This is a genomic window from Microcoleus sp. B3-D7, assembly GCF_036705305.1.
In the GTDB taxonomy this organism is placed as follows: domain Bacteria; phylum Cyanobacteriota; class Cyanobacteriia; order Cyanobacteriales; family Microcoleaceae; genus Microcoleus.
On the sequence record NZ_JAUBUE010000025.1, the window covers coordinates 1 to 97,321 of the forward strand.

A 97,321-nucleotide genomic window follows, 5' to 3' on the forward strand; every position below is an offset into this window, starting at 1 on the left:
TAGCTCAGTAAAATAGTTGAGAATAAAGTGATTAAAAACTTCTTTTGGGGTTGACTAATCCCTGGCATTTGTTGTAAGATGGATTCAATAATCTTCATAAGGCAATCTGTTAAGCTTGTGTGTTTTTATAGCTTAACCTAAAAGAGCGCCTTTTTTTCTGTTCATTTGGGGTTCAGATTGCACTCATTTTTTTCGCTTCTGTGATTTATTTCGTAAGCGTTGCTTGCCGAAGCCATCGCATCCCTCTTGAAAAACTGTCCGGAGTATTGATAAACTACAAAATATCTATATTTAAAAAACCCTCGCCAAACTGCACTTTATAGCATATAAAAGATACAGACAAAACGAAAGTTGGTAGATATTTTGTCTAAACTTTTAACAAGTATTTACTAATTAGTACAATCAACAAAGTTTTAATAACATAATTTGAGGATAAATTGTATGAATCAAAATCAAATTAAATGGTTGGCAGCCGTTCTAATGCTAATAGACCACATCGGATTTATGCTTGAAGCAGAGCCCATGCGGATCGTCGGTCGCCTCAGTTTTCCGTTGTTTAGTTGGGTGTTTGCTCAAAATTGGAAACGACCGGGGGACAAAAATCCTCTAATTACTCGACTGATATTATTTGGAGTACTTTCTCAAATACCTCATATGTTACTTTTTGGCAATTTACAGTTAAACATCATGTTTAGCTTTGCCGTAGCAGCACTAACTTTGAGCTACATCCGACGCTTCGATCGCAAAATTGCAGTTTTATGCACAGGTCTAGTAACTGCTCAAATTTTAGGAGTGAGTTACGGCTGGTATGCAGTGGCTTGCCCGCTATTGATGATTAGGTGGAAAGGAGGAGGATCTCGCCTTTGGTGGTTCCGCTGGACTATAGCAAATATCGGATATGCAATTAGTTGCAAAAGCTGGATTCAAATTTTCGCCATATTCACACCGCTAGTTCTGACATACTACGATACCTCTAAAGACCAAAAACCAACGGCTATCGAAAAAAGATTTTTCTATTATTTTTACCCACTACACCTTGGGGGGCTAGCGGCACTGCGAACAATTGTCTAAATAAGACTGGGGATTCTAATTAGTTCATTGTTGATTTTTTATTTAAACGAAGTACAACCGCGTCTCTGAGCGATCGCGCTCTTCTGGGGGCGATCGCTTTCTAAACTATATTGCCCACATTCAACTGACCGAGGCGCTTCAAAATACTCAGCACACTGTACAAATCATTCCCCGAATTGAACATAGAAAACCAGCGAGAAAAAGCGTACTGCGGTGTTTCCCGCTTAACTAACTTGACAAATAAAAAACTAGAGCCATTCATTAACAATCCGTAAGTAGGTCGATCGGCACTCAGATTAGCTAACATATAAGCTAGTAGCTGCGGAATCCAGACCTCCAAAGAAAAAGCAGCCTTCATGGACTCGATCACCACTACCCAAAACTCCTTAAACAAAGCCAAAACATCCAACTGTCCCCTCACAATCACTCCTTCATCTTCGTCAATAATTTCTACAGACTTTTCTGAAGTAACATGAAAAGGAGCAAGATAGAAATCAGCTAAATCCAAAAACGGAGACAGCACAACCATTTTGACTGTATTTTCTAGAAGTGGCGGATGTTTGAGCAAATTCCTGTAACTTGCCTTCACTCTGTCCAGCCGCTCTTTTTCATAATCGCTGATTTCTGGCAAATCATCTTGCCACTCGCGAAAGAATTGGTCATCCTCAACCCACTCAATTTTGAATTGGGTTTCCAAATCGTTCAACGCGACATTTCTAGCTTGAATTGTTTGTACCATAAATTTAAGCAATTTATCAAAATTTGCTCTTAATTTATGATAGCAATAATTGCTAAATTTCCGTTAATACTGAAGTATTGCGTCTTTTCAAACAGGACATCGCTGAATGCTGAATAACGATATTGCCCGCAGTTTGCTTTGAGACAGGGACTTTCAGTCCCTGGCGGACTTTCGGGCTAAGCCGACACCTCCAAGCACTGCCGTGTCCCTACAGATTTCCCAAAAAATGTAACGAGTTGTAAAGTATAATTAAACCGAAGCGAACACAGAGGCCAAGTAGTATCAAATGCGAGTTGCGATCGCCGGAGCAGGCTTAGCAGGACTTTCCTGCGCTAAATATCTTACCGACGCGGGCCACACCCCCATCCTCCTAGAAAGTCGGGACGTACTCGGCGGCAAAGTAGCCGCCTGGAAAGATGCAGACGGCGACTGGTACGAAACCGGCCTCCACATCTTCTTCGGCGCATACCCGAATATGCTCCAACTCTTCAAAGAACTTGACATTGAAGACCGGCTGCAATGGAAAGAACACTCGATGATTTTCAATCAGCCGGAAACCCCCGGAACCTATTCCCGCTTTGACTTTCCCGACCTTCCGGCCCCCTTCAACGGCGTCGCAGCCATCTTGAGCAACAACGATATGCTCACCTGGCCCGAAAAAATCCGCTTTGGCATCGGTTTGATTCCGGCGATGCTTCAGGGTCAAAACTATGTCGAAGCAATGGACAAATACTCGTTTTCCGACTGGCTGAAAAAGCAAAACGTCCCCCCCAGAGTCGAAAAAGAAGTATTCATCGCCATGTCCAAGGCGCTCAACTTCATCGACCCCCACGAAATATCTGCAACCATACTGCTGACAGCCCTCAACCGCTTCTTGCAAGAGAAAAACGGCTCGAAAATGGCCTTTTTAGACGGTTCCCCCACAGAGAGGTTGTGTCAGCCGATGGTAGACTACATAACTGAGCGCGGCGGTGAAGTACGGCTGAATGCCCCCATCGGGGAGTTTTTGCTCAACGATGACAACACGGTGCGCGGCTTCCAGATTCGGGGAGTAAAAGGGGCAGAGTCAGAAATTCTGACGGCCGATATTTACGTTTCCGCGATGCCGGTTGACCCGCTGAAGCTGATGATGCCGAAACCTTGGGGCGAAATGGATTATTTCAAACAGCTCGAAGGCTTGGAGGGAGTACCCGTCATTAATGTACACTTGTGGTTCGATCGCAAATTAACTGACATCGACCATTTGCTGTTCTCGCGATCGCCCCTGCTGAGCGTCTACGCCGACATGAGCAACACCTGCCGCGAATATGCCAACCCAGACAAATCCATGCTGGAACTGGTTTTAGCACCGGCCAAAGACTGGATAGGCAAATCAGACGAAGATATCGTCGCAGCCACAATGGTCGAGTTAGAAAAACTCTTTCCCGATCAAATCCCAGAACCAGCCAAACTGCTCAAATATCACGTAGTCAAAACCCCACGTTCCGTCTACAAAGCTACTCCCGGACGCCAGCAGTGCCGTCCCACACAAACAACTCCCATTAGCAATTTCTATCTAACGGGGGATTATACGATGCAGCGTTATCTTGCGAGTATGGAAGGTGCCGTGCTTTCTGGTAAGCTGACAGCGCAGGCTATTTCAACGGCCAATAACCAATGAAAAATTAAGAATTTTTCATAAAGACGTAAAAAATCTCCCGTTTTCTAAACGGGGGAAAATCAGTTCTAATCTTTAAATTTCTTATTCTCGGATGCTGCAACTGTCAAAACTCCAGTGCATGAGAACTCTGGCTTCTGTGGATGACTCTTACGAACTGTGCCGCCAAGTCACGGCGAGTTATGCCAAAAATTTTTATTTAGGCACTCAACTCATGCCCGAAGCCAAGCGTCGGGCGATTTGGGCGATTTACGTCTGGTGCCGCCGCACCGACGAACTCGTAGACGGGCCGGGTTCTGATGCAACGACTCCTGAAACCCTCAATCTGTGGGAAAAACGCCTAGAATCTGTGTTTGCCGGCCATCCTCACGATGACTACGACGTAGCTTTGGTGGATACGCTGTCTCGTTTCCCGATCGACATTCAGCCGTTTCGAGAGATGATTGCGGGCCAGCAAATGGACTTGTACCGCAGCCGCTACGAAACTTTTGAAGAGCTCAATCTTTACTGTTATCGAGTAGCGGGTACTGTAGGGCTGATGTCGATGTCTGTCATGGGTGTAGGCGAATCGAGCTCGGCTGCTAACTGGAATTGGCACTGGGGGAATAGAATTCCCAAAGAAGAAGCGATAGCCCTGGGTATTGCCAAGCAGTTGACTAATATTCTGCGCGATGTCGGAGAAGACGCCCGCCGCGGCCGCATTTACATACCCTTAGAAGACTTAGCCTTGTTTAACTACACCGAAGAAGATTTATTCAACGGTGTAATTGACAACCGCTGGCGGGAATTGATGCGGTTTCAAATTCAGCGAGCTCGCAAATTATACGCCAGCGCCGAACCCGGAATTAAAGTGCTCAGTCCCGATATCCGCTGGACAGTTTGGGCTGCTACTATGCTGTACAGCAGGATCTTAAATGCGATCGAACGCAATCAGTACGATGTTTTCCAGAAGCGGGCTTATGTTAGCAATTCTCAGAAATTGCTGTGTCTCCCCGCCGCTTGGATGAAGTCAAAAGTGCTTTAGCCACAGGCAATTGTGCTGGCGATTCGGCAACGGGTAAGGGGTATTTGTCAAGTTACAAATTATATGATGTCCAGCAAATTGCATATGAGGTTTGTGGGGATGCGCTAGTGCCGTGTCCCTAGGTTTGGTGTGTTAATTTAAGTCAACTTAGTGGAGTAGCTGGCGGAATTTGCAATTGGGCGATCGAACTTTCCAACAATTGCTTTTCCTGCTGGAGTTTTGCTTCTAAATTTTGAATTTGTTCTCGGCGGGCTTCAACTTCAATCAAGCGGCGAGACAATTCTTGACTTTGCAAAGTGAGAGATTGCCTCCAATCTTCTGCTTTCTGGGCTTCTTGCTGCAAAAAATCGGGAGTAAAGCCTGTTGTTAAATATTTCTCTACTAATTGCAGTACCCAGTTTGTAGCTGCTTGAATATTTACAACCTGGTTATTTTCGCCAATATCTGCTAATACTAGCATCCCTTCATTTAAAACATTAGGTGCAGAGTTAATTGGATTTTGAGCAAAATCTGGCGGTAGGGTCAAGACAGTTTCTTCAAAAAGCATAGCCCAAGTATCCTCAGCATTTTGGCAAGCCAGCAATTGCAGACTTATCTCGCCTAAAATTTCCTGATTTTGTACTTGGGCTAAATATAACATGAGGGTAATTAGTGATTGGTAATTAGTAACTGGGTATTAATTATTGGTTATTAGTTATTGGTTATTAGTTATTTGTATATCTCGCTTGTCGCCGAGACTCGATCCCCCTAAATCCCCCTTAAGAAGGGGGACTTTGAGCGCTTTTGTCCCCCCCTTTTTAAGGGGGGTTAGGGGGGATCGAGAGGATTGTGACTCCCATAGAAGACCGATACTACCTTGACTGTACAATTTAGATGCGCCTCAACTTAGCAGTCAACACTCAACAGTCAACTATTAAAACACCTTTAGCCGATCGCGCAAAATCTCGGCCTGTTTTTCGGCTTCCGCCAAAGCATCCCTCGCCCCCTGAACCACATCAGGAGTAGCCTTATCCACAAACTTCTGATTAGTCAAGCGCGCCGCAGTATGCTTAATTTCAGCTTCCACCTTGCTCAACTTCTTTTCTAATTTAGCACGCAAAGCCGCCAAATCCACCACCCCAGCCAGAGGAATCAATACTTGCACAGTACCTACAACCCCAGCAATTGTCTGTCCCAAATCTGTATCCAAACTAGCAGTAACTGTCAGATTTTCGACTTTTGCCAAATCCTGAATGTAAACACCTCCATCTGAGATTATTTGGCGTTCTTTCTCGCTTTCGCTTTGCAAAATCGCCGTCACCTTCACACTGGGTTTGATATCAGCATCTGCCCGCAAATTGCGAATAGTGCGAATTGTACCGAACAACAACTCAAACTGCTGTTCTAATTCAGCATCAATTAGCGAGATATCAGCTTCAGGATAAGCTTGCAAAGCCAAACATCGATCGTCACCTGTTTGAGTCAGAGTGTGCCAAATCTCCTCAGTAATGTGCGGCATAAAAGGATGCAGCAGTTTCAGAATACCCTCCAACACAAAAGCAAAAGTTTGCTGTGCCACTTTCTTAGAATTTGGTTCAGCATCCTGTTGCAAGCGAGATTTGACTAACTCAATATACCAGTCACAGAAATCGCCCCAAATAAACTCATAAAGTCCCTTCGCCGCTTCCCCCAAACCGTAATTTTCCAAACAATTGCGGCTTTCTTGCACAACTTGATAATAGCGAGACAGAATCCACCGATCGCACAATTCCAAACCAGCTTCCACAGAAGGACTTCCCAACTGCTGCGGCGTCTGTCCCTCCAAATTCATCATCACAAACCTGGCCGCATTCCACAACTTATTCGTGAAGTTCCGCGAAGCTTCCACCGATTTCGATTCATCAGTTTTGCGATCGTACTCCATGCGAATATTTTGACCGGCCCCAACCACTTCCTTAACCAAAGTGTAGCGCAAAGCATCAGTACCGTACTTGCCAATCAACAGCAGCGGGTCGATACCGTTGTTTTTACTCTTAGACATTTTCTGACCGTTTTCATCCAACACCAAACCGTGAATGTAAACAGTATCAAAAGGCATCTTTCCAGTAAAATGTCCTGCCATCATCGTCATTCTAGCCACCCAGAAAAAGATGATATCAAAACCTGTAACCAAAGTAGTTGTCGGATAGTAAAACTCCAAATCTTTAGTTTTGTCCGGCCATCCCAAAGTTGAAAAAGGCCACAAACCCGACGAAAACCAAGTATCCAATACGTCGGGATCTCTGGCTAGCTGCACGTCATTACCAAATTTAGCCGTAGCTTTTTCCTTAGCTTCAGCTTCAGTTTTCGCAACTATAAAAGGTGTTGTATCAGTAATTTCTCCTTGGGTTTCGCTAACAGCATACCAAGCCGGAATTTGGTGTCCCCACCACAATTGTCGGGAGATACACCAATCCTTTAGCTTCACCAACCAATCGCGATAAACCTTTGTCCATCTGTCAGGAACAAAGACTGGTGAGTTACTTTGATCTAATGCTTCTAAAGCGCGTTGAGAAAGAGGATCTATCTTCACAAACCATTGCGTAGATATCAACGGTTCGACCGGAACTTTGCCGCGTTCGCTGTAGGGAACAGTATGCTTGTAATCTTCTATTTTAACCAAAATACCGTCAGTTTCTAACCGCTGCACCACATTTTTCCGGGCAACAAATCGGTCTAGTCCCTGGAAATCTGCGGCATTTTCATTTAAAGTGCCGTCCTTATTCATGATGTTAATAAACGGCAAATTGTGACGCTTACCCATCTCGAAGTCATTCGGATCGTGGGCGGGTGTCACCTTGACACAACCAGTTCCGAAAGTCGGATCGACAAACTCATCAGCAATGATTGGGATTTCGCGATTCACGATCGGCAAAGTGACAGTTTTACCGATAAGATGCTTGTAGCGATCGTCCTGTGGATTCACAGCCACCCCAGTATCGCCCAGCATCGTTTCCGGTCGAGTCGTCGCCACCTCCAAATAACCAGAACCGTCCGTCAAAGGATAGCGGAAATGCCACAAATGCCCGTCAACTTCCTGCTGATCAACCTCCAAATCCGACACAGCAGACTGACTCGCCGGACACCAATTCACCAAGTAATTGCCGCGATAAATCAGCCCCTCATCGTACAGACGGACAAACGCTTCTAAAACCGCAGCGGATAAGCCTTCATCCATCGTAAAGCGTTCGCGCGACCAATCGACAGACACGCCCAAACTGCGTAATTGATTAGTAATAGTATTGCCCGATTCAGCTTTCCACTCCCAGGCCCGTTCCAAGAATTTTTCTCTACCTAAATCGTGGCGAGTTTTGCCTTCTGCTTTGAGTTGCTTTTCGAGAATAGTTTGAACTGCGATGCTAGCATGATCCGTTCCCGGCAACCACAGGGTATTGCGTCCAGTCATGCGGTGATAGCGGACGAGGACATCAATCAGCGTCTCTTCAAAAGCGTGTCCCATGTGGAGACTGCCGGTGACGTTGGGCGGCGGGATGACGACGCAGTAAGGTTCGCCTCCGGCTTCTGGGTCAGCTTTGAAGGTTTGGTTGTCTTCCCAGTATTTTTGCCACTTCGCTTCGGTGGCTTTGGGGTCGTATTGCGGGGGTAGGTTTGCGGTCATGGTGGCTTGAGAGTTTGATCTTATTTAAGATTGTGCCATAGAAGGGAGGAGAAGAGTTTTGAACCGCATCCGCGTCAGAGGCAGAGGGAAGAGCGATATTCAAGGCGGGGCGGGTTTACGTTAAAATGAAGGTAAAATTAAAAGGTTTGATGGCATTATGAATGTAGCTGCACTTCGACATCAAATCGATCGATGGCTCGATCGACTCTCTCCAGAACATCTGGCATTAGTTGCGAGTTTTATAGAGTTTCTAAGCCAAAAGCAACGTCAGGGGGTAATCATTTCGCAAAATAATCTGCCAGAGGTTTTCTCAGCAGAAATCCAAGAGATGCCTCCTGCTAATTATTTTAGTATTTCAGAACCCTCAGAAATTGACGGAGAGGACCAATCTAAAGCAGCGCTTCTACAAGATTTTCGGCAAGCTTGGCACGAAGCCATGACTGGGCAAACCATTTCGGTTGCTCAAATGTGGGAAGGAATTGAAAATGACTGACTTGCCCTTAATTCAAGTTATAGTTTCACCAACCTTCAATCGCAATTTACGCAATCTTGCAAAAAAATACCGCAGCATTCGCAATGATATTCAACCCATTATCGAACAACTCACACGGGGAGAACTGCCAGGAGATCGAATTGCTGGAGTGGGTTATGCAGTCTTCAAGTTGAGAGTCCGAAATAGCGACACTCAAAAAGGTAAAAGTGGTGGATACCGTTTAATTTACTACGTCCAAACAGCAACGGGAATCATTTTGCTGACCCTTTACACCAAATCCGAACAAGTCGATATTGCAGCAGAGGATATTCAGAACATTATTACAGAATACGAGCAGCAGCAGAGCGAAGATCGAGAGGATATCTAAGAGTTGGGGAATCTTGCGCCGTCGAATATGAGGTTTCGACATCTTCAGTGGTTAAATCCTTTTAATATCTTATTTGACAGAAATCCCTAATCTAAAACCCGCATTCTCTGGGAGAAAGCCACGATTTTGCAGAGAAATCGGTTTTCTTTTTGCCTTAGTCCTACTGGTAAAACAAATTGCAATAATTAAGAATCGCAATGAATAACAGTTATCAAACTCCAGGAATTGCGTTTTTTGTTCTCAAACTCAAACAAAATTTTCTAGTTTCTAGGCGGGATTTAACATCGTATAGCAACACGGGCGACTGCTATACCTCGATTATTTCACCTCCTTATAATCCACCCCATAACTCGTATCTCTCCCCGACAAATACGTAGTTTTCCCCGTTAAAGTCTCCAGAGTTTTTTTCGTTTCAGCCGAAGTAATCGAATTCAGAGGTACGCCGAACTTGCTAGCCAAGGCAGCCGCCACGCCCACACCTTGTCCTTGATAAATATTCACCGTCGCAATTCGCCCGACGGATACAGCCATACCCACATAACCGGACGATCGCCCGACAATGGCTAAATTCTTGACTTTGCTAGCTAAAGCACTTTCTATTCCGAAATTATAGACTGGCAGCGGCGGAATTCTCGTAGATAAATTCTTGACTCCGCCCCGCATATCGAAATCGTAGGAAAAACTGCCGATCGACTTTTCGGGTACTGTTCCTCCTTTGATAATCTCCTTCCCCGTCAGCGGATCTATCACATCGCGAACGTTCAAAGTATGCCTGATATAAATCTCGTCTGGAATAAATACTCTCACATCTTTACCAGACTTTTTTTGTAGCCAGTGTTGGAGATGTGACATTTCTTTAATCATTTCAGGAGTCGGTTTTCTGCCGTTAGCTTCCATCTTCATGATTTGGTGAACTTGGTATTTAAACAAAAAACCGTTCCAGGAGAGTACATTTTTGTTATAAACGCAGACATTGCCTTTATCAAAAAAGAATCCTTTATTTTGACTAAAGGGCAGATTTCTGTCTATGTGATACGCTGCGCCTATGGCTACGCTTCTGATATCGTAGCCGTCTGTATATGGCTGATAAATCGTACTCCAGAAATTCCTCAGCCAGAATTTTGTACTAGCCGGATCTTTAGATTTCATAATGCTTTCTTTGATCTTTTTTACCAAAGACCGATTATAGAGAATTTCATCTTCTATGCTGCGGAATTCGGACATCGTTATACCTGTAATTCTCGGAACTACAGAGACAGCTAAAGTTTCATTTTTGGATTTTATATTTTGAGATTCATATCCTGTATAATAAGATAATCCGGCTTTTCTAGCCAATTCAGCGTCTTGAGTTACGTCAATAAAAGAGTTGGCTTTAATTTTTAGAGTGCTGCCTTTTACTTCGGCATATTCAATTTTTTTATCTACGACGTGGGGAGTAAGAGTTGAGTTGGAAATAACTCTGACTTTTGCTGCTGAAAGCATTTGCCTGAGAGCTCGATCTGCCTTTTTTGGATCTAAGCAAGATTCGCGCGCATTGGCTTTATCTAAGAATTCCTTAAAACATTGGGCGTAGGGTTGGCGATACCAACCGGGGATTTTATCTAAATCGATGTAAGCTAAACCGCCGCGGGTGAGTAAGCCGCCCAAAGGATCTCTTCCGTAGTTCGATCGCACGATCGCAACTTTGCCCTTTGCGCCTAAAGTTTTCTTAGCCCATATCGCCGCACATATCCCCGGTACTTCATCACCATATACTACTACATCAAACTTTTGCTCGGGTGATTTTTTGGGAACTACCGGAGGCGGGCTGCTGGGTTTTTGCGGCAGATTTCCAGCGTCTAAGGTAGCACTTGCTGGGTCTCTATTTGCGATATAATTTTCTATCTCTCTGAAAACTGGATAATTAAGTAAAAGTTTTAGGGCGGCAAAGATGATTGCAATTGAAGCTAATTTCTTGAAAGTAGAGAGCATTCAGTTGACTCGTTTATAAATTTGCATTACCTGAAAGCACAGTTCAGGGTTGACGGAATTGAATATAGCACGTTTAGATAATTTCGACACAAGTTTAAATTTTCCGGCAACTGTTGTTAGAGCTTTTGCCAGTGTTACTGGTTTGGCAGGGCAATTGATGAGGGTAATGATGGTGGGTGCGATCGCATCTCAGATATCTGGTGTCGGGAAGGGCGATCGGCTACAATAATTTAATCAATTAGGACGACGGCAAAAAAAACTCGTTTCTCCGAAAAATTGTGGATAGAGCCCAGAGATATTGACACAGAAACCGGGTTTTTGACCCGTAGTGCGTAAGTTATGTCAATTTTATTGAAAGGAAGAAGACAATAATTAAGGGTTAGCACAAATTGTTTTAAAACTTGCTTTTTGACATTTTTAAGTTTAAAATTATAGGTACTTGTGGATCTTAAGAACGGAGTCTGTTAAATAAAAAATTGTGGATAAATTATCGACCGCATCCCCAGCAGAGTATATTGCCTTATTGGGTAAATTATGGCAAGCCACCTCTGACAGTGATGGTGATGAAAAAGTCGTCTATCCCATCCTGGAGGCTAACCAAGATAAACTCAATCGTACCTTAGTTGCAATGTACCCCAATTGGGTTCACAACATTCTCTCCCAAGCCGCACCAGAAAAAGCTCGAAATGTTGCAATAGATTTGGTCAATTTCAGTGATTTATTTCAGCTATTCCCTTTAGGCAACAGGGCTAGTCAGGTAGACATGGCGATTATTGGTTACGAATTAGCTTTAACCATCCTCACCCGTGCCGATTTTCCCCGAAATTGGGCACTGACTCAAAATAATCTGGCAGGTGCCTACATGGCCAAAATCACCGGCAACCGGGCTGAGAATATAGATGAGGCGATTAGTTGTTATCAACTGGCTTTAGAAGTCTACACCCGTGCCGATTTTCCCCAAGATTGGGCAATGACTCAAAATAATCTGGGACTTGCCTACAAGGACAAAATCACCGGCAACCGGGCTGAGAATATAGATGAGGCGATTAGTTGTTATCAACTGGCTTTAGAAATCTACACCCGTACCCATTTTCGGGAAAATTGGGCAAGGACTCAAAATAATCTGGGACTTGCCTACAAGGACAAAATCACCGGCAACCGATCTGAGAATATAGATGAGGCGATTAGTTGTTATCAACTGGCTTTAGAAGTCTACACCCGTGCCGATTTTCCCCAAGATTGGGCAATGACTCAAAATAATCTGGGACTTGCCTACAAGGACAAAATCACCGGCAACCGGGCTGAGAATATAGATGAGGCGATTAGTTGTTATCAACTGGCTTTAGAAATCTACACCCGTACCCATTTTCGGGAAAATTGGGCAAGGACTCAAAATAATCTGGGACTTGCCTATTTTCCCGAAAATTGGGCAATGACTCAAAATAATCTGGGACTTGCCTACATGGACAAAATCACCGGCAACCGGGCTGAGAATATAGATGAGGCAATTAGTTGTTATCAACTGGCTTTAGAAATCTACACCCGTGCCGCTTTTCCCGAAAATTGGGCAATGACTCAATATAATCTGGGACTTGCCTACATGGACAAAATCACCGGCAACCGGGCTGAGAATATAGATGAGGCAATTAGTTGTTATCAACTGGCTTTAGAAATCTACACCCGTGCCGATTTTCCCGAAAATTGGGCAATGACTCAATATAATCTGGGACTTGCCTACAAGGACAAAATCACCGGCAACCGCGCTGAGAATATAGATACCGATGTTAAAATACTAGAGTTGCAACCGGAATATCTTTTGAACCAATGTGCCGAAGAAACTGGCTTTGACGAAACAGAACTAACCCGATGGATACACGCCATTAACCGCAAAGGCCAAACCATCATCCAAGGCCCACCCGGAACCGGAAAAACCTTCATAGCAGAAAGACTTGCCAAACACTTAATCGGCGGCGGTGACGGTTTCTCAGACATTATCCAATTTCACCCCGCCTACACCTACGAAGACTTTATCGAAGGCCTCCGCCCAATAACTCAAAACGGACAATTAACCTACTCAATAGTTCCCGGTAGATTCCTAGAATTCTGCGAAAAAGCCGAACTCTGTGAAGACATTTGTGTTCTCATTATTGATGAAATTAATCGCGCAAATCTCTCTCAAGTCTTTGGCGAGTTAATGTATCTCCTAGATAACCGACAAGACACAGGACGCTTTATTACACTAGCCAGCGGTAAACTATTTAGAATCCCTACAAATGTCCGCATTATTGGCACAATGAATACAGCAGACCGTTCTATTGCCTTAGTCGATAACGCACTCCGCCGCCGCTTCGCATTCATTCCCGTCTATCCAAACTATGAAGTGCTGCGACAGTATCACCACAGAGAGAAAACAGATTTTGCAGTTGATAAATTAACTAGCATTCTACAAGATGTCAATCGCGCAATTAACAACAAACACTATGAACTAGGCATCTCCTTCTTTTTGACAAAAACCTTAGCTGAAGATATCCAAGATATTTGGCAAATGGAAATTGAGCCATACCTCGAAGAATACTTCTTTGATAATCAGGCAAAAATGGATGAGTTTCTCTGGGATAAAATCAACTCTCACTTCAGCAATTGATAATCTAACGCTACCATTATTACCACAAACACGGCGTTACAGCATCTATGAAACGAGAATCACCCCAAATCATCGAACTCACAGAATATCAATCAGCAACCTTTGAGCGAAATTCAATCCCCGAATTAGTAGGAGAGAAAATATACCATAATTATGCCAAGGAAATAGATATAGAATTTCCCAACCCTAAAACTAAATATAAATGGCAATTAAAATCTAAAGGCAGAGTGGGCAACATTCCGATCACTCCAGAATTTCACATCGCCATCCGCCCCAAGGTTCCCATAAACAACCTCTTCGGAATGCTTGACTATGCCTACAACCTTAAGATAAAATTTCCCCAAGGCTCGATTCAGTGCCAATCTTTAGAACAAATTTACGAGAGATTAGCTAACATTCTTGCCCATAAAATCCTAGAACGCTGTCGCAAAGGATTATATCGCGATTACTTATCCAAAACCGAAAGACTCGCCTACATTCGCGGCCGCGTCGATTTGCGGTCAGCCGTTCAAAAACCTTGGGATGTTAAACTAAAATGCCACTATAACGAACAAACAGGCGATATCGAAGACAATCAAATACTCGCTTGGACACTTTTCATCATTGGCCGCAGCGGTTTGTGCCGTGAATCTGTTTCATCCACTGTGCGAAAAGCCTTTCACGTACTCCAAGGATTTGTTACATTAAAACCTTTTAAATCAGAAGCTTGTATTGATAGAAATTATCACCGTTTGAATGAAGATTATCAAGTTTTACACGCTTTATGTCGATTCTTTTTAGATAACACAGGGCCCAGTCACGAAAGTGGCGATCGCGAAATGCTCCCTTTTCTCATAGACATGGCTAATTTATATGAACAATTTGTCGCTGAATGGCTCAAAGCAAATACACCAAAAGGCTTTTTTGTTAAACAACAACACCGAGTCACCCATGACCAAAACTATTTCGATCGCATTGATTTACTCCTAGGCGATAGTGAAACAAAAAAAGTCCAATACGTCCTCGATACAAAATACAAAGCTCCCGATAAAGTAGCCAATAATGACATTCATCAAATAGTTGCTTACGCAAATGCGTTAAAGTGCCAAAATGCAATTCTCGTCTACCCGCAAAACCTCAAACAGCCACTAGACATAAAATATGACGATATCCGAGTTCGCAGTCTAACTTTTTCCCTAGATAGCGACCTCCATGAAGCCGGAAAAACCTTCTTAAAATCTCTACTTCCAAACACCCTCCCCTAACTCTACTCTGCGCCCTCTGCGCCCTCTGCGGTTCATTTTTTCACAAAAAAAGAGGCGCAATTGCGCCTCCCAAATCTTTCATGTCTGCGTTTTAAACACTAACAGCCACTTTCGCTTCTTTTGCAGTCAACTTCTCGTAAGTCGCCCGCATCTTCAATCCAACTAACACTTGGAACAAACCAGTTCCATTGTTAGAACCAGGATATTCACGGTGCTGGAGTAACAGGTGAGTTAACTCGCCTTCATACTTCGTAGAAGTCTTGCTCAAATGGCTTTCGATGTAAATAACTTCTTCGAGATTCTCGAATTGACCATCTACTTCCAAAATCGAGACTTCGTGGCCGTAGAAAGCATCAGGCCCGTAGTACATCTTAATTCCGGGATAGGAACAAGTCAGCTTGCGGCCGCAAGGAACCCAGTTAATTGTTGAACCTTCGTCAAACAAATACGCAGGCTCAAAATTGGCGATGCCTTCGCGCTGGATCATCTGCACGCGCAGAACCTTCCGCTCCTTGTCATCTTTGATCAAGTTGGTCGGCAACACTTGAATTACCACATCAGCATATTGCTTTTGCGGGTCGATGTACGCTGTAAAATCGGGTTTGCGAGCATTGATCGCAAACAGCACGTCTTCGTAACGGTGGCCCCGTTCCGCCATGTCGCGCTGGATTTTCCAAGCAATTTTTACCTCGTCGCTGATGTCGAGGTAGACGCTGAAGTCGAGGAGCGATCGAACTCGCTCGTCGTACAGGGGATGCAGCCCCTCAATCACAATCACGTGATTCGGCTCTACCCTTTCGGGCGGGTCGATCATACCGGTTTCGTGGTTGTAGATCGGCTTGTCGATCGCGTGACCTTCTTTGAGCGCCTTCATTTGCTCGGCCATCAGGTCAAAATTGTTGGCTCTGGGGTCAAGGGCTGTAATCCCTGTTTCCTTGCGCTGCTTGCGATCGAGACTGTGATAGTCGTCGAGGCAGATTACAGTCACGAAATCTTCCCCGAATAAATCTGTCAATCGGCGTAAAAAAGTAGATTTTCCGCATCCGGAATCTCCGGCAACGCCAATTAAAACCACGCGATCCGGCTTACTGGTCATAGTTTCCCTCTAAAACAATCACGGTTTACTAACTAACTCAAGTCTAGATTCCACAAAATTTCAGCCCGCAGGTAGCGACCAGCAGGCTTTGTGCTGCTTTGCTACCCCGAGAGGATCGAGTTCTCACCAGCATACAGCAGTGAGTTGACTGCCTGCCCGGGAAGACCCAAGCAATCTTCAAGGCAAGTAATTAATACTAACTTTAGCGGTTAATCTTACCAGAATGCGTCGGCCCCCTACAAGCTCAACCTCATTAAACTGCTCGAATCTTCCTTTCTCTGGTCGGGCGCTCCCCAAATCAGAAGGACTTATCGGGGCAGATCCCCCGATCGGGTAAAATATTGGCAGTACGCAGACAACAATAGCTATAGGTCAACAGCCGAACGCAATAGGGCTCGGTGAGCGCGGCGTTCGGCTAGTAGGGATTTGATACGCGAGCGATCGCAACTTCAACCTTCCCGCCGGCGTGGCGAGGCCCAAAAATTGGCGAGGCCAATTAGTCCCGATGGCCTTAAGAAAAAAGTAAATTGAGTCTAACGTCACATTCTCTTTCTTTATAACTCTGTATCGTGAAGGAAAATCAACCAATGTACAGCCCAAGCATATCTGGTGTGGCGGCAAACTCAGAATCAGGCAGCCGCATCTTTGTTTACGAAGTGGAGGGTATGCGTCAGAGCCAAGCAACTGACCAATTAAGTAACCCGATTCGCCGTAGCGGCAGCGTATTTATCTCCGTGCCGTACGATCGCATGAATCAGGAAATGCGCCGGATTGCTCGGATGGGTGGAAGAATTGTCAGCATCCGCCCCTCAAACAGCGCTCCCGAAACAAATGGCAAAGTCGCACCAGAAGCAGGGCTACAGAGTCAGAAATCTGGAGAAGAAACTAAGCCCATGACTCAAGCCAAGGAAAAAGTTCAGGTTCCTGTTAACCTCTACAAGCCGGCCAATCCCTATATTGGTAAGTGCATTTCTACAGAAGAATTGGTCAAAGAAGGCGGCGAGGGTACAGTCCGTCACGTCAAATTTGACATTTCTGGAGGCAATTTGCACTATCTCGAAGGTCAAAGTATCGGGATTATTCCCGATGGTACGGATAAAAACGGCAAGCCTCACAAAATTCGGCTGTATTCGATCGCCTCCACCCGTCACGGAGACGATGTAGACGACAAAACAGTCTCTCTGTGCGTCCGCCGCCTAGAGTACAAAAGCCCAGAAACCGGCGAAAAAGTCTTTGGTGTTTGTTCAACTTTTCTCACCGGTTTGCAACCTGGAGATGATGTCAAAATCACCGGCCCCGTAGGCAAAGAAATGCTGTTGCCCGACGACGAGGAAGCCACCGTGATTATGATGGGTACCGGTACGGGTATTGCTCCTTTCCGGGCTTATTTGTGGCGGATGTTTAAAGAAAACAACCCCGATTACAAATTCAGAGGTTTAGCTTGGTTGTTCTTTGGAGTTGCTTACACTCCCAACATTCTTTATAAGGAAGAGTTGGAGCAATTGCAGCGCGAGTTCCCCGATAATTTCCGCTTGACTTATGCAATTAGCCGCGAGCAAAAGAATGCTGACGGCGGCAAGATGTACATTCAAAACCGGATTCAAGAGAACGCAGACCAATTGTGGGAATTGGTTCAAAAGCCGAATACTCACACTTATATCTGCGGTTTGAAGGGTATGGAAGGCGGAATTGATGAGGGAATGTCGGCCGCGGCTGGCAAGTACGGCGTTGACTGGGCTGCCTATCAGAAACAGTTGAAGAAAGAGCACCGTTGGCACGTTGAAACTTACTAATGTGTTACCTGATTTAATCTGATTTGTAGGGTGGGCTTGGCTCGCCCTACATTTTTTTAAACAGTTGTTTTAAACAGTAGTGTAAAATATGAAGTAAGCTCACCGAGAAAGGGAGATCGCTGACATGACCCTAATTTCTACCCAAAAACTGACCTTTAAAGAGTATCTGGACTACCAGGGAGAATCAGGTGTTTGTTATGAATTATATCGGGGACATATCATTGAAATGCCAACACCGACAGCTATACATATCAAAATATGTGAATTTTTGGTTTACCAGTTCCGGCGCTTCTTTGCAGCACACAACCTACCGCTAGTTGCCGTTGTCACTACCGCCGTCCGAACCGAGGAAAACTCTGCGCGCGTTCCTGAGGTTGTAATTTGCACTCAGAGTCTTTGGGAACAAGTCTGCGCGCAACCTGGTTCCGCAGTCTTGGACTTTGAAGAAAAACCACTGTTAGTTATAGAAGTTACCAGTCAAAATTGGCGGGACGACTACATCCGCAAACGGGCAGAATATGACTTAATTGATATCCCTGAATATTGGATTGTAGACCCCAATTTACTAAAAATACGAGTGTGTAGCCGTCCAGAAAATGAAGGCAGTTACTCTCACCAGGAATTTTTGCCGGGACAGCAACTTCAGTCTGTACAGTTCGCTGAATTTATTTTATCGGTGAATCAAGTGCTATCTCCTCCGCTAGTAGAAGATTTAATTCGAGAAGAAGAAGCACAGCGACAGCAGCTAGAACAGCAAAATCGGCAGCTAGAACAGCAAGTTAATGCAGAACGCCAGCGGGCCGAAAGATTGGCCCAGCGACTCCGAGAAATGGGGGTAGACATGGATTCAGAACTGTGAATTGTCATCTCAAATTAGATCCCAGACTTCTTAAAGAAGTCTGGGATCTGGATATTGAGCTTACTTAAATGACAAATTGCTTGATTAGCATACAATGATTGTAGGTTAATTGAGTTTCTATGGGTCAAAGTCGTGGCTTTCAAAATTGGTTTGTTAGGTTTGGGTACAGTTGGTGCGGGAACAGCAGAGATTTTGCTCTCCCCAGACGGCCGCCATCCGCTGTTGCAGGAATTGGAAATCTATCGGGTGGGAGTGCGCGATATTTCTCGAACTCGGTCTTTACAATTGCCAGAAAATGTGCTGACAACTGACCTAGAAGCGATCGCAACTGACCCGGAAATTGATATTGTAGTAGAACTGATTGGCGGATTGGAACCGGCGCGATCGCTCATTCTGCAAGCTATTGCCAGCGGCAAGCACGTCGTCACTGCCAACAAAGCAGTTATCGCCCGCTACGGTAATGAAATCTTCGAGGCCGCCAACAAAAAGGGCGTTTACGTAATGCTAGAAGCTGCTGTCGGCGGCGGCATTCCAGTCATTCAAAGCCTCAAACAATCTTTAGGTGCAAACCGCATTCAAACTGTCACCGGCATCGTCAACGGCACAACTAATTACATCCTGACGCGGATGCAAACAGAAGGCGCAGACTTTGCCGAAGTGCTCGCCGACGCTCAGCAATTAGGTTATGCTGAAGCTGACCCCACAGCAGATGTAGATGGATTAGATGCTGCCGATAAAATTGCTATTTTAGCCTCGCTAGCTTTTGGCGGACGCATCAAATTAGCAGATGTTCACTGCGAAGGTATTAGAAAAGTTAGTGCGGCTGATATTAACTACGCCGACAAGCTGGGATTTGTGATTAAATTGTTGGCTATTGCTCAAGAAACCTCCCGCTACAATGGCAAGCAAGCGGAGGGAGAAAGCGAACTGCTGTCAATTCGAGTGCACCCGAGTTTTGTGCCGAAAACTCATCCGCTGGCGAGTGTTAACGGGGTTTACAATGCCATTTTAGTCGAAGGAGAGCCGATCGGGCAATTGATGCTGTACGGGCGCGGCGCCGGTGCGGGCCCAACAGCTAGCGCCGTAGTATCCGACATAATGAATGTGGCGGCCATCCTGAAAACCGAAACTGTTCCGATTCCCCATCCTTTGCTGAGTTGCAGTCACCAACACTACTGCAAAATTGCTCCGATGCAGGAACTTGTTACTCGCTTTTATGCCCGTTTTCTGACGCGCGATACTCCGGGGGTAATTGGCAAACTCGGCACTTGTTTCGGCAACCACAAAGTTAGTTTGGAATCTGTTGTGCAGACGGGAATTCGCGGCGATTTAGCAGAAATTGTCGTCGTAACTCACGATGTTAGGGAAGGGAATTTTCAACAAGCACTCGATGAAATTCGCGCGCTGGAAGCAGTCGATAGTATTGCTAGCACGTTGCGAGTTTTGTAAAAGTAATGTGGTAGGGCGGGTTTCACATACAATATTTGCTAATCATTGACAATATCTAAAACCCGCCCTCTCTCTCACCCAACTGTAAATGTCATGTAGATTTTTGCCATTTGATACAAGTAAAAGTTACTTGAGATTATTCGTTGTGCGGTGGCGGGTTTAGGTAGATTTTTTTTACTTATTAAAGATTGTTGGTAAAACCGGCGGCTACCAGATAATGAAAGGAACAGAATTCGATTTTGTCGATCGACAAACGGGAAGGCACTTGCTAGATTCCCTCTATGAAAAGTTTGCCAAACCCCAACTGCACGATACTTTTAAACCCAATAATCCTTCAATTTACATTCGGCACGAAGAAGGGCAAGTTATTGATGGAAATTATATCATAAAAAAAGTGTTTGAAGACTCTCGCACTGGTTTTTATGCTGAAAGTCGCATCCCCATTTATGGCAATAATCCGCCTGTTTTTGTGATTCGCGGCTACGGTTCTTGGTATCCTTTCGAGCGCGTTTTGGAAGATACACCCGATGTATTTATGGCCAAACTAGAACGCCAGTTAAAATCGGCGCAAACTGCGGGTGCTATTGATTGGATAAAGCAGCAATTTCACAGCGGGAATCCGCCGGATATCATCGGAGAAAGTTTGGGCGGCAAAGTTGCTCAGCAAATAGCCGCAAAATACCCAGATTATATTAGATCCACTGTAATTTTTAATTCTTTGGGCGTTTCGGAAAAGTTAGCTAAAACTTCCACGGCTAAAAATGTTTTTCACTACTTTACTTTAGGCGAAAGGTATGCTTTCTGGGCAAATGAAGGCGATTACATACCGGGAACGATTTTTGTGATTTCCCAGAAAGGCAACAACTGTTGTTATAAAATCGAAGAGGCGATCGTCCGAATGGCGCGTTTTGAAGGCAAGTTTCTCAAAAGACGCGCGATTGTGGCAATATTGGCTCAGTGGCTTTTGCTAAACAGACACAATGCGATCGTCCTCAACAAGCGACGGCCAGTAGTCGTTGAGATCGATCGCACTCAATTGCAAATTTTCCGAAAAAAGCGCTTTGTTTAAACTCAGACAGAATGGCTTCAGGCCGCAGATGGCTGATTTTCCCGCGCTGCGACTGCCAGAACCAGACAAAGTGCTGCGATCGCTTTTTCCCATTCTTGCTTTACAGCGGTGGGTTGAACCTCATCAAAGGCGCTAACTAAACGAGGGATCGCTCGTTCTAATGCCTGTCTGGGAATTGATTTGTGCAGATCGACTAAACGAATTAAACTTTCTTGATTCTTCAAAAAACCGACTACCCATTTCGTAGTATGATCTGGACTGTCAGGAACGTTTTTAATTCCTAGTTCTGTTTGCAACCAGTCGTAAAAAGGCGGCAGCTTTTGAGCTAAAACAGTTCCAGCCGTTGGCAAAGTTTCTTTGAGCAAACCACTATCGAGACTTCCCAAGACTTGATTGAATTCCGGTGAATCGAGCAAGCTGGTTAATGGCAGTGAAAGCAGCGCTTCTGAAGCGTCAGGGGATACATTTAAAGTCCGCGAAAATGTTTGCAGCATTGGAAAGTCTCTGGTAGGGATGACTTTTTTAGCCTAACAATCACGCGAATCAATGAATATGAGCTACCTCATATTAGCAAAATTGCAAGATCTCGATCGCCAAAGAAGCCTCTAAATCTAGCTGCGTGCCTCTGCGGTTAATAATTTCCCATTAAATATTCTACACAAATTCTCCCTTAGCAATCATCACCACCTTACCCCCCACCAAAACTGTTATTTCCCCTTCATTCTTAGCGGCTTGTAACAACAGCAAAGAAGGTCGATCGATTTCATAACCCTGCTCAACTCTGACATCAATCTTTGCTTCCCCATAATAATCATGTTCTACCAAATATCCCGCCAAGCAGCCGTTAGCACTGCCAGTCGCCGGATCTTCTGGAATTCCTAATGAATGGGCAAAAACTCGCACGCTTAAATCATTAAGGTCGCTGTAGGTTTCTGGGCAAAATATCAAAATTTCTTTCGCTTCCATTGTATTAACTAGCTCAAAATATTTATCTAAGTTGACTTGAGCTTTTTTGAGCGACGCGAGAGTTTTTATTGGGACAATTATAAACGGCACTCCGGTCGAAACTTCTTGAATTGGGAAGTTGGCATCAATTTCATCGGGTGCTAAATTCAGGACATTTGCCAGAGTCTCGGCTGATAAAACTTGACCAAAACTAGGCGGGTTTTGTCGCATCCACAAAAGATCTGCCGATTCATTGTGATAATTAAAAGTAACCGGAATTTGACCGACGGCGAGATTGAGAATTACTCGATCGACCTTTTCGCGAATAATCTCTTGCTGCAACACAAACGCAGTACCCAAAGTCGGATGACCGGCAAAGGGCAATTCCTTCTTGGGCGTGAATATCCGCACGTCATAGCCGCCATCTCGCGGATCGGGCGATCGAATAAACGTAGTTTCTGAATAATTGATTTCCCTCGCTATCAGCAGCATTTGGGCCTCAGATAGTTCGGCAACTCCCGCACCGCAAAATACAGCTAGTTGATTGCCAGCATATTTTGACTCCGCAAACACGTCAACTATATAAAAATTCATAATTAGGCCTTTGGTAAAAGTCGATAACTGATATTTTACATCCAGCGTTACAAAGCAGATTTATTTTATCGATCGAGTCAGCGCGACGATTTGACGCAGTTTAAAGAAGTGCTTAGAATTGGAAAGATATAGAGAAACAGGGATTTGTAAGAATTTGTTGAGGGATTTGTAACGATGAGTGAGTTTAAACAAGAGTTAGGGAAAATGTCGCAGGAAAAGCGACTTTATACTTTAGAAACTCTGCCAAGGCATTTAGTAGAGAGTGGGCAAGGGGAAAAGCTGCACCAGTTGTTAACGGATTTCGATTTTATTGAGGCGAAACTGGATGAGTTGGGGGTTCAAGCGTTAATTGAGGATTATGATTTAGCGACAGATTCTAATTTGTTGCGGGAGCAGGATCGAAGTCGAAATCTCTACTTAATTCCCTACGCACTTCGCAAGTCAGCGCCAATTTTGGAAAGGGATAAAACGCAATTAGCAGGTCAATTATGGGGGAGATTGCTTGCTTTTGAAAAGCCTGAGTTTCTGAAAATGTTGGAACAAGCCAAGCAGTCGAAAAATAGTCCTTGGGTGCGACCTTTGAGGGGGAATTTAGTAGCGCTGCCTTTTGGAGCATGTGGGCTTATGCTCGGCGGCAATCATAGCGGGGTACAAGCAGTGGCGATCGCACCCGACGGCAAACAAGCAATTTCGGCTTCATCGGATCAAACTATTAAAATCTGGGACACCGAGACAGGTAGAGAACTGAGAACTCTCACCGGTCATACTGGCTCGGTAAGGGGAGTCGCGATCGCACCGGATGGCCTGACAGCGATTTCGGCTTTAGACGATAACACCCTAAAAATTTGGGACACCGAGACAGGTAGAGAACTTCAAACCCTCATCGGTCATACTAACTCTGTAAGGGGAGTGGCGATCGCGCCCGACGGCCTGACAGCGATTTCGGCTTCAGACGATAACACCCTAAAAATCTGGGACTTGCTCAGCGGAACCGAACTGAGAACGCTCACCGGTCATACTAACTCGGTAACGCGAGTCGCGATCGCACCCGACGGCCTGACAGCAATTTCGGCTTCAGACGATAACACCCTAAAAGTCTGGAATTTGCTCAGCGGAACCGAACTGAGAACTCTCACCGATACTGGCTATGTATATGCAGTGGCGATGGCATCGGACGGCTTCATAGCGATTTCGCTTTCACAACTTAAGACCCTGAAAATCTGGGACACAGACAGCACCAGGGAACTTCAAATCCTCACCGATGATGATAGCTTTGCATCTGCAGTAGCGCTCGCACCCGACGGCAAACGAGTAATTTCAGCTTCATTCGATAACACCCTAAGAATCTGGGATCTGCCTAGCGGCAAAGAAATTGCTAGTTTCAGCGGAGATTATTGGTTTAATTGGTGTGCGATCGCGCCTGATGGGGTGACACTGGTAGCGGGGGATTTCGCGGGCCGGCTACATTTCCTGCGATTGGAGGGAGTTAGCCGCGGGGGATAGGAGTTTTAAGTGCGATCGAGTCTTCAATCGTCTTTCGTCGGGTTTTGTTTGACAAGACGCGGTTTCAACCGCCCGGCGCGAGCGAAAAAAGTCGGTTCATAGGCGATCGCGTATAAAATCAGAATAAAAACATAGGAGTAATCGCCGTGAGCGTCACGACTGTAAAATGGACGGTTGCAGACTACCACCGCATCATTGCAGCCGGCATTCTGGAAGGGCGAAATGCTGAATTAATAGATGGAGAAATAATCGAAATAGCTCCCGAAGGAGAATCTCATGCTTACTCTAGCGATGAGGCTGGAGAGTACCTAATTTTTTTGCTGGGCGATCGAGCTAAAATCCTCCAAGGTAAACCGATTATCTTGCCGCCAAGCAACTCCGAGCCACAACTCGATATCGCTGTAATTCAACGTTTGGGACAAGATTACCGAGAACATCATCCCTATCCAGAAAACATCTTTTGGCTGATAGAATACTCGGATTATACTCTGAGCAAAGACTTGGGAATCAAAAGCAAGATTTACGCGGAAGCCGGCATTTCTGAGTATTGGGTTGTCAATTTGCGAACTATGGAATTAATAGTATTTCGAGAGCCTACCAATGAAGGATATCAATCGAGAGAAACTCTGACTCAGGGTAATATTAATCCGCTGGCTTTTCCTGATATTGCAGTTTCGGTCGCTCGAATATTAGGGGCTTAGGTAAATAGGACTTACGCAAAGAAACCGGATTTTCTTGTTACCAGGCAGAGCCTGGTAACACAGATCCAGAGGCTCCGCCTCGCTATTTCAAACAGCGAATTGCTTCCAACATTCCCCTGGCTTTATTCAGCGTTTCTTCGTACTCCATATCTGGGTTAGAATCAGCCACCAAACCAGCACCTGCTTGCACAGAAACCGAATGTTTATCGCCTCCTTGAGAACGAACAACCATAGTCCGAATGGCGATCGCACTATTCAACTGTCCCTCAAAATCATAATAGCCGTAAACCCCAGAATACGGCCCCCGGCGGCAACCTTCCAACTCGTGCACAATCTCCATCGCCCGAATCTTCGGAGCACCGCTAACCGTACCCGCAGGAAAACCAGCTTTCAACAAATCCCAAGCTGTCTTATCCTCAGCCAATTCTCCCACCACATTGCTCACAATGTGCATGACGTGAGAATAACGCTCAATTTCCATTAACTCGTCAACTTTTACAGTACCGTTTCGGCAAACTCTTCCTAAATCGTTCCTGCCCAAATCAACTAACATGACGTGTTCCGCAATTTCTTTCGGATCTTGCAGCAATTCAGCAGCCAAAGCATCATCTTCTTGAGGAGTTTTACCCCTGCGGCGAGTGCCCGCAATCGGTCGCAAAGTTGCAATTTTTTTGCCATCAGCAGTGTTTTCCGCCTTCACCATAATTTCGGGACTCGAACCGATAATCTGCCAATCTCCGAAATGAAAATAAGCCATGTACGGAGAAGGATTAATCAGACGCAAAGATCGGTAAAGTGCAAAAGAATCGCCACTGTATTCAGCCTCTAGTCGCTGCGAAATAACTACTTGAAAAATATCTCCCGCTTTGATATAATCCTTAGCCTTTAAGACATTGGCACAATACTTTTCACGGGTAATATTGCTCGTGTAAGTCAATTCTGTATTTCCGGTTGTGGAACGGGCATCTTGCCCGTTATTGGGAGGTGTCCATTCTATGAGAGTAGATTGCCGGGAAAGCGGCGATTGCAGCTTCTGAACTAACTTACCAACCCGATCGCACGCTTGCTGATAAGCATCGGCCAAATCAACGCCAACCTCGCGCAAATCCGCATAGGCGACGGCCCAAATTTTCCGCTTCACCTGGTCGAAAATCAGCAAATTATCCACCTGCATCCACAATCCATCCGGCAAATCATTCTCGCTTGCTGGATGCACCGGAACTCGCGGTTCTATCCACTTAATTAACTCGTAACCCCAAAAACCGAATAACCCGCCAATTCCCGGTGGCAACTGCGGCAATTTCACCGGTTGATAAGACTCCAAACATTCAGTTAAAGCTACAAACGGATCGCCCGTAAATACTTTTTCGGAACCGTCACGGTAAACTTGAGTTGTGCGAGATCCCCTTGCCTCCAAAATCCACAACGGATCGCACCCTAAGAAACTATAACGCCCAAGTTTTTCCCCACCTTCCACCGACTCCAGCAGAAAACTGTAAGGTTGACCGGCACAAACCCGATACCACGCAGACACCGGCGTATCCAAATCAGCAACCCATTCTTGATACACGGGTACAAAATTGCCTTGTTTCGCCAGTTCCGAAAATTGTGAGAAATCGGGGAATATCATATATATCAGAAGGGAGAAGGAAGAAGGAAGAGGGAAGAAGGAAGAAAGAAGAAGGAAAATGGAATCCTGGCAATAATTTCAGCGATTAAAAGCGTCCTAACCGTCTTGGGTTCAATAAACAAAAGACGGAAAGCAACAGCCATGAGGCTGCTGGTACTCGCCAACTGCCATCACCGCCATCGGTTTGAGCGCGCGCAGCCCCTCTTGCAAACACCAGCGAAACAAACTTGCGTAACGCACCGGCAAGTGGAAAGAAACCTGTGCTTCGGAGTTCGACGCGGCCGCCCCCAACAGTAAAGCCTGCATATCCGCTTCAGTTTCTGCGACGCTGTGGCTCAAAGCCGACACCGCACAAGTATAAGCCACAATCCGACCTTGTTTGCAAGCAACCCAAGGAGAAAAGAAATTCAGGGCGTACTCAATATCGCTAGTTCGATCGCACCTGTATAATTTCTTGCACAAAGCCGCACATTCACCAACATCCTCACTAGCCATCGCCCGAACCTCAAACCCATTCTGTGGCTGGCTGCGAAACTTCCCCTCCATTAACACGAAAGGTTCCTTCACCTCAAAACCCAATGAAGCGTACAGCGACAGCGACGCCATATTAAAAGATTCTTGAACCAAACGGATACCCACAGCGTTCTGTCCCTGTTCCAGCAAAGCTTTCATGATTTGCCGTCCCGTGCCGCGGCCCTGAAAAGTGCGATCGACACTGACGGGCCCGATACCGCGAATCGGGCTGCGTTCGTCCATAAACCCGCAGCCGACAACCGCACCCTCGCTGTCGGCTACTATGTCAAAAAACAACGGACTTTCGATCAGAAGACCAATAATTTCAGTTGAAAACTCCAGCGTCGGAAAATCTGTAGGGAATTGATGGCGATCGGAAATACATTTAAAAGCTTCATAATTAATGCGAGCGCAAACATCGATATCAGAAGGCTGCGCTCGCCTGATTGCGACATTCATTATTAATTTAACGATTAACTTTTAATAAGATTTGAAGTTTGCAGTAGTATTTTGGCGCTGCGGGCTTAGCCTCCCGCGCCAGAATACTACTGCAAAAACAAGTTTACAAGCTGAGCCTTACAGGGAATATTACCTATGTTTTGCTCAGCCATGAACTCATTGTCTAAGGATCGAAAGTCTTCTTACCGCTGAACTTGAGCTTCGCCGGATTTGGATTGCTGCCAATATTGCGGTCAATCTTACCGTTGTAGGGACGACCTTCGTTCACCTTCTCAGGGAACACGCCATCTTTGGGATGGAGGTACTCAGTAGTACCGTCGGGAAACACTCGGTAAATTTTGTAGTTGGTGATTTTGAATTTGGCCCGCAGTTGCTGGCCGCCCAAAGCGATGCACTGCTCCTTCCGGGGCAGATGCAGCAAGTTGTCGCCTTGACGCATAATCGCAGCGCCACCAGTAGGCATTTCAAACACCTGCTCCTTGGGGCTAGTCCAAGTGATAGCGTACTTCTCTTCAACTAGCGCCTTGGTCAGCAAGCCGCCGGTGCTGCCGCCGAAGATTGGGGGTTGTCCAGTAAGTTGTTCGGCCATAGATATATCCAAAGGATTTTTACGGCATCGTATCATCGAGACTGCACGCTGTTCTCGAAATTGTAAGGAAAATTAACAGTTTTTTGGCGATCGATCTCTTCTGATAATTGATAATTAGTAGTTAATAATTGATAATTGATAATTTCCACCAAAGTTATAAAACCAAATTAGGCAGCACGAATCCCGAAAAAATAATCAAAAAAAAACAGCAATTATTCTGGTGCTTGTGGGGCACCCGAATAATCGCACATTCCTCTAATTTCTCCCCACACACGATCGAACAATTTACCGCGTCAACCCTAAGTCAAGAACCAATTAGGGTCATAGCCGCGCGGAATTTGGCTCAAAGCAGTCCAAGTTTCTTGATTGACAATCCCGTCGGCCTCAATCCCAAAGCTTTTTTGAAATGCGCGAACAGCTTTGTCCGTCAAAGTAGCAAAGTCACCGTCAACTTTACCGCCATAATGCTTGGAAATTTTGAGAACTTCCTGAACAGTAGCGACTGCTTCCCCAGAACTTCCCAATCTGAGTACCGGCATATTAACTGGAGCACCAGTATAAAGCGCCTGCCAAGTCAGCGGTCCGACAATACCGTCCGGCGACAAGAAAACCCGAAACTGAAACAGTTTCACAGAAAATTCAACTGCTTTGTTAAAAATTCCTTTAGCAGGATGCCGATAAAGTTGCAACTTGGTTAGCAGTTGTTCGAGTTCCAATACCGCTTTACCTTCTGAACCTAATTGTAGTTGTGGCTTTTTGGCCATAGGTTGAGTAGATTTCATCTGGGTTGTAGGTGACATAATCGATTTTCCTAACCTCTAGGTTTGAGTATTCTTCTGGAAAAAAACTTTTTCCGGGCGAAACATTTGCATTCTCAAATTTTCACGAATCAACACTGGCGCCGTCAGTGCCTCAACAGATTCGAGCGACTTTTACCATCTCACGACTTGTTGACAGGAGACTTACACCCTTTTAGATTTTAGATTTTAGATTTTAGATTCGGCATGACTGATTACTATCGGGGTTTGTAGCTTACCTACAGTTGGATTCTTTTTTTAAACTGATATTAATTGGCTGCAGCCTCCCTAGGTATTCTGTCGCCAAACCGGGTTTAAGACGGCAAGCGCATCCTGAATCTGCTTTGATACTTTCGATTTTAAAGCGGAACACCGCGTGCCTACATCACCTTTAAGGCCGATCTAAGAGGGTGAGGATTGAGGGTGAGAGAGAGTGTAGCAGCGGAGGCTGGTTCTGCAGTGAAAACTTTTCTGTACAATCGTATCTCGGTCGATCCATTAATATCGATTCCGGCTGCACCGGACTCATTGTTGATTGTTGACTGTTGACTGTGAGTCAAAAAACTGAAAATTGCGCGAATTATTTGTTGGCCTCGGGATTCGACTTTACGCCCGACGATGAAGGGCGGATTTGATATCATTCCGGTGCAGCCGGATTTGATATAACTCGATCGATACTTGCGCGCTCAGACGCCCACAAACCAGGGTTTTTACAGTATATTTTATGTAGATTTAGTACGGAGAAAGCGGGTTTCGAGCAACAGAATCAGTAAGGATGCGAGAACTGTAAAGAAACCCGCTTTCTGGCGTGTACTTCATAAGCCTGGAATACGCTGTATTAATTGAGTCTAAACAGTGGGAATAGTAAAGTGAAATTCACTTCCTCGGTCTTTTCCTGCGGAATCTACCCAAATTTTACCGCCCCAGCCGGCAACAATCTGTTTGCAAATTGCCAATCCCAAACCGGTACCGCCGGCACTGCGGCGCAAAGCTCCTTCTTCTTGATAAAATCGATCGAACACTACTTTTAAACTGTTGGCCTCTATTCCCCTCCCCGTATCGGCTACGAGCACCTCCACCATCTGAGAACCGTTGTATTTCGCTTGCACTGTCACGCTTCCTTGAGGTGTGGTGAATTTGCAAGCGTTGTCTAGCAGTTTAGAGAGCACCTCTACCAACCACTCTCCGTCAGCTTGCACTAAAGGCAATTCTGCGGACACTTCGGCGATAATTTCCGGTAACTGTTGATCGACAGTGCGCGATCGCACGCTGCTGAGGGCCAAATCAACGCATTCTTGCAGCGTCAGCGATTCTACATTCCATTGGACTCGCCCGCTTTCTAAGTGAGAAAGAGTTAAGAAATCCTGCACGAGTTTCCGCATTCTATCGGCATCGCCGAGGGCAGTTTCTAACATGATTTGCCGCAATTCGGCAGGCATATCTGGTTCGGAGTTCAAACTTTCCAAACAAACTTGAATCGTAGAAAGAGGGGTGCGGAGTTCGTGTCCGGTGATGGCAATTAGATTGCTGCGAGTGCGGTCTAATGCTTCTAATTGTTGGTTGAGTTCTTCTAAATGAGCGTAGGTTTCTGCTTGAATTAAGGCGGCTCCGAGTTGGGTGGCGATCGCCTCTACTAAAGCAATTTCGTCTTCTTCCCAAGGCAAAACCGATCGACACTGGTGCATTTCCACCATTCCCAAAACCCGCCCTTGATAAAGCACTGGCACCATTAACCAAGAGACAATTTGCCAATTTTTTACAGTTTTTTCCAGAAATTTTGTATTGACAATCAGTGGGTGTTGTGATGTGTCTTGGATGTAAACTCGCTCTTGCCGCGCCACCGCGTCGCTCCATATTTGATTTTCCTGCAACAGCCAAGTCTGATCCAGCATAGAATTAGCGCCCGGAGCCAAAAACTCGCGATCGATTTTGACCGCCACATCTGTGGCCTTGCACCGATAAATCAAACATCGGCTTGCCGACAGGGCAGTGCCGAGTTCTTGGACTGCGACTTCGACGATTTCTTGCGGGTTGAGAGACTGCCGCATTGCCGTGGTAATTAAGTTTACGAGGCGTTCTTTGCGTTCCTGAGCGGCGATGGCGCTGTATGCTTTGAGCAGTTTGTGCTGGCCTGCTTGCAAGTAGGTTACTAAGCGTTCGGTAAAAGCATCGCTCAATTTGGGATTGGGAATTTTTGAGTTTTTTCTCGTACTTATGTCGGGTTTGGCGGCTTTGGAAGTGGCGGATTTCCGCGTTTTTTTCGGTGTTTTGAGCTTGTAAGTAGTTCGCGCTCGATCGATCTTTTCGGCCAATTCCGGGCGATAATTGACAATTCTATCGAGCAACAATGCGGCAGCTTTGGAGCTGACCTCGCGATCGAACGTCCAAATTCCTTCAAATCTGCGAGCTTGATCCATCAACAGTGGCCCGCGATCGTCCTGGTTGTCGATCGGCACAATTTTTTCTTGACAAATCAAGCAAGTTGAGTATTGTTGGCCCAGCACCACTAAGTGCCACTCTTTACTTAATCCGTCATCCGGTGCAAATGCCACAGTTTCGTGACACTCCGAAGCATTTTTAAAGTCAGTTTCCGGTGCTGCCAGCACGTATACCTGAGACGAGCGTGAGGCAATTCGCCGGTAGCGGTGAGCTTCCTGGCGGTAGAAGCGCTCTCGCTGAAAGCTTGCAATGACTAGCGGTTCGTCGTCGGAACCCGCCAAAACTAAGTCTTCCATTGCGTGAGACAGGGCTGTCATGGAAGATTTGAAATAAATTTGTGCCCGCAGTTGGGGCAAAGCTTGCAGAAGTTCTGCCAGTAGCGAAATAGGGACGATCATCTAGCCTTAAACGTGCATTTTTGCCGATGACAAAACAGGATCGATAGGAGGTTTAGAGCGATCCCTTTTCAGTATCTGATACATTTATGCTTCATAACACGACTGTTTAAGTCATATCATGCTAGGCATATCATTTAGACGAATCTAAGCAGAGGTATGCCTCCAAGACCTTGAGTTCATCCCAAAGTCACCTGTTTTTACCTCTAGGTTTTGACGCCAACTCATCTATTCAGGGTTCGATTCGGGCGTTAGGACTCTCACCATTCAGACTTGTTAGGCACCGCTTGCGGATCTCTTGCATTATACTATTCTTGAGCTATTTGATATCAGCGCCATCTTTATCGGTTTTTGGCGAATCGGTTTTTGGCGATCGCTCTGGCTAATCGGCAATTAAACTTTCAAAAATCACAAATAATTGGCCATTAGCTAAAAACTAACGGCCAATTATTGTGAGGACTTATATCCAATCTGGTTAGATTCGGAATGATGCCAAGGATGCTCGGAAAATTATTATGCCGATGAAGCGCGGAAACGATTTTCACCAAAATCTATGAAGAAAAAGGGTTTCGGACACCTAGCGTGTAAATCCTATTTTTTTTTTGAGGCATCGCCCCTAAGTATAAATGCTGCCGCTGTGGTTGTCTTAGGCTAGTTCGCCCCCTTCGTCGCTGCCGCCCGGAGATGATTTGTAGAGAGCATCTAATTGTTCGCGGGCGTCTTGGACAGTCAGCGAACGCATCACTAACAGGGGCTCATTGACAATGTGGCCGTGTTCGTCTAAAAGTTCTGGATGGGGTACAGATTGAGAGCGAGGATGGGATGCGTGGCGATTATTTGCCATGAATTGTTGAGGGCGCTGGGACTCCATACCTACGGTGACTAGACTGCGGATTAAGTTACCGACTGCCAGAAAGGCAAGAACGGTAAAAGCTAAAATATAAAGCAGGTGCAACATTATTTTCTCCTCCGGGCTAAACAGCCACACAGCAATTTACAAAGGTGTTTCAGCAAGTAATAACTTATTAACTGGAAATATGTTTGAGGTTGTCAAGTCAGCCCCTACATTTCCAAAGGTTTGGGGTTTGAGTGCAAGTTTAACTTGAACTCGCTTCCTTATTTTCCTGGGTGAGCTGACTGCAATGAGCGAAAGCGCGACGATACTTGCCAGCATTCGGCGAGCAGTCGGTGCCACGGCATCAGTGCTGCTGTTTCAATCCCAACTTGACCTCCGGTTGCTTGAAATAGAGCTGTAGCCGCGCCTACTTCTTGGTGAGCCTGTTTGACTCGCGCCAGCAAGTCAGATTGATCTTCGTCGCTGAGAAAGGGAATTTCTTCAGTTTCTAAGAGCTTTGCCGATCGAGCGAACCAGTAATTGAAATCCTCTAACAGCGGTTCCAGTAACGCTTTGAGCAATTCGGGCTCGGGCAAGTTGGAATTAAGCATGGATCAAAATTGGGTTATTTATCTATTATAGTCTTAGACGGTCTTTACAAATTGTAACATATTTTTAACAAAAATTCAATAATTTAACCACAATTAGCAGGTGGGTGTGAATAAATTTAACTGTGCCAGCAGCGATTTTTGAGTCGAAATCCCAAATTATGCAATATCCGCTCAGACTCGCTAGCAATAGCTCATAGCAGAAGGAAGTTCGGCAACGGATTCGCTTTCTTCGGATGTAACGGATGTAACGGATGAAAGAAAGAAAAAAGAAGGAAGAAAAAAACTATGCCCAATGCCCAATGCCCAATGCCCAATGCCCAATGCCCAATGCCCAGAATGACCTAATTTCCCGGAGTGTCCGCCAGTCGGAAGTCGGCGCTTGCTGTCCCAATCTGAGTAAGATAGAAGCAACTGCAACTAAATTAATTGCTAATTCAGCCGATGTCTAGCTCAGAATCCATGTCCCCTCCAGAAGAGTCCGTTAAGATTGAGTTGCCCCGCACGAGTGAGTCGGAGGCACTAAAAAAAATTCGCCACACCACCTCCCACGTTATGGCGATGGCGGTGCAGAAGTTATTTCCCAAGGCGCAAGTAACGATCGGCCCTTGGATTGAAAACGGTTTCTATTATGACTTTGACACTCCCGAACCTTTTACGGAACAGGATTTAAAAGCCATTAAAAAAGAGATGATCAAAATCATCAACCGTAAATTGCCTGTAATTCGAGAAGAAGTCAGCCGCGAGGAAGCGGAACGCAGAATTAAGGAGATTAACGAACCTTACAAATTAGAAATTTTAGAAGGTTTGATCGAACCAATTACTATTTACCATGTGGGCGAGGAATGGTGGGATTTGTGCGCCGGGCCTCACTTAGAAAATACCAGTGAGTTGAATCCAAAGGCGATCGAGCTAGAAAGCCTAGCAGGCGCTTACTGGCGCGGCGACGAAACCAAAGCTCAATTACAGCGCATTTACGGCACAGCTTGGGAAACTCCCGAACAATTGGCAGCATACAAACACCGCAAAGAAGAAGCATTAAGGCGCGATCACCGCAAATTAGGCAAAGAATTAGGCTTGTTTATCTTTGCCGATCCGGTGGGACCTGGTTTGCCTTTGTGGACGCCAAAAGGCACTGTTTTGAGAAGTATTTTAGAAGATTACTTGAAACAAGAACAAATCAAGCGCGGTTATTTGCAAGTAGTGACTCCGCACATTGCCAGAGTCGATTTGTTCAAAATTTCTGGACACTGGCAGAAATACAAAGAAGATATGTTTCCGCTGATGGCGGAGGATGAGGAAGCGGCAGCAAACGAACAGGGTTTTGTGATGAAACCCATGAACTGCCCTTTTCACATTCAGATTTACAAAAGCGAATTGCGTTCCTATCGCGAATTGCCGATGCGCTTGGCGGAATTCGGCACAGTTTACCGCTACGAACAATCGGGAGAATTGGGCGGTTTGACGCGGGTGCGTGGCTTTACGGTGGATGATTCCCACTTATTTGTGACGCCGGAACAATTGGATGCAGAATTCTTGAATGTGGTGGATTTGATTCTGTCAGTATTCAAGAGTCTGCAACTGAAAAACTTTAAGGCGCGTTTGAGTTTCCGCGATCCGAACAATTTAGAGAAATACATCGGTTCCGATGAAGCTTGGGAAAAGGCTCAAGGTGCAATCCGCCGCGCGGTGGAAACTTTGGGAATGAATTATTTTGAGGGAATTGGGGAGGCGGCTTTTTACGGGCCGAAACTCGATTTCATTTTCCAAGATGTCTTGGATAGAGAATGGCAATTAGGAACTGTTCAGGTAGATTACAATTTGCCCGAACGTTTTGATTTGGAATACGTTGCTGAAGACGGCACTCGCAAGCGTCCGGTGATGATTCACCGCGCTCCTTTCGGTTCTTTGGAACGTTTGATCGGAATTTTGATCGAGCAGTATGCAGGCGATTTTCCGCTGTGGTTGGCGCCGATTCAGGTGCGGTTGTTGCCTGTCAGCGCCGAGTTTTTGCCGTTTGCGAAGGAAGTGGCGGCGAAGATGAAGGCGCTAAATATTCGCGCTGAAGCTGATGAGGATAGCGAGCGTTTGGGCAAGTTGATTCGCAATGCTGAGAAGGATAAAATTCCGGTGATGGGTGTTGTGGGTGCGAAGGAAGTTGAGGCGAATAGTTTGAATATTCGGACTCGGGCTTCTGGGGAGTTGGGGGCGATTTCGGTTGATGAAGTGATTGGGAGGTTGCAGGCTGCTATTAGCAGTTACGGCGATTTTTAAGCGATTAAAATCGCAGATTTTAGAACGGGCGTCTCGCCCGTCCCACAATTCACTTAATGGGCGTCTCTCCCCTTCCACAATTCACTTAACGGGCGAGACGCCCGTTTCACAATTAATACAAATGATAAGCTGTTGTGCATTTAATTTTCACAATCCTCTCCGTTGCCTTTGCGTGCAGGTGATGCTGAACCAATTGTAGATTTACAAGCGTTATTAAAGGGGGTTTACGATCGCCCCGCCAAGGACTTTAGAATAGATTATATCGCCGTATCAGTTCCCCCGCTGTCCGAAACTTAAGCTGCTGGGGCGGATGTTTTGTTGGAGGAGAGGGTATTGATCGAATTATAGAGGGAGGTTTAAGTGCGATCGCCCCCATATAAATTGCTGAGATATAATTAGATGGCGTAGAGTGGCAATAGAAAGTAATGGCAGATATTCAAATCAGCGTCGAATGACAAGATGCAGTTGCTGCTAAAGATGAACTGTTTGCGATTTCTGGCTTGTCGGGAAATTGGGAAACAACCGGGGATGATGAAAAAGAGGGAACTTTAATAATCATCCGCTTACGATCCAGAGACAATTCCAGAACTAGGAGAACTACAAATCTTTATATGATAAAAAAAACAATCTGGGTGTGGACAGCAGTAGATTACTTTAGACCAGGTATTCTAGGATGGCTATTAGGAGACCGAGCGTCCTAAAACGTTTGAACCTTTGTGGAATGTAGTTATTAGATGGGGATGCTATTTTTATGTGACGGATGGCCCGAAAGTTTATGCAATGTTTATTCCAGATGTAAACCAAATTATGTGCCCAACTTACATGACTTGCGGTTGAAGGTGAAAACACAAAATTAAGACACTATCTGGCTCGCTTAAAACGAAAGACTTTTTGTTATTCAGGCAGCCGAACAAATGCTCAGATATCCAATTAAACTACTTATTCAGTATCTCAAGTTTAATGATGTTCGCCTTCCCTATTCAATTAATTATTTCGAGCGAGCATTAGTCACCGCACGCGATAGCTAAACCATACCCCTATTCAGCAACGCCGGGATTGGTTTGTGTGGACGGTGTAGGGTACTGGGTTCTACGGCTGATGCGTTACAAATTGTTGCGAAATGATGCCGTAATGCAGTAAATAGTAAGATAGTTGGTAGTGGTGCATTATCATGTTAAACTAATAAAATAATATCAATACTCCTGAGTATATATGAGTATCACTTGTTTAAGATGTCCTTCGGGGAAAATTATTAAATACGCTCATACTTATGGTAAACAAGTGGTAAACAAGGATATAAATGTCAAGTAATGTGGGCGACGGTATTTTGTCCATGAGTATAATTTATCGTTAAGGCGAGTTCCGTGACCTGCAATTACTATACACTACTACCCAATTACTATGTACGACAAAAATAATCCAAATAAGCTCATGCCAGATCCAACAAGTGAAGGGAAGACTCACTTTATCTCACCACGGTTACTAAAGTTATTAAGTTACCAGACCCCTATAAGACAATTCTTTACCCAAGCGACCTATATGAGTCGCCGAACTGAGCCGGGAAGTATTGATTTTACTATCGGTGATGCCCATGAAATACCACCTCCAGGGTTTGTAGAAGCCTTACAGCGTTGGAGTGTACCGCAAAATCAAGGGTGGTATGGCTACAAAGGAAATATTCCACAATCACGGATCACTGTATCCGCTGCTCTTCAGGATAAACGCGGACTTTCTATATTGCCTGAAGATATTTTTATGACCAATGGTACTGTAGTTGGTTTGGCGATTTGTCTGCAAATGTTAGCTGGTGAGGGAGATGAGGTAATTATTTTGACTCCACCCTGGTTAGGTTATAGGAGTATGGTGCATTTTACCGGTGCGGTTCCGGTGGGTGTGCCTGTGGATAAAAACACCTTTGATATGGATTTGCAGGCGATCGCATCTGCAATTACAGAACGGACTCGAGCAATCATTATCAATTCACCCCACAACCCTACAGGTAAGATTTTTTCAGCTAGTATCCTAGAGGGTTTGAGCGGTATACTTAACGAGGCTTCTAAGCACTATGGCAAGCCTATTTATATTATTTCCGATGAAACCTTCAGCCGCATTGTTTTCGACAACCAAACTTGTCCCAGCCCTACTCAGTTTTACCCATTTTCTTTCTTAGTATATGGTTATAGTAAGACTTTAATGGCACCCGGTCAACGTATAGGGTATATTGCTTTACCTCCCACTATGCCTAATCGGGAAGAAATAAGACGAATCATTGCTTTCCTACAACAAACTCCTTTTGGTTGGTGTTATCCTAGTGTGCTCATGCAGTATGCATTAGGAGACTTAGAGCAACTAAACATAAATATCGAGCATTTACAAAACAAGCGAGATCGGATGGTGAAGGCACTGCGGGATATGGGTTACAACCTGTATGACCCTGATGGGACGTTCTTCCTCTTGGTGCAATCACCTTGGGATGATGACCTTGCTTTTGCCGAGTTATTAGCAAGTCAAGATATATTTGTTTTACCAGGAACTCCCCAGGAAATACCCGGTTACTTCCGAATTTCCCTTACTGCCAACGAAGAAATGATTTCGCGTTCTCTACCCAAATTCCAAGCTGCGATGGAATACGCTGTTGCTAACCCACTTGCTTCGCCCTCTTCTGTCACTAACCGCCAGAGTATAATAGAACAAAATCTCTCAAACCAGAGCTAGGTCTATGGTTAACCCTCGCCAAGCTATTTCAACCTTGAAATTGATTGATCAGTATTGTCGCTATTACAGAAATCTGTTTTCAGAAGTCAGAAGCTTCAAAGCTTTTACACACCTTCATGCTGGTATAATTTCTGAGATGGCGTTGCTGAATAGGGGTATGGTTTAGCGATCGCGTGCGGTGACTAATGCTCGCTCGAAATAATTAATTGAATAGGGAAGGCGAACATCATTAAACGTGAGATAATGAATAAGTAGTTTAATTGAAGATATGAGCATTTTTTCGGCTGCCTGAATAACAAAAAGTCTTTCGTTTTAAGCGAGCCAGATAGTGTCTTAATCTTGTGTTTTCACCTTCAACAGCAAGTCATGTAAGTTGGGCACATAATTTTGTTTCTCTCTGGAATAAACATTGCATAAACTTTCGGGCCATCCGTCACATAAAAATAGCACCCCCATCTAATAACTACATCCCACAAAGGTTCAAACGTTTTAGGACGCTCGGTCTCCTAATAGCCATCCTAGAATACCTGGTCTAAAGTAATCTACTGCTGTCCACACCCAGATTGTGTTTTTTTATCCGACAAAGGTTTGTAGCTCATCTAGTTCTCCTACTTCTGGAATTGTCTCTAGATCGTAAGCGGATGGTAGCAGCTTTCCAACTTGCTTGAGCCAATTAATTATTGTCGTGTGATGCAGGTCTTTGACTCTCTTGCTCGCACGAAAACCCATCCCATTGACATATATTTTTAGGTATTGATATTTAACTTCTTGCGCGTAACACTGCTGGGTTTGATAGCACTCTCTAAATTGCCTGCCACAGTCAACACAAATATAATTTTGCTTGCCTTTATTCGGCGCATTTTTATTAACATGAGTTGACTTATCTTCATAAAATTTCATTGCTTTGACTTTCAGTTAATTGGTTTTTGTGAATCGCTCACTCGCTCTATCGTACCTCAATTCAACAACGCCAGGAAAAGATTGGCAATGTTCAAGGGAAAGCTGCTACTTTGCACCAACTAGCAGGAATTTATGCGGATTAAGGGGAAGTAGCAAAGGCGATCGCATTTTATGAACAATCTCTCGAACTTCAGGAAAATATTGGCAATGTTCAAGGAAAAGCTGCTACTTTGCACCAACTAGCAGGAATTTATGCGGATCAAGGGGAAGTAGCAAAGGCGATCGCACTTTATGAACAATCTCTCGAACTTCAGGAAAAGATTGGCAATGTTCGAGGAAAAGCTGCTACTTTCGCAATGTTAGGACTGTTGTTAGCAGATAAGAAGAGAGATTTTGACACAGCCTTGAATTATTTACAGCAATCCTTGGACATTTTCCAGCATTTGCGATCGCCACAGGCGGAGACAGTGAGGCGAATTATTGCTGAAGTTGAGCGGATGGCTGATGGCTGAAGAAAGTTTAGCCCGATTCTCTGCAGCCCGAAACCAGCCTGCAGCAATCTGAAATCTAAAAACTCCTACACAAAACGTTACATATTTGTTAACATCGGGACGAGCCTGTCCTCAGCAGCCCCTTTGTTAACCTTCTAAACTAACCACTATGAGTCAACCTCCCTCAGCAATTCCCGCCTCCGAAGAGTCCGCCGAAACCCAGACAGCGCCGACAAACACTGCACCTCCACCTAGTTATGTCAAGCTGGCGATGCGGAACATGGTTCGCAAGCGGGCGACTTCTCTGTTTCATTTTGCCTTGACAGCGGCGGGACTTTTAGGCGTACTCGTCGGTTTGGCTTTTCTCGATCGCTATTTCAATTCTTAATCGAGGATTCCAACAATCAGCCTCTAATTTCTGCTGATGTTTTTGATCTTTCTTAATCGCGAGTTAAGCTGATTGTTCTGCCTGCCTGTTGCAATCTCTAACAGATTACTGTATCTTTCCAGCAACAGCAAAATCCCCTGCCGTTCGCTCGCGCAATTGGAATTTGTAAAAAAATTGAATATATCCCTTGACAGGAGAGCAAAAAAATGTTAATTGAGGTGAACGTCGAAGACTGTTACGGGCTCGCCCAGCAGTCAGCCGACGCTTCCAACCTCCCTGAGAGTGCAGCCAGCGGGGAGATTTCAGCCGAAACCTGGGAAAATTGGTTTAGCGTTTGGCTGGAAAACCAGGAAGAGTATGTGCCAGTCGCTCCGGGCTACGAAGTCAGTCTGCGTTTAACCGCCGATACGGAGATGCAAGCGCTCAACCTCCAGTACCGCCAGCTCGATCGATCGACCGATGTACTAGCTTTCGCAGCTTTAGAGGTAGACTGTCCTCAGCTAGAGGAAATGCAGTCATCTGAACCCCTATACTTGGGTGATATCGTCATCTCGATCGATACAGCTAACCGACAAGCTCAGCAGCAAGGACATCCCCTGAAGACCGAACTAGCTTGGCTGGCAGCCCACGGTTTTTTGCATCTTTTGGGCTGGGATCACCCGGATGAAGAAAGTCTGACTCAAATGCTCGATCAACAAGAAACATTGCTGCAGGCGATCGGTCTTGCGATCCAAACAGCATAACTGAAGTTGATGGTGATTTAACAAATCATGTCAAGCCCAACATAACTTTCTGAAATTAAACCAGAACTTTAGTAAAAAATTAGAAAAGTTACCTAGACTTGATGAAGTTAATTTGAAAAGTTTAGCTTTCATTCATCTCTGTAAATTAAAGTTGGTTCTTTATGACACTAGATAGACCCTCAATTTCATCACAAGTCGCACAGTTTCTGCCCATGCCTCAAGACTCTTCTAGCCAGACAGTCCACGAGCCTAAAAAAGCCTTGAAATACAACCGAGAGCTATCCTGGAAAATCGCATCTAGCTTAGCTACGAGTTTTAGATACGCTTGGGGGGGTCTGAGTTATGCTTTTGAAACTCAGCGCAATTTTCGGATTCACACTGTTATTGGCACTTTGGCGATCGGACTCGGCCTATTTTTGCAACTGAAACCTGTAGAAATATCGGTGATCGGCGTCACCATTGGCATAGTTTTAGCAATGGAACTGTTGAATACGGCGATCGAATCGGTGGTAGACTTGACAGTCGGGCAATCTTACCACGAACTAGCCAAAATTGCCAAAGACTGCGGTGCCGGAGCGGTTCTGGTATCGGCAATGGCTGCGATCATCGTCGGTACTGCACTTCTGCTTCCTCCTTTGTGGGCAGTCGTTCAAATTGCGATCGGCCGTTAGTAACTTATTGGGCGATAGCAAATTTTAGGTTTTAGATGACCAATTTGAGATTTTTAGTTTTATTCGTCTATATTGCAGCTATTTTTATCTTCGGCATCTATCTAAAATCTTGAAACCCTTGCTTTCAGACAGCGAGTTAACCTAAAATCTAAAATCTAAAACCTAAAATCTAACTTAACCCGTGATTATAGTCATCGATAACTACGACAGTTTTACATACAATTTGGTACAGTATCTAGGAGAACTGGGTGCTGAGTTGCAGGTAGCAAGCGAAGTGCAAGTCTACCGCAACGACCAAATCTCCTTAGCAGAAATTCGCCGATTGCAGCCGGCAGCAGTGGTGATTTCTCCAGGCCCGGGGCGACCGGAAGATGCGGGAATTTCTCTGGAATTAATCAAAGAATTGGGGCCGACTATGCCAATTTTAGGCGTGTGCCTCGGACATCAAAGTATTGGTCAAGTATTCGGCGGCAAAATTGTTTCTGCACCCGTGTTGATGCACGGCAAAACTTCTCAGGTAGAACACGCAGGAGTCGGAGTTTTTCAGGGCGTGGAATCGCCGATGATTGCAACTCGCTATCACAGTTTGGTAATTGAAAAGCAGAGTTGTCCAGAAATTTTGGAAATTACCGCTTGGGTTGAAGACGGAACTATTATGGGCGTGCGGCACCGGGAATATCCACACATTGAAGGTGTACAGTTTCACCCGGAAAGTATTTTGACGACTGCGGGAAAGCAATTATTGCGAAATTTCTTGGAACGGCTTTAGTTGGGTTGGGAATTTTGAGTTTTTATCTGCATCTTTCGGGTGCCGAATCCACACCTGACTGTTTAAATTATCTAAATTTTTAGGGTGGGCCCTGCGAACTTTACGGTAAAACTAGGGTGCACATTTTCGCATCTCAGGCGCCCACAAAAGGATACAAGCCCCCGAAAATGCTCGTGGTTAACCCCAAATTTTAGACGAAAGTTCCATATCCCAGATTCATCTGTGGAGTAAATCTAAAATCTAAAATCTAAAATCTAAAATCGACTGACGGTGTTTTGTGATATAACAACAAACGACCAACACCCGATAACCGCAACCACAAGATGAAACGGCGACAATTAATACGTTACGCACAGACGGGTTTGCTAGCAGCTTTAGCAACTGGTTTACCATCTGGATGGGAAAGCTATCAAGCTCAAACTGCTGATTCTTTGTCGATTCAGTGGTTGGGGCACACTTGCTTCTTGTTCGCCGGAGGCGGTGCGAGGGTGCTGGTGAATCCTTTTCGCCCCCTGGGCTGTACCGCAGGCTATCGCTCTCCTAAAGTGCCGACAGATTTGATTCTGATTAGCAGCCGGTTGCTCGATGAAGGGGCGATCGACGGATTGGCGGGCAATCCCGGCCTTTTGTACGAGCCAGGGGCTTACAGGTCTAACGGGCTGCGGATTCAAGGGATTCGGACGGAAAAAGACCGTGAGGGAGGAAGGCGATTTGGGGTCAATGTGGCTTGGCTGTGGCAGCAAGCGGGCCTTAAGATTTTACACTTGGGCGGAGTTGCTGGCCCGATCGGCATTGAAGAACAAATCTTGATCGGGCGGCCGGATATCCTGCTGATTCCCGTGGGCGGAGGGCCGAAAGCTTACACTCCGGCGGAAGCGAAGCAAACTTTGCAACTTCTCAAACCAAAGATGGTGATTCCGACACATTTCAAAACCCAAGCCGCCGATACTGCGTGCGATTTGGTGCCGCTAGATGAATTCTTGGCGCTGATGGATGGTACGCCGGTGCGCCGATTGAATAATGACACGATTTCGATCAAATCTGGTGACTTACCCCAAACTGGTTCGGTGATTGAGGTTTTGAGTTACAGATTTAGCGGTTGATGCCCGATTTCTCAGCTTGCGTTATAGTAAGGAAGTTTTGGTCGATCGGGGATGCAAGAGAAATTTCTCTCTACCTTAGCCTCTGGCAACCTTGCCTTTTGTCGAGATTTGGCTAACATAACAATTCATGTTCACTGTTTTATCTCCTAAGGAAATGCAAGCGCAATGAAAAATCAAAATTTACCTAGCTGGATGAAACAACTGACAGGTTTCGCAGGAGTAATCGGCGCTAGCGCGTTGATTGGTTTCCCGGCTTGGGCCCACATCACCTCCAACACCAATGTTGCTAATGCAACTCAAACTTCACAAGTTGCAGGAAACGTAAAAACCACTGCTTCACCGACACCAACTGGCGTTTCACAGGCACCAACTGGCGCTTCACCGGCACCAACTGGCGTTTCACCGGCACCAACTGGCGCTTCACCGGCACCAACTGCCGCTACTAAGGATATTGTTGCTATTGCATCTGGTGACGCTCAATTCAAGACGCTGACGAAGGCTTTGGGAGCAGCAGGTTTGGTTACAACTTTACAAGGAAAAGGTCCTTTCACTGTTTTTGCTCCGACTGACGCGGCATTTGCTGCTTTGCCAAAAGCAACTGTGGAGGATTTGCTCAAACCGGCCAACAAAGCCAAACTTACTAAGATTTTAACTTACCACGTTGTTCCTGGTGCGGTTTTATCTACTAGCCTGAAATCCGGCGATGTTAAAAGTGTCGAAGGCAGTTCGCTCAATGTGGCTGTTAGCGCAGGCAAAGTTACTGTCAGCGGCGCTAATGTTGTGAAAGCTGATATCAAAGCTAGCAACGGCGTTATTCACGTAATTGACAAGGTATTGATGCCCCCTGCTTCAACAAGGTAGGACGAGCGTTTTTTGCATCCATTGATGTCAGATTCGGTTAAATGAAAGCCAAATAAGGACACAATATTGTTGTGTCCTTATTTGTATCGCAGGCAATTCAGAATTAATATACATAAAGCTTTAGCTAGCTGCAGGTATTTACAAAAATGGCTGCCAACCCTTACCTCGATAGCCAAAATAGAAGATTTCGGGATGGAGAATTTCTGCTAAAATTTCTAACGAATCAACCAATCTCGGTCCCGGCCGATTAAAGTAAGAATTGCCGTCAGTTATGTAAACTTTCCCCGTTTTTACTGCTGGCAAATTAGGCCATTCTGCGTATTTAGTTATCTGCATTGCTTCGCTGCGAGTGCGGCTTAAATCAAAGCCGCAAGGCATGAAAATAATTACATCGGGATTAGCTTTTACTAGCGATTCCCATTTTAACCAAGGGGAATGTTCTCCGACAATTCCAAATAGCGAATTGCCTCCCGCCATTGCCACTAATTCGGGAATCCAGTTACCTGCCGCCATCAAAGGCTCAATCCACTCGATGCAGGCTACTTTGGGAAGTCTCTCTTTTGTGGTAATAATAGAGGATGCTTGTGTTTTCGAGGTAATAGCATCGATGCGGGATTGCAAAAGGTCGATCGCACTTTTGCCATCTACGCCCAAAGCATCAGCAACTCCCTGAATATCCGTCCAGATTTCTGCTAGCAGATTCGGCTGCAAAGAAATAATTTCCGGCTTGCTATTTACCAGCGTGCTTACCGCTTGTTCAACCTCTGTTAGAGAACAAGCGCAGACTTCACATTGAGCTTGAGTAATAATGTGAGTCGGCTGCAATTTTTCCAAAGTATCTATTTCTATTTTATACACGCTGAGGGCATTTTGCAACAATTCTGTCACGCGGTTGTGAATTTCGCTGCTAGTTCCTTCGGGATTGAATTTAGGCTGAGTGCAAACAGGTAAATTTTGGATTTCTGGGGGATAGTCGCATTCGTGGGAACGGCCCACAAGTGCATCGGTTAATCCTAAAACTGCTACAATTTCGGTGGCACTGGGAATTAGAGAGACAATTCTTGGTTGGTTCATCGATTTTCGGTTTTTTACAGATTTAGAAGCACAAGCGTTACAGATTTAGAAGCACAGGCGTTACAAATTTAGAAGCACAGGCGGGACGCCCGTGCCACAATAAAAGGAATTGTTAAATTTTTAGTTTTTTTAAGAATTGCAAATCTTGCCATGCTTGAATGAGATTACCTTGCATCAGAGCCGCTACACCGTTTAAAACTCTAATTTCCGGTAGGTTGGAGTTGAGAGCGAGAGCAGGTTTTAAGGCTGTTTGAGCGGCTTTGGGATGCCAGCCGTACAGGTGTACGAAAGCGAGATAGGCGTAAGCGTAAGGGTTTTTTGAGTCGAGTTGAGTGACTTTTTCTAAGGCGGCGATCGCACTTTTGACATTCTGCTGCAATACCCGAGAAAATGCCAAAGCATAAGCCAATTCTAGATTATTTGGTTCCTGTTTCAACCGATATTCTAAGGTTTGTTCCGCTTGCACGGTATAATCTTGAATTGGATCGTACTGATTGATGCGCCCAATCTGCTCGAACACAGGTTCTAAACCAGGCAATCCTTTGGGTAAATTAACCGCCATCGCCCGCAATTGAGTCACCAAATCTAACTCAGGCTTATCTGTATTATCCTCGTTCCCAGGCTCTGCCTGGAAACGCATATCCAGAGGCTCTGCCTCGATCTTAACACTAACTGCCGGCACATTAATCGGATAAGTTTCGCCGGTTTTCCGATTTAGATAAGTAGCTTGCAGATTGTAAGTTCCCGGTGCAATATTAGCAGGAGGAAGCATCGCCGTGCGATCGACAACTCGAAACCCCACAGCAAATTTATCCGCTTCCAGCATCCCCGGATGCAAAGTCGCCCCGGTGATCGCGCGATCGTGTAAAATCCTGAAAGTCTGTCCCGGTGGAATATTGCCAGACTGCTGATTTTGCCACGTTACCAACACTAAACCAGACTGCAACTGCTGCCAAGGTCCAGACCAAGTATAAGTAACCGGCAGCGCGACTCCGGGAACTGCTTTTGCAGCGACAGTAACTCGATCTAATTGTACTTGCGATCGCCCTTCATTCAACGGCTGTATTTCGACAGGCTGCACTCGCTTGCGATAAAGATTTAAATTAGTATAATCTGGTAAAATCCAAGTTTTTTCTAACTGAAATCTATCGCCTTTTTCAATCGCGGTTACGGCGGCATTTTGAGCTTGTTTAATCCTTTCGCGAATCGAACCTTGCGGGCCAGTTTTAGTTACGAACCAAGAGAGCGATCGCACATCTTGCGGCACTTGTTTTAAATTCGTTCCCACCTGCCGCCCGTAAACCTGAAAATTAGCCAAAGCACCGTAAAAATTAAAATTATGCTGGTTAATTTCCGGCGTCGAAGGCAACACGCCTAAAGTAGATTGTAAATAAGGTTCCCGATCAATAATTTCGGCAATTACCTCTCGGTGCGGCCACTCTTTCCCCAAGTAAGGATAGTTAGAATTGCCGGGACTGATAATTTGGACTAAGCTATTTCCCAGAGCACCTCCCAGCGGCCAGATATGGAACAGCATCGCCAGAATTGCCAAGCCAATTGTACCCCAGCGAATTTGTCGTCCCCACCGAGAAGGCCACAGCGTTAAACAGTAGGCTAAGAAAATAGATAAAACTGGCAAATAAGGTATCACATATCGGTCGTCTTTGTTGATATTTAAAGAATTAATTAAATAAGCTCCTCCCCAGAAAACAGCCAGCCACCGACAGGAGTTGAGATAAAAAATTGACGAACTATCTGGCCGGCGACGCCAATAAAGTATCAATCCTACTAAGGGAATAAGTAACAGAGGCCAAGAAATGTGTTCGGGTAAGTGCTTACCGTAGTAAATCCAAGCGTCGATCGTATTGATGCCCGGATCTCCTTCGGCGATCGCAGAATCCAGCGTTGCCCGTTTTCCCCCGGTCAAAATTAACAGCCAATTGGTTTTCGCCCAGGGCCCAAACACCGCCACCGACAGCAACAGAGCACCTGTTAATTGACCTAATCTACTCCAAGCTTTTTGGCGCACAGCACCCACAGCCAGCCACACAATCGGGGTAAACAGAAATAATACGGTAGTGTGTTTAACTAATATTGATAAACCGAGAGAAATTCCAAAGGCGATCGCCCAAAAGAAAGATGACGCGGAGAGTGAGGGAGTGGGCGAGGGAGAGAATTTATACTTTTTCTTTGTTCGTTCCTCCAACAAAGTTCTATCGGTTACATCCGTTACATCCGTTGCCGAACTTCCTTCTTCCTTCTTCCTTCTTCCTTCAGAAGCCTTCCACATAGTCAGACAATAGAAAGCAAAAGTAATCGCCGCAGTGAGGGGATAGTCGAGCAAAAATTGCAAGCGGAACCGATAAAGCCCCGGTAACAAAACGCTAATTGCAGCGGCCCACAAACCGACTTGCCGGTTAAATAGTTGGACGCCCAGACTGTAGACTGAGGCGAGGAGAATTGCACTAAATAATAGATGAACGAGGGTTGCCCGATCGCCCCCAGTACCGAAAACCTGAAGAAACGGAACCGTTAAGATGTATGCCAAGGGCGGAATTTTCGTCGAAAGCAGCCAGAAGTTTGTCCACCACTCCCCGGAAAGCCACTGAGGATGCTGCAACGCCTGCAAGTATTTCAGGCTGCTAGTCAGGTAGTCTGCTTGATCCCACGCCGGGACAGATCGATCGAGCGCAAACCAGAGGCGATCGCTAATTGCCCCCAGCAGCCAAATTATGCCCAAGACAAGCAGACTCTTGCCCTCGCTGTCCCGATGTTGCTGTGCCATTGCGATTGTTGGATTTTAGGTTGCAGCTTTTAGCTTACAGGCGGGGGGTTCCGGGCGATCGAAAATTAATTGAGAAAAGTGCTTGCTAAATTCTGTATGTGTCTGCTAAGATAGTAAAGCGCGAAAAAACAAGCCGGGATAGCTCAGTTGGTAGAGCAGTGGACTGAAAATCCACGTGTCACGAGTTCAAGTCTCGTTCCTGGCATCGCAAAGCCCTCACAAAGTTGAGGGCTTTTTTTTATGTATAAAGTTGAGCCAACAAAATAATCACCAATGGCATCCAAATCTCGGCTTGCTGTTGGAGAGACAAAGCATCGGCTCATCCCTGAACCTGTCGTGCCTTGCGAAACTTTTCCTGCAATTGCTCGATCGCAGTCTCTAACGGGATTCCCTCACCCAGTGATAGTTCCGCCTCCGCTTCCTCTACCGAAGAGCGAACCTCCTCCACCCACTCCCAATAAAGCTTCCGCGTTTGAGTCAAAGTCTGGAGGGCTTTTGTAATCACCTCTTCCGGCGAGGTAAACTGCCCCAGTGCTAATTGCGCTTCGATCAATTTCACCTGCTCAGGACTCAAAGTAATATTCATAAAAATCTCCGGGAGTCTCGCTGACACAAATCCCTTTTCTAAGAATAGCGCTACTTTCTGGGCAGTGCGATCGTCTTGAGCGCCGATGGACCTGCGGTGACGTGTACTGTCTTATTTTTGAGTGAGGTACGACGCTAATTCTGGAATTTCACCGGCGCGCTGCCACTCGGCTTCCCCGCGCCGGACTTTGGTTCGGGCTGTGATTTCCTGAATCTCCCATAATTGCAATTTGGTATAGGGCCCCTTGGCTTCACCGCTGCGAAACACATACCATTGAGCAACTTCAGGAGTTGGCTGGGTTGATCGTCTCACAGGTTTCATCCGATTCATTCCAGTTGTGGCTTTGAGCTGGTTGAGTTCTTGTTCTACCGGATTCGGAGCCGGTGAGTTAGAATTGGGCGATCGCTTTTTCTTAGCTGAACTCTGACTTTTCTTAGCCTCCGGCTTACCTTTAGCAATTTCTACTTCGCGAGGCCACCCCCAGAAATGCCACAGCGCCACCCAAACTAGCGCCACAGCAGATCCTAAAATCTCTTCTTGTGTTTCTGACGATTCTGAAGACTCTCCAAATAACACAAAAGCGATCGCACCGAGTACGATCGCTATGAGGTTTAGGTAAATTAGGTTGGTAGCGTCGTTAGCGGCTAAGTGCCAACTGGTTGTGTGCCGAACAAAAGATTGGCTGGTTGCTGTCCGGTTGTGTTTCCAGGCTTTTCGGGCTTGAATCCGGCCGTAACCAGGAGAGTCAGCGGGCCACCACGTCGCGGCCCAATTAACTAGATGCGCTGACCAATACTGTAAAGCTGCATATCCCACTATCCCGCTCAACAGTACGCAAATAACTAACAGAAAGGTTGTTAGCGGCAGTAGCTGTTTTGGCACGATTTCGGCCGTCGCAACAGTTAGCAGGAAAAACGGAGTACCAGTTAATACTGGAACTAACACAAGTTCCAGTATCTTTAGAAGCTCTGCATAGAAAATCCATAAGAATTTAAGAAGATTTTTAAGCAGCTTTGCAAAGCGGAAGTGATACAGGTAAGCAGATGCGATCGCAGTTCCTAGAATTAAAGCAACGAGCGCGCCCGAAAAGCTTCTTAGCGGCAGCATAAAAAGGGCGGTCGGCGGAATTCCCATCACGATTGCTGCTGGCAGTGTGAGAAATGCTATAACGCCTTCCCTCCAGTGCTGCCAAGCCGATACAGTCGGCGGTTGCTGATTGTGTCGGCGAATTTCCACCCACTCTGCAAACTTGGTTAACCCCCAGTGATAGAAAGCAAATAACCAGATTTGGCACAACCAAGCAAGTACGATCGGGGATTCCCAGTCAGAGTTCCTGATGGTGTACCAGTACATCCTGCTAAATCTGTAGGAATAGTAGTAAGCATTGGGCCACAGTAAAGAAACAATCAACCAAAAGCTAATGCTTAAGGCAAACCCTCTGGCGCACGATGTAGGATCGGGGAGGAATTTCGGCCAATTATTCATGGTTGGGATAATTTGACTGGATATCAATATTGTCCCATTGCGCCGATCGTTCTGGGCAGTGCGATCTTAAGCGCCGATCGCTTGAGACCACTCGCCCGCTCTGGGACAATTTAAATTAAGTTGCTGCAATTTACCAACTTTAGAATAAAGATAACTGTGCTTCTCTGAGTTCCTTCTCCATCAAAAAATTATCTATTCTACTAGCGACAATCTGACAGTAATCAGCCCTAATTTCAAATCCAATAACTTGTCGCTGCAAACCCAGAGACACAATTGCTGTAGTCTTGGAACCCATAAACGGATCTAAAACAATTTCCTTTAAATTCGATGCCGACTTGATGATGCGATCGACGAGCTCAGTCAAGCTCATGAAATATTGGGGAGAGATTTTGTTGACAAGATGCAATAATTATAGTATGTGAGTTTAGAAATATTGTCAAACTCATCTGGACTGGAGAATCGCCCTGTCGGAAACAAAAGGTTACAATCACAAATACATTCTATTTCCATAACATTACTGTTTATAGCTTGAACTCCTCAGTGCCAAATAACAACTCCTCAACTCAATCATTTCAATTTGACTCGATCGACAGCGCCCTTGCAGACCTCAAAGCAGGTCGCCCCCTGGTAGTAGTCGATGACGAAAATCGCGAAAACGAAGGCGATGTGATTTGTGCTGCCCAATTCGCCACCCCCGACAACATCAATTTCATGGCCGTGAACGCGCGGGGTTTGATTTGTCTAGCATTGAGCGGCGAAAGGCTTGATCGCCTGGAATTGCCCCTCATGGTCAGCAAAAACACCGACAACAACCAAACTGCCTTCACTGTCAGCATCGATGCAGTCAACGGCGTCAGTACCGGTATCTCCGCCGAAGACAGAGCCCGCACGATCCAAGTAGCCATTCACCCGGACACCAAACCTCAAGACTTGCGCCGTCCCGGTCACATTTTCCCCCTGCGGGCGATCGACGGTGGCGTCCTCAAACGGGCCGGTCACACCGAAGCTTCGGTTGACCTCGCCAGACTCGCTGGACTGTATCCCAGCGGCGTCATCTGCGAAATTCAAAACCCCGACGGTTCGATGGCGAGGTTGCCCGAATTAATCGAGTACGCAAAACTCCACAACCTAAAAATAATCAGTATTGCCGACTTAATTAGCTACCGACTCAAGCACGATCGATTCGTCCGCCGCGAAACCGTCGCCAAATTGCCCACTCAATTCGGCGAGTTTATGATTTACGCCTACCGCGACACCCAAGACAATTCAGAACACGTTGCTATTGTCAAGGGCGACCCCGCAGAATTTAAAGACAAACCCGTGATGGTGCGGGTGCATTCCGAATGCCTGACCGGCGATGCTTTGGGTTCCCTGCGCTGCGACTGCCGGATGCAACTGCAAGCGGCACTGAAAATGATCGAAAATGTCGGTTCTGGCGTCATAGTTTACTTGCGCCAAGAAGGTCGAGGTATTGGATTGGTAAATAAACTAAAAGCTTACTCGCTGCAAGATTTGGGATTGGATACGGTAGAAGCCAACGAACGGTTGGGATTTCCCGCAGACTTGCGAAACTACGGCGTCGGAGCACAAATGCTCAACGATTTGGGAGTTAAAAAAATTCGGTTGATTACCAACAACCCTCGCAAAATTGCGGGTTTGAAAGGTTACGGGATTGAAGTAGCCGATCGCGTCCCCTTACTAATTGAAGCCACAGATTACAATTCGATCTATCTGGCAACAAAAGCCGAAAAACTCGGTCATATGCTACTGCAAACTTATTTAGTAACAGTGGCGATTCAGTGGAACGAAACGAAGGAAGAAGGTAGAAGCCAGAAAACAGAAGGAAAAGAGGAAGATGCTGCCATTCAAAATCGGTACGAACACCTCGAAAAACTGCGGCATTTGGCGGCTAGCCAGCACTTGCTGCTGCAAGAAGAAGCGCGGCCGGTGGGAATAGCCCTTTTCGGAGAAGGCTCCCTCATTGTTCACCTCGGCTTCGATCAAGCCGGACTCGCAGCCCCCGACTGGTACTCGGAGGTAAACCATCCTTACGTCAAGGCGATCGGTCAAATTTTGGGCGAAATCAGCACTGAGCCGAATTTGCAAACATTAGAATTCATGGTTTCCTCCGGTGGAGATCCGCTCAAAACCCTGCAAGTCCAGCTCGATCGCGAGACATTCCTTCTGTCGGAATTAGTCGCAATTTGCGATCGGCTCGAACCTCAAAAAATCTACAGTTTTGCTCCTCTTGCCTGAAGGCAGAAGGTAGAAGCCAACCCCCCTACCCCAGCAGGGGGGAAGGCAGAAGCCAAGAAAAACTGTGAATTTCAGAATAATACTTGTTGATACCCGCATCTTCCTTTCGTCAGAAAGCAGCCACCAATAAAAACAGTGAATAACAATGTTGATTGCAGTCTAACAAGTCGATGTAGCGAACACTTGAGAGAGAATCGTAGATGCACATTTATCTTATTCATCAGTATTAATACTTATTAAATTCTTCACTAGGACTTTTAGTTAATGTTAATTTTTTTAGACATTGATGGTGTACTTATTCCTGACCGAAGAAATGGATCGAGTTTGCAAACAGATATAATGAAATTTAATTCAGTTTGCCTCAATCACTTTGAAAATGTCCTTCGTTCCTATCCTAATGCGCGAGTAGTAATTTCATCATCCTGGCGTGAAATATTCCCCTTCGAGGTAATCCCGCCATTATTTTCACCAGATATCGCTATCCGTATTATCGGATTCACCCCTTTTCTCAACCCCAAAAATATTCACCAACACAAATATTTACGACACCAGGAAGTTCTTGAGTATCTTCGACAAAATCAAGCAGAAAACTCACCTTGGGTAGCCATTGACGATATTCCAGAACACTATCCGCCAGATGCACCAGTTGTGGCTATTGATGATTACAATGGTTTTGACCAGAACTCAGCAAAGATACTTTCAGAATATCTAACTTAATTTCAAAGGTTAGGAAAAAAGTATCGGAATAGAGAGGGTGAATTTGACATGGAAATGAACGTTGGTGACTTTCTGCACCGACTCGATCTCAGGGGACAAGCACTTAAAGGCACCAACCTTGGCGGTGCGGAACTCCGGGGAGCCAACCTCCGAGGCACGGATCTCCGAGAAACCAACCTCAGCGGCGCTATGCTCAGGTATGCAGACCTGATTGAAGCCGACCTCAGCGGTGCTAATCTCAGCGGGGCGGATTTAGCTGAATCATTTCTTAATTTAGCTAACCTCACTAGAGCCGATTTGACTGGTGCTTTCCTCCGAGAAGCTAATCTCGTAGGAGCCGAATTCACCGGCGCCAACCTCAAACAAGCAAGTTTGATCAAGGCTAATTTAGTTGGAGCAAATCTCCACGAAGCCAACTTAACCAGAGCCAACCTCAGTGGAGCCGATTTGCGCGGTTCTCAGTTGAGCGGTGCCATTTTAGACAAGGCGGTATACAACAACCGGACTATCTTTCCCGAAGATATTGATCCGGGTGCACTGGGAGCATTTTTGCTAGCTCCCAATGCTTCGCTCCCTGGCTTAAATCTGGCTATGGTAGATTTGACCGAAGCCGATTTAAAAGGAGCCGATTTGCGGCGGACAAACTTATACAAAGCTATTTTATTTGGCGCAAAACTCGATCGGGCAAACTTAGCAGGAGCCAACCTCAGCGCAGCGGACTTGAGGGAAGCTAGTTTGAGCGGTACGATTTTGGAGAAAGCTGTTTACAGCAACAAAACATTGTTTTCAGAAGGCATTGACCCCGCTCTGGGCGGAGCTTATTTAATTGCTCCCAATGTATCGCTGCAAGGGGTAAACTTAACCGGAGCCGACTTAAACGGGTCAGATTTAAGCGGAGCTAATTTGAGCGCTTCTAACTTAAGTTCGGTCAATCTCAAAAATGTAGATCTCAGCAGAGCTAGCTTAAAAAAAGCTTACCTCAAAGGTGCAAACTTGGAGCAAACAGATTTGAGAGGAGCCGATTTAAGCGGCGCAATTTTACACCAAGTAAACTTGAGTTCTGCTGACCTTCGGGGTGTAGACTTAACAAGGGCTGACCTCAGCGGTGCTAATTTAAGAGATGCCGATTTGAGGGAGACAGATTTCACCGGAGCTACTTTGCTGTTCGCTAACTTGAGCGGGGCCGACTTGAGAGGTGTAGACTTGACAAAAGCTAACCTCAGTGGCGCTAAGTTAAACGAAGCTGATCTCCGAAAAGCAGATTTGATGAGAGTAAATTTGGAGGGAGCAGATTTAACTGAGGCAGACTTGAGCGATGCTCATTTATTCCGAGTTAATCTCAGAGGTGCTAACCTGAAAGGTACTAACCTCAAAGGCGCAAGTTTAAAAGGGGTATTTTTGACCGACGCTTATTTGAGCGAAACGGATTTGACCGATATACATCTGAGTCCGAGTTTTTTTGAATTGCCATTAGAATCGGAATGGTAATTAGTTGACTGTTAACAATCAAAAATCTACAATCAAAACTCGCCCCGCGAAAATTGCCCGATTATTAACAATCGAAAATCTAAAATCTAAAATGGATCGACCGTTAGGCTCTGTTATTCAAGGTTCCCTGAGCAAGGGATTAGAAGTGCGACTGCACGCCGATGTTTCGGTGGAAGATATGAGGGTGGGGAAATTTCTAGTAGTGCGGGGGGTGCGATCGCACTTTTTCTGTATGCTCACCGACGTGTCTCTCGGAACTTCTAGCGCCCGCATTTTATCGAATCCTCCCAATCCCGACGACGATTTTCTGCTCGCAGTGCTAGCAGGTAGCAGCACCTACGGTACGATCGAATTGTCGCCGATGTTGATGTTGACTGCTGAGAGAGAAAAACAGCAGGCAATTTTCGACCCGACGAAAAACGGCGGAGTTCGCGAGAATAAGCTGGCGTTAGGAAATTTGGCTTCTTTTGAGTCACAAACCGGCGCGGATATTGAGTTGCTGCCTGTCAAAACTATTCCCAGCCACTTTTCCCAGGTGTTTGATGCCAAAGAAACCGATTTTCGGGCAGTTTTTGGCTGGGAAGATGACCCGTATCGCCGCAATTTTGCGATCGGCAAACCGATTGACATGGACGTTGCTGTGTGCTTGGATTTAGACCGATTTGTGGAACGCAGCAACGGGGTTTTTGGCAAGTCGGGAACGGGAAAATCTTTCCTGACGCGCTTGCTTCTATCGGGAATTATTCGCAAGCAAGCTGCTGTCAATCTAATTTTTGATATGCACTCGGAGTACGGGTGGGAAGCGGTTTCGGAAGGGAAACAGTTCAGCACTGTTAAAGGTTTGCGGCAGTTGTTTCCCGATAAAATGCAGATTTATACCCTCGATCCAGAATCGACAAAACGCCGGGGAGTCCGCGACGCTCAAGAGTTATTTTTAAGTTTCGATCAAATTGAAGTGGAAGATATCGCGCTAGTGCAACGCGAGCTAAATTTGTCGGAAGCTAGTATCGAAAATGCGATTATTTTGCGAAATGAGTTGGGAAGTGGTTGGATAAACAAGTTGCTGGAAATGAGCAACGAAGATATCCAAATGTTTTGCGAAGAAAAGCGGGGAAATAAGTCTTCGATTATGGCTTTGCAGCGAAAGTTAGAGAGATTGAATGATTTAACATACATTCGGAAACGCTGTCCAAAAAATTATGTAACTGAAGTTTTGCAGTGTTTGGATGCTGGGAAAAATGTAGTAATTGAGTTTGGTTCGCACTCGGATTTGCTGTCGTATATGTTGGCGGCAAACGTGATTACTCGTCGCATTCACGGATCTTACGTGCGAAAAGCTGAGAAGTTTTTGCAGAGCAAAAATCCGTGCGATCGCCCGCAGCCGTTGGTGATTACCATTGAAGAAGCTCACCGCTTTCTCGATCCGGCGATCGTGCGATCGACTATTTTCGGGACAATTGCCAGAGAAATGCGAAAATACTTTGTCACCCTACTGATTGTAGACCAGCGTCCCTCCGGCATCGATGCCGAAGTCATGTCGCAAGTAGGCACCCGCATTACAGCCTTGTTAAACGACGATAAAGACATCGACGCTATTTTCACCGGCGTTTCAGGAGGGCAGAGTTTGCGTTCAGTTTTGGCAAAACTCGACTCCAAACAGCAAGCATTAGTTTTGGGGCACGCCGTACCGATGCCCGTAGTCGTGCAAACTCGCCCCTATGACGAGCAATTCTACAGGGAAATCGGGGATATTGACTGGCAAGAAATGCCCGATGAACAAGTATTTGCCGAGGCAGAAGCTGCTAAAATGGATTTGGGATTTTAGATTGACAACTCCTAGATTCATTACAGAACTTAGGCAAAGGTTACTGTAAATTAGTCGGGGCGCAGAATTGGCGATCGCTGGCAATGACAGAAATATCAGATTTTTGCCTCAGTTATAAACGAAAAAGTGCGATCGAACCTCAAAAAAATTAGCCCCCAGCTTTCCGTCAGAAGCTTTTCCCCTTTCACCCCCTCACCCCTCATCCCTAACTGCCCAAAATTTGCCTAAGCTTAAACATGATGGAGATGATGGAGCCTCGCAGCACAATGAAAGTCAAACAGGGCAACAGCCAGCCTTTATACACCTTGTCGTTACTCGTAGCAGAATTGGATTAGCATATTTAAATAAAAATGTCAAGAAATATTTTAAACAGTTACTCCCATCTAATACGGCGATCGAGTTCGGTTATCTCGCATCCCACCATCTAGGCAGCGAGAAAATTTCAAGCGATGATGGAACAGAGAGCAAAACAAAGCCCTCTCATTGCATGAGTCTGTTTGCATGAGTATTGTGAAGTTGAGTGGCAGTTAAAACTAACAGGGAATTCAAAACCTTAAGGAAAAATGTAGAATCTTGACCTTAAGACAGAGGTTTTTACCCTTTACGATCCTCAAAATTGGGAATAATATTGAGAAAACTAAACTCTTGCTTCACTTCGCCTTGAACTAGCCGTTAAAGCTAGCGAGCTACCGAAAATCGACAGGGATTACTGGAAAATCCAGCACAAAAGTAATCCCAAACAAAAAGCTTCTACCGATCGTCACCGATAAACAGGAGGGGAAACATCCCCTTTGTCGCAGTCTTTATCCCACTTGCAAAAGTGGGACAGGGTATCACCAACTTTTTATCTGTTGTTACAAGGAGTGCAATACTCACCCATGTCCACCACAACCCCCAAAAACAAAACAGTGAAAGCCGATCGCATGGGCAGCCGGCCATACTCCTCAACGGATACGGTTCGTACCTATCTGCACGAGATCGGTCGCGTACCCCTGCTAACCCGAGAAGAAGAAATTGTTTTCGGGAAGCAGGTGCAGCAAATGATGAAATTAATCGAAGCAAAACAAGCACTTGCTAAAGAATGGCAGCGGGATCTGACGAATCAAGAGTGGGCTGCCGAAATGGAGTTGACCGAACCTGAACTTAGCCGCATCTTACACATAGGGCGGCGGGCAAAGCAAAAGATGATTGAAGCGAATTTGCGGCTAGTAGTGGCGATCGCCAAAAAATACCAGAAACGCAATATGGAATTCTTGGATTTAATTCAAGAAGGCACCCTCGGTTTAGAACGAGGAGTCGAAAAATTTGACCCGATGCGGGGATACAAATTTTCCACATACGCCTATTGGTGGATTCGCCAAGCAATTACCCGCGCGATCGCCCAACACGCCCGCACAATTCGATTGCCAATTCACATCACCGAAAAACTCAACAAAATCAAAAAGGTGCAGCGGGAACTCACGCAGCAGTTGGGCAGATCTCCCTCCCCCGGGGAAATTGCCGCAGCCTTGGAACTGCACCCTTCCCAAATTCGGGAATACCTGCTGATGGCAAGACATCCAGTTTCTTTGGACTTGCGGGTAGGAGACAACCAAGATACCGAATTGCAAGAACTCTTAGAAGACGAAACGGCATCTCCAGACAACTACATTACCTCGGAATTACTGCGGCAAGACCTCAATACTTTGATATCAGAACTTACCCCCCAGCAGCGCGATGTAATAATTCTGCGCTTCGGTTTGGAAGACGGCACGGAAATGTCTCTGGCGAAAGTCGGAGAACGGTTAAATCTCAGCCGGGAACGGGTGCGGCAGCTAGAACATCAAGCCCTTGCCCACCTGCGGCGCCGCCAATCTCAAGTCCGAGAATACTTGGCTAGTTAGTCACTAAAAAAGTTGAGATTTCCCAAAATCTCAACTTTTTTTTTCATGTTGGCGCTGCTGGGAAGGATACTTTTATACCAGTTAAAAAAAGAATGCAACTGTAGACCCGTGATCCAAACCCTTATGAAATACGTCACGCCAAATTATTCAATTTTTTAATCTAAAATTAAAAATCTAAAATGGTATTATTTGAGGGGTCGATCGCGCGATCAGGGCGGAGGCAAAATTGGTCCAAACTAATCTTAGATTTAAGTTCAGGAACCGGGCGGGCGATCTTTCCTTCAAGTTAATAGCCAACATTAAGCCAAATACCCGGTTTCTCTCCGATCTTTGTGAAACTGGTACAAGAGGCGCTTGGAACCAGCTATTTTAAATTTTGGGGTCTGGAGTGGTTTTGACTTATTTGATATTGACAGGAAGTTTAGAAGCGATCGCGATCGTGCTTGCTCTCTCGCCCGGTAACTTGAGCATCGCATTCCCCGCACACCGATCACAGGACTCGGACATCAAATCCGACATTTTGATCTGGCAATCCCCCCCAAATCCTGCGCCAGATACAGCTAGCACAGGTTTAGGAGAGGGAATTTACCTCTACGGCCAGTCGAGCAACCCAGATGAAATTAAACAAGAATATTTTGTATTTGAAATGCGGCAGAGTAAGGTAGTAGGCGCTTTTTACCTGCCTCGGTCTGCTTTTTACTGTTTTTACGGCACAAGCGATCGAACTCAGTTAAATTTAACAGTAGTGGACACTTACGACGGCAGTCGCTCTCCCTACTCCGTAAACCTGGAACAGTATTACCCAATTTCTACCATCAGCGAGAACGATCGCCGCATCTTGGGTATTTGCAAAGAATCTCACAAACAGCAGGTGTGGGAAAAGTAGGAAACACGCGCTGCGCCACCAGTCAATCGATTTTAGATTTTAGATTTTAGATTTGAAGAAAGCAACCCCACTGATACATCGGGAGCCCCAGGACCAAATTGCTTTCGGTCAGGGTTCAAGAAACAGTAGTAAAATTGCTCCTGAGTTGAGAATTTCGGACGGACACCACATACATGGCAAGATGAAACTGCGTCGGAAAACACTATCGATCATTGGCATTACCATCGCTGGATTGACTGGCATTCTGTATCTCGCCTCCTCAAGCATCCTCTTGGGCAGCATGATCAAAGCAGAGGAACAAGAAGCCACACAGGTTGTCAAGGGAGTGCTCAGCGTGTTCGGGCAAACCGCAGACGAATTCAACTCGCGCTTTGCCGACTGGTCGTCCTGGGACGACACCTACGATTTTATCCAAAACCGCAACTCAGAATTCATTGACTCCAATTTAATTCCAGAAGGGCTGGCTAATATAAGAGTTAATATAGCCGTATTTGTCAATACTTCTGGCAAAATAGTTTACGGTACGGGTTTAGACAGCGAAAAGCTGAAACTAACGCCTGTTCCAGAAGCATTAAAACGGCGCATTTCTCTCAGCGACCCGCTGTTGCAGCACCCCAACGCCAAAAGCAGCCTCGCTGGTATCCTGCTGCTACCGTCAGGGCCAATACTGATTACTTCCCGGCCTATTCTCACGACTAAAAGCACTGGCCCGATCCGAGGTACGCTGATATTCGGGCGCAATTTGGATGCTGCGGGCATTGCGAAGGTTTCTAAAATTACTCGCTTGCCACTAATCGTACACAGCGTGAATGAGGGTCGGTTGCCTGCAGACTTTCAGCAAGCGCGGGAGAAACTGTCGGAAAAAAAACCAATTTGGGTGCGTCCTTTAAGCGAAGAGTCGATCGCAGGTTACGCTCTGATCCGGGATATTTACAACCAACCTGCGCTGCTATTGCGGGTGGATATCCCCAGAGAAATATATCGGCAAGGTCAAATTAGTTTGCTGTACCTGTTGGGGTCTGTAGCGTTAGCGGGAGTTGGGTTGGTCGGCTGCACTCTGCTACTGCTAGAGCGTCTGGTGCTGTCTCGGTTGAGCGGTTTGGCGAAAGCGGTCAACCACGTCAGCAGCAGCCAAGACCTGTCGGTGCGACTGCCGGTTACGGGCGAAGACGAGTTGTCCGACCTTGCCCATACTATCAACGGAATGTTGAGTGCGATCGCCCAAGCCGACAGCGAACAACTTGAGGAAAAAGCCCGCTACAGAGCCGTAGTCGAGCAAGCTACAGATTGCATTTTCCTGTGGGACGCTCAAACCAAACGCCTTTTGGAAGCCAATACAGCGTTTAGAAACTTGCTCGATTACAGTCCTGATGCGATTTCGCAACTGACTATTTACGATATCATCGCTTACTCTAAAGACCTAATTGACAACAATATCGAGTTGCTGCTGACGGACAAACAATTTAGAATTGGCGAAGTTCTCTACCGTCGCCGAGACGGTTCCTGCGTGGATGTGGAAGTGAGCGGGAGCGTGATTTCCTACGGCGGCCGCGAGATTATTTGCACGGTTGTCCGCGACATTACCGAGCGCAAACAAGCCGAAGTCCAACTGCGAGCCTCGGAAGAACGCTACAGACTTTTGTTTAAAAATAACCCCCATCCGATGTGGGTTTACGATTTAGAAACTCTAGAATTTATAGCCGTCAATCAGGCTGCTGTCCAACACTACGGCTACACTCGCGACGAATTTCTCAACATGACTGTTGCGGACCTTCGTCCCTCCAAAGAGCTGCCGAAATTGCTAGAAAATATATCCCAAGTAGATGCCGGTATTGAGTTTGCAGGTGTGTGGCAGCACCAGAAAAAAGACGGAACAATTATTGATGTAGAAATTACTTCTTATGCTCTGGTATTTGATAGCAGAAATGCTGAATTAGTTCTGGCTCACGACGTGACCGACCGCTTGCAAGCCGAGGCAGAACTCTACAAGGCAAAGGAAGCCGCAGAAGCCGCTAGTTTGGCTAAAAGTCAGTTTTTGGCTAACATGAGCCACGAACTGCGAACTCCTCTGAATGCAATTATCGGTTACAGCGAGATTCTGCAAGAAGAGGCTTTAGATTTGGGCGAAGAAAATTTTGTGTCGGATTTGGAGAGAATTCACCATTCAGGCCAGCTTTTACTTTCCTTAATTAATGATATTCTGGACTTGTCGAAGATTGAAGCCGGTCACGCGGAACTTGAATTAGAAACTTTTGACGTGTCGGAGGCAGTTCAAGATGTAGCCAGAACTGTTGAACCGCTATTTTTGCGAAACACTAATCGTCTGAATGTGGAGTGTCCTAATAATATTGGCGAAGTGTATTCGGATCAAATTAAGTTTACTCAAATTTTGTTTAATTTGCTCAGCAATGCAGCTAAGTTTACTCATAAAGGAACAGTTACACTCAGCGTGGAAAAAATTAAAAATGACGAGAATATTAGGGATTCGGAACTGTTAATTATTAAGTGTACTGATACGGGGATTGGGATTACTCCTGAACAGCTACAAAAATTATTTCAACCTTTTACGCAAGCTGATGCTTCGACTACCCGCAAGTACGGAGGTACGGGTTTGGGTTTGGCAATAGCGCAGAAATACTCTCAGATGCTGGGGGGAGAAATTACTGTGAGTAGCGAGTTTGGCAAGGGATCAACTTTTACTCTGATGTTGCCAGCATAGCTCTTTTTTAAATTTTAGAGGGGCGAAAAAGTCTTGACTACAAACAACATTAATACTCAATGCCTGGTTGAGCTTTAATCCCTTGTTCTCGGAATGGATGCTTAACTAAAGTCATTTCTGTCACCAAGTCGGCCCGTTCTATTAGCGCTGGCGGGGCGCCTCTGCCTGTTAAAATAATGTGGGTTTCTTCTGGTTTTTTGTCTAACCCGGAAAGCACTTGCTCGATTTGCAAATAACCTAGTTTTAATGCTATATTGACTTCATCTAGAAGAACTAATTTAAATTCGGCATTACAGATAAAAATTAGGGATTTTTCCCAGGCTTTTTGAGCTGTTTCAATATCTCGGTCGCGGTCTTGCGTGTCCCAGGTAAAACCTTCTCCCATTGCGTGAAATTCTAGCTGTTTTTCCCAGAGTTGAAAAACTGCTTTTTCTGCGGGTTCCCAAGCTCCCTTAATAAATTGTACTATAGCGACGCGGTATCCGTGACCGAGCGATCGCACAACCATTCCCAAAGCGGCCGTGGTTTTGCCTTTACCGTTACCCGTATTGACTATAATTAAACCTTTTTCTTTGGAGGAGTTAGCGATTCGCTGTGATTGCACTTCTTGGCGCCGCTGCATTTTCTGTTTGTGTTGTTGGGCTGTTAACCCAGTGGTTGCAGTGGTTTCTATATTGGTTTCCATAGTATTTTTTAACCGCAGATGAACGAGAAAGATGAACGCAAATAAACGCTGATAGATGCCATATGTCTAGTTATTGCCACAGTGTTTTCAAGTTTAGCACGAAACCGGGCAAAACATCTTCTCCTGAAAGTTCTGTTGGACATTCCAAAACTTCTATTTCTTGTCCTTGGCAATAGATTTCGACTCTCCGGGTTTTGCGGTTGATTAACCAGCCGAGTTTTACTTGATTATTCATGTATTCTTGCATTTTGTCTTGGGTATCTTTTAAACTGTCGGTTGGCGACATTAACTCTAAGACAAAATCCGGGGCAATGGGAGGAAATTTTTGTTTTTGTTCGGGAGTGAGTGCATCCCATCTTGATTTTTCAATCCAAGAGACATCGGGAGAACGATTGGCACCGCTTGGCAGTTTGAAGCAAGTTGAAGAATCGAAACAAATTCCCAGTTGAGTTTGTCGGTTCCAAATCACAAAATCCGCATTAATTTCTGAATTGTAATTTCCGGTTTCTCCTCCTGTGGGTGGCATGACGATTATTTCTCCTTTGGCGTTGCGTTCAAATTTGACATCGGGGTTTTCGCGACACAGTTGATAAAATTGGTCGTCGGTTATTTTGGCGATCGAGTTGAAGTTGATGGTGACTGCTATCATGGTATTTTATCAGGATGCGTGGGGATTTTTAAGCCACATAATGTATATGAAGGCGGATAAATGCCGATCGATGCAGATGTTGTAAATATTATTATTAATGGTTAAGAGGATTTCAGGGATATCTTTTTATGCACTTTCGCTCATTATATCACATCGTTATAACTAGCTATTAAAAGTTTTATCAAACGCTTTTTGGAGGAAACAGTTACAGACATACCAATAATAAAATGCAATGTTGATTTCGCTAAGCAATTTAGGTACTCCCTCTAGTAAACTGGAGAATATCTTGTTTTTTAAATGCAGGGAATCCACGCCGATCGCAAAAAACAACAAGCCTACACCCGCTAACAATATTTGGTAGGGAGTTAACTGTAGTTCTCGCCGAAAAAACCATCCGTAGGAAGACAAAACCACGGCGTATAAAAGACTTACTCCTAGCTTAGGAATTCCCCCTGCTACCATATATATATGAATTCTGTAAATTTCATTTAGTAAAAATCCACCTGTTAACAAAGCCGAAAACAGAATAAATCGATTGTCTGAAGTGCGCGGTTGAATACTTTGAGCTAATTTATAGGTGAAACTACAAACAATGACGGGTACAGAACATAAAATTTGGAAAGTCCGAGTTAACAAGGCGACATTGGGATGGGGATAAGAATAAGGCGGAAAGAATAAATCGCTGACTTTTAACCCTGAAAGCTGAGTGAAAAATATCAGTATCGCCACCAAAAATAAGGATAAACAATTGAGTCTAACAACCAAACGAGAAATAGTCATAAGCAATTAACACCAAAAATTAGGTTGACTGCCCAAATACAAAAAAATTATATCACCAATATCTGTGGATATTTTGCTAAACTTAATCATGAGTGTTATCAAAACAAGGAGACAGTCATGCTGTCAGTGAAAGAAGCAGAATCGATCGTTCTAAATTTGGCGCAACCCCTCGACAGTCAGCGGGATGTAGAAACTGTAGACTTGCTGGCAGCATCGGGGCGAATTTTGGCTGCACCAGTCACTGGTTCCCTGGATTTTCCTTATTGGGACAATTCGGCAATGGATGGGTACGCGGTGCGGTTTGCTGATGTGGAAAACTGTAGCGCCGAAAAACCAGTGGTACTCGAAGTAGTTGAAGAGATTCCAGCCGGATATCAGCCTCAAAATACCGTTCAATCGGGGCAAGCGGCGCGAATTTTTACCGGTGGGGTGATGCCTGCCGGTGCTGATACGGTGGTAATGCAGGAAGAAACAAGGCGTGAGGGCGATCGCATTTTTATCTTAGTTTCTCCTGAAAAACCGCAAGCATTTGTCAGGCACAAAGGCGCTTTTTATCAAACAGGAACACCTTTGCTAACTCCCGGTACAGTTATCAACGCCCCAGAAATGGCGGTGTTAGCAACTGCCCAGTGCATTCAAGTTCCAGTTTATCGGCGGCTGCGGGTGGCAATTTTTTCTACGGGTGACGAATTGGTATCGCCTGACGAACCTTTGGCACCGGGGAAACTGGTAGACTCGAATCAGTATGCTTTGACAGTTTTGTTAACCCAAATGGGATTTGAACCGGTTCGATTGGGGATTGTTCCTGATAATGAAGATGCCTTAAACAAGGCGATATCCCGGGCGGTTGCGACGGCGGATGTGGTGCTTTCTACGGGGGGCGTCTCGGTAGGAGACTACGATTATGTCGAGAAAATTTTGGCGGATTTGGGAGGAAAAGTTCACATTAGTTCTGTCGCGATTAAGCCAGGGAAACCTTTAACGGTTGCTGAGTTTAAACGAGGTGAAAAAAGTGATGATTCTCCGAGTTTTAGTTCGGATTGTCTCTATTTTGGTTTGCCGGGAAATCCGGTTTCTGCTTTAGTCTGCTGTTGGCGGTTTGTTGTGCCTGCTTTGAGAAAAATTTCTGGGCTTGCCGCCGATGCTTGGGGGCCGGAGTTTGTCAAAGCTAGGTGTAATGCTGAATTGCGATCGCCTGGCCGACGCGAAACTTATATTTGGGGTAAACTACATTTAGTTGCCGGAGTCTGGGAATTTGAACCTGCTAGCGGCAGCCAAAATTCAGCGAATTTAATTAACCTCGCCAATACAAGTGGTTTAGCAGTTTTGCCACCGGGGGACACCGGGATTTTACCAGGCGAATTCGTGCAGGTTTTAAAAGTTAGTCATTAGTTAGTTGTTATGGGTTATTTGTTATTGGTTCGGTATAAGTTCATGTAAAATATTAACAACTAAGTAATCTTCCTTCTTCCGACTGACATCCGTTACATCCGTTACATCCGTTACATCCGTTACATCCCGTACATTGCTCGTTGCCGAACTTCCTTCTTCCTTCTATCCTTTACATCCGTTACATCCGTTACATCCGTTGCCGAACTTTCTTCGTATTATGAAAATTTTAATTGTTGAAGATGACCCGATGATGCAACTGGGATTAGAGCAAGTTTTAGCAGATTCCCCAGAAATAGAAATAGTAGGACAAGCAGAAGATGGCTATTTAGGCGTAGCAGCCGCACTGAAACTCAAACCTGATATTATTGTAATGGATATCGGTTTGCCGCGGCTCGACGGCATAGCAGCGACGCAGCAAATTAAAGCACAATTGCCAGAAGTTCGAGTAGTAATGTTAACTTCTCACACGGCAGAAACTGAAATTATTGCTGCCCTTTCTAGCGGGGCTGATGCTTATTGTATTAAAGGTGCTTCCGTAGACAGGCTGTTAGCAGCGATTGCCGCCGCAGCAGAGGGCGCTACATATCTTGACCCTCAAATTGCCCGGACTGTCATCGAACACCTTAAACCCCCGATACCTGCCTCTACAACTACTTTTGGCCAGTTGTCGCAGCGGGAATTGGAGGTGTTAAAATTAATGGTGGAAGGTAACAGCAATCCAGAGATAGCAGCGGCGCTTTACTTGAGTCCAAATACTATTAAAACTCACGTTCGCGGTATTATGAATAAGTTGGCAGTGGATGACCGCGTGCAAGCAGCAGTTGTAGCACTGAGAACAGGATTGGTGTAAAGAAGGAAGTTCGGCAACGGATTGTTTAACGGATTTAACGGATGTAGCGGATGGATGTTGATGGAAGAGGGAAGTTCGGCAACGGATTGTTTAACGGATTTAACGGAAATCCGCAAGAGGTTCCATGGAATAATTCCTAGTTACCAATTCCTAATTACCAATTACCAATTAGCAATTTCCAATTACCAATTATCAATTACTAGCAATTTGAGTGATATAATCTATGTCTGAATGGATAGAAATCGGTAAAATTGTAGCAGCTCAAGGTTTGGACGGGGAAGTGCGAGTCTATCCCGATTCTGATTTCCCCGAAAGGTTTATCGAACCGGGGAAGCGGTGGATTTTGCGCCCTAACAAAAGTGAACCGGAACCGATCGAGTTTTTGGGCGGTCGCTACATTCCCGGCAAAGGGCTGTATGCTGTAGAGGTAGAGGGTGTGGAAGACCGCGACGGTGCTGAGGCGCTGCGGGGCTGTAAGTTGTTTGTTGAAAAGACCGATCGACCTTACCTCGAATCTGATGAGTTTTACGTCCAAGATTTGATCGGTATGGAAGTTTTTAACCAGTTAACCGGGGAAATCCTAGGCAAGGTAAGTGATATTATTCCCGCAGGTAACGACCTTTTAGAAGTAGAAACGAATCTAACGGCGCCGGAAACTGTCGCCGCAGAATTAGAAAAGCCAAAACAGCCTGAAACTCCACAAGCCAACGCTGACCCCAGAAATACCCGCAAACCACGGAAAATTCGCGTTAAAGAGCCTAAATCCACAAAATTATTGATTCCTTTTGTGGAAGAGATTGTGCCAGTTGTTGACTTAGAACAAGGCAGAATTGAAATTGTGCCGCCTCCTGGTTTATTGGAATAATATCATTTCTGGTCAATCGACCGGATATGATAGATCAATTCTAAATAAGTCGTAAATTTTTTACTCCACCCCAACCCTCCCCGCGGGTTCGGGGAGGGAGTAAGAAATTCACAAATGATGCGAGGATTGCTATATTAGTTTTTTTAAATTCCCACTTCTCAATTCCCGATATTAATCCTTTCCTCTATTTGTGCACCGCACTATCAAGTAACTGATAGAAAGCGCGAAAATTGCAATCGCCAAACCAATCAAGTCGGCTGCTGTTTTCTTTTCCAGGTCAAGAATGATGATTTTTCGAGATACTGCTATCAAAGAAGTTACAATAACTAGCTCTACTTGAATTACGTGCTTTTTCAGATAAGCTGTAATATTTTCCAAGATTTCCAGAGCAATTAAAACATTTAAAAATAACCCAAATATGACAAACAAGGTGTCTTTTAACAAATTATCAGTGTGGTTTACCAATTCTTTTGCTAAAAAAATCAGCAAATCGCAAACGCTGAGGAGAATTACCCAAATCATCGCCAGTGATAAAATTTTCGATATTACTACTTCTACACTTTCTGTAAAATGCAGAAAATTTTCATCACTACTTGACTTGGAAATTTGCCTAAATATTTTTTTCAGCATAAAAGTGATTTAGTCTTTATTCTTAATGATTCTGTCATTGTTCGGTACACTTTGCAAGCGCCAAACTCTGTGATTGCCTGGTTTTACGGGGCCACCCGGGCACTGGGGAAGGCGACTCTCTCTGCTTGTTATATTTTCTAGTTTTTCCTGTCAGCTAGGAATCGATCGCACGCCATCGACCTCCTAATTAATATTTTTTGCCATAAAAAAACCTCAAACTATTGTCTAGCAATATTTTGAGGCTTTTAAGGCGCGGTGCTACCACTGAGCTAATTATCTATTCTCAACAGAGAATGATTGTTGACTCCCAGCTTGCTCCGACGGAATACACAAGTGAGCTAAAAATTTAGCTCGGGTGGTTTAGTAGCGACGAGAATTGCCACCGCGATCGTTGTTACCCCAGTTACCGCTGTTAGAAGAACCACGTTCTTCGCGGGGTTTTGCCTTATTGACCTTGAGGTCGCGACCCATCCACTCAGCACCGTCAAGAGCCTCAATGGCTGCAGCTTCTTCGGCTTCAGTAGACATTTCTACAAAAGCGAAGCCCCGCATCCGACCTGTTTCCCGGTCAGCAGGCAACTGAACGCGCTTTACTGTTCCGTACTCTCCAAAAGTTTGGTTGAGGTGCTCCTGCGTTACTTCGTAGGATAAATTGCCGACATAGATTGACATTGAACATTCTCCAGAATCAGAGGGTGTAGAGATTTAAATCCGGAGGAACGCCGATCGAACGAACTGTACTGCCGAAAATAAAGCCTTGTAAAACGATTATAGCACCTATAGGTGCAAACTGCAATTGTCTGACTCAATTAATTAAAAAGAACGCACAAGGCATCCACCAGAAGACATTCTCCCGAAGGAAAAACCCCCCATCAAGAAGGAACAACTCAGAATAAATAAATTTAATTTTCCTTGTTTCCGAGCTCTGGCGGGGAAACGCAGTTTTTAGGCTGCGTAATGGCATAACGATTTTAGCTTTTAGATCTGGGATTTGGGATTTAAGATTTATGTGTAGGGTATGTCCGGGTTCAAAATTGCTCGATCGAGAGAGGTTGTTACCCCAAAAACGGATACAAGCCCCGGACTCCTGTCGCGAAGAGTGCAAAATTTTAGAGTCTTGTTCAAGAGCCCAGATTCATCTTTGGAGTAAATCTCCAATAGTTCGACTGAGGGCGATAGACTGAGCGCTCGCCGAACGCCAACCACGTTCCTCCCCATGTTGATCGCCCGCGGCTTCCCGCTCGTTCTTCGGTGATTTGTAACATCCAGTAGTTGCGCGGCAGCTCAAGAAGTGACGGCCAGGGTGGATTTTGCCCAATTAAATTCCTCAACTTCTGCTGCTGTTTCTGCCCCAACCAGCACCAACTGCACCGCACAAGCTTTTAACTCAGGCTGTTTGGAATCTGGACAGCTTGCAGCATGAGTCATAGCATTGGCTTCAGCACCTTCAGCCCACAGAGAACCCCAGTGCATCGGTACAAATAGCGTACCTGGGGCGATCGCCTTTGTGACTTTTGCCGGAAACTGCGCCTTGCCACGGCGCGATCGAACTTCCAGCAAATCTCCCTCCTTAATCTGCAATTTGGCAGCATCGCGGGGGTGAATTTCCAAAAACGGATCGGGGTGCAATTGATTAATTTTCTCTGTTCTACCCGTCCGCGTCATCGTGTGCCAGTGTCCGTAAACTCTCCCTGTCGTCAACACAAACGGATAATTCGGATCGGGAGGTTCTGCCAGTCCCCGGGAGTGATAGGCCGAAAATCTCGCCCGCGCATCAGGAGTGTGAAAACGCCTGTCAGTATACAGCCGTTTCGCTTCGTTCGCTGGATGCACAGGCTCGTTTTCCCGGCAAGGCCACTGCTGCGCGCCTTCTTGGCGGATGTATTCGTGGCTCAGACCGGTCATGTCGCAAGGCTGGCCCCGCGTCAACTGCGCGTACTCTGTAAAAACCTCCGCACTGTTGTCGAAAGCAAAGTGTTCGGCAAAACCCAACCGCCGTCCCACCTCGGCGAAAATCCTCCAGTCGTCGCGGGCTTCCCCGGAGGGAGTGTCGAAACCGGGACAAAACGTAACGCGGCGTTCGGAATTCGTCATCACCCCAGTTTTTTCGCTCCACTGCGTTGCCGGCAGCAGGATATGAGCGTAGGCGGAGGTTTCAGTGGGATAGTAAGCTTCTTGATAAATAGTAAAGGGCGATCGCAGCAAAGCGGCTTTAGTGCGTTCCAAATCCGGCATACTCACCACCGGATTCGTAGCTGCAATCCACAGCAACTCGACTTCGCCAGTTTCCAAACCGGTAATCATCTCCCAAGCTGTGCGGCCCGGATTCGGGGAAATGCTTCCCGGTGCGATTCCCCAAAACTCCTCGACTTGGGTTCTGTGTTCAGTATTTTTCACAAATCGGTAGCCTGGGAGCAAGTGAGACAGTCCTCCTGCTTCCCGCCCTCCCATCGCGTTTGGCTGGCCGGTGAGGGAAAACGGGCCACTTCCCGGTTTGCCGATTTGACCAGTCATCAAGTGCAAATTAATCAGCGATCGCACTTTTGCCGTGCCTTCCGACGACTGGTTCATTCCCATCGACCACAGCGACAAAACCCGCTGCGACTGTTCCCAGTAGTTTGCTGCCGTTTCTAACTCGCTGACAGTAATGCCGCAGCGCGAGGCTACAAACTCCGGCGTGTAGCTGTTAATAACTTCAGCAAAAGCAGAAAAATTCGCCGTGCATTCTTCAATAAACTCAGAATCTATTGCTTGTCTGCGTAACAGCAAATATGCAATTCCATTAAGCAAATCTATATCCGTACCCGGTGTAATTGCTAAGTGCAAATCCGCCGCTTCAGCAGTCGGAGTCCGCCTTGGATCTACCACAATCATTTTGACATGGGGATGCTTTTTGTGGTATTTTGCTAATCGATTGAATACAATCGGATGGCATTCCGCTGCATTGCTGCCAATAATAAAAGCGCAATCTGTTAATTCTAAATCGTCGTAACAGCAAGGCGGCCCGTCCGAGCCAAAACTTTGAACGTATCCAGAGACTGCTGAAGACATACACAAGCGAGAATTAGCATCAAAATTATTAGTACCCAGACAACCTTTCATTAGTTTCTGGGCAACATAATAATCTTCTGTAACGAATTGACCCGACCCGTAAACGCACAAAGCATCGGGGCCGCTGGTGCTGCGAATTGTTTGGATGCGGTTAACAATTGCATCGAGAGCTTCGTCCCAGCTAGCGCGACGGAACGGTTGGTCGAGAGTATCTCGCATCATCGGATACAGTAGCCGATCGCTCCGAATGGACTCTGCTACGGTTGCTCCCTTAATACAAACCATGCCCTGACTCGATGGGTGATTGCGATCGCCCCGCACTTTCCAACTTTGTTTTTTGTCGGGAACAACTTCTAGACCGCAACCTACACCGCAGTATGGGCAAAGAGTTTTTATAGTTTCCATCTGGTGATTTTAGATGCTAATTTTTGAAAGCTAATGGGTAATTAGTAATTCGTTATTATAGTCGGAACTGAGGGCTCCTGCAAATAACGTGAGAATAATTACTAAATTTCCGCATATATGCTTCCCAGAAACGGACAATACCCTGATTTAAAATTACCCGCTCTCTTACTAAAAATCCCGCTCGCTCTCGCTTTTAGTCAGCTTCTGGCTGCTACTAAATCTTCTTCAAACAGAGGAAGTTCCCACCTAACTCTTGTCACCCCCAAGGATGGGGGATAGAAGTAATTTTTGCATAAGTCAAACAGCGGGCAGGTAATACTTTTGACCTACTTGTTGATAGCAATGTGAGATTTAGTGCGGGACTATTATGTCGCCTACTTCCCTGGTTTAACTTCAAATACGCCACCGTTGGTCGGGCTAAAAGTTACTTGGAACTCAGCAGTTTTTTCAGCGCCTGCTGCGGCACCTGCAGGAGTTTGCAAAACCGGCAGAGGAGTTTCTTTGACGAAATCTTTAGCTGGTTTATTTGTGGGATCGAACTGTAGGATATCCCCGTTTTGTTTGACTTTGACCCGATAAGTCAAGCTTTCAGTAAATGTCGGAGTTGTTCTCCAGGTTTGGTCGATTTGTGCATACAACTGCTTTCCGATCGCATCGAGTTCGGCTTTGTCAGAAATCTCTGATGTGGCAGTGGTTGCTGCATTGGCCGCGCCCGCGCTGTTAGCGGCAGCAGCGATGGCAGCAGGACTAGCAGCAGCGATTGGTGCAGGGCTGGCATTCGGTGCAGGACTTGCAGCAGCGATGGGTGCAGGGCTAGCAGTCGGTGCGATCGAACTTGCTGCAATTTGCGGGCTGGAGGGTGAACTCACAACCGCCGCCGCAGTCGCCGCCTGCGGTGCAGTTTCTTCTAGTTTCGCTTGCTTTAGCTGGCTGGAAATAGCAGACATATTGACGGCAGCTAAAGTAACCATTGCTACGAACCACGAGGCTGCCAGGATGCCGCGTTTGATCGGCGAAGCTTCTAGGGGTTCAGCAGCGTGAGACACAAAAGGTGCAGGTGCGATCTGCCTGTCAGCAATCGCAGGCTTTTTGCTAGCAGGTAATGGCATCGGTAGCGCGACGGCTTCTGTCTCCGAGTCCGTTGCTTCACCTTCTTCGTGGTGGGCATAGCGAGAAAACAGGAACTCCAAAGCAAAGTTGCGAAGTTCGTAGTATTTCGGGTCTTCCATAATCCGCGCCCGGTTGCGGGGACGGCTAAACGGAACGTGCATATCTTCGCCGATGGAAGCTGCTGGCCCGTTGGTCATCATCACGATGCGATCGGCCAAAAATAAAGCCTCATCAATATCGTGAGTAATCATAATGACGGTAATTTTTTCCTTGCGCCAAATTTTCAGCAATTCTTCCTGCAACTCTTCTCGGGTAATCGGGTCTAGAGCTCCGAAAGGTTCGTCCAAAATCAACAGTTTGGGACGAGTTGCCAGAGCTCTGGCGATCGCCACCCGCTGTTTCATCCCCCCGGACAATTGGCCTGGTCTTTTGTTACAAGCTTCGGTCAGCCCCACTAATTCCAAGTGTTCCTTGACGATCGTATTGTGTTCGTCTGCGGACTTTTCCGGGTAAACATTTTCAACGCCGAGGTGAATATTTTCAGTAGCAGTCAGCCACGGTAGCAGCGAGTAGTTTTGAAACACCACCATGCGATCGGGGCCTGGTTCAGTAATCTGCGAACCTTCCAAAGCCACTTCTCCGTTTGTCGGCCCGTTGAATCCCGCAATCATATTCAGCAAAGTTGATTTGCCGCAGCCAGAGTGACCGATCAAACAAATAAATTCGCCTTCATTAATAGTCAGGTTTACACCGTCGAGAACGACGTAAGGACCTTTAGGAGTTTGGTAGACTTTCGATACATCTTTAATAGTAAGAAAGTCTTGCTTTGGCGTTTGAATTTCGGTTGTTTCGGGGTTTTTGAGAGTTTGCATATTTTCAGGATTGGGATTTTGTATCGGGGAATTAGACATGACAACTTTCGATTGAGAATTTGAAATTATGGATGTGAGGAAGCGGAAAATGTGGAGTCTTGTTTCCTGATTTCTTACTCCTCATTCCCTCTTCCTATTTGCTGATTATGCTGGCAGTTTGATGGAACATTGACTGCCTATTTGTTCAATTAAAATTTCTTCAATGCGGAGGCCACGTTTGATTTTGACATTCTGAAGATAGTCGATCGGGTCGTCGAGATTAAACACAGTGCCGTCAAATAGCTCGATCGTCCGGCGATCTCTGGCGATATCCGGCAAACCCAATTCGCGCACGGCTTGACCGAAAACATCAGGCAGCAAAACTCGATCGACCACTTCCACCCAGTTTTTCGGGAACGGAATCAGTCCCCAGCGAGCCATCTGCGCCATCACCCACACCATTTCTAGGCGGTCTGGAAAATTGGTTTTGTCAACGTAGAACTGGTTGAAGTTGTAAAGCATTTCGGGTTCTGCCTCCGTACCGGAGTTGTACGGATCGAGGAACCCCGGACGGATGTCTTTCGGATCGGCGCCGATGTATTGCTCTTGGCTAATCAATCCTAGGACTTCTTCGCGGTTGCGGCGGTCGTCGCAATAGTCGCAGGCTTCCAAAAGCGCTTTGACGAGGGCGAGGTGGGTTTGAGGATATTTCTGAGCCCAATCTTCGCTAACACCGAGAACTTTTTCGATGTGTCCGGGCAAAATATCGAGGGAACGGGCCATGACAAAACCCGTACCACTGTTGACTGCGTGGGAGTTCCAGGGGTCGCCTGAGCAGTAGCCGTCAATGTTGCCTGCTTTTAAATTCGCTACCATTTGCGGGGGCGGAATCACGGTCAAGCCCACGTCGAGGTCGGGGTCGATGCCACCGGCTGCCAGCCAGTAGCGGAACAGCAGATTGTGCATGGAGGCCGAGTGGACCATGCCCAAGGTGTGAACTTTATCGGGACTCTTGGCGATCGCAGCTTTGAAATCCTCTAATGTCCGAATGCCTTGTCTGTAAAGGTCTTTGTTGAAAATAATCGAATTGCCGTTGCGAGAGAGCGTCATGGCGCTACAGACGGGTACAGGGGCTTCACCGTCGAGGCCCAACAGCATCCCGATCGGCATTCCTGCGACCATTTGCGCCGCGTCCAGCCGTCCTTCGGCGACTCCTTTGGCGATCGCTTTCCAGCTCGGTTCGCGGCTGAGAGTAACTTCTTCCAAGCCGTGCGCTTTGAAGAAGCCTTTTTCTTTAGCTACTACTAAGGGGGCGCAGTCGGTGAGGGGAATAAAGCCGATGTCGAGGTTGATTTTTTCCAAGCCGTTGCGGGCGATGACAGGTGGTTGTTGTTTGGCCCGGCGCTGTTTGACCCGCTTTTGCTGGTTGAGGAAGTAAACCATTTCGTTACGCAGCGCGTAGTAACTCGGATGGTTGACAACTTCCATGCGTTTGCGGGGGCGGGGAATGTTCACTTCGAGGATTTGCCCGATTTGCGCTTCCGGGCCGTTGGTGAGCATTACAATGCGATCGCTCAGTAATAAAGCCTCATCCACGTCGTGAGTTACCATCACGCTGGTGACTTTGCTTTCCTCGCAAATTTTCATCAACTGGTCTTGCAAACCGCCGCGAGTTAAAGCATCGAGGGCGCCGAAGGGTTCGTCTAGCAGCAGCAATTTCGGGCGAATTGCTAGGGCGCGGGCGATCGCAACTCTTTGTTTCATCCCCCCAGAAATTTCGCCTGGTCGTTTGTCGGCCGCGTGTCCGAGTCCGACCAATTTAATGTGGTGTTCGATCACCAACTCGCGATCTTCTTGAGAGTTACCGCTGTAAATTTCATTTACTGCTAGGGCAATATTTTCGCGCACCGTCAGCCAAGGTAGCAGCGAGTAATTTTGAAACACCACCATTCTGTCCGGGCCTGGATCGCGGACTTCGCGTCCTTCTAAAGTAATCCCCCCCTGACTTGCTTTGTCGAGGCCGGCGATGATATTTAACAGCGTAGATTTGCCGCAGCCAGAGTGTCCGATTAAGGTGATGAATTCTCCTTTTTTAATTTTCAGTTCGATATTTTTAAGAGCGATGTATTGCTCTCCATTGGGCAAGTTAAATACGCGGTCAACGTGGTCTACTTCAACAAATACTGACATGGTAATTTTAGGTTAGTTTGTAATTTGTATGATGCTGATTATTAATTGGGCATTGGGCATTGGGCATTGGGCATTAATTTACAACTAATTTCTACCAGTTTGTAGTTGGCAACCATTCCCCATTCCTCATGCGCCATGCCCTATGCCCGATGCCCGATGCCCAAATTCTATTTCTGTTCTTCAGGAACAACTTTGGACGCGATGAAACCAACGATTCTGTCTAAAATCAAACCGACGATTCCTACATAAAGCACTGCCAAAATCACGTGGCTGAGTCTAGAACTGTTGTAAGCGTCCCAGATGAAGAAGCCGATGCCGACGCCGCCGACTAACATTTCCGCAGCTACGATCGCCAGCCAAGACAAACCGATGCCAATTCTCAAGCCAGTGAAGATGTAAGGAACGGAAGAGGGCAGCAGGATTTTCCAGAAGTATTTTTGGTTAGGGAGGCGCAAGACGCGGGCGACGTTTCTGTAATCTTGGGGTATTTGTTGAACGCCTACTGTTGTGTTAATTAGAATCGGCCAAATTGCTGTAATTAAGATTACGAAAAGTGCTGAAACTTCGTTAGCTTTCATCCCCAGACCTTCAAAGGGATTGAACTGTTGAAATACAGCCAGGGCGATCGGCAGCCAAGCCAGGGGCGGGATAGTTCTGAATACTTGAAACAGCGGGTCTAAAGCATCGAACATTAGAGAGTTTGTGCCGATCAATATTCCTAAACTAATGCCGAGAGCTGCTGCCAAACTAAAGCCGATCGCCACCCGCTGCAAGCTTGCCGCCAGTTGCCAAAATAAGCCTTTGTCGGTGCCACCTCTGTCAAAGAACGGGTTGATAATCAGTTCCCAGCTTTCTTGGACAGCTTTGATTGGCCCCGGCAAGCTGGACTCTGGACTGTGGCAGAGGATTTGCCAGATTATTAGCAGAACAGTGATCGCAACTAGCGGGCGGATGATTTTTCTGCGGTTTTTTTGAACCTGATCCAGAACGAAATTTACTGGATTTTTGCTTTTAGTAACAGCGAGGTTAGTTGCCATTTTTGTTTTTGCAGTATTGTGAATAATCGATTATTTGTAGATACTTTGAACAGAGTTCAGGAGGTTTTGCCCGTCGAACGCACCCTCCGTTTCACTCTGTCCAACACCATCACTTTTAGGGGTTTGTCAACAGTCAACAGTTAACAGCCAACAGTCAACAGTCAACAGTCAACCAACTAATTATGCTTTTTTGATTGCCAGACTCTTCAGATATTCTTCGGGTTTTTCTGGGTCAAACTTTACGCCGTCAAAGAAGGTTTCGACACCGCGAGAACTGGTAGTAGGAATTTGGGCTGCGGGAACGCCAAGTGCTGTCGCTGCTGCTTTCCAAATATCTTCGCGGTTAACTTTATCAACCGTTGCTTTGATGTCGGTAGTTGCCGGGATATAACCCCAGCGAATATTTTCAGCTAAGAACCAAGCATCGTGACTCTTGTAGGGATAGGAAGCATTGTCAGCCCAGAATTTCATGGCCACTGGGCTGGCAGCTTCAATGCGGCCGGTACCGTAGTCAATTTGACCTTTAGAGCGACCGATAATATCTGCTACGGGTACTTTTAACCACTTATCTTGAGAGATAATTTGGCACATCTCATCCTGATTTTCTGCCTTATCGCACCACTGCTGGGCTTCCAGTACGGCCATTGTAATTGCTTTAGCAGCTTTGGGGTTTTTCTCAACCCAATCTCCTCTTAAAGCTAAAGCTTTTTCTGGGTGGTCTTTCCAAAGTTCTCCGGTTACTAAGGCTGTGTATCCTACCTTTTGAGTAACTAGCTGAGCATTCCAAGGTTCGCCTACGCAAAAGGCTTCCATGCTGCCAGATTTCATGTTCGCTACCATTTGGGGCGGCGGTATGGGAATCACGGAAACATCTGTATCTGGATTAATACCGCCGGCTGCTAGCCAGTAGCGCATCCACAAGTCGTGGGTACCGCCGGGAAAAGTTATAGCAACAGGAACGTTTTGGCCAAAAGCTGCTTTCAGGGGTGCGCTGTCTGTACCTACTTTTAAATCTAGGTATTTTTTGCTGATCGAAATTGCCTGACCGTTAGTATTTAACCGCGCCACAAGGTTCATCGGCACTGGCTGATTGCCTTTGGTAATAGTGCCTAATGTCATGTGGTAAGGCATCGGGGATAAGATGTGGGCCCCGTCAATGCCGCCTTTGTCGGAACCGAGTTCTAAGTTGTCGCGAGTAACTGGCCAAGATGCTTGTTTGGTAACTTGTACGTCTTTCATGCCGTACTTGGCAAATAGCCCTTTTTCTTGGGCGATGATTAAGGGTGCTGCGTCGGTGAGGGCGATGAATCCGAGTTTGGCTGCGGTAACTTCTGGGGCGTCGGCAGGGTTGATGTTGACTGCTGGGGCAGCGCTGGGTGATGCGCCGTTGGGAGTTGCGCTAGATGTGGTGGAAGTGGAAGCGGAACTGCAACCGTGGGCGAGAAGGGTGCCGGCTGCTGTTGCTCCAGCGGTGATGATGAATTTTCTTCTGGAAAGGTTGCTCATTTGTCTTGAATTGTTGTTGTACTTGAGATGGTGGAAATGTGAGATGTGAGATTGATTCGCGACCTTCGCATTGCATCTCACATTGTGAGATTAGGCGTCGATCGACACTTTGCCGATCGCCCGCGCGCTGCAAGTTAAAATGAACCCTGGTTCTAAGTCTCGGGCCGCGTCGGGTTGGCTGTCGTAGACTGTTTGGCCTTCTAGGAGTTTTTGCTGGCAAGTGCCACAGCTTCCCGACCGGCAATTGCTGTCAAGTTCGACTCCGGCCCGTTCGGCAACATCGAGAATGAACTCATCTTCGCTGCAAGCAACTTCTTTGCCCGATCGAGCGAAAATGACAGTAGATGTCTGAGGTTTGGCTGCGGGGACTGCCGTTTCGTCCCTGTCAACCGTCAGTTGCAGTTGCCGGTTCAGCACAGCTACATCCCCTGTAATCTCTTTGGGAACTGCCCCAAACTGCTCGACTAACAATTGATGCAGCACTGGTTTGAGGTCTTCGCAAGGGATGCTTTTTTGGACGCAAGTACCCAAATGAGCGTCTTTTCCGACTGTGCCTCCCATGTAAATGTCTACACCTTCGAGGGTTTTGCCGTTCTTGCGAACTTTTGTTCCCATCAAACCAATGTCTGCTACTTGGGGTTGACCGCAGGAATTGGGGCAACCCGTCCAGTGAATTCTGACCGGTTTGGGTACTGAAAGTTCGGCTTCGAGTTCCTCAATCATTGCCACGGAGCGGCTTTTGGTTTCGATGAGGGCGAAGTTGCAAAACTTGGCGCCAGTGCAGGAAACCAAGGCTCGTGTCAGCGGTGCGGGATCGAGGGAAAAACGCTGCAACAGCGGTTCTTTGACCAGCGATTCAATCCGCGAGTCGGGAACGTTGGGAATAATCACGTTTTCTTCGACAGTGAGCCTGAGCTCACCGCTGCCGTAAACCTCGGCAATTCTGGCCAAATCGAACAAATCGGATGCCTGCAGCCGTCCGACTGGAACGTGCAGCCCTACATAGTTGAGTCCTGATTGTTTTTGGGGGTAGATGCCGATGTGGTCGCGTTTTTCCCAGATGATTTCATCTTTGGGCGCGGCTGGGGGCAAAGTGCGCCCTAATTCTCGTTCGACTTCGGCTCGGAATTGTTCGATTCCGAGTTCGTCAATCAGCCACATCAGCCGCGATTTTTGGCGGTTTGCTCTCGGGCCTTGATCGCGAAACACAGTTAAAATTGCTTTGCACAAATCTACAACGTCGCTGGGACTTGCCCATGCGTTGAGAGGAATTGCAGCTTCGCAGCGTTTGGCGGAGAAGAAACCGCCGACTAAAACGTTAAAGCCGATGTTGCCGTCTTTGTAAGCGGGTACGAAGGCGATGTCGTTGATTTCTGCGTGGACTGAGTTGTCGCGGCAGCCTGCGATCGCAATATTAAACTTTCTCGGCAAATTTGAAAACGCGGGGTTGCCTTCGCCGCTGTTCGTAATCAAATCTTGAACTTGGTTCGCCAGTTCCCGCGTATCTATCAGTTCGTCGGCGTCCAGGCCCGCGACTGGGGAACCCGTGATGTTGCGTACGTTGTCCATGCCAGACTGGATGCTGGTCATGCCCGCTTCTTTGAGGCGGCGGAAGATGTCGGGTACGTCTTCGATGCGAATTCCGCGCAATTGCAGGTTTTGTCTGGTGGTGATGTCGGCGCTGCCGTCGTCGCCGTAGCGTTGGACGATTTCTGCTAGCGTTCTGGTTTGATTGCTAGTAATGATGCCGTTGGGCAAGCGCAGCCGCATCATGAATTTGCCGGGAGTTACTGGCCGAAAGAAGATGCCGAGCCATTTGAGGCGGTGCTCGCGATCGATTTCGTCCATAGCTTCCCAGCCAATTGCGGCGAAGTGGTCGAGTTCGGCTGTTAATGCTAAGCCATCTTTTTCGGCTTTTAGTTTTTCAAACTTGTTCAGGCTCGCTTGGGCTTTGGGTTCAATTGTTTGGGTCATCGGTTTACCCTCGCTGCTGGCTTGTGTGGGGAGGTATTGACTTGGAGCATAAAGTGTGTGTTTCCTGCTAACCTTAGTGACTGTATGGATTTAAAACTGTATATTTAGTTACTAGATGGAATTTCTTTTAAGCATGGTTGGTTTTCTGTAAACTTGAGCTTGACTGGGCGCTGGCTCGAACGTCGCCAAACTATTTATGGTTATAGTTGCTACCGATGATTCGGTCGATCGCTGCGTTTCGATGCACCTTTGTTATGAGCTAATGTAAAGCCCACGATTGTAAATATTCGTAGCTATTTTTACAAAATATTGAGTTTTATGAATATTTCGCATAATGCCGATGCGTTTTATACATGGGAAATGGGTAAAGACACCCAAAAAACCGAAAAATCTCTCTAAATCTTTAGATTTACGACGGAAGAGGGGGAAATTGGAATATCTAAGATTAATGTTGTGAGTGCGATCGCAGACTTAAAACGAGATCGTCACAACATTAGAGCGGTCGCTGTCACACAGTTTGCCTCAAAACATCACGTTATGTGCTGTGCCAGCGTCACTATTAATTTTCGGAGAACGAGAGATGATATAAGTATCGAATTCAGGGAACGTCTCATGTTTTCAGTTCAACTTATCCCCGGCGCTATTTCCGAAATGCTTGCTTCTGTTACGGATACAGGTTGTTTGACTCTAGCCGATCGCTACGGCTTGATGGCCGCTGTTTTGGACGACTCTCTCGACGAGGAACAGAGACATTCGATCAACCGCCTGCTGCGTTCTGTGCTCAAGGGAAGAGTCAAGATTGTCAACGAACTGTCGGCGATATATTAACAGCATTTAAAAATTTGATTGATTTATGCAGCGCATAAGAGTGCAGAAACCATCGGCCGAGTTAGAATGAACCCACGATGCCTGCAGCGGATGTAGGGCCGGAAGTTGATTGGGTGTTCTCAAAACTTGCGATCGTTCTTGCCGTATGATTTTTGTTGATTCTCTAATTATCCTTTTGTGCGGCACTTACAGAAAAAGTGGTGATTCACAGTTTTGACGCTCAATTGAGAGCCTCTTGGGTGGAACGCTGATGGTAAAATTAGTAAAATTGTTGTGCGCGATCGGCATTTGAGGAGTTTGAGGAGTTTGAGGAATGAAGTCATCCCAACCAACGTAATTATAATTATTGAACAGGGCTGGGGATGAAAGACTATTTATTAAAATTATTAATCAAACAATCGAATTATTAATAAAATCCGGCCTCGGCATCCATAACCTCACGCCCCCAATTGTCAAAATTAATTGGTAATTAATAAAAAATCAATTAAGTGGCTCGGCATGAAAAAACAATAAGATATTGTAGAGGCGGGTACCGCCTAGATCAGAACTAGCAGGCAGTTTATTGCTGTTCTCAACCGCCCCAACCCGGTAGTCGGTTTATTTGCACCTACAGGACTTATGCAGCCCCACTATAATACTGTGCCTGCCTAAGCCTTGTATTTAGCTACGGGCATGAGTTGGTTGTTTTAACCAATCTAGTTGATAGGATGTAGCCCGACCAAATTTTTAGCAAAACTTTAAGAAATTCGGTCAGAAGGTATGATTTACTAAAAATTAAAAACAGTCGAGCGAGCAGACTTGACAATTTAACAATGATTCCTAGGGAGCATTTTATGAAATCCATTGCTAAAAACAGCATCCACTGGACTTACTCAGTGGCTATTTTCTGTGCCCTTTTCGCACTACAGCAACAAAAAGCTACAGCAGCAACGCTATCTAACGGCTGGAATTATGCGATCGATTCCTTCAACGACGGCGTGACAGGGGCACAAATCGGCGGCGGGGAATTTGAATTTTACGGCATCGCCATCAAAGAAACATCAGATACAGCTTTCATCGCCATCAACTCTAATCTAAGTTTAGCAGGATATGCCGACCCACTAGCTCAAAGAGGCAACATCAACTACGGCGATTTATTCTTCAATTTTTCCGGGCAAAACTTCAATACAGCTAACGCAAACGGCAGCTTGTTTGGTATCCGCTTTGCCGAAGGAAATGACTCAAGCGTAGCCACGACTGGCATTTACAGTAACGTTACTGCTAAAAACGTCACCCAAATTAACTCTGGATTTACCGATTTAAACCAATTCACTACGGTAGTGGCATCTCAAGGCGGAACCCCATCAATGGGCGATTTAGCTGCCACAGATCCCTATTTTCAACAAACAGGAAACTATACTATTCTCAACTCAATAGGTACGGGTACAAAAGTAGGAGAAATCAATTTTTTAACGCCAGCAACTTTGAACGCTCTCGGTCTTGATTTTGCTCAGTTTAATGCAGTAGGTTCTCAAACAATTGGATTCAGTTTCAATAAATCCTCAATGCCTTCGGGTAACTATATTGCTAACTTTTTTGCCGAGTGCGCTAATGATGCGATCGCTATTCAAGGATCGTTTGAGGCTGTACCCGAACCTTCTACTTGGTTTGGTACTTTTCTAGGATTGAGCTTTTTAGGTATTGGCGCTGCAAAACGCAAAAGTAAGCGCAAGATTTCCTAAGTTAGGTAGGGTGTGCATTCATTACCTTACGAATAGCTGTTATGCACACCTTACTAATAGGCGTAGTGCCTCAAAAATTGCAAACCGTAGAGTAGATTATGGATAGATAAAATGCGCCCAAACATTCCCATCTGGCCCAGCAACTTGATTGACGTAACTGTAGGGATACATCAACTTTCTCCCCTCAGTATCGCTGTAACCAGTGAGTGCATTTCCCCAAGGATCTTGCACGATATAACCCTGAGAATTGTAGCCAATTACAGTAAGAATGTGACCTGCCGCAGTAAAATCTCCGGCTAAAACTACTGGCCGCCGATTCAGCAATTCCGATCGCACTTCTGCCCACGTGCGAGTCGTACTAAAACTCGTCTTAAACCCGTAAGCTTGAATCAGCGCCGAAAGCACACTGTGATCCGTTTGAGAACCCTGGCCGGCATAATCGAAACACCACTGCAACAACTCATCCTCCAACTGTCCGCCCCACTCAGAACGAAGGCCATAATAATAAAGCACCATGGCGATCGAAGTTACGTTGCAAGTAGACCAGTCAAAACGCGGATTGTCCCGCTGCGAAAAATAGGGCACGTTCAATTCCACATTGTTCGGAACCGGATCGAAAATTTTATCTCCCCGCTTGAACTGAACAAAACTAGGAAAAACATAACCTGTATTGCCAAAATTAGGCAGTTCTTCAGTCAGGGAAACTTTCAGGTGAGATCCTTCCGCACCGTAGCTGTTCACGCCGTAAACTCGACCTAAAGGCAGCGTAGTTTTCTCGCTACTGCTCAGGCTAGCAGAATCTACCGGCCGTTTTTTAAAGACAGTTGCTTGCAGGATTGTCATGGTCAAAGCATCGGGGTCAAAGGGAACTTCTTTGCCGTCTTTTTTAATTTTAACGTCCTGCCAATAAATAAATCCGATATTGCCGAAACCGGGAATAGATTCGGCAAGAGTTACTCGGAAATGCCCCAAAATGCAGGCATAACCAGTGATGGCATAGGTAGTGCCTAAAAGTAGGTCAGCCATTTGATCAGCCGGCAGTTTCGATGAATCTTCGGGCTTAGCTTTAATCTGAGTTGTTTGAGTTACCAAAAGTTGAGCGCTGACGTTGCTATTCGGTACGTCGGCCAGGTTAAATTTTAGGATTTGAGTACCTTTGGCTAACTGAACGTCGGGTTCATAAAAATAGCCAAAAGTGCCGACAGGCCAAATTGCTGAATCCAGAACCACCTTGAGATGCCCGTCAATAAATCCGTATTTGCTAACGGCCAACGTCTGGCCTGCTTTAACAAAAACTTTTTGCTGATTGTTGAGCCGGGAAGAATCAAGGGGAGCTACCTTAAACAAAGTGTCAGAAACTATCTTTAAGGTCAAACCTTGTCCGACAGTTAGCGGATCGGAAGTTACGGTAATGTAAATTATTTGGCTGCCAGTAACGTTGCCTTTGCTGTCAGTTGCCCGCAACCTAAGCCACCGAGCTCCCGCTACGCTAAATCCTTTAGACAAATTAACTTGCCAAGTGCTGGCTTCTTGGTTTAGAGTGACGGTTAGGGGAAATTTATCCTCAGCTATCACGTCAATTTTTGCTGCTTGTTGCCGGTCAAAAGTACCCCGAAGGACGATCGGCTGATTGACTAAAACTTCTGACGGCCCTTGATAAGTTAAATTCACAGCCGGATTAAAAGATTTGCCACCGCGGCTGAATTGCACAAAATCGGGATAAATGAAACCCGTATTGCCAAATTGCGGCAAATTCTCGGTCAGCGAGACTTTAATGTGGCTTTGTTCGATCGAGAATCCGGCAATTCCGTAAATCATTCCCGCCGGCAAGGTAATTTTTTCTTGGGGTGGCAGGCTAGCGGCATTTATCGGCCGCTTTTTAAACACAGTCGTTTTGATGATTGTCATCGTAACTGCATTTCTATCATACTCAATTCCCCTGCCGTCTCGCAAAATTTGGACGTGCTGCCAGTACAGAAATCCCGAAGTTCCTAGGTTAGGAACTGCCCGAGCAAAAGCGACTCGGAAATGGTTTTCCACGCAAGCGTAGCCAAGAAGATTGAAAGTTTCTCCCAGGTTAAATTGTAATTTCTGAGTTGATCCTAAAGTTCCAGAATCTACGGGGGTGAACTTTAACCATGTCTTTTTTATCACCCACAGTAACTGCATTCCAGGCGGCGGAACCGGCAACTCAGCGCGATCGAATATGAGAATTTTTGCGCCTTTGGTGATGAGTACGTGTTTTTCGTAGAAAAAGCCGGACTTTCCTACCGGATTAATTGGATTATTTAGTTGAACATTCAGATGTCCGTCTTCTAACTCGTAGTCAGTAACTTGATAAATTTTCCCTGCTGGTATGTCCGCTTTTTGCAGATCGTTGAGATTGCTCGCGGGCAGTGTTCCGGCTTTAAATTTGGTATCTGTGAGAGTAATTAACGTGAAAAATTGAGCGGGTGACTGAGAAGCAGGATTAACTTTGATGTTAATTGTTTGTTGACCGATAACTTTGCCGGTCTTATCAGTTGCCCTCACCTGCACTGTGCGAGTTCCAGCGCTATCGAATCCTTTTTCTAAACTGATGTTCCAAATGCCTCTAGAGAGATTTATCCCCACATTCAGGACATTTGAGCCTTCTGCTGCTGAAATCGCTGTCACTAGATTTTTGCCAAAAGTGCCAACTAAGACTGCGGCTCTATTGACCTCAATTTCTCGCGGGCCTAAGTAACTTAAAATAATGTTGCTGTTTGTCATTATATATCCCCCTACCTACTTAGTTATTCAGCTAAAGCAAGGATAACTTCTGATTTTATTAAACACAATGACCTGAACTAGGACAAAATCGCCCCTAGATTCACCCTACGGGCGGTTAATGCCTTTTCCAGCATAAGTTTTTAATTATTGGCGGGAGTGGTGCCACAAATCTAACTTTAGGCGTACAATGAGCACCTTAACCGAATATATGCCTGGTTGAGAGGATTTGTGGTGCAAGTTTTGAGGGAAGGAATTTAGTTCGAGTAAGTTGCTTCCCCCTGTACCTTTGACCCCTCACTTCCTGAGTCAGGACTTACGAAAAAAAACCCGGTTCCTAGGACAATATTGCCTATAGCAACGAAGCATCTAGGAAGAAACCGGGTTTTTAGCCGTTTGGTGCGTGTAGGAGTGTTAGTGCGATCGGCTAAACTTCGACTAAACTATGGTGACAAGAATATCTTGAGCGTGAGTGTCAACTTTCATGGTTTCGCCCTCATAAACTTGAATGATTTTGCCAGTACCGTCGATGACGAAAGTAACGCGCTTGGCATAATCGCCTTTCTCGACATCGTAAGCTTTGGTAATCGTGCCATCAACATCTGCTAATAGCTGAAAAGGTAAACCGTATTTCTCTGTGAACTTTTGGTGCGACTCTTCGTTGTCTCGGCTGACACCGAGAACTACAAGATCTTTGCCCTTGTATTCTTCATAAGCTGCTTTAAAGCTTTGGGCTTGTCTTGTGCAACCGGGGGTGTCATCTTTCGGGTAGAAATACAAGATTACGGTTTTACCTGCGAATTGGGACAGGGAGACTGTGTTGCCATTAGTGTCTTTGGCGGTAAATTGAGGGGCAGCGCACCCAACTGGTAAAGTCATAGTTTTGTTTCCCTTGTTTGGTTTTTCTTGCAGTTCCTCAACTTATTTTAGTTGGTTCTGTCGCTTTGCAAGAGACCTTTGTAAAAAATCACGAGCGCCCCCAACTCCATGACGTTAAGCTTTACTGCATTTAGCTTGCACCTAAGACGCGGGCTAAGAGTGCCTATTACACGCATAGTTTCAATAGACATCTGCTTAAAAGCAGATGTCTATTAAATGTTCTCAGATTCTAAGCTATTACGCATCTAAATTGAATAGAAAGAGGGGCTTTCTTAACCATCCGACAATCCGATCGGACAAACTGACTGTCAAATTAGATGCGTAGCAGCTTACACACCAACCGGTTGACCAGCAGCGGGCATCATAGACGGATCGATCGCAATTCCTAAACCTTCTGCAACTTGGCGGCCGTAATTCGGATCGGCGCGGAAAAAATGGCACAATTGGCGCATCTGAATCTCCGATTTTGCTGCACTCAAACTTTCCACAATGTTAGCGACAAGCCGCTGCTGTGCGTCGGGTTTCATCAAGCGGTAGAGGTCTCCTGCTTGGGTGTAATCGTCATTTCCCTTATGGTGATCGTAGCGATCGACTTTGACATTTCCTAAGTCCCAAGCTGGGTCAGCATAAACACAGTTTTGCTTCGGCGCATCCTCGTGGCTGTTGGGTTCGTAGTTGGGCCCGCTACCACCGTTGTTACCCGGTGCCATTGCGCCATCCCGTTGATAGTGCATCACGGGACACTTGGGTTGATTGACGGGCAATTGCTGATAGTTTGCACCGAGACGGTAGCGCTGAGCATCTGGATAAGACATGATGCGAGATTGCAGCACTTTGTCTGGAGAGAAGCTAATACCTGGAACGACATTAGAAGGAGAAAATGCCGCCTGTTCTACCTCAGCAAAAAAGTTTTGTGGATTGCGATTGAGTTCAAGAATTCCCACGTCAATTAACGGAAACTCTGAGTGCTTCCACACTTTTGTCAAGTCAAAAGGGTTTTCGCGATACTCTGCGGCTTGGGCCTCGGTCATTACTTGAATGCAAAACCGCCATTTGGGATAATTACCTTGGTCGATCGCCTCAAACAAGTCGCGAGTCGCATGATCGGGGTCTTTGCCTTTGATCTGCGTCGCTTCTTCGGCGGTGAAATTTTCAATACCTTGCACGGTTTTGAAGTGGAATTTGCACCAAACCCGTTCTCCTCGAGCATTGATGAGGCTGAACGTATGGCTGCCAAAACCGTCCATGTGGCGGTGGTTTTTCGGCGTACCGCGATCGGAAAACAGAATAGTTATTTGATGCAAAGCTTCTGGACTCAGCGACCAGAAATCCCACTTCGCGTCAGCATCTTTGAGATGCGTTTGGGGATGGCGCTTTTGCGTGTGGATCAAATCAGGGAATTTGAGGGGATCGCGGATGAAGAAAACAGGGGTGTTATTGCCTACTAAATCCCAGTTGCCTTCTTCGGTGTAGAACTTCATCGAAAAACCTCTGGGGTCACGTTCGGCATCCGCTGAACCTTGTTCGCCGCCTACTGTAGAGAAACGGAGGAGAACCTGAGTTTCTTTGCCAACTTCTGAGAATAGCTGAGCTTTGGTGTAGCGAGTAATGTCATGGGTGACGGTGAAGGTGCCAAATGCAGCGACTCCTTTTGCATGGACAACGCGCTCAGGAATGCGTTCCCGGTTGAAGTGAGCCAGTTTTTCCATCAGGTGAAAATCCTGCATGAGGATAGGCCCGCGTTCACCTGCTGTCAAGGAATTCTGGTTATCTGCAACCGGAATTCCGCTAGCGGTTGTCAATGTTTTGTCTTCGGTCATAGTGGGTAAATCCATTGCTGCATCCTAAGTATTCTATACCTTTCTGGGACCCAGGTGTTTCTGCGGAGGTTATTCTCAGATTGGCGATTTTGTGTTAAATTATTAGTGTGTTTTCAAAATTTGCTCATTCAAATAAACTTAATTAACCAATAAAATATGATTGATTTCTACACAGTCATTCTCAAAAAAAGTGCTAAATATTGGGTTTCTTTGTGTTTAGAAAATGGCTTGGTGGGACAAGACCCTACTCCCGAACAATCTATCGATAAACTTAAACAAGCTATTGAGTCATTTTCCGAAGTATATGAATCAGAGTCTGATGTTTATCTCTGCCCTCTTTCTATTAATGAATTACACGAATTTCTGACTTTAGAAGATGCAGAAGCCTCAGACACTTATGAACTTAGGAAAGTTTATGCCTAAAAACCTTCCATCTTTAAAAGCACTCCTTATTACTCCGGCATTCTCACGCAATCGTCTGTAATGAATTCACTGGCATTTTTTACAACAGGTGGCAAACCCGGAGCAACAATGGGTAAGCTCTTAGTTTCTCGATCGGCTACCTCAAAATTTAATTCTAATAGAAATTTCAACGGATCTTCTTTAGCTTTCATCCCGTAAGCTTCTCGCACAGCGGCATCGAGTTCTGCTTGAGCCTTGCGGAGAGGATTGTCTCCCGGTAAATCCAGGGTGCGATAGAGTTCTCGCAAACTCCACTGGTTTTCTATCATCACTTTGCGTCGCAACTGCCGCAACTTCACGGCGGCGGCTGCGACTTTTTTAGCCTGTGCTAATGTTGGGGATTGAGGGAAAGCGAAGGAATCAAAAACAGTATCAGAAGTGTAGCGAAATCGTGCTGTCAGAGTTGAACAACGAGCAGTAAACCATGCCCAGTGAGTATCAGATTGAAGAATTCCAAATGAGTAATCATCACTTAAAGTAAATACTTGCAGAGCATCATTAGGATGAATATTACTACTAATAAACTCAAAGATTGGACGTTTAGTTACTCTCGCACAAGCCATGTATCGAGGCATTTGAGAAATTTTCTCCATCATTTCAGAACGATCTCTCCAGAATTTCCACCAATGACAGAAATGGGATTGACGCGGCCCCGTGTCTTTATCAGTTTCTTGCTTCTCTTTTTCAGCGTTGGCTTGTATTGCTGGGAAAACGTATCGTTGAATATGTTTAAAAGCCTTACCGTGCTTCATCACAGAGAAAGTATCTTGACAATGATTCAGATCTATTACATATCGAGAGGGAAGGCTCTGAGGATGACCGAGAAGATCGGTTTTTTGTTGTGGCTGACCCCCAATTAAGTAAGGGTGTATTACAGATTGAGTCAAAGGATCTCTTGACATTGCTCTAGCTTGCTCTTGAGTTAACAAAAAGCCTTCATGTCCATGTGTTTGCCCTTGATAGCAAGCTTCTGAATTAGCATTAATTAATAACTTTTTAGCTTGAGTTACATCAATTTTTGTAGACAAAGCGGAATTGATTGTATCCAGTTCGGCAATTTCCCAAGGGCTATCTTTATCATCTCCAACCTGAGTAAATAGTTTCTTTTTGCCCGGTTGTTCGCCTTTAATCCAATTGGCAATAGAAACATGAACAACGGCATCGCCAGACCAAACTTGAGTAGAAACCGCTTCGGTAATCGTGCCACCATTGCCCACAATGTAATCTAAACCGCCTTCACGGGAGTAGTTTTGTCGGATGGTATTTGTGCCTACAAGTCCGGCGCGTCCATTGGGTTTCAGTTCGTCATGGGCGCGGCGAAACCAATAGACACAGAAATCTGCCCGTCCAGGTACTCCGGGATATTTTGCCCGGACTCGACGCACATAAACGGCTCCATATTCCTGCTGCATTTTGTTTTTCGACTGGTACGGCGGATTGCCAATAATTGCGTCTGCCTTTGTCCAGTCGCAAAATAGAGCATCATCAAAGCGGATATTGCGATCGAGATTATCCAAAGGTAATGCCCGATCTAGTTCCAGTGGCAGGTTCATTTGTACGACATTGAGCAACTGGTTTTCTTCATCTAAGGCTAACTTTTTGGCAAGCATCAGCGTCACTTTTGCCAATTCCACAGCAAAGGGTTTGATATCAATGCCGTAAAACTGGCTTGTCTTCACCAGCGACATCGTACCAATGGCATTAGCAGCACGAGAGAAATTATCATGAATCTTGGTTAGCAATTGTGCCTCTAACCGCTTCAATTCCCGATAAGCAACATAGAGAAAATTACCACTCCCGCAGGCTGGATCGAGAACTTTGAAATCGAGCAATTCCAGCCGCAGTGCCAACAAATCTTTCAGCGTCTTGGCAGCTTCAATCCGTTCTCGCCACGGGCGTATAATCGTAGGCAAAACCACTTTTTGAATGTCGGCTTCGCTGGTATAATGAGCACCCAAGGCATGACGTTCCTCTTTGCCCATACTGGACTCAAACAATGCACCAAAAATCGCAGGTTCTACCTTAGACCACCGTTCCTTTGCTGCCTCCAATAGCAGATCGATTTCGCTGCGAGTCAGGGCGATGGGTTCCACAACTGAAAAGATACCGCCATTAAAATATGATACATCCCGATAACGGCTGTCTTTAGGTGCGGGGCGATCGCTCCCCATTTGCCGAAACAATCCCCCAATCAAGTCGTAGGAACTGACTCGATTCATCTGGCAATCACCTAAAAACTCGGTGAATAAACCGCGCGGCAACAAATCGATATCTTCAGCAAATAATGCTACTACACACTGAAGGATAAATCTTTGAGCCGTTTCTACTTTTTCGCCACGCTCTACTAACCGATTGAAAACTAGAGCAACTTTGTCAGCAGCCGTTCTTGTGACATCAATTTGGTTGTTATTGAATAAAGGCTGGCGATTTTCGGGAAAAAGAAAGTTAAAGGCTGTTAAGCGATGGGGTAACTCTTGCAGATTTACGCGGTCTACAGGTTCGCGCAGTTGTAAATCGAAGTCATAAATCCAAAATTCATCAAAGTTGCAAAGAACCACATATTTAGGACGTTGGGGCACTAGCTCCAGCCAATATTCAAAGGCTTGCTGATAGTGTTTTTCCAGTTTTTCGCCCCGTTTTTTCATCTCCAGCAACAACCGGGGCCGCCACAGCAAATCAGCAAATTTCGTAGTTTTGCCTTTCGCCTTTACCCGAAATTCTAGTTCGGCTCCCGCTTCCTTGTAGCCCGCATGACCGAAGGCTTGAAACAGGCGATCGCAGAATACCTGAGCTTCCCCTTTCTCGTCTCCCTTCAAAGTACGAACGTATTCAACAAACTTGTTGATATTATTTAGTGTATCGGTCATAATAAGTCCCTACCTGTTAGGACACGCCAATGCCGTGTCCCTACCTATATCTGTAACAATTAAAAATATAATACCTATTCAGAGGTTCTCTCAATGACTTTTATCCCATCCGAAGCGTTTAAATCTATTAGTTATCCCGGCCGCACCGTCAAAAGAGCCGATCGCGCCGTCCGCTGTTCCCCTTTTCAATTACACTTCTTCCAGACCATCCGCGATAACAGCGTTTTCCTAACTGCGATCGCCTCAAATTCCGGTGTCGAAAGCGGCTACACCCGATCGCCCGTATCCGAACTCGTAGCCGAAAACTCGCTACTTTGGCTGATCCAAGTCGGCGTGTTGCGGCGGGAAGTAGACGGACAAGGGATTACCGACAGTTTTCGCCTCACGCCCCTGGGCCGCCAACTCGTGGAAAAATGGGAACAGGAGGGACAGGGAGTGCCGGCCGCGTCATTGTGCGATCGTATGGGAAATGCCGTCAGCCGCGGGTTGGGAGTATTTCTATGAAGGGTTTTCACTTGCCCTAGTTCGACAGTCCGACAGGGAATGAATTCCCTGTCTCATAGCAAAAGTCGGTTAAAACCGACTGCAAGTCTAAATTCAACTTGATGTTGAGTTTCGCATTTCACGTTAATCAACCTCCTCAGTCCTCTTGCAGAGGACTTCCGCTATTAGACAGGGATTTCAATCCCTGTCGGACTCGCCGTCAAACGAGTTAGACCCCTTAAAGCGGTCAAGCGAAGGACGGGGTTTTAGACCCATTTTCTTGATAAATTAAATGCGCGATCGCTTAACTAATACAAATTAAATTTAAATCGACTAAAAACAATGGTTCAAACCGCTTCTAAACCTTTGAGTCTCGATGAATTTCTCCAACTGTCGGAGACCAAACCCGCTAGCGAATTCATCGACGGTCAAATTATCCAGAAACCTATACCCCAAGGAAAACACAGCACAATTCAAAGCGATTTGGGTGCTGACATCAACCGGGTACTCAAACCCCAACGCATCGCCCGCGCTCATCCAGAATTGCGCTGTACCTTTGGCGGTCGATCGACAGTACCCGATCTTGCAGTCTTTACCTGGGAACGCATTCCCCGCGACGAAAACGGCGAAGTAGCCAACACTTTCGCCATCGCCCCCGACTGGAAAATCGAAATTCTTTCCCCCGACCAAAGTCAAACTAAAGTCGTCCGCAACATTCTCCACAGTCTCGCCCACGGAACCCAGATGGGCTGGCTGATTGACCCGGAAGAAGAACTGGTATTTGTCTATTTTGCCGATCGCACCATAGCAGTTTTTGAAGAACCGGGCGATCGCATCCCCGTTCCAACCTTTGCCGAATCCTTTAATCTCACCGTCGGTGAAATGTTCAGTTGGCTGACTGAGTAGCGCCACCTCGGTTTATGAATGATTTAACCGCAGAGGGCGCAGAGGGCGCGGAGGAGGGAGAAGAGAGATCACCCTACGGATTTGCTTCGATCAAATGTGCGGTCGATCGCTTATACTAAAATATCTGGTTGTCAGCTCTTCAATGACGAGAGATGACTAAAGTTGTCACTACAAACTTAATTATGATTATTTAACCGGACTTGATATCATCTTTCAAATAACCGCTAACTACTAACAACTAACTACATAAAACGTTTCTCAAAAATGGAAGCTAAATCTTACAAAGACACGGTAAATCTGCCCAAAACCAAGTTTGATATGCGCGCCAACGCCGTCAAACGGGAACCAGAATTGCAACAATTTTGGGACGATCAAGAAATCTACGATCGCCTTTCGGAAAATAACCCAGGCGATTTGTTCATCCTGCACGACGGGCCCCCCTACGCCAACGGACAACTCCACATCGGCCACGCCCTCAACAAAATCCTTAAAGACTTTATCAACCGCTACCAAATGCTGCGCGGCAAAAAAGTCCGCTACGTGCCCGGTTGGGATTGTCACGGATTGCCGATCGAACTTAAAGTATTGCAAAACATGAAATCGGACGATCGGCTAAATCTTACCCCGATCGAACTCCGCCACAAAGCCGCCACCTTCGCGCAGCAAACAATGGAACAGCAGCGCGAATCCTTCCAGCGCTACGGCGTTTGGGGCGACTGGAAACACCCGTATTTAACCATGAAACCCGAATACGAAGCCGCTCAAATCGGCGTTTTCGGTCAAATGGTGCTCAAAGGCTACATCTACCGCGGCTTCAAACCTGTTCACTGGAGTCCGAGCTCGAAAACAGCCCTCGCCGAAGCGGAATTGGAATATCCCGAAGGCCACACGTCGCGCAGCATCTACGTCGGCTTCCATGTGAAAAAATTGTCAAAATCCCTGCAAACGAAGCTCAAGCGCTATATGCCGAGCCTCTGGGCGGCGATTTGGACGACTACCCCTTGGACAATTCCGGCAAACTTGGCGATCGCAGTCAATCCCGAATTGACTTATGCCGTGGTGGAACCGCCGGCAAATTCCCACATCGCACAACAATTTATGTTAGTAGCTGTCGATGCGGTCGATCGGCTGTCGGCAACTTTTAACACTCAATTAAAAATACTTGCCACCTTCAAAGGCAAAGAATTAGAAGGTTGCAGCTACAAACACCCGCTGTTCGATCGCGAAAGTCCAATTGTTGCCGGCGGCGACTACATTACCGCTGACTCTGGGACGGGATTGGTGCACACCGCACCGGGGCACGGACAAGAAGACTTTATAGTAGGAAAACGCTGCGGTTTGCCAGTATTAACGCCCGTAGACGAAAACGGAAATTTCACCGCAGAAGCCGGACAGTTTGCAGGTTTAAATGTCCTCGGAAACGGCAATGCCGCAGTCATTGATGCCCTTGCCGAAGCAAATTGTTTGATTAAAGAGGAAAGTTACGCTCACTCTTATCCTTACGATTGGCGCACGAAAAAGCCGACTATTTTTCGGGCGACAGAACAGTGGTTTGCCTCCGTTGAAGGGTTCCGAGATGAAGCCTTAAAAGCGATCGCCGATGTGAATTGGATTCCCGCCCAAGGGGAAAATCGGATTACTGCAATGGTGGGCGATCGATCTGATTGGTGTATTTCTCGCCAGCGGACTTGGGGCGTTCCCATTCCCGTATTCTACGACGAAGAAACCAACGAACCGCTGTTAAATGAAGACACGATCGCCCACGTGCAAGCCCTTTTTGCCGAGAAGGGTTCCGATGCTTGGTGGGAATTGTCGATCGATGAATTGCTGCCGGAATCTTACCGCAATAACGGCCGCACTTACCGCAAGGGAACCGACACGATGGATGTGTGGTTTGACTCGGGTTCTTCCTGGGCCGCAGTTGCCCAAGGTCGATCGGAATTAAACTATCCTGCTGATATCTATTTGGAAGGTTCAGACCAACACCGCGGCTGGTTTCAATCGAGTTTGCTGACCAGTGTAGCAACAAACGGCGTCGCTCCTTACAAAACAGTTTTGACTCACGGTTTTGTGCTGGATGAAAAAGGCCGCAAGATGAGCAAATCTGAAGGCAATGTCGTCGATCCGGCAGCCGTAATTAAGGAATATGGAGCCGATGTTTTGCGGTTGTGGGTGTCTTCGGTAGACTACTCTGCAGACGTGCCTTTGGGCAAAAACATTCTCAAACAGCAGTCGGATGTTTACCGCAAAATTCGCAATACAGCTAAGTTTTTGCTGGGCAATTTGCACGACTTTGACCCCGCAAAAGATGCCGTTGCTTACGAGGAATTGCCGGAACTCGATCGCTATATGCTGCACAGAATGGGCGAAGTTTTTGCGGAAGTCCAAGATGCTTTTGAAAGCTTCCAATTTTCCCGATTTTTCCAAACTGTGCAGAATTTATGCACGGTGGATTTGTCGAATTTTTACTTGGATATTGCCAAAGACAGACTTTACATCAGCGCGACAGATACCCGTCGCCGCCGCAGTTGTCAGACGGTGATTGCAATTGCTGTGGAGAATTTAGCAAGGGCGATCGCACCTGTTTTGTGTCACATGGCTGAGGATATTTGGCAGTACCTTCCCTATCCGACTCCCTACAAGTCCGTGTTTGAAGCCGGCTGGGTGCAAATGGATGCTTCATGGCACAATCCAGAATTGGCTACTCGCTGGCAGTATTTGCGACAAGTGCGCGGCGAAGTTAACAAGGTTTTGGAAAAAGCCCGGATGGAAAAGGCGATCGGTTCTTCTTTGGAAGCTAAGGTTTTGTTGTACGTTCCCGATGTTGAGAAAAGAGAGCAATTGCAAGCTTTGAATCCCAGCAGCGAAGAATTGGTAGATTATGTGCGATCGCAAAATTCAGTCATCGAGTTAGCAGCAGAGGAGAAGGCAAAAGCAGCACAAGATCGACAGGAAGAACAAGCGGCAAAAGTTGCTAAAGTCTTGACAGAAAACACAATTCATGTTGAAGCGGAAACGATCGCACAAAAGAGCGATCGATCTTCTCAGATCGTACAGTATTCTGCCCCGGAACTGCCGGCTTCAGATTCTGGGCCAATCTTAGATCGAGCCGCCGAGTTTGTGGCTAATTTGCCTGAATACGCGGGCAAGTTTTTCACAGAATACCAAAAAGCGCTGGTAACACTTGGGCTGTTAGCCTCTGTGTTGATAACGGGCAGAGTAACGCTGGCGATTTTGGATACGATTAATCAGATTCCGGTGTTGGGAGGCTTATTGGAAGTCATCGGCATCTTATTTACAATCTGGTTTGCTTTCCGTCACTTGCTGTTTGCCGCCAACCGTCAACAACTGGGTCAAAAGATTGATTTTATGACAGCAGATGTGGTGGGCCGGACAAGCGGGCTTGTGCTTGCAGAAACAAAGGCGATCGTACTCGCACCGCCACTAGAGACAGCGCTTGTGCTTGTAGAAGAAACACAGGCGATCGTACAAACAGCCCCAGCAGAAACGGCGCTTGTAGAAACACCCCAAATCCCGGAACCAGAATTAGTTGCGATCGAACCCAAACCAGAAATTCCTGCGGAAATAGCTGTAACGCACGATTCTACAATGACCGGGAACGGTGTAGACGAACTGCGCTATTTGTTCATTACTTCGGAAGTGGAACTGGTAGAATCGAATGCAATCATGCAAGAATTGCCCTACAGTTATCAGTCTCCTGAGTTGGCGATTGGTGTAGTTAAAGCAGACGGGGAAAAGTGCGATCGCTGCTGGAATTACTCGACTCACGTCAGCGAGTCGATCGAACATCCGCTAATTTGCGAACGCTGCGTGTCAGCAGTAGACGGCAAATTCTAACGTAGGCTGCGCTTCGGGAAAAATTCTTGAGTTTGTGGTAGCCACATTCAGCCCGAAGCGCACCTTACAATAACTTCATTTGCTTATTTCTGATTAAAAAAACGGCAGACGATTTCACCAGGGTTTTTTTGTCCAAACGCCAAAACAGTTCCATCTTTCTTAACTGTAGTGCGATCGCGGCAATTGTAGACTTCCAGAGGCTGTTTTACTCCATCAACACTAAGAATTACCCTGTATTCCCAATAATTTTTCGCACTGCGTTTGATATCGACAATGCAAATCTCGCTTCCTTGATAATTGCGGCATACAGATGCCTCAGCAGGAAGCGCCCAGAAAAAAGATATCAATAACAACAAGCAGCAAACACATTTCCTCATCCGCGATCGCATTTTCCTTTACGCTACCCCGAACCCAGTATGCGGACGCTTGTAAGGTGGATGCAACCCCAACACAATATCATCCTCAGACACTCCCATATCGACAAATTCCCGTGCAATATCCACTTCTGTCATATTGCGCTGAATCCAAATTTTGCCATCCTTTATATCCAAATGAATGAAACAGTTGTATATCCGCTTTAGCCCCTCCCAGCCAACATCTAGTAACTGATAGTGGTCGTGTTCCCCATCAAAAACAAGCTGGCATTCAACGTCTGAATTAGGCTTTTCTCTCCTTGCTTGTTGAGTTAGCAATTTGCGGATACACTGGCGGTAATGCTCTACTCTTTCCATTCCACAATTACCTCCTTTTGCGGATCGTAAACGACGAGTTTAAGTTGATCAACATTGACCGCTTCTTGTATAAATGGCTCTTGAAAAAACGAGTCAAAAGTATCAAAGGGTACTGCTAGATACAGTGTTCTGTCCGGTTCTTTGATTTGTAAGGCAAGCCGATAATTCAAAAATTGACCCAAGGCGAGATGAAAGTCAGTAATTGCAGAGTTGTTGAGAAAGCTTTTATAGTCATTTCAAATAAGTATGAGACACTCTTTCTGCACAATAAGCACGAATAACTTCATCAAGAGATGTGCCAGG

The 97,321-nt window shown here is 45.9% G+C and carries 76 protein-coding genes, 1 tRNA gene and 4 pseudogenes; 43 read left to right on the plus strand and 38 right to left on the minus strand.

Translation table 11 applies throughout. From position 1 onward, the window contains the following. Positions 1-441 precede the first annotated feature (441 nt). Positions 442-1,071, plus strand: coding sequence for a TraX family protein (locus QUB25_RS17335; RefSeq protein ID WP_333184552.1), 630 nt, complete (start codon positions 442-444; stop codon positions 1,069-1,071). Between the two features lie 100 nt (positions 1,072-1,171). On the opposite strand, the gene QUB25_RS17340 is transcribed toward QUB25_RS17335, so the two are convergent. Next, the gene (locus QUB25_RS17340) at positions 1,172-1,810 is read right to left on the minus strand and encodes a restriction endonuclease subunit R (protein WP_333184555.1); all 639 of its coding nucleotides are present in this window, start codon (positions 1,808-1,810) and stop codon (positions 1,172-1,174) included. A gap of 286 nt (positions 1,811-2,096) precedes the next feature. Here QUB25_RS17340 and pds point away from each other — a divergent pair, with 286 nt between their 5' ends. Then, the gene (gene pds, locus QUB25_RS17345; RefSeq protein WP_333154319.1) at positions 2,097-3,470 is read left to right on the plus strand and encodes a 15-cis-phytoene desaturase; all 1,374 of its coding nucleotides are present in this window, start codon (positions 2,097-2,099) and stop codon (positions 3,468-3,470) included. A gap of 91 nt (positions 3,471-3,561) precedes the next feature. Next, complete coding sequence (crtB, locus tag QUB25_RS17350; protein WP_333060155.1) at positions 3,562-4,491, plus strand: 15-cis-phytoene synthase CrtB; 930 nt, start codon at positions 3,562-3,564, stop codon at positions 4,489-4,491. Positions 4,492-4,633: 142 nt separating this feature from the next. On the opposite strand, the gene QUB25_RS17355 is transcribed toward crtB, so the two are convergent. Together QUB25_RS17355 and QUB25_RS17360 are read right to left on the minus strand one after the other, a co-directional pair. Then, positions 4,634-5,131 (minus strand): hypothetical protein, encoded by a 498-nt coding sequence (locus QUB25_RS17355; RefSeq protein WP_333184559.1) that lies wholly within the window; start codon positions 5,129-5,131, stop codon positions 4,634-4,636. Positions 5,132-5,404: 273 nt separating this feature from the next. Next, a complete protein-coding gene (locus QUB25_RS17360) occupies positions 5,405-8,128 on the minus strand; it encodes a valine--tRNA ligase (protein WP_333184561.1) in 2,724 nt (907 codons plus the stop codon). Between the two features lie 157 nt (positions 8,129-8,285). Between QUB25_RS17360 and QUB25_RS17365 the strand changes: the two genes are divergently transcribed. Further along, positions 8,286-8,621 (plus strand): hypothetical protein, encoded by a 336-nt coding sequence (locus tag QUB25_RS17365; protein ID WP_333184564.1) that lies wholly within the window; start codon positions 8,286-8,288, stop codon positions 8,619-8,621. Beyond that, complete coding sequence (locus tag QUB25_RS17370; RefSeq protein ID WP_333184568.1) at positions 8,614-8,988, plus strand: type II toxin-antitoxin system RelE/ParE family toxin; 375 nt, start codon at positions 8,614-8,616, stop codon at positions 8,986-8,988. Before QUB25_RS17365 ends, QUB25_RS17370 begins: the two co-directional genes overlap by 8 nt. Before the next feature lie 318 nt (positions 8,989-9,306). Here QUB25_RS17370 and QUB25_RS17375 read toward each other — a convergent pair whose 3' ends face one another. Continuing rightward, positions 9,307-10,959: an FAD-dependent oxidoreductase gene (locus tag QUB25_RS17375; protein WP_333184569.1), complete on the minus strand. Its 1,653-nt coding sequence runs from the start codon at positions 10,957-10,959 to the stop codon at positions 9,307-9,309. Positions 10,960-11,017: 58 nt separating this feature from the next. Between QUB25_RS17375 and QUB25_RS17380 the strand changes: the two genes are divergently transcribed. The 3 genes from QUB25_RS17380 (at position 11,018) to QUB25_RS17390 (ending at position 14,847) form a co-directional block, all read left to right on the plus strand. Further along, complete coding sequence (locus QUB25_RS17380) at positions 11,018-11,188, plus strand: hypothetical protein (protein ID WP_333184572.1); 171 nt, start codon at positions 11,018-11,020, stop codon at positions 11,186-11,188. A gap of 249 nt (positions 11,189-11,437) precedes the next feature. Next, positions 11,438-13,603 (plus strand): AAA family ATPase, encoded by a 2,166-nt coding sequence (locus QUB25_RS17385; protein WP_333184575.1) that lies wholly within the window; start codon positions 11,438-11,440, stop codon positions 13,601-13,603. A gap of 47 nt (positions 13,604-13,650) precedes the next feature. Then, entirely contained in the window at positions 13,651-14,847 is a 1,197-nt protein-coding gene (locus QUB25_RS17390; protein WP_333184577.1) for a 5-methylcytosine restriction system specificity protein McrC, read from the plus strand. A gap of 91 nt (positions 14,848-14,938) precedes the next feature. On the opposite strand, the gene QUB25_RS17395 is transcribed toward QUB25_RS17390, so the two are convergent. After that, complete coding sequence (locus tag QUB25_RS17395; protein ID WP_015179263.1) at positions 14,939-15,943, minus strand: phosphoribulokinase; 1,005 nt, start codon at positions 15,941-15,943, stop codon at positions 14,939-14,941. Between the two features lie 587 nt (positions 15,944-16,530). Between QUB25_RS17395 and petH the strand changes: the two genes are divergently transcribed. From petH to QUB25_RS17415, 4 genes are all read left to right on the plus strand, one after another. Continuing rightward, positions 16,531-17,736, plus strand: coding sequence for a ferredoxin--NADP reductase (gene petH / locus QUB25_RS17400; protein ID WP_333184579.1), 1,206 nt, complete (start codon positions 16,531-16,533; stop codon positions 17,734-17,736). A 124-nt stretch (positions 17,737-17,860) separates the two neighbouring features. Next, positions 17,861-18,595, plus strand: a complete 735-nt coding sequence (locus QUB25_RS17405) for a Uma2 family endonuclease (RefSeq protein ID WP_333184581.1) — start codon at positions 17,861-17,863, stop codon at positions 18,593-18,595. Between the two features lie 132 nt (positions 18,596-18,727). Then, entirely contained in the window at positions 18,728-20,044 is a 1,317-nt protein-coding gene (locus tag QUB25_RS17410; protein ID WP_333184584.1) for a homoserine dehydrogenase, read from the plus strand. A gap of 217 nt (positions 20,045-20,261) precedes the next feature. Continuing rightward, a complete protein-coding gene (locus QUB25_RS17415) occupies positions 20,262-21,113 on the plus strand; it encodes a hypothetical protein (RefSeq protein ID WP_333184586.1) in 852 nt (283 codons plus the stop codon). A 17-nt stretch (positions 21,114-21,130) separates the two neighbouring features. Here QUB25_RS17415 and QUB25_RS17420 read toward each other — a convergent pair whose 3' ends face one another. Beyond that, entirely contained in the window at positions 21,131-21,607 is a 477-nt protein-coding gene (locus QUB25_RS17420) for a hypothetical protein (RefSeq protein WP_333184588.1), read from the minus strand. A gap of 160 nt (positions 21,608-21,767) precedes the next feature. Then, on the minus strand, positions 21,768-22,652 hold the full coding sequence (locus QUB25_RS17425; protein WP_333184590.1) for a PhzF family phenazine biosynthesis protein: 885 nt from the start codon (positions 22,650-22,652) through the stop codon (positions 21,768-21,770). A gap of 174 nt (positions 22,653-22,826) precedes the next feature. On the opposite strand from QUB25_RS17425, the gene QUB25_RS17430 reads away from it, so the two are divergent. Together QUB25_RS17430 and QUB25_RS17435 are read left to right on the plus strand one after the other, a co-directional pair. Then, the gene (locus QUB25_RS17430) at positions 22,827-24,155 is read left to right on the plus strand and encodes a WD40 repeat domain-containing protein (RefSeq protein WP_333184592.1); all 1,329 of its coding nucleotides are present in this window, start codon (positions 22,827-22,829) and stop codon (positions 24,153-24,155) included. A 146-nt stretch (positions 24,156-24,301) separates the two neighbouring features. Continuing rightward, a complete protein-coding gene (locus QUB25_RS17435; protein WP_333184595.1) occupies positions 24,302-24,856 on the plus strand; it encodes a Uma2 family endonuclease in 555 nt (184 codons plus the stop codon). A gap of 82 nt (positions 24,857-24,938) precedes the next feature. On the opposite strand, the gene trpE is transcribed toward QUB25_RS17435, so the two are convergent. The 7 genes from trpE to QUB25_RS17470 form a co-directional block, all read right to left on the minus strand. Next, a complete protein-coding gene (gene trpE / locus QUB25_RS17440; RefSeq protein WP_333184596.1) occupies positions 24,939-26,486 on the minus strand; it encodes an anthranilate synthase component I in 1,548 nt (515 codons plus the stop codon). A 111-nt stretch (positions 26,487-26,597) separates the two neighbouring features. Further along, positions 26,598-27,458, minus strand: coding sequence for a GNAT family N-acetyltransferase (locus QUB25_RS17445; protein WP_333060137.1), 861 nt, complete (start codon positions 27,456-27,458; stop codon positions 26,598-26,600). 163 nt (positions 27,459-27,621) lie between these two features. After that, entirely contained in the window at positions 27,622-28,047 is a 426-nt protein-coding gene (locus QUB25_RS17450) for a photosystem I reaction center subunit II PsaD (RefSeq protein WP_332949173.1), read from the minus strand. Between the two features lie 299 nt (positions 28,048-28,346). Then, positions 28,347-28,847 carry a peptidoglycan-binding protein gene (locus QUB25_RS17455; RefSeq protein WP_333035860.1) on the minus strand — a complete coding sequence of 167 codons (501 nt, stop codon included), beginning with the start codon at positions 28,845-28,847 and terminating at the stop codon, positions 28,347-28,349. A gap of 845 nt (positions 28,848-29,692) precedes the next feature. Continuing rightward, positions 29,693-31,681, minus strand: a complete 1,989-nt coding sequence (locus tag QUB25_RS17460; protein WP_333184598.1) for a DICT sensory domain-containing protein — start codon at positions 31,679-31,681, stop codon at positions 29,693-29,695. Between the two features lie 643 nt (positions 31,682-32,324). Continuing rightward, entirely contained in the window at positions 32,325-32,636 is a 312-nt protein-coding gene (locus tag QUB25_RS17465; RefSeq protein WP_333035863.1) for a DUF2973 domain-containing protein, read from the minus strand. Positions 32,637-32,794: 158 nt separating this feature from the next. Continuing rightward, positions 32,795-33,124, minus strand: coding sequence for a DUF2605 domain-containing protein (locus QUB25_RS17470; protein ID WP_333060134.1), 330 nt, complete (start codon positions 33,122-33,124; stop codon positions 32,795-32,797). 251 nt (positions 33,125-33,375) lie between these two features. Between QUB25_RS17470 and QUB25_RS17475 the strand changes: the two genes are divergently transcribed. The 5 genes and pseudogenes from QUB25_RS17475 to QUB25_RS17495 all read left to right on the plus strand — a co-directional run bounded on the left by QUB25_RS17475 (position 33,376) and on the right by QUB25_RS17495 (position 38,110). Then, complete coding sequence (locus QUB25_RS17475; RefSeq protein WP_333184602.1) at positions 33,376-33,573, plus strand: hypothetical protein; 198 nt, start codon at positions 33,376-33,378, stop codon at positions 33,571-33,573. Then, positions 33,566-35,395, plus strand: coding sequence for a threonine--tRNA ligase (gene thrS, locus QUB25_RS17480; protein ID WP_333060132.1), 1,830 nt, complete (start codon positions 33,566-33,568; stop codon positions 35,393-35,395). The genes QUB25_RS17475 and thrS overlap by 8 nt, the downstream gene beginning before the upstream one ends. A 168-nt stretch (positions 35,396-35,563) precedes the next feature. Next, positions 35,564-35,692, plus strand: coding sequence for a DUF4058 family protein (locus QUB25_RS17485; RefSeq protein WP_333184679.1), 129 nt, complete (start codon positions 35,564-35,566; stop codon positions 35,690-35,692). Positions 35,693-35,959: 267 nt separating this feature from the next. Next, a pseudogene (locus QUB25_RS17490) lies at positions 35,960-36,423 on the plus strand (IS1 family transposase); the annotation flags it as partial. A gap of 373 nt (positions 36,424-36,796) precedes the next feature. Then, positions 36,797-38,110, plus strand: coding sequence for an aminotransferase class I/II-fold pyridoxal phosphate-dependent enzyme (locus QUB25_RS17495; RefSeq protein ID WP_333184604.1), 1,314 nt, complete (start codon positions 36,797-36,799; stop codon positions 38,108-38,110). Positions 38,111-38,272: 162 nt separating this feature from the next. Here the strand turns inward: QUB25_RS17495 and QUB25_RS17500 are convergent. Continuing rightward, positions 38,273-39,010: pseudogene (locus QUB25_RS17500) on the minus strand (IS1 family transposase). 155 nt (positions 39,011-39,165) lie between these two features. Between QUB25_RS17500 and QUB25_RS17505 the strand changes: the two are divergent. From QUB25_RS17505 to QUB25_RS17535, 7 genes and pseudogenes are all read left to right on the plus strand, one after another. Then, positions 39,166-39,522, plus strand: a pseudogene (locus tag QUB25_RS17505) (tetratricopeptide repeat protein); the annotation flags it as partial. A gap of 148 nt (positions 39,523-39,670) precedes the next feature. Continuing rightward, entirely contained in the window at positions 39,671-39,889 is a 219-nt protein-coding gene (locus tag QUB25_RS17510) for a DUF3285 domain-containing protein (protein WP_333062727.1), read from the plus strand. A gap of 206 nt (positions 39,890-40,095) precedes the next feature. Beyond that, positions 40,096-40,632: an rRNA maturation RNase YbeY gene (ybeY, locus tag QUB25_RS17515; RefSeq protein ID WP_333184606.1), complete on the plus strand. Its 537-nt coding sequence runs from the start codon at positions 40,096-40,098 to the stop codon at positions 40,630-40,632. A gap of 161 nt (positions 40,633-40,793) precedes the next feature. Continuing rightward, positions 40,794-41,303, plus strand: a complete 510-nt coding sequence (locus tag QUB25_RS17520; RefSeq protein ID WP_333062731.1) for a diacylglycerol kinase family protein — start codon at positions 40,794-40,796, stop codon at positions 41,301-41,303. 181 nt (positions 41,304-41,484) lie between these two features. Then, entirely contained in the window at positions 41,485-42,072 is a 588-nt protein-coding gene (locus tag QUB25_RS17525; RefSeq protein ID WP_333184610.1) for an aminodeoxychorismate/anthranilate synthase component II, read from the plus strand. Positions 42,073-42,395: 323 nt separating this feature from the next. Further along, entirely contained in the window at positions 42,396-43,175 is a 780-nt protein-coding gene (locus tag QUB25_RS17530; protein WP_333184612.1) for an MBL fold metallo-hydrolase, read from the plus strand. A 165-nt stretch (positions 43,176-43,340) separates the two neighbouring features. Further along, positions 43,341-44,036 (plus strand): fasciclin domain-containing protein, encoded by a 696-nt coding sequence (locus QUB25_RS17535; RefSeq protein ID WP_333062735.1) that lies wholly within the window; start codon positions 43,341-43,343, stop codon positions 44,034-44,036. Between the two features lie 138 nt (positions 44,037-44,174). On the opposite strand, the gene QUB25_RS17540 is transcribed toward QUB25_RS17535, so the two are convergent. Continuing rightward, the gene (locus QUB25_RS17540) at positions 44,175-45,110 is read right to left on the minus strand and encodes a cobalamin-binding protein (RefSeq protein ID WP_333184614.1); all 936 of its coding nucleotides are present in this window, start codon (positions 45,108-45,110) and stop codon (positions 44,175-44,177) included. Between the two features lie 112 nt (positions 45,111-45,222). Beyond that, positions 45,223-47,895, minus strand: a complete 2,673-nt coding sequence (locus tag QUB25_RS17545) for a phospholipid carrier-dependent glycosyltransferase (RefSeq protein ID WP_333184616.1) — start codon at positions 47,893-47,895, stop codon at positions 45,223-45,225. Positions 47,896-48,027: 132 nt separating this feature from the next. Between QUB25_RS17545 and QUB25_RS17550 the strand changes: the two genes are divergently transcribed. Continuing rightward, positions 48,028-48,100: transfer RNA gene (locus tag QUB25_RS17550), tRNA-Phe, on the plus strand. Positions 48,101-48,214: 114 nt separating this feature from the next. Here the strand turns inward: QUB25_RS17550 and QUB25_RS17555 are convergent. From QUB25_RS17555 to QUB25_RS17565, 3 genes are all read right to left on the minus strand, one after another. Continuing rightward, positions 48,215-48,481 (minus strand): hypothetical protein, encoded by a 267-nt coding sequence (locus QUB25_RS17555; RefSeq protein ID WP_333184618.1) that lies wholly within the window; start codon positions 48,479-48,481, stop codon positions 48,215-48,217. 111 nt (positions 48,482-48,592) lie between these two features. After that, complete coding sequence (locus QUB25_RS17560) at positions 48,593-49,966, minus strand: DUF4339 domain-containing protein (protein WP_333184620.1); 1,374 nt, start codon at positions 49,964-49,966, stop codon at positions 48,593-48,595. 139 nt (positions 49,967-50,105) lie between these two features. After that, positions 50,106-50,336, minus strand: coding sequence for a DNA methyltransferase (locus tag QUB25_RS17565; protein ID WP_333184622.1), 231 nt, complete (start codon positions 50,334-50,336; stop codon positions 50,106-50,108). A 170-nt stretch (positions 50,337-50,506) separates the two neighbouring features. On the opposite strand from QUB25_RS17565, the gene ribBA reads away from it, so the two are divergent. From ribBA to QUB25_RS17600, 7 genes are all read left to right on the plus strand, one after another. Then, positions 50,507-52,222 carry a bifunctional 3,4-dihydroxy-2-butanone-4-phosphate synthase/GTP cyclohydrolase II gene (gene ribBA / locus QUB25_RS17570; protein ID WP_333184624.1) on the plus strand — a complete coding sequence of 572 codons (1,716 nt, stop codon included), beginning with the start codon at positions 50,507-50,509 and terminating at the stop codon, positions 52,220-52,222. A gap of 264 nt (positions 52,223-52,486) precedes the next feature. Continuing rightward, entirely contained in the window at positions 52,487-52,939 is a 453-nt protein-coding gene (locus QUB25_RS17575; protein WP_333184626.1) for an HAD domain-containing protein, read from the plus strand. A 48-nt stretch (positions 52,940-52,987) separates the two neighbouring features. After that, a complete protein-coding gene (locus QUB25_RS17580; RefSeq protein WP_333035891.1) occupies positions 52,988-54,427 on the plus strand; it encodes a pentapeptide repeat-containing protein in 1,440 nt (479 codons plus the stop codon). A gap of 91 nt (positions 54,428-54,518) precedes the next feature. Further along, positions 54,519-56,252: an ATP-binding protein gene (locus QUB25_RS17585; protein WP_333062750.1), complete on the plus strand. Its 1,734-nt coding sequence runs from the start codon at positions 54,519-54,521 to the stop codon at positions 56,250-56,252. An 878-nt stretch (positions 56,253-57,130) separates the two neighbouring features. Then, complete coding sequence (locus QUB25_RS17590; protein ID WP_333035894.1) at positions 57,131-58,135, plus strand: RNA polymerase sigma factor, RpoD/SigA family; 1,005 nt, start codon at positions 57,131-57,133, stop codon at positions 58,133-58,135. A 388-nt stretch (positions 58,136-58,523) separates the two neighbouring features. Continuing rightward, positions 58,524-59,021, plus strand: coding sequence for a hypothetical protein (locus QUB25_RS17595; protein WP_333184629.1), 498 nt, complete (start codon positions 58,524-58,526; stop codon positions 59,019-59,021). 181 nt (positions 59,022-59,202) lie between these two features. Next, a complete protein-coding gene (locus QUB25_RS17600; RefSeq protein ID WP_333184631.1) occupies positions 59,203-61,740 on the plus strand; it encodes a CHASE4 domain-containing protein in 2,538 nt (845 codons plus the stop codon). A gap of 49 nt (positions 61,741-61,789) precedes the next feature. On the opposite strand, the gene cobO is transcribed toward QUB25_RS17600, so the two are convergent. From cobO to QUB25_RS17615, 3 genes are all read right to left on the minus strand, one after another. Next, positions 61,790-62,425: a cob(I)yrinic acid a,c-diamide adenosyltransferase gene (cobO, locus tag QUB25_RS17605; protein WP_333184633.1), complete on the minus strand. Its 636-nt coding sequence runs from the start codon at positions 62,423-62,425 to the stop codon at positions 61,790-61,792. A gap of 70 nt (positions 62,426-62,495) precedes the next feature. After that, positions 62,496-63,074 carry a Uma2 family endonuclease gene (locus tag QUB25_RS17610; protein WP_333184636.1) on the minus strand — a complete coding sequence of 193 codons (579 nt, stop codon included), beginning with the start codon at positions 63,072-63,074 and terminating at the stop codon, positions 62,496-62,498. Positions 63,075-63,236: 162 nt separating this feature from the next. Further along, positions 63,237-63,854, minus strand: coding sequence for a hypothetical protein (locus QUB25_RS17615; protein ID WP_333184639.1), 618 nt, complete (start codon positions 63,852-63,854; stop codon positions 63,237-63,239). Positions 63,855-63,971: 117 nt separating this feature from the next. Here QUB25_RS17615 and QUB25_RS17620 point away from each other — a divergent pair, with 117 nt between their 5' ends. The 3 genes from QUB25_RS17620 to rimM all read left to right on the plus strand — a co-directional run bounded on the left by QUB25_RS17620 (position 63,972) and on the right by rimM (position 66,961). Next, entirely contained in the window at positions 63,972-65,246 is a 1,275-nt protein-coding gene (locus QUB25_RS17620) for a molybdenum cofactor synthesis domain-containing protein (protein WP_333184642.1), read from the plus strand. Positions 65,247-65,463: 217 nt separating this feature from the next. Next, positions 65,464-66,096 (plus strand): response regulator, encoded by a 633-nt coding sequence (locus QUB25_RS17625; RefSeq protein WP_015179099.1) that lies wholly within the window; start codon positions 65,464-65,466, stop codon positions 66,094-66,096. Positions 66,097-66,319: 223 nt separating this feature from the next. Continuing rightward, positions 66,320-66,961 (plus strand): ribosome maturation factor RimM, encoded by a 642-nt coding sequence (gene rimM / locus QUB25_RS17630; protein ID WP_333184645.1) that lies wholly within the window; start codon positions 66,320-66,322, stop codon positions 66,959-66,961. 171 nt (positions 66,962-67,132) lie between these two features. Here the strand turns inward: rimM and QUB25_RS17635 are convergent, their stop codons facing one another. The 8 genes from QUB25_RS17635 to QUB25_RS17675 form a co-directional block, all read right to left on the minus strand. After that, positions 67,133-67,591: a phosphate-starvation-inducible PsiE family protein gene (locus QUB25_RS17635; RefSeq protein ID WP_333035904.1), complete on the minus strand. Its 459-nt coding sequence runs from the start codon at positions 67,589-67,591 to the stop codon at positions 67,133-67,135. Between the two features lie 360 nt (positions 67,592-67,951). Next, positions 67,952-68,263, minus strand: coding sequence for an RNA recognition motif domain-containing protein (locus tag QUB25_RS17640; RefSeq protein ID WP_332948676.1), 312 nt, complete (start codon positions 68,261-68,263; stop codon positions 67,952-67,954). A gap of 612 nt (positions 68,264-68,875) precedes the next feature. Next, complete coding sequence (locus QUB25_RS17645; RefSeq protein WP_333184649.1) at positions 68,876-71,047, minus strand: nitrate reductase; 2,172 nt, start codon at positions 71,045-71,047, stop codon at positions 68,876-68,878. A 374-nt stretch (positions 71,048-71,421) separates the two neighbouring features. Next, positions 71,422-73,068, minus strand: coding sequence for a nitrate ABC transporter ATP-binding protein (locus tag QUB25_RS17650; RefSeq protein ID WP_333184651.1), 1,647 nt, complete (start codon positions 73,066-73,068; stop codon positions 71,422-71,424). A gap of 105 nt (positions 73,069-73,173) precedes the next feature. Beyond that, entirely contained in the window at positions 73,174-75,198 is a 2,025-nt protein-coding gene (locus QUB25_RS17655) for a nitrate ABC transporter ATP-binding protein (protein ID WP_333184653.1), read from the minus strand. 167 nt (positions 75,199-75,365) lie between these two features. Next, entirely contained in the window at positions 75,366-76,235 is an 870-nt protein-coding gene (ntrB, locus tag QUB25_RS17660) for a nitrate ABC transporter permease (RefSeq protein ID WP_333062771.1), read from the minus strand. Positions 76,236-76,415: 180 nt separating this feature from the next. Continuing rightward, positions 76,416-77,741, minus strand: coding sequence for a CmpA/NrtA family ABC transporter substrate-binding protein (locus QUB25_RS17665; protein ID WP_333062773.1), 1,326 nt, complete (start codon positions 77,739-77,741; stop codon positions 76,416-76,418). 90 nt (positions 77,742-77,831) lie between these two features. Further along, positions 77,832-79,715 (minus strand): ferredoxin--nitrite reductase, encoded by a 1,884-nt coding sequence (locus QUB25_RS17675; RefSeq protein ID WP_445251961.1) that lies wholly within the window; start codon positions 79,713-79,715, stop codon positions 77,832-77,834. Between the two features lie 612 nt (positions 79,716-80,327). Here QUB25_RS17675 and QUB25_RS17680 point away from each other — a divergent pair. Together QUB25_RS17680 and QUB25_RS17685 are read left to right on the plus strand one after the other, a co-directional pair. Then, on the plus strand, positions 80,328-80,543 hold the full coding sequence (locus QUB25_RS17680) for a hypothetical protein (protein ID WP_333035914.1): 216 nt from the start codon (positions 80,328-80,330) through the stop codon (positions 80,541-80,543). An 833-nt stretch (positions 80,544-81,376) separates the two neighbouring features. Next, the gene (locus QUB25_RS17685; protein WP_333184655.1) at positions 81,377-82,264 is read left to right on the plus strand and encodes a PEP-CTERM sorting domain-containing protein; all 888 of its coding nucleotides are present in this window, start codon (positions 81,377-81,379) and stop codon (positions 82,262-82,264) included. 96 nt (positions 82,265-82,360) lie between these two features. Here the strand turns inward: QUB25_RS17685 and QUB25_RS17690 are convergent, their stop codons facing one another. The 3 genes from QUB25_RS17690 to QUB25_RS17700 form a co-directional block, all read right to left on the minus strand. Further along, on the minus strand, positions 82,361-85,015 hold the full coding sequence (locus QUB25_RS17690; protein ID WP_333184656.1) for a C39 family peptidase: 2,655 nt from the start codon (positions 85,013-85,015) through the stop codon (positions 82,361-82,363). Positions 85,016-85,450: 435 nt separating this feature from the next. Continuing rightward, entirely contained in the window at positions 85,451-85,891 is a 441-nt protein-coding gene (locus QUB25_RS17695; protein ID WP_333062778.1) for a peroxiredoxin, read from the minus strand. Between the two features lie 329 nt (positions 85,892-86,220). Continuing rightward, a complete protein-coding gene (locus tag QUB25_RS17700) occupies positions 86,221-87,726 on the minus strand; it encodes a catalase (protein ID WP_333184658.1) in 1,506 nt (501 codons plus the stop codon). A gap of 141 nt (positions 87,727-87,867) precedes the next feature. On the opposite strand from QUB25_RS17700, the gene QUB25_RS17705 reads away from it, so the two are divergent. Then, positions 87,868-88,134, plus strand: a complete 267-nt coding sequence (locus QUB25_RS17705; RefSeq protein ID WP_333184661.1) for a hypothetical protein — start codon at positions 87,868-87,870, stop codon at positions 88,132-88,134. 29 nt (positions 88,135-88,163) lie between these two features. Here QUB25_RS17705 and QUB25_RS17710 read toward each other — a convergent pair whose 3' ends face one another. Next, positions 88,164-91,040 carry a DNA methyltransferase gene (locus QUB25_RS17710; RefSeq protein ID WP_333184663.1) on the minus strand — a complete coding sequence of 959 codons (2,877 nt, stop codon included), beginning with the start codon at positions 91,038-91,040 and terminating at the stop codon, positions 88,164-88,166. A 93-nt stretch (positions 91,041-91,133) separates the two neighbouring features. Here QUB25_RS17710 and QUB25_RS17715 point away from each other — a divergent pair, with 93 nt between their 5' ends. From QUB25_RS17715 to ileS, 3 genes are all read left to right on the plus strand, one after another. After that, a complete protein-coding gene (locus tag QUB25_RS17715; RefSeq protein ID WP_333184666.1) occupies positions 91,134-91,544 on the plus strand; it encodes an Npun_F0494 family protein in 411 nt (136 codons plus the stop codon). 321 nt (positions 91,545-91,865) lie between these two features. Then, positions 91,866-92,429, plus strand: coding sequence for a Uma2 family endonuclease (locus QUB25_RS17720; RefSeq protein WP_333184668.1), 564 nt, complete (start codon positions 91,866-91,868; stop codon positions 92,427-92,429). Positions 92,430-92,693: 264 nt separating this feature from the next. Continuing rightward, positions 92,694-96,287 (plus strand): isoleucine--tRNA ligase, encoded by a 3,594-nt coding sequence (ileS, locus tag QUB25_RS17725; protein WP_333184671.1) that lies wholly within the window; start codon positions 92,694-92,696, stop codon positions 96,285-96,287. An 83-nt stretch (positions 96,288-96,370) separates the two neighbouring features. Here ileS and QUB25_RS17730 read toward each other — a convergent pair whose 3' ends face one another. The 3 genes and pseudogenes from QUB25_RS17730 to QUB25_RS17740 form a co-directional block, all read right to left on the minus strand. After that, a complete protein-coding gene (locus QUB25_RS17730; RefSeq protein ID WP_333184673.1) occupies positions 96,371-96,640 on the minus strand; it encodes a hypothetical protein in 270 nt (89 codons plus the stop codon). Positions 96,641-96,682: 42 nt separating this feature from the next. Further along, entirely contained in the window at positions 96,683-97,018 is a 336-nt protein-coding gene (locus tag QUB25_RS17735; RefSeq protein ID WP_333184676.1) for a XisI protein, read from the minus strand. After that, positions 97,006-97,233: pseudogene (locus tag QUB25_RS17740) on the minus strand (element excision factor XisH family protein); the annotation flags it as partial. The pseudogene QUB25_RS17740 and the gene QUB25_RS17735, both read right to left, overlap by 13 nt. Positions 97,234-97,321: the final 88 nt, after the last annotated feature.

What these genes read in the sequence shown, in the direction of transcription:
- QUB25_RS17335 (WP_333184552.1), top strand. Translation starts at nt 442, where the DNA reads ATGAATCAAAATCAAATTAAATGGTTGGCAGCCGTTCTAATGCTAATA.
- QUB25_RS17340 (WP_333184555.1), bottom strand. Translation starts at nt 1,810, where the DNA reads ATGGTACAAACAATTCAAGCTAGAAATGTCGCGTTGAACGATTTGGAA.
- pds (WP_333154319.1), top strand. Translation starts at nt 2,097, where the DNA reads ATGCGAGTTGCGATCGCCGGAGCAGGCTTAGCAGGACTTTCCTGCGCT.
- crtB (WP_333060155.1), top strand. Translation starts at nt 3,562, where the DNA reads ATGCTGCAACTGTCAAAACTCCAGTGCATGAGAACTCTGGCTTCTGTG.
- QUB25_RS17355 (WP_333184559.1), bottom strand. Translation starts at nt 5,131, where the DNA reads ATGTTATATTTAGCCCAAGTACAAAATCAGGAAATTTTAGGCGAGATA.
- QUB25_RS17360 (WP_333184561.1), bottom strand. Translation starts at nt 8,128, where the DNA reads ATGACCGCAAACCTACCCCCGCAATACGACCCCAAAGCCACCGAAGCG.
- QUB25_RS17365 (WP_333184564.1), top strand. Translation starts at nt 8,286, where the DNA reads ATGAATGTAGCTGCACTTCGACATCAAATCGATCGATGGCTCGATCGA.
- QUB25_RS17370 (WP_333184568.1), top strand. Translation starts at nt 8,614, where the DNA reads ATGACTGACTTGCCCTTAATTCAAGTTATAGTTTCACCAACCTTCAAT.
- QUB25_RS17375 (WP_333184569.1), bottom strand. Translation starts at nt 10,959, where the DNA reads ATGCTCTCTACTTTCAAGAAATTAGCTTCAATTGCAATCATCTTTGCC.
- QUB25_RS17390 (WP_333184577.1), top strand. Translation starts at nt 13,651, where the DNA reads ATGAAACGAGAATCACCCCAAATCATCGAACTCACAGAATATCAATCA.
- QUB25_RS17395 (WP_015179263.1), bottom strand. Translation starts at nt 15,943, where the DNA reads ATGACCAGTAAGCCGGATCGCGTGGTTTTAATTGGCGTTGCCGGAGAT.
- petH (WP_333184579.1), top strand. Translation starts at nt 16,531, where the DNA reads ATGTACAGCCCAAGCATATCTGGTGTGGCGGCAAACTCAGAATCAGGC.
- QUB25_RS17405 (WP_333184581.1), top strand. Translation starts at nt 17,861, where the DNA reads ATGACCCTAATTTCTACCCAAAAACTGACCTTTAAAGAGTATCTGGAC.
- QUB25_RS17415 (WP_333184586.1), top strand. Translation starts at nt 20,262, where the DNA reads ATGAAAGGAACAGAATTCGATTTTGTCGATCGACAAACGGGAAGGCAC.
- QUB25_RS17420 (WP_333184588.1), bottom strand. Translation starts at nt 21,607, where the DNA reads ATGCTGCAAACATTTTCGCGGACTTTAAATGTATCCCCTGACGCTTCA.
- QUB25_RS17425 (WP_333184590.1), bottom strand. Translation starts at nt 22,652, where the DNA reads ATGAATTTTTATATAGTTGACGTGTTTGCGGAGTCAAAATATGCTGGC.
- QUB25_RS17430 (WP_333184592.1), top strand. Translation starts at nt 22,827, where the DNA reads ATGAGTGAGTTTAAACAAGAGTTAGGGAAAATGTCGCAGGAAAAGCGA.
- trpE (WP_333184596.1), bottom strand. Translation starts at nt 26,486, where the DNA reads ATGATATTCCCCGATTTCTCACAATTTTCGGAACTGGCGAAACAAGGC.
- QUB25_RS17445 (WP_333060137.1), bottom strand. Translation starts at nt 27,458, where the DNA reads ATGAATGTCGCAATCAGGCGAGCGCAGCCTTCTGATATCGATGTTTGC.
- QUB25_RS17450 (WP_332949173.1), bottom strand. Translation starts at nt 28,047, where the DNA reads ATGGCCGAACAACTTACTGGACAACCCCCAATCTTCGGCGGCAGCACC.
- QUB25_RS17455 (WP_333035860.1), bottom strand. Translation starts at nt 28,847, where the DNA reads ATGTCACCTACAACCCAGATGAAATCTACTCAACCTATGGCCAAAAAG.
- QUB25_RS17460 (WP_333184598.1), bottom strand. Translation starts at nt 31,681, where the DNA reads ATGATCGTCCCTATTTCGCTACTGGCAGAACTTCTGCAAGCTTTGCCC.
- QUB25_RS17465 (WP_333035863.1), bottom strand. Translation starts at nt 32,636, where the DNA reads ATGTTGCACCTGCTTTATATTTTAGCTTTTACCGTTCTTGCCTTTCTG.
- QUB25_RS17470 (WP_333060134.1), bottom strand. Translation starts at nt 33,124, where the DNA reads ATGCTTAATTCCAACTTGCCCGAGCCCGAATTGCTCAAAGCGTTACTG.
- QUB25_RS17475 (WP_333184602.1), top strand. Translation starts at nt 33,376, where the DNA reads ATGAAAGAAAGAAAAAAGAAGGAAGAAAAAAACTATGCCCAATGCCCA.
- thrS (WP_333060132.1), top strand. Translation starts at nt 33,566, where the DNA reads ATGTCTAGCTCAGAATCCATGTCCCCTCCAGAAGAGTCCGTTAAGATT.
- QUB25_RS17495 (WP_333184604.1), top strand. Translation starts at nt 36,797, where the DNA reads ATGTACGACAAAAATAATCCAAATAAGCTCATGCCAGATCCAACAAGT.
- QUB25_RS17510 (WP_333062727.1), top strand. Translation starts at nt 39,671, where the DNA reads ATGAGTCAACCTCCCTCAGCAATTCCCGCCTCCGAAGAGTCCGCCGAA.
- ybeY (WP_333184606.1), top strand. Translation starts at nt 40,096, where the DNA reads ATGTTAATTGAGGTGAACGTCGAAGACTGTTACGGGCTCGCCCAGCAG.
- QUB25_RS17520 (WP_333062731.1), top strand. Translation starts at nt 40,794, where the DNA reads ATGACACTAGATAGACCCTCAATTTCATCACAAGTCGCACAGTTTCTG.
- QUB25_RS17530 (WP_333184612.1), top strand. Translation starts at nt 42,396, where the DNA reads ATGAAACGGCGACAATTAATACGTTACGCACAGACGGGTTTGCTAGCA.
- QUB25_RS17535 (WP_333062735.1), top strand. Translation starts at nt 43,341, where the DNA reads ATGAAAAATCAAAATTTACCTAGCTGGATGAAACAACTGACAGGTTTC.
- QUB25_RS17540 (WP_333184614.1), bottom strand. Translation starts at nt 45,110, where the DNA reads ATGAACCAACCAAGAATTGTCTCTCTAATTCCCAGTGCCACCGAAATT.
- QUB25_RS17545 (WP_333184616.1), bottom strand. Translation starts at nt 47,895, where the DNA reads ATGGCACAGCAACATCGGGACAGCGAGGGCAAGAGTCTGCTTGTCTTG.
- QUB25_RS17555 (WP_333184618.1), bottom strand. Translation starts at nt 48,481, where the DNA reads ATGAATATTACTTTGAGTCCTGAGCAGGTGAAATTGATCGAAGCGCAA.
- QUB25_RS17560 (WP_333184620.1), bottom strand. Translation starts at nt 49,966, where the DNA reads ATGAATAATTGGCCGAAATTCCTCCCCGATCCTACATCGTGCGCCAGA.
- QUB25_RS17565 (WP_333184622.1), bottom strand. Translation starts at nt 50,336, where the DNA reads ATGAGCTTGACTGAGCTCGTCGATCGCATCATCAAGTCGGCATCGAAT.
- QUB25_RS17575 (WP_333184626.1), top strand. Translation starts at nt 52,487, where the DNA reads ATGTTAATTTTTTTAGACATTGATGGTGTACTTATTCCTGACCGAAGA.
- QUB25_RS17580 (WP_333035891.1), top strand. Translation starts at nt 52,988, where the DNA reads ATGGAAATGAACGTTGGTGACTTTCTGCACCGACTCGATCTCAGGGGA.
- QUB25_RS17585 (WP_333062750.1), top strand. Translation starts at nt 54,519, where the DNA reads ATGGATCGACCGTTAGGCTCTGTTATTCAAGGTTCCCTGAGCAAGGGA.
- QUB25_RS17590 (WP_333035894.1), top strand. Translation starts at nt 57,131, where the DNA reads ATGTCCACCACAACCCCCAAAAACAAAACAGTGAAAGCCGATCGCATG.
- QUB25_RS17600 (WP_333184631.1), top strand. Translation starts at nt 59,203, where the DNA reads ATGAAACTGCGTCGGAAAACACTATCGATCATTGGCATTACCATCGCT.
- cobO (WP_333184633.1), bottom strand. Translation starts at nt 62,425, where the DNA reads ATGGAAACCAATATAGAAACCACTGCAACCACTGGGTTAACAGCCCAA.
- QUB25_RS17610 (WP_333184636.1), bottom strand. Translation starts at nt 63,074, where the DNA reads ATGATAGCAGTCACCATCAACTTCAACTCGATCGCCAAAATAACCGAC.
- QUB25_RS17615 (WP_333184639.1), bottom strand. Translation starts at nt 63,854, where the DNA reads ATGACTATTTCTCGTTTGGTTGTTAGACTCAATTGTTTATCCTTATTT.
- QUB25_RS17620 (WP_333184642.1), top strand. Translation starts at nt 63,972, where the DNA reads ATGCTGTCAGTGAAAGAAGCAGAATCGATCGTTCTAAATTTGGCGCAA.
- QUB25_RS17625 (WP_015179099.1), top strand. Translation starts at nt 65,464, where the DNA reads ATGAAAATTTTAATTGTTGAAGATGACCCGATGATGCAACTGGGATTA.
- rimM (WP_333184645.1), top strand. Translation starts at nt 66,320, where the DNA reads ATGTCTGAATGGATAGAAATCGGTAAAATTGTAGCAGCTCAAGGTTTG.
- QUB25_RS17635 (WP_333035904.1), bottom strand. Translation starts at nt 67,591, where the DNA reads ATGCTGAAAAAAATATTTAGGCAAATTTCCAAGTCAAGTAGTGATGAA.
- QUB25_RS17640 (WP_332948676.1), bottom strand. Translation starts at nt 68,263, where the DNA reads ATGTCAATCTATGTCGGCAATTTATCCTACGAAGTAACGCAGGAGCAC.
- QUB25_RS17645 (WP_333184649.1), bottom strand. Translation starts at nt 71,047, where the DNA reads ATGGAAACTATAAAAACTCTTTGCCCATACTGCGGTGTAGGTTGCGGT.
- QUB25_RS17650 (WP_333184651.1), bottom strand. Translation starts at nt 73,068, where the DNA reads ATGTCTAATTCCCCGATACAAAATCCCAATCCTGAAAATATGCAAACT.
- QUB25_RS17655 (WP_333184653.1), bottom strand. Translation starts at nt 75,198, where the DNA reads ATGTCAGTATTTGTTGAAGTAGACCACGTTGACCGCGTATTTAACTTG.
- ntrB (WP_333062771.1), bottom strand. Translation starts at nt 76,235, where the DNA reads ATGGCAACTAACCTCGCTGTTACTAAAAGCAAAAATCCAGTAAATTTC.
- QUB25_RS17665 (WP_333062773.1), bottom strand. Translation starts at nt 77,741, where the DNA reads ATGAGCAACCTTTCCAGAAGAAAATTCATCATCACCGCTGGAGCAACA.
- QUB25_RS17675 (WP_445251961.1), bottom strand. Translation starts at nt 79,715, where the DNA reads ATGACCCAAACAATTGAACCCAAAGCCCAAGCGAGCCTGAACAAGTTT.
- QUB25_RS17680 (WP_333035914.1), top strand. Translation starts at nt 80,328, where the DNA reads ATGTTTTCAGTTCAACTTATCCCCGGCGCTATTTCCGAAATGCTTGCT.
- QUB25_RS17685 (WP_333184655.1), top strand. Translation starts at nt 81,377, where the DNA reads ATGAAATCCATTGCTAAAAACAGCATCCACTGGACTTACTCAGTGGCT.
- QUB25_RS17690 (WP_333184656.1), bottom strand. Translation starts at nt 85,015, where the DNA reads ATGACAAACAGCAACATTATTTTAAGTTACTTAGGCCCGCGAGAAATT.
- QUB25_RS17695 (WP_333062778.1), bottom strand. Translation starts at nt 85,891, where the DNA reads ATGACTTTACCAGTTGGGTGCGCTGCCCCTCAATTTACCGCCAAAGAC.
- QUB25_RS17700 (WP_333184658.1), bottom strand. Translation starts at nt 87,726, where the DNA reads ATGGATTTACCCACTATGACCGAAGACAAAACATTGACAACCGCTAGC.
- QUB25_RS17705 (WP_333184661.1), top strand. Translation starts at nt 87,868, where the DNA reads ATGATTGATTTCTACACAGTCATTCTCAAAAAAAGTGCTAAATATTGG.
- QUB25_RS17710 (WP_333184663.1), bottom strand. Translation starts at nt 91,040, where the DNA reads ATGACCGATACACTAAATAATATCAACAAGTTTGTTGAATACGTTCGT.
- QUB25_RS17715 (WP_333184666.1), top strand. Translation starts at nt 91,134, where the DNA reads ATGACTTTTATCCCATCCGAAGCGTTTAAATCTATTAGTTATCCCGGC.
- QUB25_RS17720 (WP_333184668.1), top strand. Translation starts at nt 91,866, where the DNA reads ATGGTTCAAACCGCTTCTAAACCTTTGAGTCTCGATGAATTTCTCCAA.
- ileS (WP_333184671.1), top strand. Translation starts at nt 92,694, where the DNA reads ATGGAAGCTAAATCTTACAAAGACACGGTAAATCTGCCCAAAACCAAG.
- QUB25_RS17735 (WP_333184676.1), bottom strand. Translation starts at nt 97,018, where the DNA reads ATGGAAAGAGTAGAGCATTACCGCCAGTGTATCCGCAAATTGCTAACT.